Source organism: Lactococcus formosensis, from assembly GCF_018403745.1.
Taxonomy (GTDB): Bacteria; Bacillota; Bacilli; order Lactobacillales; family Streptococcaceae; genus Lactococcus; species Lactococcus formosensis.
The window spans coordinates 1-115,343 of record NZ_BOVP01000001.1; the positions used below are offsets into that span (position 1 = coordinate 1).

112 protein-coding genes, 2 tRNA genes, 1 other RNA gene, 1 pseudogene and 1 riboswitch (1 of these 117 running past the window's edge) are annotated in these 115,343 nt (G+C 37.5%); of the genes and pseudogenes, 16 read left to right on the forward strand and 100 right to left on the reverse strand.

Annotated features, from left to right (window positions below; genetic code table 11):
• Positions 1–281: 281 nt before the first annotated feature.
• Complete coding sequence (locus KJS37_RS00005) at positions 282–812, reverse strand: rRNA large subunit pseudouridine synthase E (protein WP_096368489.1); 531 nt, start codon at positions 810–812, stop codon at positions 282–284.
• A gap of 91 nt (positions 813–903) precedes the next feature.
• Positions 904–4,089 (reverse strand): carbamoyl-phosphate synthase large subunit, encoded by a 3,186-nt coding sequence (carB, locus tag KJS37_RS00010; protein WP_213495337.1) that lies wholly within the window; start codon positions 4,087–4,089, stop codon positions 904–906.
• A gap of 585 nt (positions 4,090–4,674) precedes the next feature.
• Here carB and KJS37_RS00015 point away from each other — a divergent pair.
• Positions 4,675–5,109 carry a Spx/MgsR family RNA polymerase-binding regulatory protein gene (locus tag KJS37_RS00015; RefSeq protein WP_017369054.1) on the forward strand — a complete coding sequence of 145 codons (435 nt, stop codon included), beginning with the start codon at positions 4,675–4,677 and terminating at the stop codon, positions 5,107–5,109.
• Positions 5,110–5,156: 47 nt separating this feature from the next.
• On the opposite strand, the gene KJS37_RS00020 is transcribed toward KJS37_RS00015, so the two are convergent.
• The 12 genes from KJS37_RS00020 to liaF form a co-directional block, all read right to left on the reverse strand.
• On the reverse strand, positions 5,157–6,425 hold the full coding sequence (locus KJS37_RS00020; protein WP_213495339.1) for an ABC transporter permease: 1,269 nt from the start codon (positions 6,423–6,425) through the stop codon (positions 5,157–5,159).
• On the reverse strand, positions 6,418–7,317 hold the full coding sequence (locus tag KJS37_RS00025; RefSeq protein ID WP_213495341.1) for an ABC transporter ATP-binding protein: 900 nt from the start codon (positions 7,315–7,317) through the stop codon (positions 6,418–6,420). Before KJS37_RS00025 ends, KJS37_RS00020 begins: the two co-directional genes overlap by 8 nt.
• A gap of 140 nt (positions 7,318–7,457) precedes the next feature.
• Entirely contained in the window at positions 7,458–8,648 is a 1,191-nt protein-coding gene (locus KJS37_RS00030; protein WP_213495343.1) for a CHAP domain-containing protein, read from the reverse strand.
• 214 nt (positions 8,649–8,862) lie between these two features.
• Positions 8,863–9,294: a flavodoxin family protein gene (locus KJS37_RS00035; protein WP_017369050.1), complete on the reverse strand. Its 432-nt coding sequence runs from the start codon at positions 9,292–9,294 to the stop codon at positions 8,863–8,865.
• A gap of 143 nt (positions 9,295–9,437) precedes the next feature.
• A complete protein-coding gene (locus KJS37_RS00040) occupies positions 9,438–10,751 on the reverse strand; it encodes an FtsW/RodA/SpoVE family cell cycle protein (RefSeq protein WP_165713263.1) in 1,314 nt (437 codons plus the stop codon).
• A gap of 104 nt (positions 10,752–10,855) precedes the next feature.
• Positions 10,856–11,461, reverse strand: a complete 606-nt coding sequence (locus KJS37_RS00045) for a TVP38/TMEM64 family protein (protein ID WP_019291660.1) — start codon at positions 11,459–11,461, stop codon at positions 10,856–10,858.
• 17 nt (positions 11,462–11,478) lie between these two features.
• Positions 11,479–11,874, reverse strand: coding sequence for a CvfD/Ygs/GSP13 family RNA-binding post-transcriptional regulator (locus KJS37_RS00050; protein ID WP_017369047.1), 396 nt, complete (start codon positions 11,872–11,874; stop codon positions 11,479–11,481).
• A 1-nt stretch (position 11,875) separates the two neighbouring features.
• Positions 11,876–12,466: a peptidylprolyl isomerase gene (locus KJS37_RS00055; RefSeq protein ID WP_213495345.1), complete on the reverse strand. Its 591-nt coding sequence runs from the start codon at positions 12,464–12,466 to the stop codon at positions 11,876–11,878.
• A 61-nt stretch (positions 12,467–12,527) separates the two neighbouring features.
• Positions 12,528–13,331, reverse strand: coding sequence for a Cof-type HAD-IIB family hydrolase (locus KJS37_RS00060; protein WP_213432364.1), 804 nt, complete (start codon positions 13,329–13,331; stop codon positions 12,528–12,530).
• A gap of 79 nt (positions 13,332–13,410) precedes the next feature.
• The gene (locus tag KJS37_RS00065; protein WP_213495347.1) at positions 13,411–14,046 is read right to left on the reverse strand and encodes a response regulator transcription factor; all 636 of its coding nucleotides are present in this window, start codon (positions 14,044–14,046) and stop codon (positions 13,411–13,413) included.
• A gap of 24 nt (positions 14,047–14,070) precedes the next feature.
• Entirely contained in the window at positions 14,071–15,051 is a 981-nt protein-coding gene (locus KJS37_RS00070) for a sensor histidine kinase (RefSeq protein ID WP_017369043.1), read from the reverse strand.
• Entirely contained in the window at positions 15,048–15,665 is a 618-nt protein-coding gene (liaF, locus tag KJS37_RS00075) for a cell wall-active antibiotics response protein LiaF (RefSeq protein ID WP_017369042.1), read from the reverse strand. The genes KJS37_RS00070 and liaF overlap by 4 nt, the downstream gene beginning before the upstream one ends.
• A 192-nt stretch (positions 15,666–15,857) precedes the next feature.
• Here liaF and KJS37_RS00080 point away from each other — a divergent pair, with 192 nt between their 5' ends.
• The 6 genes from KJS37_RS00080 to KJS37_RS00105 all read left to right on the forward strand — a co-directional run bounded on the left by KJS37_RS00080 (position 15,858) and on the right by KJS37_RS00105 (position 20,579).
• Positions 15,858–16,151 (forward strand): hypothetical protein, encoded by a 294-nt coding sequence (locus tag KJS37_RS00080; protein ID WP_017369041.1) that lies wholly within the window; start codon positions 15,858–15,860, stop codon positions 16,149–16,151.
• A 650-nt stretch (positions 16,152–16,801) separates the two neighbouring features.
• On the forward strand, positions 16,802–17,116 hold the full coding sequence (locus KJS37_RS00085) for a bacteriocin immunity family protein (RefSeq protein WP_165713259.1): 315 nt from the start codon (positions 16,802–16,804) through the stop codon (positions 17,114–17,116).
• 21 nt (positions 17,117–17,137) lie between these two features.
• Entirely contained in the window at positions 17,138–17,455 is a 318-nt protein-coding gene (locus KJS37_RS00090) for a hypothetical protein (protein WP_240246865.1), read from the forward strand.
• A gap of 275 nt (positions 17,456–17,730) precedes the next feature.
• Positions 17,731–17,883: a bacteriocin immunity family protein gene (locus tag KJS37_RS10370; protein ID WP_244851263.1), complete on the forward strand. Its 153-nt coding sequence runs from the start codon at positions 17,731–17,733 to the stop codon at positions 17,881–17,883.
• A 467-nt stretch (positions 17,884–18,350) separates the two neighbouring features.
• A complete protein-coding gene (locus tag KJS37_RS00100) occupies positions 18,351–19,556 on the forward strand; it encodes a multidrug effflux MFS transporter (RefSeq protein ID WP_213495349.1) in 1,206 nt (401 codons plus the stop codon).
• Between the two features lie 168 nt (positions 19,557–19,724).
• Positions 19,725–20,579: a PhzF family phenazine biosynthesis protein gene (locus KJS37_RS00105; RefSeq protein WP_213495351.1), complete on the forward strand. Its 855-nt coding sequence runs from the start codon at positions 19,725–19,727 to the stop codon at positions 20,577–20,579.
• A gap of 233 nt (positions 20,580–20,812) precedes the next feature.
• Here the strand turns inward: KJS37_RS00105 and KJS37_RS00110 are convergent, their stop codons facing one another.
• From KJS37_RS00110 to KJS37_RS00130, 5 genes are all read right to left on the reverse strand, one after another.
• Positions 20,813–21,199 carry a hypothetical protein gene (locus KJS37_RS00110; RefSeq protein ID WP_023889740.1) on the reverse strand — a complete coding sequence of 129 codons (387 nt, stop codon included), beginning with the start codon at positions 21,197–21,199 and terminating at the stop codon, positions 20,813–20,815.
• 996 nt (positions 21,200–22,195) lie between these two features.
• Positions 22,196–22,387: a tyrosine-type recombinase/integrase gene (locus KJS37_RS10475; protein WP_308203567.1), complete on the reverse strand. Its 192-nt coding sequence runs from the start codon at positions 22,385–22,387 to the stop codon at positions 22,196–22,198.
• Between the two features lie 347 nt (positions 22,388–22,734).
• Positions 22,735–24,909 (reverse strand): MucBP domain-containing protein, encoded by a 2,175-nt coding sequence (locus tag KJS37_RS00120; protein WP_244851266.1) that lies wholly within the window; start codon positions 24,907–24,909, stop codon positions 22,735–22,737.
• A 356-nt stretch (positions 24,910–25,265) separates the two neighbouring features.
• Positions 25,266–26,240, reverse strand: a complete 975-nt coding sequence (locus KJS37_RS00125; RefSeq protein ID WP_042219406.1) for a tyrosine-type recombinase/integrase — start codon at positions 26,238–26,240, stop codon at positions 25,266–25,268.
• 135 nt (positions 26,241–26,375) lie between these two features.
• Positions 26,376–26,714 (reverse strand): metal-sulfur cluster assembly factor, encoded by a 339-nt coding sequence (locus KJS37_RS00130; RefSeq protein WP_017369035.1) that lies wholly within the window; start codon positions 26,712–26,714, stop codon positions 26,376–26,378.
• A gap of 188 nt (positions 26,715–26,902) precedes the next feature.
• Between KJS37_RS00130 and KJS37_RS00135 the strand changes: the two genes are divergently transcribed.
• Positions 26,903–27,433, forward strand: a complete 531-nt coding sequence (locus tag KJS37_RS00135) for a TetR/AcrR family transcriptional regulator (RefSeq protein ID WP_017369034.1) — start codon at positions 26,903–26,905, stop codon at positions 27,431–27,433.
• 48 nt (positions 27,434–27,481) lie between these two features.
• Here the strand turns inward: KJS37_RS00135 and KJS37_RS00140 are convergent, their stop codons facing one another.
• From KJS37_RS00140 to KJS37_RS00310, 36 genes are all read right to left on the reverse strand, one after another.
• On the reverse strand, positions 27,482–28,651 hold the full coding sequence (locus tag KJS37_RS00140) for a MalY/PatB family protein (protein ID WP_213495353.1): 1,170 nt from the start codon (positions 28,649–28,651) through the stop codon (positions 27,482–27,484).
• A gap of 49 nt (positions 28,652–28,700) precedes the next feature.
• A complete protein-coding gene (gene malX / locus KJS37_RS00145) occupies positions 28,701–30,752 on the reverse strand; it encodes a maltose/glucose-specific PTS transporter subunit IIBC (protein ID WP_213495734.1) in 2,052 nt (683 codons plus the stop codon).
• A 105-nt stretch (positions 30,753–30,857) separates the two neighbouring features.
• Positions 30,858–31,586 carry a MurR/RpiR family transcriptional regulator gene (locus KJS37_RS00150; RefSeq protein ID WP_165711310.1) on the reverse strand — a complete coding sequence of 243 codons (729 nt, stop codon included), beginning with the start codon at positions 31,584–31,586 and terminating at the stop codon, positions 30,858–30,860.
• A 152-nt stretch (positions 31,587–31,738) separates the two neighbouring features.
• The gene (locus KJS37_RS00155) at positions 31,739–32,692 is read right to left on the reverse strand and encodes an alpha/beta hydrolase (RefSeq protein ID WP_213495355.1); all 954 of its coding nucleotides are present in this window, start codon (positions 32,690–32,692) and stop codon (positions 31,739–31,741) included.
• Between the two features lie 35 nt (positions 32,693–32,727).
• The gene (locus KJS37_RS00160; RefSeq protein WP_185767509.1) at positions 32,728–33,240 is read right to left on the reverse strand and encodes a VOC family protein; all 513 of its coding nucleotides are present in this window, start codon (positions 33,238–33,240) and stop codon (positions 32,728–32,730) included.
• 192 nt (positions 33,241–33,432) lie between these two features.
• Positions 33,433–34,005 (reverse strand): hypothetical protein, encoded by a 573-nt coding sequence (locus KJS37_RS00165; RefSeq protein WP_165711312.1) that lies wholly within the window; start codon positions 34,003–34,005, stop codon positions 33,433–33,435.
• 475 nt (positions 34,006–34,480) lie between these two features.
• Positions 34,481–34,858, reverse strand: coding sequence for an ArsC/Spx/MgsR family protein (locus tag KJS37_RS00170; protein ID WP_213495357.1), 378 nt, complete (start codon positions 34,856–34,858; stop codon positions 34,481–34,483).
• 397 nt (positions 34,859–35,255) lie between these two features.
• Complete coding sequence (locus KJS37_RS00175) at positions 35,256–35,492, reverse strand: hypothetical protein (RefSeq protein WP_026063781.1); 237 nt, start codon at positions 35,490–35,492, stop codon at positions 35,256–35,258.
• A 146-nt stretch (positions 35,493–35,638) separates the two neighbouring features.
• Positions 35,639–35,770 carry a hypothetical protein gene (locus KJS37_RS10440; protein WP_275692269.1) on the reverse strand — a complete coding sequence of 44 codons (132 nt, stop codon included), beginning with the start codon at positions 35,768–35,770 and terminating at the stop codon, positions 35,639–35,641.
• A gap of 184 nt (positions 35,771–35,954) precedes the next feature.
• Positions 35,955–36,305, reverse strand: a complete 351-nt coding sequence (rplS, locus tag KJS37_RS00180) for a 50S ribosomal protein L19 (RefSeq protein ID WP_004258564.1) — start codon at positions 36,303–36,305, stop codon at positions 35,955–35,957.
• Between the two features lie 93 nt (positions 36,306–36,398).
• Positions 36,399–37,784, reverse strand: coding sequence for a sensor histidine kinase (locus KJS37_RS00185; protein WP_017369025.1), 1,386 nt, complete (start codon positions 37,782–37,784; stop codon positions 36,399–36,401).
• Between the two features lie 9 nt (positions 37,785–37,793).
• Positions 37,794–38,189: a response regulator transcription factor gene (locus tag KJS37_RS00190; protein WP_017369024.1), complete on the reverse strand. Its 396-nt coding sequence runs from the start codon at positions 38,187–38,189 to the stop codon at positions 37,794–37,796.
• Positions 38,189–38,842: a GTP pyrophosphokinase gene (locus KJS37_RS00195; RefSeq protein ID WP_017369023.1), complete on the reverse strand. Its 654-nt coding sequence runs from the start codon at positions 38,840–38,842 to the stop codon at positions 38,189–38,191. Before KJS37_RS00195 ends, KJS37_RS00190 begins: the two co-directional genes overlap by 1 nt.
• Positions 38,843–39,066: 224 nt before the next feature.
• Complete coding sequence (mraY, locus tag KJS37_RS00200; protein WP_017369022.1) at positions 39,067–40,059, reverse strand: phospho-N-acetylmuramoyl-pentapeptide-transferase; 993 nt, start codon at positions 40,057–40,059, stop codon at positions 39,067–39,069.
• 87 nt (positions 40,060–40,146) lie between these two features.
• Positions 40,147–42,441, reverse strand: coding sequence for a penicillin-binding transpeptidase domain-containing protein (locus KJS37_RS00205; protein WP_213495359.1), 2,295 nt, complete (start codon positions 42,439–42,441; stop codon positions 40,147–40,149).
• The gene (locus KJS37_RS00210; protein ID WP_017369020.1) at positions 42,438–42,818 is read right to left on the reverse strand and encodes a cell division protein FtsL; all 381 of its coding nucleotides are present in this window, start codon (positions 42,816–42,818) and stop codon (positions 42,438–42,440) included. Before KJS37_RS00210 ends, KJS37_RS00205 begins: the two co-directional genes overlap by 4 nt.
• Positions 42,819–42,850: 32 nt before the next feature.
• Positions 42,851–43,792: a 16S rRNA (cytosine(1402)-N(4))-methyltransferase RsmH gene (gene rsmH / locus KJS37_RS00215; protein ID WP_213495362.1), complete on the reverse strand. Its 942-nt coding sequence runs from the start codon at positions 43,790–43,792 to the stop codon at positions 42,851–42,853.
• A gap of 119 nt (positions 43,793–43,911) precedes the next feature.
• Entirely contained in the window at positions 43,912–45,081 is a 1,170-nt protein-coding gene (locus KJS37_RS00220; RefSeq protein ID WP_213495364.1) for a peptidoglycan bridge formation glycyltransferase FemA/FemB family protein, read from the reverse strand.
• A 60-nt stretch (positions 45,082–45,141) separates the two neighbouring features.
• Positions 45,142–45,213 (reverse strand) — tRNA-Gln (locus tag KJS37_RS00225).
• Positions 45,214–45,302: 89 nt separating this feature from the next.
• Positions 45,303–45,506, reverse strand: coding sequence for a DUF2969 domain-containing protein (locus KJS37_RS00230; protein WP_004258597.1), 204 nt, complete (start codon positions 45,504–45,506; stop codon positions 45,303–45,305).
• A 197-nt stretch (positions 45,507–45,703) separates the two neighbouring features.
• Entirely contained in the window at positions 45,704–46,018 is a 315-nt protein-coding gene (gene trxA, locus KJS37_RS00235; RefSeq protein WP_017369017.1) for a thioredoxin, read from the reverse strand.
• An 86-nt stretch (positions 46,019–46,104) separates the two neighbouring features.
• On the reverse strand, positions 46,105–48,441 hold the full coding sequence (locus KJS37_RS00240; protein ID WP_213495366.1) for an endonuclease MutS2: 2,337 nt from the start codon (positions 48,439–48,441) through the stop codon (positions 46,105–46,107).
• Between the two features lie 5 nt (positions 48,442–48,446).
• Entirely contained in the window at positions 48,447–49,001 is a 555-nt protein-coding gene (locus KJS37_RS00245) for a CvpA family protein (RefSeq protein ID WP_017369015.1), read from the reverse strand.
• 60 nt (positions 49,002–49,061) lie between these two features.
• Complete coding sequence (locus KJS37_RS00250; protein WP_213495368.1) at positions 49,062–50,042, reverse strand: NAD(P)/FAD-dependent oxidoreductase; 981 nt, start codon at positions 50,040–50,042, stop codon at positions 49,062–49,064.
• A gap of 99 nt (positions 50,043–50,141) precedes the next feature.
• On the reverse strand, positions 50,142–51,188 hold the full coding sequence (locus KJS37_RS00255; protein ID WP_213495370.1) for a peptidoglycan bridge formation glycyltransferase FemA/FemB family protein: 1,047 nt from the start codon (positions 51,186–51,188) through the stop codon (positions 50,142–50,144).
• Positions 51,188–52,405, reverse strand: a complete 1,218-nt coding sequence (locus tag KJS37_RS00260; RefSeq protein ID WP_213495372.1) for an aminoacyltransferase — start codon at positions 52,403–52,405, stop codon at positions 51,188–51,190. The genes KJS37_RS00255 and KJS37_RS00260 overlap by 1 nt, the downstream gene beginning before the upstream one ends.
• Positions 52,406–52,462: 57 nt before the next feature.
• Positions 52,463–53,422, reverse strand: a complete 960-nt coding sequence (locus KJS37_RS00265) for a DUF805 domain-containing protein (protein ID WP_213495374.1) — start codon at positions 53,420–53,422, stop codon at positions 52,463–52,465.
• A 7-nt stretch (positions 53,423–53,429) separates the two neighbouring features.
• The gene (gene recN / locus KJS37_RS00270; protein WP_017369010.1) at positions 53,430–55,094 is read right to left on the reverse strand and encodes a DNA repair protein RecN; all 1,665 of its coding nucleotides are present in this window, start codon (positions 55,092–55,094) and stop codon (positions 53,430–53,432) included.
• A gap of 11 nt (positions 55,095–55,105) precedes the next feature.
• On the reverse strand, positions 55,106–55,552 hold the full coding sequence (locus KJS37_RS00275; protein WP_017369009.1) for an arginine repressor: 447 nt from the start codon (positions 55,550–55,552) through the stop codon (positions 55,106–55,108).
• Entirely contained in the window at positions 55,549–56,358 is an 810-nt protein-coding gene (locus KJS37_RS00280) for a TlyA family RNA methyltransferase (protein ID WP_017369008.1), read from the reverse strand. The genes KJS37_RS00275 and KJS37_RS00280 overlap by 4 nt, the downstream gene beginning before the upstream one ends.
• Positions 56,355–57,206: a polyprenyl synthetase family protein gene (locus KJS37_RS00285; protein WP_213495376.1), complete on the reverse strand. Its 852-nt coding sequence runs from the start codon at positions 57,204–57,206 to the stop codon at positions 56,355–56,357. Before KJS37_RS00285 ends, KJS37_RS00280 begins: the two co-directional genes overlap by 4 nt.
• A 123-nt stretch (positions 57,207–57,329) precedes the next feature.
• The gene (locus tag KJS37_RS00290) at positions 57,330–57,506 is read right to left on the reverse strand and encodes a hypothetical protein (RefSeq protein WP_165711324.1); all 177 of its coding nucleotides are present in this window, start codon (positions 57,504–57,506) and stop codon (positions 57,330–57,332) included.
• A gap of 122 nt (positions 57,507–57,628) precedes the next feature.
• On the reverse strand, positions 57,629–58,672 hold the full coding sequence (locus KJS37_RS00295) for a glycerate kinase family protein (RefSeq protein ID WP_213495378.1): 1,044 nt from the start codon (positions 58,670–58,672) through the stop codon (positions 57,629–57,631).
• Between the two features lie 103 nt (positions 58,673–58,775).
• The gene (locus KJS37_RS00300; RefSeq protein ID WP_014024456.1) at positions 58,776–59,000 is read right to left on the reverse strand and encodes an exodeoxyribonuclease VII small subunit; all 225 of its coding nucleotides are present in this window, start codon (positions 58,998–59,000) and stop codon (positions 58,776–58,778) included.
• 9 nt (positions 59,001–59,009) lie between these two features.
• Positions 59,010–60,263 carry an exodeoxyribonuclease VII large subunit gene (gene xseA, locus KJS37_RS00305; RefSeq protein ID WP_017369004.1) on the reverse strand — a complete coding sequence of 418 codons (1,254 nt, stop codon included), beginning with the start codon at positions 60,261–60,263 and terminating at the stop codon, positions 59,010–59,012.
• 75 nt (positions 60,264–60,338) lie between these two features.
• Positions 60,339–61,184, reverse strand: coding sequence for a bifunctional methylenetetrahydrofolate dehydrogenase/methenyltetrahydrofolate cyclohydrolase (locus KJS37_RS00310; protein ID WP_017369003.1), 846 nt, complete (start codon positions 61,182–61,184; stop codon positions 60,339–60,341).
• A gap of 645 nt (positions 61,185–61,829) precedes the next feature.
• On the opposite strand from KJS37_RS00310, the gene KJS37_RS00315 reads away from it, so the two are divergent.
• Complete coding sequence (locus KJS37_RS00315; protein ID WP_019291995.1) at positions 61,830–62,150, forward strand: DMT family transporter; 321 nt, start codon at positions 61,830–61,832, stop codon at positions 62,148–62,150.
• A gap of 43 nt (positions 62,151–62,193) precedes the next feature.
• On the opposite strand, the gene pnuC is transcribed toward KJS37_RS00315, so the two are convergent.
• The 20 genes from pnuC to ccpA form a co-directional block, all read right to left on the reverse strand.
• Positions 62,194–62,901, reverse strand: coding sequence for a nicotinamide riboside transporter PnuC (gene pnuC, locus KJS37_RS00320; protein WP_096368525.1), 708 nt, complete (start codon positions 62,899–62,901; stop codon positions 62,194–62,196).
• Between the two features lie 111 nt (positions 62,902–63,012).
• A complete protein-coding gene (locus KJS37_RS00325) occupies positions 63,013–63,444 on the reverse strand; it encodes a Spx/MgsR family RNA polymerase-binding regulatory protein (protein ID WP_019291994.1) in 432 nt (143 codons plus the stop codon).
• A gap of 143 nt (positions 63,445–63,587) precedes the next feature.
• Positions 63,588–64,700, reverse strand: a complete 1,113-nt coding sequence (gene alr / locus KJS37_RS00330; protein ID WP_213495380.1) for an alanine racemase — start codon at positions 64,698–64,700, stop codon at positions 63,588–63,590.
• A gap of 22 nt (positions 64,701–64,722) precedes the next feature.
• Positions 64,723–65,085, reverse strand: coding sequence for a holo-ACP synthase (gene acpS, locus KJS37_RS00335; RefSeq protein ID WP_019291992.1), 363 nt, complete (start codon positions 65,083–65,085; stop codon positions 64,723–64,725).
• Between the two features lie 105 nt (positions 65,086–65,190).
• A complete protein-coding gene (locus tag KJS37_RS00340; RefSeq protein ID WP_213495382.1) occupies positions 65,191–67,116 on the reverse strand; it encodes a glucose PTS transporter subunit IIA in 1,926 nt (641 codons plus the stop codon).
• Positions 67,117–67,139: 23 nt separating this feature from the next.
• Positions 67,140–68,030: an N-acetylmuramic acid 6-phosphate etherase gene (gene murQ, locus KJS37_RS00345; RefSeq protein WP_213495384.1), complete on the reverse strand. Its 891-nt coding sequence runs from the start codon at positions 68,028–68,030 to the stop codon at positions 67,140–67,142.
• Complete coding sequence (locus KJS37_RS00350) at positions 68,027–69,088, reverse strand: DUF871 domain-containing protein (protein WP_213495386.1); 1,062 nt, start codon at positions 69,086–69,088, stop codon at positions 68,027–68,029. Before KJS37_RS00350 ends, murQ begins: the two co-directional genes overlap by 4 nt.
• Before the next feature lie 229 nt (positions 69,089–69,317).
• Positions 69,318–70,724 carry a dipeptidase PepV gene (pepV, locus tag KJS37_RS00355; RefSeq protein WP_017368994.1) on the reverse strand — a complete coding sequence of 469 codons (1,407 nt, stop codon included), beginning with the start codon at positions 70,722–70,724 and terminating at the stop codon, positions 69,318–69,320.
• Positions 70,725–70,834: 110 nt separating this feature from the next.
• Positions 70,835–71,908, reverse strand: coding sequence for an A/G-specific adenine glycosylase (gene mutY / locus KJS37_RS00360; RefSeq protein WP_165713231.1), 1,074 nt, complete (start codon positions 71,906–71,908; stop codon positions 70,835–70,837).
• Positions 71,909–72,132: 224 nt separating this feature from the next.
• Positions 72,133–73,086 carry a DUF6287 domain-containing protein gene (locus KJS37_RS00365; RefSeq protein ID WP_244851268.1) on the reverse strand — a complete coding sequence of 318 codons (954 nt, stop codon included), beginning with the start codon at positions 73,084–73,086 and terminating at the stop codon, positions 72,133–72,135.
• 194 nt (positions 73,087–73,280) lie between these two features.
• The gene (locus KJS37_RS00370; protein WP_165711335.1) at positions 73,281–73,688 is read right to left on the reverse strand and encodes a hypothetical protein; all 408 of its coding nucleotides are present in this window, start codon (positions 73,686–73,688) and stop codon (positions 73,281–73,283) included.
• Between the two features lie 136 nt (positions 73,689–73,824).
• Positions 73,825–75,603 carry an excinuclease ABC subunit UvrC gene (gene uvrC, locus KJS37_RS00375; RefSeq protein ID WP_213495388.1) on the reverse strand — a complete coding sequence of 593 codons (1,779 nt, stop codon included), beginning with the start codon at positions 75,601–75,603 and terminating at the stop codon, positions 73,825–73,827.
• Positions 75,604–75,761: 158 nt separating this feature from the next.
• Positions 75,762–76,544 (reverse strand): DUF817 domain-containing protein, encoded by a 783-nt coding sequence (locus KJS37_RS00380; protein ID WP_244851270.1) that lies wholly within the window; start codon positions 76,542–76,544, stop codon positions 75,762–75,764.
• Positions 76,545–76,614: 70 nt separating this feature from the next.
• Positions 76,615–78,648, reverse strand: coding sequence for a heavy metal translocating P-type ATPase (locus tag KJS37_RS00385; protein WP_213495390.1), 2,034 nt, complete (start codon positions 78,646–78,648; stop codon positions 76,615–76,617).
• Between the two features lie 12 nt (positions 78,649–78,660).
• Positions 78,661–78,984: an ArsR/SmtB family transcription factor gene (locus KJS37_RS00390; RefSeq protein ID WP_017368977.1), complete on the reverse strand. Its 324-nt coding sequence runs from the start codon at positions 78,982–78,984 to the stop codon at positions 78,661–78,663.
• Between the two features lie 141 nt (positions 78,985–79,125).
• Positions 79,126–80,421, reverse strand: coding sequence for an adenylosuccinate lyase (purB, locus tag KJS37_RS00395; protein WP_096368538.1), 1,296 nt, complete (start codon positions 80,419–80,421; stop codon positions 79,126–79,128).
• A 111-nt stretch (positions 80,422–80,532) separates the two neighbouring features.
• Positions 80,533–81,222 carry a type I 3-dehydroquinate dehydratase gene (aroD, locus tag KJS37_RS00400; RefSeq protein ID WP_213495392.1) on the reverse strand — a complete coding sequence of 230 codons (690 nt, stop codon included), beginning with the start codon at positions 81,220–81,222 and terminating at the stop codon, positions 80,533–80,535.
• Between the two features lie 118 nt (positions 81,223–81,340).
• Positions 81,341–81,414 (reverse strand) — tRNA-Met (locus tag KJS37_RS00405).
• Positions 81,415–81,585: 171 nt separating this feature from the next.
• The gene (locus KJS37_RS00410) at positions 81,586–81,786 is read right to left on the reverse strand and encodes a cold-shock protein (RefSeq protein WP_003135419.1); all 201 of its coding nucleotides are present in this window, start codon (positions 81,784–81,786) and stop codon (positions 81,586–81,588) included.
• Between the two features lie 204 nt (positions 81,787–81,990).
• A complete protein-coding gene (gene ccpA, locus KJS37_RS00415; RefSeq protein ID WP_017368974.1) occupies positions 81,991–82,986 on the reverse strand; it encodes a catabolite control protein A in 996 nt (331 codons plus the stop codon).
• 202 nt (positions 82,987–83,188) lie between these two features.
• On the opposite strand from ccpA, the gene KJS37_RS00420 reads away from it, so the two are divergent.
• Entirely contained in the window at positions 83,189–84,274 is a 1,086-nt protein-coding gene (locus tag KJS37_RS00420) for a M24 family metallopeptidase (protein ID WP_017368973.1), read from the forward strand.
• Positions 84,275–84,316: 42 nt separating this feature from the next.
• Here KJS37_RS00420 and KJS37_RS00425 read toward each other — a convergent pair whose 3' ends face one another.
• The 5 genes and pseudogenes from KJS37_RS00425 to gnd form a co-directional block, all read right to left on the reverse strand.
• Positions 84,317–84,709 (reverse strand): arsenate reductase ArsC, encoded by a 393-nt coding sequence (locus tag KJS37_RS00425; protein WP_213495394.1) that lies wholly within the window; start codon positions 84,707–84,709, stop codon positions 84,317–84,319.
• A 72-nt stretch (positions 84,710–84,781) separates the two neighbouring features.
• Positions 84,782–86,270, reverse strand: a pseudogene (locus KJS37_RS00430) (FGGY family carbohydrate kinase).
• A 44-nt stretch (positions 86,271–86,314) separates the two neighbouring features.
• Positions 86,315–87,751, reverse strand: coding sequence for a 6-phospho-beta-glucosidase (ascB, locus tag KJS37_RS00435; RefSeq protein WP_213495396.1), 1,437 nt, complete (start codon positions 87,749–87,751; stop codon positions 86,315–86,317).
• Positions 87,741–89,627, reverse strand: a complete 1,887-nt coding sequence (gene ascF / locus KJS37_RS00440; protein WP_213495398.1) for a PTS cellobiose/arbutin/salicin transporter subunit IIBC — start codon at positions 89,625–89,627, stop codon at positions 87,741–87,743. Before ascF ends, ascB begins: the two co-directional genes overlap by 11 nt.
• 6 nt (positions 89,628–89,633) lie before the next feature.
• Positions 89,634–90,548, reverse strand: coding sequence for a phosphogluconate dehydrogenase (NAD(+)-dependent, decarboxylating) (gene gnd, locus KJS37_RS00445; RefSeq protein WP_213495400.1), 915 nt, complete (start codon positions 90,546–90,548; stop codon positions 89,634–89,636).
• A gap of 139 nt (positions 90,549–90,687) precedes the next feature.
• On the opposite strand from gnd, the gene KJS37_RS00450 reads away from it, so the two are divergent.
• A complete protein-coding gene (locus KJS37_RS00450; protein WP_213495402.1) occupies positions 90,688–91,431 on the forward strand; it encodes a MurR/RpiR family transcriptional regulator in 744 nt (247 codons plus the stop codon).
• Positions 91,432–91,485: 54 nt separating this feature from the next.
• Here the strand turns inward: KJS37_RS00450 and KJS37_RS00455 are convergent, their stop codons facing one another.
• From KJS37_RS00455 to KJS37_RS00490, 8 genes are all read right to left on the reverse strand, one after another.
• The gene (locus KJS37_RS00455; protein WP_213495404.1) at positions 91,486–93,333 is read right to left on the reverse strand and encodes a cell division site-positioning protein MapZ family protein; all 1,848 of its coding nucleotides are present in this window, start codon (positions 93,331–93,333) and stop codon (positions 91,486–91,488) included.
• A 21-nt stretch (positions 93,334–93,354) separates the two neighbouring features.
• Positions 93,355–94,512, reverse strand: coding sequence for a THUMP domain-containing class I SAM-dependent RNA methyltransferase (locus KJS37_RS00460; protein ID WP_213495406.1), 1,158 nt, complete (start codon positions 94,510–94,512; stop codon positions 93,355–93,357).
• 57 nt (positions 94,513–94,569) lie between these two features.
• Positions 94,570–94,932: RNase P RNA component class B (rnpB, locus tag KJS37_RS00465), an RNA gene on the reverse strand.
• 34 nt (positions 94,933–94,966) lie between these two features.
• A complete protein-coding gene (locus KJS37_RS00470; protein WP_019293775.1) occupies positions 94,967–95,356 on the reverse strand; it encodes a cell division regulator GpsB in 390 nt (129 codons plus the stop codon).
• 112 nt (positions 95,357–95,468) lie between these two features.
• Positions 95,469–96,470: a DNA polymerase III subunit delta gene (holA, locus tag KJS37_RS00475; RefSeq protein WP_213495408.1), complete on the reverse strand. Its 1,002-nt coding sequence runs from the start codon at positions 96,468–96,470 to the stop codon at positions 95,469–95,471.
• Positions 96,467–98,830, reverse strand: coding sequence for a DNA translocase FtsK (locus KJS37_RS00480; RefSeq protein WP_213495410.1), 2,364 nt, complete (start codon positions 98,828–98,830; stop codon positions 96,467–96,469). The genes holA and KJS37_RS00480 overlap by 4 nt, the downstream gene beginning before the upstream one ends.
• 127 nt (positions 98,831–98,957) lie before the next feature.
• Positions 98,958–99,383, reverse strand: coding sequence for a universal stress protein (locus KJS37_RS00485; RefSeq protein WP_004258727.1), 426 nt, complete (start codon positions 99,381–99,383; stop codon positions 98,958–98,960).
• Positions 99,384–99,500: 117 nt separating this feature from the next.
• Entirely contained in the window at positions 99,501–100,283 is a 783-nt protein-coding gene (locus tag KJS37_RS00490; RefSeq protein WP_213495412.1) for an ankyrin repeat domain-containing protein, read from the reverse strand.
• 141 nt (positions 100,284–100,424) lie between these two features.
• Here KJS37_RS00490 and KJS37_RS00495 point away from each other — a divergent pair, with 141 nt between their 5' ends.
• Entirely contained in the window at positions 100,425–101,210 is a 786-nt protein-coding gene (locus KJS37_RS00495; protein ID WP_165714383.1) for a Cof-type HAD-IIB family hydrolase, read from the forward strand.
• A gap of 54 nt (positions 101,211–101,264) precedes the next feature.
• On the opposite strand, the gene KJS37_RS00500 is transcribed toward KJS37_RS00495, so the two are convergent.
• The 3 genes from KJS37_RS00500 to KJS37_RS00510 form a co-directional block, all read right to left on the reverse strand.
• Positions 101,265–101,774, reverse strand: a complete 510-nt coding sequence (locus KJS37_RS00500) for a QueT transporter family protein (protein WP_096368547.1) — start codon at positions 101,772–101,774, stop codon at positions 101,265–101,267.
• A riboswitch (PreQ1 riboswitch) is annotated at positions 101,773–101,876 on the reverse strand. (Overlaps the previous gene by 2 nt.)
• 65 nt (positions 101,877–101,941) lie before the next feature.
• Positions 101,942–102,661 carry a 3-oxoacyl-ACP reductase gene (locus KJS37_RS00505; RefSeq protein ID WP_017368960.1) on the reverse strand — a complete coding sequence of 240 codons (720 nt, stop codon included), beginning with the start codon at positions 102,659–102,661 and terminating at the stop codon, positions 101,942–101,944.
• A complete protein-coding gene (locus tag KJS37_RS00510; protein WP_096368548.1) occupies positions 102,654–102,893 on the reverse strand; it encodes a DUF2829 domain-containing protein in 240 nt (79 codons plus the stop codon). The genes KJS37_RS00505 and KJS37_RS00510 overlap by 8 nt, the downstream gene beginning before the upstream one ends.
• Before the next feature lie 130 nt (positions 102,894–103,023).
• Between KJS37_RS00510 and KJS37_RS00515 the strand changes: the two genes are divergently transcribed.
• On the forward strand, positions 103,024–103,869 hold the full coding sequence (locus tag KJS37_RS00515) for an SDR family NAD(P)-dependent oxidoreductase (protein WP_213495414.1): 846 nt from the start codon (positions 103,024–103,026) through the stop codon (positions 103,867–103,869).
• 34 nt (positions 103,870–103,903) lie between these two features.
• On the opposite strand, the gene metG is transcribed toward KJS37_RS00515, so the two are convergent.
• Positions 103,904–105,892, reverse strand: coding sequence for a methionine--tRNA ligase (gene metG, locus KJS37_RS00520; RefSeq protein ID WP_213495416.1), 1,989 nt, complete (start codon positions 105,890–105,892; stop codon positions 103,904–103,906).
• Positions 105,893–106,121: 229 nt separating this feature from the next.
• Between metG and KJS37_RS00525 the strand changes: the two genes are divergently transcribed.
• Positions 106,122–106,982: an exodeoxyribonuclease III gene (locus tag KJS37_RS00525; protein ID WP_165711354.1), complete on the forward strand. Its 861-nt coding sequence runs from the start codon at positions 106,122–106,124 to the stop codon at positions 106,980–106,982.
• 33 nt (positions 106,983–107,015) lie between these two features.
• Here KJS37_RS00525 and KJS37_RS00530 read toward each other — a convergent pair whose 3' ends face one another.
• Positions 107,016–107,366, reverse strand: coding sequence for an arsenate reductase family protein (locus tag KJS37_RS00530; RefSeq protein WP_213495419.1), 351 nt, complete (start codon positions 107,364–107,366; stop codon positions 107,016–107,018).
• Between the two features lie 143 nt (positions 107,367–107,509).
• On the opposite strand from KJS37_RS00530, the gene KJS37_RS00535 reads away from it, so the two are divergent.
• Entirely contained in the window at positions 107,510–107,752 is a 243-nt protein-coding gene (locus tag KJS37_RS00535) for a GlsB/YeaQ/YmgE family stress response membrane protein (RefSeq protein ID WP_017368954.1), read from the forward strand.
• A 61-nt stretch (positions 107,753–107,813) separates the two neighbouring features.
• Here the strand turns inward: KJS37_RS00535 and accA are convergent, their stop codons facing one another.
• Both accA and accD read right to left on the reverse strand, forming a co-directional pair.
• Positions 107,814–108,569: an acetyl-CoA carboxylase carboxyl transferase subunit alpha gene (accA, locus tag KJS37_RS00540; RefSeq protein ID WP_213495421.1), complete on the reverse strand. Its 756-nt coding sequence runs from the start codon at positions 108,567–108,569 to the stop codon at positions 107,814–107,816.
• A complete protein-coding gene (gene accD, locus KJS37_RS00545) occupies positions 108,562–109,428 on the reverse strand; it encodes an acetyl-CoA carboxylase, carboxyltransferase subunit beta (protein WP_017368952.1) in 867 nt (288 codons plus the stop codon). The genes accA and accD overlap by 8 nt, the downstream gene beginning before the upstream one ends.
• 309 nt (positions 109,429–109,737) lie before the next feature.
• Between accD and KJS37_RS00550 the strand changes: the two genes are divergently transcribed.
• On the forward strand, positions 109,738–110,673 hold the full coding sequence (locus tag KJS37_RS00550; RefSeq protein WP_213495423.1) for a glycosyltransferase family 2 protein: 936 nt from the start codon (positions 109,738–109,740) through the stop codon (positions 110,671–110,673).
• Positions 110,674–111,468: 795 nt separating this feature from the next.
• Here the strand turns inward: KJS37_RS00550 and accC are convergent.
• The 5 genes from accC to fabG form a co-directional block, all read right to left on the reverse strand.
• Entirely contained in the window at positions 111,469–112,833 is a 1,365-nt protein-coding gene (accC, locus tag KJS37_RS00555) for an acetyl-CoA carboxylase biotin carboxylase subunit (protein WP_213495425.1), read from the reverse strand.
• 211 nt (positions 112,834–113,044) lie between these two features.
• Entirely contained in the window at positions 113,045–113,479 is a 435-nt protein-coding gene (fabZ, locus tag KJS37_RS00560; protein WP_004258779.1) for a 3-hydroxyacyl-ACP dehydratase FabZ, read from the reverse strand.
• A gap of 13 nt (positions 113,480–113,492) precedes the next feature.
• The gene (gene accB / locus KJS37_RS00565) at positions 113,493–113,966 is read right to left on the reverse strand and encodes an acetyl-CoA carboxylase biotin carboxyl carrier protein (RefSeq protein WP_017368949.1); all 474 of its coding nucleotides are present in this window, start codon (positions 113,964–113,966) and stop codon (positions 113,493–113,495) included.
• 92 nt (positions 113,967–114,058) lie between these two features.
• Positions 114,059–115,276: a beta-ketoacyl-ACP synthase II gene (gene fabF / locus KJS37_RS00570; protein WP_004258785.1), complete on the reverse strand. Its 1,218-nt coding sequence runs from the start codon at positions 115,274–115,276 to the stop codon at positions 114,059–114,061.
• Positions 115,277–115,339: 63 nt separating this feature from the next.
• Positions 115,340–115,343 carry the 3' end of a 3-oxoacyl-[acyl-carrier-protein] reductase gene (gene fabG, locus KJS37_RS00575; RefSeq protein WP_165711357.1) on the reverse strand. 728 nt of this gene lie beyond the right edge of the window, so the window shows 4 of its 732 coding nt (coding positions 729–732); its start codon lies off the right edge, out of view; it ends in the stop codon at positions 115,340–115,342.

Sequence of the window (115,343 nt, forward strand, 5' to 3'; positions counted from 1 at the left end):
GTGCTGTGCTGTGCTGTGCTGTGCTGTGCTGTGCTGTGCTGTGCTGTGCTGTGCTGTGCTGTGCTGTGCTGTGCTGTCGGATTATAAAGCATGGCATTTTCCTTGTCAAGTGTTTTTGTATTCTGAGAATACTTCTCATTATATTTTAACATTTGTTTCTTGTAAGTTAAAATGATTTCAAATACATGACAGAACCTATTCAACTGAACTTAAAAACGCTCAAATTAACATTTTAAAATGCTAATTTGAGCGTTTTTATTTTTAAAGTTTCTCTGGCAAGCTTAGATTATTTTGTATTTTCCTGAGGGAAGATTTCCTAACTCATAATTACCAATCTTCGTACGGATTAAGCGTAGAGTCGGGAAGCCTACATTGGCAGTCATTCGACGTACTTGGCGATTTTTTCCTTCTTTGATGGAAATTTCAACCCAACTTGTGGGTATTGCTTTTCGCTCACGAATCGGTGGCGTTCTCTCCCACAGCCATTCGGGTTCTGAAACTCGTCTAACTTTTGCCGGAAGGGTTTTACCATCCTTGAGTAGCACACCAGCACGCAGTTTTTGAGCTGCTTCTTCTGTAAACTCTCCTTCTACCTGTACAAGATAGGTCTTATAAGACTTGGACTTTGGGTCAGTGAGCTTATGATTTAACTTCCCATCATCGGTCAGTAAAAGCAAGCCTTCACTGTCCTTATCTAACCTTCCTGCAGCATATACATTAGGAATATCAATATAATCTTTCAGTGTCTTACGATTTTCAGTATCAGTAAATTTTGTGAGTACGTCAAAGGGTTTATTAAATAGTAATATCATCTTCTCTATTGTACCAAAAGTAGCCCAGCTTCGCATCTGCCATCAAGCCAACTTCACAACAAAAAAGGCAGTTCTAGTCTGCCTTTTTTGTTTAAATTACATTCATTGTAAATGAGCGGCTCTCCATCACACGGAGGATAGCTTCTGCTGTGTCTAAAGCTGTAAAGAGTGGAATACCACGACTAATTGCTTCCTGACGTATGAGGAAGCCGTCTGTCTCAGTTGTTGAAACACGTTTACTGCCCATGGTATTGACAATAGCTTGAACACGTCCCTTACGAATGTCATCGATAACGGTCTCTTCAGTCGACTCCGTTACTTTACCAACTTCTCGAACATAGAGTCCTGCAGTTTTTAGATACTGTGCCGTTCCCGAAGTCGCTACTAGCGAATAACCAATCTCAGCAAAACGTCTCGCCATCTCTAAGGTTTCTGCTTTATCTTCATCAGCCACTGTAAAGAGGATTGATCCATGATCAGCCATGTGTAGTTTTGCAGCTTCAAAAGACTTATAAAGTGCCTTTTCTAAGGTTGTATCTGATCCCATCACTTCACCTGTCGATTTCATCTCTGGACCGAGAAGGCTGTCCACTTTTGCTAATTTGCTAAAGCTAAAGACAGGTGCTTTGATGTGGACAAGTTCTGACTCTGGGGCGAGACCTGATGTGTAACCGAGCTCTGCTAGTGTTTTTCCTAAAATCATCTGTGTGGCAAGCTGTGCCATCGAAATTCCTGTAACTTTTGATAGGAAAGGAACCGTACGCGAAGCACGTGGATTCACCTCAATAACATATACTTGCTCTTCATGGATGACAAACTGAATATTCATCATCCCGATACAGTTCAAACCCTCTGCCAAGCGTTTAGTGTAATCTACGATTGTCTCAATAATCTTAGGACTAAAGGTTTGTGGTGGATAAACCGCCATCGAGTCTCCTGAGTGAACCCCTGCGCGTTCGATGTGTTCCATGATTCCTGGCAACAAAACATCTTTTCCATCACAAATAGCGTCAACTTCACACTCTTGTCCAGTCAAATAGCTGTCTACTAATACTGGATGCTCTGGCGAAGCCTTAACCGCACGGTTCATATAATTACGTAAATCGGCTTCATTATCAATAATTTCCATGGCACGACCACCTAAAACGAAGGATGGACGGAGTAAGACAGGATAGCCTATCTTCGCGGCATTGGCAACAGCTTCTTCTTCATTCGTGGCTGTCGCACCCGGCGGTTGTGGAATATTTAGGTCTGACAAAGCCTTCTCAAAAGAATCACGGTCTTCTGCACGCTCCAAGTCAGCAACTTGTGTCCCTAAGATACGTACGCCTGCTTTTTCTAAAGGTTCTGCAAGGTTGATCGCTGTCTGCCCACCAAACTGCACGATAACACCCTTAGGCTCTTCCAAGTCGATAATGTTCATAACATCTTCGAAAGTTAATGGTTCAAAGTAAAGTTTATCTGAAATTGAGAAATCAGTAGAAACCGTCTCAGGATTGCTGTTAACAATAATTGCTTCATAACCTAAAGCCTGAATCGCTTTAACAGAGTGAACAGTCGCGTAGTCAAACTCCACCCCTTGACCAATACGGATCGGACCTGAACCTAAAACAAGAATCTTTTCTTTTTCAGATTTTACAGATTCGTTCTCCCATGCATAAGACGAGTAGAAATACGGTGTGCTACTTTCAAACTCGGCAGCACAAGTGTCTACCATTTTGTAGACAGGCAAAATCTCTCCATCTTTGCGACGACGGCGTACTTCTGACTCTGTCACATTCCAAAGTCGAGCAATCTCTTTATCCGAAAAACCATTTTTCTTGGCTGTCTTCAAAATTTCTGGATCAAAAACATTCAATTCTAACTCTTTTTCAATCTCAACGATATGGAGTAATTTGTCTAGGAAGAAAATATCAATCTTACTTAAAGCCGCAATTTCTTCAATGGGAATCCCCCGGCGAATCGCTTCGGAGATATAGAAGAGACGGTCATCCTGTGCTTTGATAATTTTTTCGTACAAGAACTCTTCTGTAACTTTCTCTGCTTCTTCCAGACGATTGTGGCTCACACCTATTTCTAAAGATCGTACAGCTTTCAGGAGACTTTCTTCGATGTTACGACCGATAGCCATAACTTCCCCTGTCGCTTTCATTTGCGTACCAAGGTTACGGTCACCATGTTCAAATTTATCAAAAGGAAAGCGTGCAATTTTAGAAACAACGTAGTCAAGAGCTGGCTCAAACATAGCATAGGTTGTGTTTGTGACAGGATTGATGATTTCATCCAGCGTCATGCCAACTGCAATTTTAGCGGACATCTTAGCGATAGGATAGCCTGTCGCCTTAGAAGCCAAGGCAGAAGAGCGTGAGACACGTGGGTTTACTTCAATCACATAATATTTATAAGAATGTGGATCCAAAGCAAGCTGAACATTACAGCCCCCTTCGATTTTCAAAGCACGAATGATTTTTAATGAAGCATCACGAAGCATTTGGTATTCAACATCTGACAAGGTTTGACTTGGCGCAAAGACAATCGAGTCTCCTGTATGTACACCTACGGGGTCAAAGTTTTCCATGTTGCAGACCACGATGGCATTATCCGCTGAGTCACGCATCACTTCATACTCTATTTCTTTATAGCCAGCTATTGATTTTTCAATCAAACATTGTGTCACTGGAGAAAGTTTTAAGCCATTGGCAACGACCTCGCGAAGTTCAGCTTCGTTATCACAAATACCGCCTCCTGTTCCTCCCATCGTAAAGGCTGGACGGATAATGATAGGGTAGCCGATTTCTTTTGCTTGCGCAACTGCTTCTTCAACAGTTGTTGCAATTTCGGATTCGCACAAAGGTTCGCCGATACTTTCGCAAAGCTCTTTAAATAATTCACGGTCCTCTGCTCGGTCAATTGCTGATAGTTTTGTGCCCAAAAGTTCAACCGAAAGTTCTTCCAAAATACCACTTTCTGCTAATTCCATCGCCATATTTAGGCCAGTTTGACCGCCTAAAGTCGGCAAGAGCGCATCTGGTCTTTCTTTACGAAGAATTTTACTGACAAACTCAAGCGTAATCGGCTCAATATAAACCTTATCCGCAATTTCACGATCAGTCATAATCGTTGCTGGATTAGAGTTCACAAGGACAACTTGATAACCCTCCTCTTTAAGTGCCAAGCAAGCTTGAGTTCCTGCATAGTCAAATTCAGCAGCCTGACCAATAACAATCGGTCCTGAACCGATGATCATAATCTTTTTAATATCCGTACGTTTTGGCATAGTATCCCCATTTCTAAAATTCCAAAGCAGCTGTGAGATAAACTTTGCACCACTCTTTGACAGGCATTTTCTCGCTTTCTGAGAAATTTAAGAAAAAAGCACCTGCCAGAAAAAGCAAGTGCAAAGAAGATAGAGTATTCCCTTTTTATTTAAAGGGCTTAATATTCATGTTCACAACCTTGCTAGCCTCTCTGGACCAGTTTAAAAGTTTTATCCTTAGTAGGATATCATTTTCTAAAGAAGCAGTCAAATGAAAACTTTGAAAGAGCATCTCCTTCATAATTTTATTTTTTAAAATACATTTATCTAAACAAACGATAATAAGAATTACATTAAATAGAAAACGCTTATATATTAATAAACAAAAAAAGAAAACCTTTGTTGATTTTGGATGAATCATTTTATTATTTGATACCAGATAATCTATAAACCCACTTTGCAAAGGGATTCTATTCCTTTTTTTAATTTAAAGGTAAATTCATAATTAAATTTTTTTAATAATATCCTTGACACTTTTCGTAAAAATGTTATAATTAATCCATAAGTAAATTAGAAATAAATAAGAAGTTTGACAAAGGGGACAATATGATCAAAATTTATACAGTTGCTGGTTGCAGTTCAAGCCAAAAAGCAAAAAAATGGCTCGTTGACAACGGTGTAGATTTTCAAGAAATAAATCTTCTCACGGATGATCTTAAAAAAGAGGATTTGCTTGAAATACTTGCTTTGACTGAAAATGGTACGGAAGAAATTATTTCAAAAAGAAGTCGTGCTTATCAGAGTTTATCATTAGATCTTGAACGATTTTCTTTAAATACCTTGATTACAATCATGAAAGAGAACCGTTCTATTCTACGTCGTCCTCTTATTCTGGATGATAAGCGCCTTCAGATTGGTTATAATGATGATGATATTCGAAAATTTCTACCACGTCCTGTCCGCGAAGTAAGACTAAACGATATTAGTCGCAAAGTCCGTGATATTGTATTAGAACGTGATTTCCATATTCATGCAAGTTGATAAAAAAAAGCCAAGAGCTCTGGATTCAGAAGCCTTGGCTTTTTCTATCATGCTTTATTTTTTAACTTGTCTTCATTTCTAATATTGTTAAGTGATTGTTTCAAAACTTTAAGCAAACCATCACTACTATAGATCAGAACATTTGATTTATAAAGTCGTGCAGAGAACAAGAGAATAAACAGCATCGTCACAAACATAATCCCCATGGATATCCAGACTTGTAAATTACTTGCTACGCCTGTTGCAATCTGCATGGGCAAGACAAAACTAGAGATAAAGGGAATATAACTTGTCACAGTCATCACGATATTATCAGGCTGAGAAGCGAAAATTACAGAAAGCATATAACCAAGTAGCCCAATCATTGTCATAGGTGTTTGGGCTTTGGGTACATCTTCCACTCGAGAAATGAGTGAGCCAGAAAGGGCTGCTAAGAATGTAAACAAAAGAATACCCAAGATGACAATTGGAATAACCAGCCAAAATTGTCCTGTAAAGACTTCTTGAAGATTCAAACCGTTAAGGAAACTACGTATCATATCATTATCTCTGAAAAGTAGATAACCCACGCCAATCTGTACAACATAAGCCAGTACGTTAACTGAGCAGACTAAGATGATACCAACCAACTTACCATAAAAATGTGTTTCGGCTTTAACGCTGGAAAGAATAACTTCCATGATACGCGTTCCTTTTTCGCTGGCTATTTCTTGTGCTACAATGCTGCCATAAGTCGCAACGAAAATCCAAATCATAACAATCAAGACTGTAGCTATAACCTGCCTTAAACCAGAATAATCTGTACCTTGAATTCGATTGCCATCCGCGTCAAATTCAACATGCATAGGTTCTAACTTAGCAGGAGAAAGAAGATTTGTTTTTTCGTCTGGTGACAAGCCTAATTGAGTAGCAAAGACACTTTGTTGGATTGCTGTAAGTGTCTGTGAGACAGTCATTTGAGTTGCCGTATCAAGAGAACGTGTGGTTTCTAAGGTTGAGCTTATTTTCCCTTGATTCATCTCTAAAGCTAAAATAGCACCTACATCTTCATCTTTAAGTTTACGGTCTGCCGCTGCTCTATCCAGTACTTCATATTTAATGTTACCTTTAACTTCAGTTAGTGCGCTTCCGATTTCCTTATTCTTTGTCACTACTGCGATACGATCAACATCACCTGTCCCATCATTGGCAACTCTTGCAATAACATAGATAACTAATCCAATAAGAAGTGGAAGAAATACCATGACTAAAAAGGCAACCGATTTAACATTTTTACGAAAGACTTCTTTTACTATTGTCCAAAACTTACTATTCATGAGCATCACCTGCCTTCATTTTGAATATTTCTTCCAAGCTTGGTGGTTGTTGTGAAAACATCTGGATATAGCCTGATTTTGTAACATAGTCAAAGACAACTTTGCCAGCTTCTTCATTTTCTAAGGTTAACTCATAAGTACCATTACGTTCCACATGTACTTCTTTTACACCTTCCAGCTGTGCGAGTTCTTCTTGTGCTACAGGTGCCTCAATAAATACTTTAGTCCGTCCAAAACTTTGCCGTACAGCATCGACAGTCCCATCTAGTATTTTCTTACCTTCTTTTACCATAATCATCTTATCCACCATCTTTTCGACATTCATCATATTATGGTCTGAGAAGACAACGCAGACCTTTTGGTCTCGAAGTTCAGCTACAGCTGTTTTGAGTAGCTCTGCGTTTACAGGATCTAAACCAGAGAATGGCTCATCTAAAATAACAAGTTTTGGTTCATGGATAAGCGTAGCAATAAGCTGAACTTTTTGCTGATTACCTTTTGATAAAGTTTTAACCTTATCTGTTCGCTTACCTTTAACCTCAAATTTTTCCATCCAATAATCGATTTTCTCATCGATTTCTTTTCGCGTTCTCCCCCTTAGTTGGCCAAAGAAACGCAACTGTGTTTCTATGCTGTCTTTCGGATACAGTCCCCTTTCTTCTGGCAAATAACCTATGATATTATATTCATCACTTGAGAGTGGCTTGCCATTCCAGAGTACGTTCCCAGAATCTTGCATCAAAAAATCCAATATTAATCTAAATGTTGTTGTTTTTCCCGATCCATTTTGACCGATAAAACCTAATATCTCACCATCTTCGATAGTAAAACTCAGATCATCAACAGCAACAAGTTCTCCGAATGTTTTTCGGAGATTTTTCACTTCGAGCATCCCTTCCTCCTTAAAGTTAAATGTTAACCTTTTTACTTAGTATACCTTATTAAGATGAGATATTGAAATAAAAACCTTATTCTTTCTTGGTTACAAATAAAACAAAAAAAGAAGCAAGTATCTCTTACTTCTTTATTATTTTAGGATGGATTAATAAAGTAAACTCCTGATGTTGAGACAGTACGCTGTGAACCCCAGCCACCATTAAAGTTTCCTTCGGAAATTACAACTTGACCATTGCCCAAAACTTGTTCTACAACCCCTACGTGACCATAATAAGAATCTGCACCTTGGACTCCTGCAGGAAAGACAATGATATTACCCACAGCTGGACCAGCGTTAGCATAAACTACCCAATCAGCGGCATTCCCCATATAAGTAGGCATATTTCCTCCGAGACGTTCCCAAACATAAGCAGTACATTGACCTGCGGGATATGGGTTTTGAGTCACTATCGGTGGTGGCGGCGGTGTTGGCCCTGGTGTAGGAGGGGGCGTTGGTCCTGGGTTCGGTGGTATAACCTCCGAATCATCTCCCAAGTCTGGTGTTGAAGGTTGCAGCGGCGTTGGTTCATCTTCCTTTGCCTTTTCTTGCTGAGCTACCATTGATTGCTCAGCGGCTAACCGTTGTGCTTCTTCCGCTGCTTGTGCTGCACGTTCAGCTTCGGCTTTTTGGTAAAGCAACTCTTGCTTTTTACCTTCTTCAGTTGTAATTGTGGCTTCATAACTAAGCTGAGCAACTTTAAGTTGAGCTTCTTGAGTTGCTAACTCGTCCGCCTGACTTTCTAAGTCTTGTTGCAAGCGTGTCACCTTAGCATATTTCTCTTGATTATCTTTGAGTTTATCTTGAATAGCCTTTTGATCTGCCTCTTGTTGCTCAAGCATCGACTTATTCGCATCAGCAACCGTTGCCATCGCAGTCACTTTTTGGATGGCATCTGTTATTGACTTAGAATTCAAAAGAGTAGAAATATAATTGGTCGCTCCACCTTCTGTTTGTGCACTCCGTGCCTGAGCTTCCAAAGCTTCACTACGTTCTTGGATATTCTTATTTAATTCTTGAATCTGTGTAGATTGTGCTTTCTGTTGTTTTGATAACTGTTCAACTTCCTCCTTCATTGAAACTTGTCTCTCTTTCAATGTATGAACTTGGGTACTTACAGCATCTACTTGTGATTGAGCTTGAGCAGCCTCACCCTTTACAGTAGCAATCTTAGAATCTTGTTCAGCAATTTTTTGTTCTGTTGAATCTGCTTTCACGCTAGACAGAGGAGCACCTGCAGTCAAAACAACTGTTGAGAGCATCAATGTCGCAATTAATTTCTTTTTCATAAATTTTAAGTTTACTTCCTTATGTTTTCTTATTCGAACATTACCATTGTATCACAAAACCTTTTGTTTTTATTACAAAAATACTCTTTTAGATTACACGTGAGTTACACAATGTTTCTCAAACGTAATATATTTTTAATGAACTGTATAATTTAAAGAAACGAAAAAAGCTCCAAAAATAAGGAGCTTTTCAATAAAAGGGCGTAAATTAATATTATAGTTTGGCAAGCACTTTATCAACAAAAGCATCCACTTCATTGATTTGCTCTTTTGTTAAATCACCACCAGCAGGAGCGAAAAACGTCATTCCTTGCATATTTAAATGCAAATCAAAAGATTCTTCATGAACTTTAATACCTTTGTCTTTCGCTGCTGCAGTAATTTTTTTAATTGCCGATTCTAAGTGACCAGAAGTAGAAAAAGCAACAATCTGTTTGATTTTCCCACTGTCCAAAGCAGCCAAGTATTCCTTCATATCTTTTGTTACAGAAGCAAACCAAACACCTGCTCCAAGGAATAAGACATCCACTTCTTCTTCTAACGGTTCCGAGATTCGTTCTGCTTTCACATCAATTTTTTTCGCAATTTCATCAGCAACTGCACGGGTATTTCCACCACGTGAAGCATATCTTACTGCATATTTCATTTTAATAATTCCTCCTTTGTTCCTTCACTTATAGACTATCATATTTTGTGAAGTATGTGAAATTTCTAGCTTATAAATTTTTGAAATACCCTTGGTATTAATAGGTTTTTTAAAGTAAAAAAGCTTTTCCATTGAAAAGCTTTTTATTTGTTTATTCTCCGTCTTCCCTTTGGCTTCACCCTTTTATAGGATGAACGAGACAGACGTGCTCGTTTATGTTCTAATTTTTTTCTACCTGCTTCACGAACTAATACAAACTCAGGCAATTGATTATATTTCATGGAAAGTACGAGCCCTAAACCAATAATATTACTGATCAATGCCGAACCACCTTGCGAAATGAACGGTAAAGGAATACCAGTCAATGGTACTAAGCCAATCGCTGCTCCAATATTTTCAAAGACGTGGAATAAAATCATCATGATAATTCCCGTTGATATAAAGATATAGAACTGATTATTAGACTGGAAAGTCACGCGAATCATACGGTAAATCAAGATAAAGTAAAGTAAAATTACGAAAGTTGCACCGACAAAACCAAAATCTTCTCCGATAACGGTAAAAATCATATCTGATTCACGGACAGGTACATTAACATTTGCCACCCCAAATCCATGTCCGAAGAGACCGCCTACTCCAATGGCAATCAATGCACGAGATTGTTGAAGTGAAAAGGTCTGTGTATACTCAAAGGGATGTAGCCAAGCTAAGAAACGATTGATCTGATATTGGCTGAAAACAGTCCCCAAAAGTTCTTGTCCCTTAGGATTCATAACCATGGCCACAACTCCTACTGCCACAAGGATAGCAACAAGAAGGACGGGCAAGATAATTTTCCAAGATACACCTGAAACGAGAATGATTCCCGCTGCAATCACAAGGAAAACCATGAAGGTACCAAAGTCCTTTTGCAAAGCGGCAAGAATGGCAATGGGCACAGTAGCCAAGGCAATTTTTCCAATCAGGATAAAATCATCTTTAAGATAACGTTTTTTCAGTTTGTTTTGAAAAGAAACCACAACCCTTGCTAAAAATAATATATAGGCTATTTTCATCAGCTCGGAGGGTTGAAAAAGATTGGTGTTATGAAAGGCCACCCAGTTCTTCGAACCCGTGAGCTCATACATGGAAGGACTGTAGAAGAATATGGGCAGTACCATCAGAACCAGCCCAATGCCATACAGAACCGGTGTGAGGTTCCAAAGCAGCCTCGAGTCCATATGCATAACAATTAAAGCTAAGATAACTCCAACAATAATCCAGGTTCCTTGTTGACCTACCATCTTAACAGCTTGCGCTGGATAGTCATGACTTACAGCAACCCAAATGGCGTAAAGACCGATAACTGTTAAAAGAAAAGCCGGCAGGATGAGCGCATAGTCAATACGACTATCAAAAGTTAGCTTATTTTTAGGCTGCTTTTTCTTTTTATTGATTGTATTTGTTTTATTATTCAAAATGAAGCTCCATCACTAGAAAGTCTATAGGCTCTATTATACATTATTTATATAAAAATGGTTGCTTTCGCAAAACCATTTTTGTTCGTTATTTAAAGTTCTAGTTAGAACAAATTTCCAAGTAAATTTCCACCGAAGATTAAAGCATATGAATAGAATAAAATCGGCAGCGGCTTACATAAAATCATCACCCAGTTAAAGAATTTCCAACTCATACGAGTCTGACTTGCAATGAGAACCAAAGCGTCATCAGGCGCGATTGGTGATAGAATTAAAAGCAGAAAAGCAATGTTAAATCTCTTTTGTCCTTTTTCGAGCCAAGCCATATACTTGTTGTAGGTTTTCTCTTTGACAAAGACCTGGACTAAGGACTGTCCATACTTTCGTCCAAGATGGAAAAGTATTACTGAGCCAACAACAATCCCGACATAATTGTAAACGAACCCCCAGAAAGGTCCAAATATTAAGACCCCTGCTGCAATTGTTAAGCCTCCCGGAATAATAGGAATAATTACTTGGATGATTTGCATACAGAAGAAAATTATCGGACCAAGCAAAGCATGAGCTGTTACCAGACGTTTTAAAATTTCTTGATCTTGAAAAGCACCGAGATGCCAGAGGTAAACACTACCAACAATAGTAGCAATAAAACCCAAAATTGTAATCACGTTAAAAACTCGTTTGGTATATTTTAAGACATTGTTGTTCATCTTCACCTCGTTTGGATTTAGTTTGCTCTTTCTTTCAGATATTTTTCGCCATCTTCAATCCAAAGTTCTCGTTTCTCGGCTAAGCTTTTAAAGCCAATTTTATTACGTGAATCTGTGAATCGTTTTTTACGATAAAAGTAATGATTTTGTGGATTTTCTTCGAGGCTACGAATTGATAGACTGACTTTACCATTGTACTCATCAATGTCTATAATCTGGGCTTTTACATGTTGCCCTACTTTGATAACTTCTCGAATATTTTTGACGAAACCTGACTGAACTTCGGAAATATGGATTAAGCCCTTATGCTCAGTATTTTGACGATCCACAAACTTTACAAAAGCACCGTAATCCTGAAGCCCGATTATCTCAGCAGTGACTTTATCACCAATTTTTACAGATTTATCAATCATTTTATTTCTCGATAATTTCAATATTTTCGATGACTACATCGTCAACTGGACGATCTTGCATTCCAACACGTACAGCAGCAATTTTATCTAAAACTTCAAATGATTTTTCATCCACAAGTTGACCAAATACTGTGTGACGTCCATCAAGATGCGGTGTACCGCCTTGAGTATAAACCTCAGCAACTTCTTCAGGCCAACCACCATCAATCAAGGCTGATTTTGGATAAGGAAGGTTTTGATTTTGAACGATGAAGAACTGGCTTCCGTTTGTGTTTGGTCCAGCATTTGCCATTGACAAGGCACCTCGAATGTTGAACACATCTTGTGAAAATTCATCTTCAAATTTTTCACCATAGATTGATTCGCCACCCATACCTGTACCTGTTGGATCGCCACCTTGAATCATAAAGTCTTTGATAATACGGTGGAAAATAATGCCATTGTAATAGCCTTTCTTGCTGAGTTCAACAAAGTTTTTTACTGTTTTTGGAGCGAGCTCGTCAAAGAGTTTCACAGTCATATCACCATGGTTTGTACGAATGATTGCTGTTGTTCCATTATGTGCTTCAAGATTAAGTTGTGGGTAAGTCATTTGTTTCTCTTTTCTAAATTTTATCAAAAATCTCGTAGATGAGACTTTCATTTTTGTAAGTTTAATCGATGAGTTGAAGTGCGCGCAAAGCCTTTAATACACCATCATTCTGTACTGTATCCGTGACATAGTCTGCTTTTTCCAGAATGAGAGGATGTGATATTTTCATAGCAACCGAAAGTCCGGCCAAATCAAAAAGCTCCTTATCATTAAGCTCATCACCAAAATTCATCATATTTTCTGCCGAAAGCCCAAGATATTTTAGTACTTTCATACAACCATTAGCTTTACTACCAGAAACTGGAATAATGTCAGAAGAATTTGGATGCCAACGAACCATTCTTACTTTTTTAGATAAACGTTCAGGCAGGTGAAGCCTTTGATCATATTCAGATATCGTAAGCAGTTGAAAAACATCTTGCTCTTTGTAGTAATCAGGTTTAACCTCAAGTATGCCATAATCAGCAGGAATAACTTGTTCAGTCAATCCTTCCCATTTAGAAGCTTTTAAGTTCTCGTTTCCTACAAAAAGATATTCAGCTCCTTCACTCTTTAGCCATGTCACTATTTCATCAACTGTCTCTTTGTCCAAAGGATTTTTGTAAATAATCTCCTGCGCCTGGTTTTGCACCAAAGCACCATTAATCGTTACAAAAAAATCAGGATTTAAATTGCGGATTTCAGGGAGAACATTATAGTAATTTCGTCCTGTCGCAATACCTGTTTTTATTCCTTTTTGGCGTAAAGTTTCAAAGATATAGGGTAAGCTTTCGGGGATATAGCCTGTTTTTAAGTCACGTAAAGTATCATCAATATCGAAAAAAATAATTTTGATTTTTGAAGCTCTTTCGATTAAATCTTTCATGACTCTATTATAACAGATATAGACTATTTTCGCTATTGTACATACAATTAGGGCTTATGCTGCTTGCTTTAAAAGTTGTTTACTGATCAACTAGTTTATGCTGGATAGCATAAATTGTGGCTTGCGTACGATCATTTACTTCTAATTTATTGAAGATGTTAGAGACGTGAGTTTTGACTGTTTTAAGGCTGATAAAAAGTTGATCCGCGATCTCTTGATTAGAAAAACCTTGGGCTAATATTTTCAAAACTTCCATTTCTCTTTTTGAGAGATTATCATACAATTCAGGTTTACGGTATTTTTGCTGGTTAATTTTTTCTTTAACCGCACCCGATAAAACATCTTGCCCACTGGCGACTTTACGAATAGCACTGGCAATTTCGGCAGCCTGAGAGGTTTTAAGAATATAGCCTTTGGCCCCAGCGGCTAAAGCAGGAAAGACTTTTTCGTCATCTAAAAAGCTCGTCAAAATCAGAATTTTCTGTTCTGGCATTTCCGATAAGATTTTTTGGGTCGCACCTATACCATCTAAACGGTCCATAACCAGGTCCATTAGAATAACATCCGGTTTTAAGTTTTTTGCTTTAAGATAGCCTGATTCTCCATCAGCTGCCTCTCCTACTACTTCAATATCAGGCTGTATATTCATAAAGCTAGAGAGTCCTAAGCGGACCATTTGATGATCATCGACAATTAATAATTTTATTTTATCCATTTTTTCCTTTTAACTTTTAACTTTTTACTGACTCACTTGAGGAATGCGTATCTCAACACTTGTTCCTTGATTTGGTGCACTGATAATTTTAACATCACCACCGAGCAAAAGCGCGCGCTCTTTTATATTGACTAGACCATAGCTGGCTGATTTACTGTCACGTGTGTCAAAGCCGACACCATCATCTGCTATTCTAAGAATAATGTTCTCATACTGTTCTTTAAGAACTACTTCAATATTATCAGCTTGGGAGTGACGTAAAGCATTACTCAGAATTTCCTGTGCCATACGGAAGAGATTGTCTTCGATGTTAGATGATGCTTGAATATCACTGAGCTTTACATTGATATTGGCTGATATCTTCGCCTGCAATTCATCTGTTAGAGAGTTTAAGCCTGCAGAAAGTGACTTGCCATCTAATTCAATAGGTCTTAAATGAAGCAATAAAGCCCGCATCTCATTCTGTGCTTCATGTAAAATTTTTAAAACCAAACGTGTTTGTGTCAAAATTTGATCTTGTGTGAGATTAGAGTTTTCAGCTTCGCTGCCCGTTACAGAAGAAAGAATCATCGTGGCAGCAAAAAGTTCTTGACTGACTGAGTCATGGAGTTCTCGCGAAATACGTTTTCTTTCCGTTTCCACAATTTCTGCTTTATTGGCTGATTTTTGGCTTGAAAGTTCTTGCAGCTCGACAGACATCTCTTTTAAACGAAAATGAAGCGCCTTCAACTCCGGATGCTCAGGTTCTTGATTTTGGCTGACGCGCTGAATATCATCATAAAAGTCTCTCTTAATTTTACTGTTTTCCAGAAAGTTGAAAAATGTAAAAACCAAGGCTAACAAACCGGCTACAGAGAGAAAAATCCATATTCCATAAAAATTATTCGCAATTTCACCCATAATACTGGCTGTTGAAACGCCACTAGTGATCGAAAATAATAAAACATCTACCAAAACAATAATGATAAAGAGAACAGTGAAGGTTTTAATGATTGATTTCTTCATCCTTTCACCACCTCAACATTTCCTGTTTCAACTTGTAGTTTAATCCGCATCCGCTTTTCAGCGTCTTCCTTCATATCCGAAAAGTATCGGAAGTTTACAGGATTAATTTCAGTTTCTTCATCAAAAATCTTGACGATACCATTGTATACGGTAATTTCTAAAGCTACCGCAACATCGTCTGGTACGATAATTTTAGTATTTCCTGCTGATTTCTTGATACTCAAGCTGTTTCCTTCAGGTCTAAAATTCACATCATAGAGATCAATGACATCATTTCCATTGGATTTCGTGATATCTTCTGTATTATCAGCATAGGATTGGCTATAAGAAGAATTTGGCATCGTGTAAGCTTGTCTTTTCCAGAAGCTAATCCCAACCAGAAGAGGAAAAAGAAGCGCCAACCAAAACCATCCAGCTGTCAAGAGCATTACTGCAAAGAAAATCCAGAGTACTGCTGTGACAGGACGGAGAAAGGTTACTTTACGTGACAAGATACTAAATGATACGGCTAAAGCAAGCAATATAAGGAAGTACGGTGATTTTAGAATATGAAAAAGCAAAGCAACTACGATACAAAGCTCTATAACAATAAATGTTTTTATCCGTCTATTCATACCTCTATTCTACCAAAAAAAGGCCACTCTCTGCTCGGTCTTTGGTCTTATTTTACAATTTTTCATTCACGATTCTCTAAAGTGATACGCTAAGAAAGACCATGCTCCTTGGCACCCATTCCTTAATTTTTTTCATTTCTTTGACTCTATCAAATGAAAGCGCTACAATAATAAATACAGAAAGGAGATTTTATGGTCCCACAATTAATCAAAGCCGAATTAATGCCAAATCTTCGTCTAAAATTAACTTTTAGCAATAATGAAATTCGGTTCCTTGGAACAAGACGTTCCAAAGATTTCATTAATGAAAACAATATCTTAAAAAACATGCTTGTCGCATGGGGAGCTAGTCTATCATCACTTGCAGGCCCTGAGCAGAAACTAGAAATAAACAAGGATGGAAGTTTAACAGTAGAAAGGCATACGTTATCGGCGGAGGAACTTTATCGGTTAAGTGTAGCGAATCTTTCGGAACTCACCCTTTGATAAATAAGCTTACTTTAGAACCGTTTTCTCAATAAACTTCTGCTCGTTACAGGCAGGAGTTTTTTACTGAACTTAGAATTGATACTCACCATATCTGTATGATTTAAAAATATAATATATGGTTCCATATTACGAAATTTATTGAATTTTCATTTGAAAACCTGCTTCTGAAAAATATCGTCTATCATCTAATAAAATTTTTGATATTAAATTATTTATTTGCTGAAATAATTGAGAAACGCCTTCTGTCTATATTTCCTCGAGTTATACATATATCTCTCTTACAATTTTACAATATTTTTAGTAATAATAATTCAACTCCAACTTAATCTTTCCTTAATTGTTATTAAAAACACAAAGTATTATAATATAATCATCTAAATAAAAATGTTTGAATATTTTATAAAACGGAGAAAAAATAGGAAAAAACAAAAATTATACAGTACTTCCAAACAAATTCCTCAAAAATTGATAAGGGAGAATCTCCTTTAATAAACATACCTAACAGTTATTTAACGAGAATAATGGAAAGTATGTTTACCAATTTACAAAGAGCTCCGCTAGTATAGGATTTGGATTATCCCCAATATCTGAGGACAGTGGTGATGGTTTTGGTCCTAACACTCTTCTCGATAGAAACGAGGTATTTCATGTTTACTTCTAAAAAATTTAAACAAAATGAGCAAGATTTTTTAAACTTATTATATGATTTTATTTTGAGTGAAAATATCACTGCTAGGGAAAGAAAAATTGGATTACTAGCTAAAAAAGATGTGGAAAAGGGAAAGTACTTACTTGTAGTTATAAATAGAGTATCTTCAAGTATGCAAAAAGAAGCAATGAAAAATGGTTTATCTAGTGAGGCTTCTTCGTTCTATAAAAAACTTGGTCCTATTATTACAAGTATTGCCCCAATCGGTTTAAATAGAGGTTCTATGTTGTTTAACAATAGTTATTTAGACTGATAATGTTACAAGCTAGCCAATATGATGGGAGAGAAACAAGTGTTTAATAAACAAAAAACAAATGACTTTAAAGATTTAGAACGGGAAGTTTTAAGTGAACTAAAAGATATTATTGAAAACTCTGCGACCACTAACTTTGAAAAAGAGAAGGTTTCCATCGCAGTTGATTTAATTGAAAAAGGAGTCTCTCTATCAAATGTGCTTAGACGTCTCCAAATTACATTTGTTGGAAAAACTCAAAGTCCGGCTTTAAAAATATTTAATAAAAAAATATCTCATTATCTCAGAGAAAGTCAAATCTTCGGCACTGCTTTTATGGGCTCTGCAACTTCTCTATAGATTAAATCTAAACATATAAAATAAAAATGTTTTTAAATTTAAAAAAGAGAAAAATATGATGGACAAAAATTACAAAGTGCTTTCAGATGAAGAACTGCACATTTTGAATAGTAGACATTGGATTTTATTTCTCGGTAAAAATTCTGATCCATATGGGAAACTTTTTAAGCAACCATAAATCCCCCTAATAAGAACATTCCTCATGGCACTGGCGGAACGCCTATCTTACATAATTGATAAAGTAATAAATGAAGAAATTCTAGAATTGATAAACTATGAATAAAACAGAAATAATGACTGAACTTGACCGTTTGATTAAACAACCACAAATAAGTGACGATGAATTAAAAATTTTGAAAGAATTGAAGGTTAAGTATCAAAGCAATGATAACCTCTCACAAGTCGCTATGGAATTAAGTCTTCTTTAACGCCCTTAGCAATACAAGGCAAGCTGTCAAAGGAAAGCATTTCTTTATTTAGACATCTTACTCAAAATAATTTTTGGAATAAAGGCACTGGAGTTAACCCATTTTCTATGTGAGTCTTTTGGTCTAATTTTCACATCATTTATATTAACAATAATCCTAATCTCAGAGCATTGCTCATCATTTCTTCAAGTTCTTTTTTCATCTCTTCTTGTATCAGATCTTCAACTGGCTTATATTCTTCCTCTACTTTTTTATTACTTATTGAAAAGTCTATAGTTAATTAAAGGCAAGGAATAGCTACAACTGATTTGATATTTTTTTAATTGATGTTATAATTAATTCTTAGATTTCGAAAAGGAGGTGTTATTATAAATTTCTATTTATGGATTAAAATTATGATCCCACCATTTCCCTTCAAAGGATGTTTTTTTCACAGTTAAAAATTAAATAATTTAAGAAAGATTATAATGAAAAAAACATCCAAAAAAATAAATAATAGTATAAATTTACTTTTACTCGTATGTCTAGTAGGTTTCCCTCAGCTTAGTGAAACAATCTATACGCCATCTCTAACTGAAATTGCTAAAGCTTTCAATACAAGTCTCAATGTGGCTCAAATGACTTTGAGCATCTATTTTCTAGCGTTCGCTCTAGGAGTAGTATTTTGGGGAATCGGTTCCGATTATTTTGGCCGACGAAAGGCAATGAATTCTGGGATATTAGTATACATCATTGGTAGTATTCTTTGTCTGATATCAAATAATATAGTCCTACTATTTATAGGCAGATTTATACAAGCGTTTGGTGCAAGCACTGGATCAGTTACTACTCAAACCATTTTAAGAGACAGCTATACAGGAAAAGAACGGCATCATATGTTTGCTAAAATATCGGCTGTCTTGGCCTTCTCCCCTGCACTCGGCCCCCTTATAGGTGGTATTATCACCCAATTCTATGGCTTTCGGATTGTCTTTTGTGTGCTAGTAATCATGGGAATGTTACTGTTTTATTTTAGTTTGAAGAATTTACCAGAAACCCTCAACTACAATCAGGTAAATCCCAGCCTACTTAGTGTATTCAGTTTAGCTAAACAGATGCTCTTAGATTCCAACACTATCATTTTTTGCCTGTTCATTGGATTATTAAATGGTATGATCTTCGGATATTATTCTGAAGCTCCTGGTATCTTTATTGATCACTTTCATTTTACGCAAAGTCAATATGGATTTATGGGATGTATTGTCGCTTTATCCACAATGATTGGAGCTTGGCAATCTAGCAGGTTATTAGAAAAGTCAAATGCTATACTAATAATTAGAAAGGGGATATTTTTATCCCTTGTGTCAACATTATTTTGGGGAATAACTTCATTGATGCAATTAAATAGTATAAGTGAACTTATATTATATATACTAGGCATCTTTTTCTTATTGGTAGGAATTGGGATGGCATTGCCTAATTGCCTAAGTTTAGCACTCGATAACTTTCCAAAAACAGCTGGAATATCAGGAGCACTCTTAAGTTTAGGGTATTATCTCATAGTAAGTATTTGTACATTTGTAGTCGGGATAATTCATACAGGTTCCTTGATTGTATTTCCCCTATTCTGTACTATTATCCTTGCTATGATGTTGGTGTTAGTAAATTTTTTAAAAATTAAAAGCAATCAATAATCATCATTTTATATTCATTCAATGAGTAAAATGCCGCAAATCTTCCTCGGTTGGGGAGGATTTTTATAATACCTCACAGATATCCTTTAAATAAGCGAGTGACTATTTTTTACTCTTTGATAATGACTAGGTATAATGAAAGAATATAATTGAGAAAAGGAAAATCTTATGACAATCACAGTTTATGTTGCTAGTGCTTTTAGTAAAAATCAAAAAGGAGGTAATAAGGCAGGAGTTGTACTCTTAGAGCACCCCCTAAACTCTTTATCAAAAATGTCTATTGCCAAAGAATTAGGTTTTGCAGAGACTTCCTTCATATCAAAATCTACAAGAGCTGATTATAAATTTGAATATTTTACACCTAAAGAGGAAGTTGATTTATGTGGCCATGCTACAATTGCTTCATTTATCATACTGGATTATCTCAATAAACTCTTCAAAGATAATTACACAATTGAAACCAATAGTGGGATTTTAACAATTACTTTAAAAGACGACATGGTTTTTATGGAACAAACAGAACCCAAATTTTATGATGTTTTATCTATTGAACAGTTCAGTGGTTGTTTTGATACAACTTTTATTGAAACAGATTATCCTATTCAAATTGTGTCAACAGGCTTAAAAGACATATTAGTTCCAATTAAAACTGAAGAAATGCTACATGACCTCCAACCTGACTTTTCTGAAATCCAAAACCTTAGCGATGAATATGGTGTTGTTGGTATGCATCTTTATACCTTCAATAAAAACCGTATAATTTGCCGAAATTTTGCGCCTAGTTTTGATATTGATGAAGAAGCAGCAACAGGCACTTCAAATTGTGCCTTAGCATGTTACCTATATCAAAAAATCCATCTCGAACAAGAATTATATACCTTTGAACAAGGGTATTCTTTAAACTCCCCTTCTGAAATTTTTGTTAAATTAGAGACTAACAATAAGAAAGAAATTGTAAAAGTCTATGTGGCTGGCAGAGGCCATTATTGTGAAACTAAATTAATTACAAAAATTGAGGCATAAAACTGGGGATACTAGTGTCATAATTTTTTCCAACATAGGTTTACCAGATAAGATCCCATTATTTTAATACTGGTACTCCCCCCAAAATTTATCTGATCACCCTCTACTTTAATACGAGTTCTGACGCAAATTATAGGGAGATTCTCTATAAAAAAGAATCATCAGGGATACTAATGATTCTTTTTTTGTAATTAGAATATACAAAATTCTTTGTCTAGTTAGTTTATTACAACTTATCCACGATCTTTATAAGTATCTATTAATAAGGAAAATGACACTAATAATCCAAATAAAGTAGCTACTGCATAACCCCACAAAACTGGGTAGCCATTTATAAATAAATGTCCGTTTTCTAGTGACAAAAGTGATAGGTTAAAAAATATGAAACCAGAGACAAAGATACTTGATAATATCTTAGACTTTTCTATTGATAAAGTTCTTATTAATACCAAGATAATCAACAGCAGTACATAAATCCACCACTTTTCTTTAACTAATTCAAAATAATTCATCTTTGTATAATCAAAAACCTTAATATCTATCCCTTGAAAGGATGGAAGGAACATGGAAGCAATAAATCCTACTAAAGATATACCTAATATTATTTTATTTTTTTTCATTTTATCCACCCCAAACTGTATTATAAAGAGTTACACTATACGATGTTCTTCCATTAGTTATAGTCAATGAATAATTGGCTCCACCTGCTACACCGTTCCCTGCAGTACTTCGATAAGGAAAGTTACAGTTGACTCTCCAATTATGAGCTCCTCCAAGATTCCAAACTTTTGAAATATTTTGTTGAATTAAGTTTGATTTTCCTACTCTTAAACTAGAACTTTTCACCTTAAATCCCGAAGTAAAGATACAATAATTGCCTGTAACATAGTTAATTTTCTTATTTATTCCACTTGAAGACCAATTCACCGTTGTAGATACACTAACATGATTTCCTTTATCATGTGTATATGTACCAGTATTACTTGTTTGTGCAAATGCATTAATTCCAAAAAAACCTTTACTTAAAATATTACTACCAACTGTAAGTAGATTTTCTGGGACTTCTGCTACAACCTCTGCATCTTCAAGATATGCTGTATATTTAGTTTCTCCAACTATAGATCCATCACTATTAGATTCGATGTTGGTCGATATATTTACCAGGACTTGAATATCTTCTCCAGTTGAATCTTGTATCTATCCTCCGTTATTGATTGTGTATTCTATATGATTTTCTTTATTTGAAATCACTTGGGATGCATCTTCAGGAATATCAGCAGGTGTCCCCACATATGAAGTTGAATTATTTGCTATAGTACCTGCTCTATCCACAAAATAAGGCGTACTAATTAACAAAAATCAACTTGCTGAGAATATAATACTTTTTGCTTTAATATTTTTCAGTTTTTTCCAATCTTAGGAATGATCCTCTTTGTAAAGAGATTAGTTTTATGTACCTTAATCATACCATAATTTTCTAATTGTTCACAAAAATTAACCATTTTTGTTTTTCTCCAAAATATTTAATTATTTTAGCCAAAAAATTGTATTCTACAGTCTAATACTCACACTCAATATATAAAAAAATAATATAAAATTAATTCATTACTTATTCTTCACTTCAAATTTGTCAGTGGGCTAAAATTCAAAGCCTTAGTAATTAATTGTTCATTAGTTAGAGACTGTATATATGTTTGAGTAATTGATAAATCACTGTGCCCTAATAACTTACTAATAGTAAATACATCTTGTCCTAGTTGAACATTTTTGACTGTATAATAGTGTCTAAAGGTATGCGGTGAGAGCACCTCACAGAGCCTCTCACATTGGCTTTTAAGCCTGTTTGAGTAATTATTAACTCAATGTTAACCACTATCTTTATACACTGTCCTGTCTTGCTTAAAAACAGGTTATCATCTAATTTTCTATTTCCCCAAAACTAATAAAACCTTTGATGAGAACAAACTAATATAAATATATCTACCCTCCCACCACAAAGATTAATTTTTTAAACTTATACTCTTGCAAGATTTTTTGTATACCTTCAACTATTTATTAAACCATTTAGTTTCAAAACACCTTATTCTTGACTTTTAATATAGTTATTCATTTTTTGATAAAAAAAGAAGTTATAACGCATAACTTCTTTTTGGTATTATTTATTTACTTTCTTAAATCGGAAAATCGAAACGACTGCTCCCAAGGCTACAAGAACTAATCCTAAGATGATGCTCATCATCGTCATTCTTTCATTTTCCCCTGTTGCAGGTAATCCATGTTGTGTTGAAGATGTTATTCCTTGATTATCATTTTTATCCTTGGAATCTGGTTTATTCTCTGGTTTTGGCTCAGGCTTCACTGTATCATTTTTATCTTTAGTATAAACATAAGTTACAGTTTGAGATTGATCTGTAAATTGACCAGTCGCTTTGCCTTGAATCTCTTTGAAAGTATAACCCTTGATAACTTTCTTTTCAGTACTATAGCCTTCCCCAACAGTTCCTGATTTCACAATATCTTCTGAAATCTTATTCCCATCTGTATCCACATATTTAGCAAGGACTGTTCCAGTTGCATTGGGTATTTCATTCTTGGTATACACATAGGTTACCGTTTGAGCTTGATCCGTAAATTGACCAGACGTATTGCCTTGAACTTCTTGGAATGTGTACCCATCAATAGATTTTTGTTCAGTAGTGTAGGTCTCACCGACATTACCAGTTTTTACAGCATCATCTGAAATCTTATTTCCGTTTGTATCGAGATATTTTGCAGTAACATCCCCACCTTTTACAGGTTGAGCATCTTTTACAGTAATTGTGGCTACAGCAGAATATTCTCCCTGATTTTCAGCAGAAAAGAAAGCAGGAAGTATTCTTGAATAAGTTACTTTATAAATCCCTACTTTAGAAGTATCGACACTTCCGTCAACAGTGATGTCTGAAAAAGGAACAGTATTTCCATAATAATCTGTGGCACTGTCAAAATTATCTTCTGATTTCCATGCATCACCAACTGTGAGTTCTGAGTCATGTACAATAACTGTGGATTGGTCTTTAGTTTGTTCATAAACATAAATCACCGTTTGCGGTTGATCTGTAAATTGACCTGATACGTTGCCCTTGACTTCTTTAAAAGTATAGCCCGAGATATCTTTTTGTTCTGTTGTGTAGGCTTCACCAATATTTCCTGATTTTACAACATCATCTGAAATAGAAATTCCATTTACATCTTCATATTTTACTGTGACATCTCCTGCTACAGCAGGAGCCTCTACATTTACTTTGATTTGTGTTCTAGCAAAAGGGTTGGTTAAGGTTGAAAATTTACTTTTTACCCATATTTTTCCACTTCCAGAATGAGTTGCAACACCGTTTTGTATTACTGAACTACTTCCGTCATCATAATAAACAAATTCATGTCCAGGAAATAATGGTTGATAGCCAGCATTAGTCACATAAAGAGAAAGATTCGTAGTATCTGGAGTATTAGCGTTAAAATCATAACCAACTGGAACATTTATCGTTGGGGTTCCTCCTTGATACATAAGCTGTCCTTGAGGATTATTATGATAATCTGTTTTATTAAAATATTCCAACATGTTATTACGTGAGTTAAAGTCTAACATACCTGCAGTACCTGTATTATTAGGAACATCAGAAACAATTTGATTATTATCTAATAGTAAAGTTAAACCATTACTTTTTCCAATCCAAAAAGAATCATCAAATAGCTTTTCTGGTAAAACAATGAAATGATTATTTCGAAGTCCCAAGTTTTTAAGGGTCTTATTGAGTGAATAAAGACCATCTGGAATACTTGATACGGTTCCCTTTTCAACATATAAGTTCTCTAAAGTAATGTAATCAGAAATTTTTTCTGGAATACTTGATGCACCAGTTACATTCAATGTCTTAATCAATTCTAAATCAGATTTTTGTATTTCACTTTCTGATTTATTGACAGCAGTAACCGTTGCATCAATAAACGCTTGGTTATCATCGAGTTCAGTAGCTAACCAGCTTTTTTCATTTAAAATTTTGGTTTTCTCATTTTGATTATCATGTACTGGATTCGTTAGAACCAGATTATCTTCACTAACAACATTAGATGACTGTTTTTTTTGATTTTCATCAATATCTTGCATAGGACGGGTGGGGCTATTATCAATTTCGTTGCCTACTTGTGTTGAATCCTCAGATGATTGTCCAATTTCAATACCATTAGTAGTGTCTGAAAGGTGTGTCGTTTCAGCTATACCTTCTATTGCAGGGGAAAGGAATCCTAATAATACCGTGCCTAAAGCAAGAACTGAAGTTAATTTTTTCATAATTCATTCCAATCTTCATATTTCGTTTGCAAGAAAAAGTAGGGTTTACTTGAAAGAATGATACTATTTAACCCTGCTAATATGCCATTCTTATAAAAAATAAGAAATGAAAAAATGATACGGGTGCTCTTGAATATTTTTGAAAATGTAGATATAATAGTAAGTACATCGTTTTCAGAAAAAAATAACTGTTAAATAAACCCTACTTTTATTGAAATACAATCCTTACTTTTACTTAATATGATAATTAAAAACAGCTAACTTTTTTAGCTGTTTTATAGTTTTCAGTTAATATTTAATATAGTTGGTCATATCCTACTTTTTATTATGATACTCACGTAATATAACTGTTATATTTAATCTAAATTCTGCAAAGGACTATATTTAATCATCTTATTAATCTCATTTTCAATATTTAAGCTCCTAAGATAAATCTCCGTTGTTTTAATGCTAGAATGACCTAATAGTTTTTGAATCATGTATATATCAACATTTTCTCTAACTAACTTCTGAGTAAAGTAGTGACGGAAAGTATGAGGTGAGATACGGATACTGTCACGAATGTTCACAGCTTTTCCTATTTTATAAATTTCTTTTTCTGCTAATCTATAATCATATTTTTTACCAAACTTAGTGACAAATACATTTTCGGTGGGAATTATTCCATTACTGGACAAATAATTATCTTTTGCTCTAGTGTATTTAAGATATTGTTTATATACAAGTGGTGAACAATGCACAATTCTATCTTTTTTACCTTTACCATTCTTAATAATAATTTGAGAATCGTTAATGTGTTCTAATTTTAAATTCAAAGCTTCATTTATCCTCAAACCAGTATCCGTGAGTACAAGTATTAGCAAGTAATTCCTCTCATTCACAAATTTTGTACAAAATCCAGTTCTTCCTTTTCCCGTTTTCTTGATTTTATTGAAAGTTCTTTTTCTTGTATATCGGAGCATCATTTTAACTTCTTCATCTGTAAATGTATTAACAACAATTCGTCTCTCTTTAATCCATTTAACACGGTGTATAGGCGCTTCCTCATACCTCATGTATTCTTCATTAACACAGTATGCAAACAATGCCCTGATAGCTCTCAAATGTGCATTAACGGACGTCTCAGAGTAGCCACATTCTAATCTGTCAACTAGATATTGTTTTATATGAATTGGTTTGATTTCGCTAATATTTAAAATATCATTTTGGTACAAAAAAACAGAGAAAACCTTTAGTGTTTTTTCTCTGAATATAATTGTATTTTTCGACAATCCTCTTGCTTTATTATCAAAAAGCATTTCTTGAATTGCTGATTGAATTGAAATTTCCATGTTGTTTTCCTCTGTTTTTATTAGATTTAACAACAATAAATGTTTTTTCAAAAATGGCTTAGATACCGTACTAAATGTACTTTTAAAGGATTAATATTTCTATCAAACCCCTCTAAAAGCCAGTTATACCGCTATTTAACGAATCCCTAAAGCGATACGCGCATAGCGGCTCATTTTATCTACTGTCCATGCTGGATACCAGACGAGATTGACTTTGATTTCAGTTACTTCTTCAACTTCTTTGAGTGCATCATGAATTTGATCAGTTAACACGTCTGCTAGCGGACAACCCATTGTTGTCAGTGTCATTTTGACTTCAGTAAACCCATTGTCTTCAAAGGAAATTTCATAGACCAAGCCCAAGTTAATGATATCAATACCTAGCTCAGGGTCAATAACAGTCTCCAAGGCTGCTAAAATCTTTGTTTTAATTTCTTCTATTTGTGTATCAGAATATTTGCTTTCTTCACTCATAAATTTCTCCACATTCTCATTGTAAAATCTATTTGACAATGTTATTCTACCATATTTTTAAAAATTTGACGAGAAGAGTAAAAGATAATTTATAAATCATTTTATAGACACAACGTCTAAAAATTGTTATAATTATAGTGATATAAAGTTTTAAGACAGCACTTGCTGTGTAGGGAAAAGGATACACTGTGGAGAATAGAAAAGAACGTACAAAAGCGCGACTTCGCGATGCAATGACTCAACTTTTACATGAAAAGCCATTTGATCAAATTACAACCACTGAGCTTGTCAAAGTTGCAAAGATTAGTCGGAGCGGATTTTATACGCATTACCAAGACAAATATGAGATGATTGATCAGTATCAAAAAACATTGATCAACACAATTCAATATGTCTTTGAAAAAAATGATGGAGACTTGCAAAAAACAATGCTTGAGACCTACGAATTTTTAGATAATAACGAAATCTACGCAGCCCTGCTTTCTGAGAACGGCAGCAAGGAAATCCATCAATTTATGCAAGCCAAGTTAAAAAGCATGATTGAAAACTCAATTATTCCAAGAGATTCAAGAAGAAATAACCTCGGTCGCTTAGGTAAAATTTATGCTGCTACTTACTATGCTAATGCCATGTTTGGCCTTACACAAGCATGGATTCGGCGCAAACGTAAAGAAACTCCTGAAGAGATTACAAATATACTCAGTAAGCTTATCAACTGATTAGTAATTCAAATAAAAATATCCAAACATAGAGTTTGGATATTTTTTTTAAAGGGATTGAATACTTTTAAGAAGTCTTTCAAGTCCATCTTTTACCTTGGCTCGTGAACAGCCAATATTTAGGCGGAGAAAGTTGCTTCCTTCCCGACCATATACCTGTCCATCCATAATAGCGACCTTTCCTACGTTGATTAAAGCCTGCTGTAACTTATCCATGGAGACACCTTGTTCTGAAACATCAAGCCATAAAAGATAAGTTGCTTCCGATTCGATAAGCTTTATCTTTGGCAAATGCTCTTGCAAAAAACGGCGTGTGAAGTCTACAGTATCATCCAAATAACTATTCAGCTCTTTTAGCCATATATCCGATGTCCGGTAAGCTGCAATCGTTGCTTCCATTCCTAAAATGCTGCAAGAGGAAAGCCCATCTTTTTCTTTTAAATGTTCACAAAATTCTTCACGAAGATTCTCATTAGGAATTAATAAATAGGAAAAAATCAATCCTGGGAAATTAAAGGTTTTGCTGGCAGATGTTAAAAGAGCAATATTTTCTGTACCATATTTCAAAATTGGATGCTGCTGCTGCTCTTTGCGTAAAATATCCATATGAATTTCATCTGAAACCAAGAAAACATCGTACTTTTGACAAAGCAATACCACTCGCTGGAGTTCCTCATTTGACCACACGCGTCCCGTAGGATTATGGGGCGAGCAAAAAAGGAGAATTTTGTTATTGGGGTGAGCGAGTTTTTCTTCTAAATCTATAAAATCAATCGTATACTTTCCATTATGGAAAATTAATGGATTTTCCACGTACAAACGATCATTTGCCGTAATTGTTTTAAAAAAAGCATCATAAGCTGGCGTCTGGACAACAATACCTTCTTGAGGTTGAGACTTAATTTCAATCAACTGAGAAAGAGAGTAAATCACACTTGGACTGTACAAGATCCATTCCTCATCAATCGTAAAATCAAACTGTTTTTGATACCAAGCAGAGACAGCTGATTTCAAATGTTCGTGATTCCAACGTGTATATCCATAGATTGGATGTTGAATTCTCTTTTGTAAGGCCTGATTAACTGTCTCTGGGATAGCAAAATCAGTATCCGAAATGGTAAAAGGCAATAAATCTTTTTGACCAAAACGATCCTCTACAAAATCCCACTGTGTACAAAACGTTCCTTTACGATCGATAATTTTATCAAATTCTGTCATATCAATAAATGGTAAAACAAGACCTTTGTCTTGTTTTACTGTTCTCCTTCTAAATCAAATTGTCCAATGCATTTCGGACAGTCGTTACTTTCGTTCCAATAATAACTTGAACACTCGTATCATCTAAATGTACGACTCCTAAAGCACCCAAATCCTTGAGTCTGTCATCTTCGACAAGTTCACCATTATTTAAAATCAAACGAAGACGTGTGATACAGTTGTCGAGTGTGACGATATTTTCTTTGCCACCTAATGCAGCTAAGATTGCTTCGGCATTATATCCAGACGTATTGCCACCATGTGCTATCTCTTGATCTGAATATTCTGGCTCAAGTACAGTTTCACGTCCTGGTGTTTTCAAGTTTTTCCATAGAATAACCTTTTTAAATGTGAAATAGTAAGCTGCGAACCAAAAGGCACCAACTAGAGGGATCAAGAACCATTGTGTATATGAACCTTGCATTACCCCAAAGATAAGGAAGTCAAGAACTCCGCCATCTGTATTACCGATTTTGACACCTAATAGGCTGACGACCATTGCTCCTAGACCAGTCATAATGACGTGGAAAATCCAAAGGAATGGACTGATAAACAAGAAGAGAAACTCAATAGGTTCTGTTATCCCTGTGACAAAAGTGGCAATCACACCAGAAATCAGAAGTCCTTTGACTTTTGCTCGATTTTCAGGTTTTGCTGTACGATACATGGCAAGCGCTGCGGCTGGAAGCCCAAACATAAACGTTGGCATTTTTCCTTGCGAGAGGAAAGCTGTCGCAGAGCCCGAAATTGGTAAGCGATTTGCCAATTCCGCATAGAAAATGTTTAAAGCACCGTAAACTTCGTGCCCATCAATTAGTGCTGTTCCACCAGCTTGAGTAAAGCGAATGGTTGCAACAAGAATGTGATGCAAACCAAAAGGTAGAAGCAGACGTTCCCCAGAGAAAAAGAGAAATGGACCGAAAATACCTGAACGTTGAATCAAGTTCCCCACTTGTTGGATAAGAAGAGCAAAAAGTGGCCAAATGACTGGGATAGCTAATCCTACCAAAGCCATTACTAAGGCAGTAATAATTGGTACAAACCTTGATCCCCCAAAGAAAGCAAAACTGTCTGATAACTGTATGTTGTAAAATTTCTTGTGGAGATTGTAAACAATAATACCAGTAATGATACCTCCAAGAACACCCATTTCGATAGTTTGTACGCCAAGAGCCATGCCTTGGCCAGCTTTTTGCATGAGCTCAGGATCAGCAAGCTGTCCACGTTCAGTCAAAAAGAAGTTAATAGACAGATTCATGACCATATAACCAACAAATCCTGAAAAAGCCGCAACTCCTTTTTCTTTCTTGGCTAAACCTAAGGGGATAGCCATAGCAAACATCACAGGTAAGTTACTGAAGGCAAAACCACCAATAGCAGAAAAGAAACGGAAGACAACTTGGAGTACTTCGTTTCCTAAGAAAGGAAAAGCATCAATGGTCGATTGACTCGAAAACGAACTTCCTAGCCCTAAAAGAAGTCCCATAAAAGCCATTAAGGCTACAGGAAGCATAAAAGTTTTACCTAATTCTTGGAAGAAACCGCCTAGGGCAAATTTTTTCTTTTTCTTAGGTTGTAGCACTTTAGTTTTTGTTTCAGCACCTTTTACCACAGCTTCTCCTATTGGTACTCCTCCTTTTACTTTTCCTGAGGCACTGATTCTCATATCTTTTAATTTTTCAGCTGTATTTGTAATAACAACGATTGCCGTTTTTTCAAGTCCAGCATCTTCAACTGCTTTCCAATTCACGCACCCAATCACTTGGCCCGCTTTAACAGCCTCCTCTTCTTTGATAGTGAACTCAAATACCGACTTATCCAGACTGACTGTATCAATCCCAATATGAAGTAATACTTGCAAATCATCTGCAGTACTAAATCCTGCAGCATGACCTTGAACCATTCTTACTATACCAGAAACTGGTGCATAAATTGTTTCACCAGTTGGTTCCACAGCATACCCATCTCCCATTGTTTTTTCAGAAAAAATTGGATCCTTAACATCCTGTAATGGGATAATTTCTCCCTCAAAAGGAGAATAGAGGTTTTTTTGGTTATTCATCATTTAACCTACCTTTATATTTTTGTTGTAAGTTAATATTACCACAAAGTAAAACGCTTTCACGAAAACTACTAAAAAAACACCTTCTCATTTGAAAGTATTTTTTTAAATGTGTAAAATTCCACGATAACTGTAGTAAAGTGATTGCAGAACCAAAAGTAAAGGCGTCTTATCTGTCGTGTCATAGCCATTTACTTCCTCTTTTTCTGTTAAACAATAGAGCGGAATATCGACTATTTGTGCTAAACTATTTTCAGTCAAATTGGTAAGACTAACCAGTTTGTGTTTTCTGGACTTGGCCAGTTCTGCTAATTCCAAAACGGAAGGTGTCTCTCCAGATAAAGAAACAAAAAAGAATACTTCATGAGACGAGTTTAAAATCTTCTTTTTCATTTCCTGCTGATATTCAAAAAATTGAAATTTATCATCGAGAGCAAAGAGGCTTTTTACATACATCTTCGTCAGAAGTCCTGTTTGATCTAGCGCATAAAAATTTACACTTTTCGCTCTTTGCATTAGCTGTACAACCTTCATTTCTCTATCTTTATCGATCAAATCAAAGTTTTTTAAGAGAATATGCTTATGCGCACTCATACTTTCAGGAGTTGTGAGTTCTTGTTTGAGGTTAATCTTAAATTCAGAGAAATTTTCATACCCCAATTTTTTACAAAACCGTGTAATCGTGTTGGGGACCGTGTAAAATTTTTGTGATAAGAGAACTATCTTAGTTTGACTTACTGCTTCTTTATTTTTTAAGATGTACTCTACTAGGTCTTCTTCTAACTCTGTCAACTTATTTTCTTTATTTTTTACGCGTTCCTGAAAATTCAGCATTTTACCCTCTTCTGTCTCTTTTTAAGGCTTTATCTTATCTTTTATTCTACCATAGTTTCTTTTTAAAATAAAAGCGCTTTAATAAATTAAGTTTATCAGAATAATTTTTCACAAAAAAAAGCCTATTTGATAGACTCTTTTCTTTCATTATCTTATTTGCTATTTTTTTCATTGATCCATTCAGTGGAAAGGGTCATCGCAGCACGTGTCGCATGAGTATCATTCATTGAATTCACCATAACAAAGTCATGGATAATGGCTTGGAAACGCACTTGAGTGACTTCCACTTCAGCTTCACGTAGCTTTCGTGCGTAGGCTTCTCCTTCATCTCGCAGAACATCCGCTTCGCCAGTAATTATCAGAGCAGCAGGCAAGTCTTCCAAATCTTCTTTTGTTGAACGAAGCGGCGAAGCTGTGATTTGTTTACGGTCTTCTTTACTGGTCGTATATTGATCCCAAAACCAAATCATTCCTTCTTTAGTTAAAAAGTAATTTTCTGAAAATTCATTATAAGAACTCGTATCAAACCTAGCATCTGTTACAGGATAATACAAAACTTGTTGTCCAATCTTTTGACCACCGCTTTGTTTAGTCATGATCGTCATCACAGTGGCCATATTTCCACCAACAGAATCCCCAGCTACAGTAAGATGATTTACATCAAATTTCTTATCGTTAGAAAAATCTTTTAGTTGCTGTAGGACAGCATAGTTTTGTTCAATTGCTGTTGGGTATTTGGCTTCGGGTGACAGAGAGTATTCAGGAAAAACCACAACGGAGTTGGTCCGTACAGCGAGCTCACGAATTAGTTTATCATGTGTATGTGCATTACCAAAAACCCATCCGGCACCGTGGATATAAAATATAACTGGTAATTTTTTATCTTGTTTGAGAGGACGGATGAATCGTACATTAATTTTTCCCCATTCTCCTGTATCAACAACAACATCCTCAATATCAACGTCTTCCTTTGCGACTGGAGAATCCTGAACTTCATTTAATAAACTTCTTCCCTCTTCTACCGGAAGTTCATAAATACGAGGATGGGGTGCATTTGCTTCACTAAATTCTAGTGCAGCTGATTCTAAGGAAATTCTTTTTACCATTTTATACCTCCAAAAGTACTTTTTATTATCATTTATTAAAAAATTGCTTTTTTATTGTAAGGTTGAACGTACAGTAACCATGAGACTCCGTATTGATCTGTGAAATGTCCGGACATCCCACCCCAGAATTGTTTTTCAAAAGGTGAATGAACGATTACTTTATTTGAAGCTACAAGTTTATTCCAAAATTCTTTCGCGCGCTCTATCTCCCGACCATCTTCAGCAGGAAGATCGAGTAGAATAGGCAAATCAGTACAAGACGTATTCTTTTTTCGAAAATTATCAGCTGCCATAATCGTCTTACCTAAAATATTAAACTGCGAATGTACTGTCTTCTCTGAAAGTGTTGCTTCATCTATACCAAATGATTCCGCTAAATCACTGTGAAGTGGTACTCGCATAATGTTACAAGCACCGAAAACTTCTTCATAGTATTGGAGCGCTTCTTTCGTATTATCGAATGCTAAATAAGGGTTCAATCCCTCAAGTGATTTTCTTAATTTGTTATACAAAAGTCGGTTCTTTATCACTGTTAAAATCCCCATCATCATTAACTCCTTTCTGAATTTATTATCAAAGGATATAATTCTAGGACTACGTTAATTTTCTGAATATTATTTTAATAACATTTTATAATTTTAAGCTGGGCAAAACAAGAAATTGGTATCGGAAAATATTTTCATGCTTATTTGAGAAGTTTATGTTAGGGAAATAAAAAAGGAGGATGATCCCCCCTTTTTTTATTTAACAGTAGTCTCACCAGTTACTTTAACTTGTTCTTCGCTAGGGAGTTTGTTATATGCATCCATCAATTCTTGATTTTTAAAGATAAGATTTCCATCAATCATTGCCTCTCCATCAACACCTTTTCCGGTTTGACCGTGGAAGCCTTCAGCATTCACTTCAACATCTCCTTTAACTGTACCATTTGAAATATAGAATTGTGGAGAATTAACTTCAAGTTTTTGTACAGTGAGGGTATAGCGATCGGTAACCTTGCGGTCTGCATCTTGTGTATAAAGTGCTAATTTACGTGCTTCTTCCCCTTCTTTATTTTTAAAGTCCCCTTCAACATTCAAGGTTTTATCCGATGCGTCTAAGTCCTTACTAATTGCAGCAATCCAAGCACCATCCTTAGAAAGTCCCTTAGAAAGGGTATCAAAGTTATCTGTACCTGCAGTTGCCCCAGCAAACACTTCAGCAGACTGTTCTGTTTTTGTTTCTTCTGATTTTTTTTCACCAGATCCACAAGCTGTCAAAACACCTAATGATAGAGTTGATACTGCTAACAATGAGAGAAGTTTCTTATTCATAATATACCTCGCTTTTCTTTTTCTACATTGTAACATAGACAGGTATACCTTTCAAGAAAACGCTTCCTTTTTTCGATGAAAATATCACTGTATCCAATTAAGAATTTTTCTAGGATTTTTTTCAAAAGAAGAAAAATAAAAACTTCCCCTCTGGAACATCAGCCATAATCGTCCTTGCTTACTCTATCACTCTATTTACTAAAAAGAAATAGTTGACTAACATATTTTAGAATACTAAAAAAGCCCCCGATACAAAGTGAAGACTACTTTATATATTAAAAAGAGATGGGAGCTTGCTGACCTTGATCCCCTGTGATGAGGCCTAAATTCATTATAACACTTGCTATCTTTATTTATTAGCAAAGCATGTATTTGTTTAAAATGTTAAAAATAACTGTTGTAAAAACACTCTAACTTTATCAACATAATGATTCTATCTTTGATTCTTTAGGATGTATGCCTATCAAACCGATTTTTAAACCATGCTCAATCTACGATAGGACTGAGGAATAAACTTTCTTATCTCTTCTGGATTAAAACCTGTCATTAATTTATGATCATCAATGATGATAGGGGTTTTCAGAACTTCGGTATGCCCTAAAATAAAATTAATACTGTCATTGAATTTCATATTTTTAATTTCTTTCATCAACTTTTCAGATTCAAAGCCAATTTTTCCATTTGATTTTAAAATATCTGCAAATCCCTTGTTAGACAAAGCTAGCGCTAAGAGCAAATCGTCTCTTGATATATAGCGAATTCTTTTTGGCGAGCAATTGATTTGCTTGCTCTCGAACCATTCAAGTGCTTTTTTACTTGAAGAATTGCTATTCTCATAATAAAATCTTATCATTTTTAATATGTCATTTCTTAATACTAAATATTATATTATTTCCTGCAACACTATCTTTAATAATAAAAAGCTTCAACCCTGATCTGGAGATAGAAAAGTTAAGGCATCACTATAACAACCCTCAAACAAAATTATTATTTTCTGATACTGTTTTTTAGGACAGATATTAGTATAGCATGATAATGAATAATCAATATCAAAAAAATAAGCAGTTTTAAAATTCTAAACAAATTTTTAAATGATTTATATAGCACATTCCTAAATTTCTCCATAAAAATAAGGGCTCCAGAGCCCTTAAAATACGTTTAGATGTCTTCATTACCAATATATGTTCTATTTTAAAACAAATGGTCTAGACATGTATTCAAAATAAAATATATTCAGACAATAAAACTGTTTAAACTGAACGGGGTAAGACGAGTGCCAAAATTAAACCTAGAAACCAGAAACCAAATAGAGTGGCCAAAAAAACACCGAATATTTGCCCACCAGATAATCCACGTGAACTGGCAATTTTGACAGGCAAAAAGAAGATGAGAATTGCAATGAGCAAAATAATTAAAGACAACCAAAAATTTTCTGGTGCACTGTTCCAAATTTCTTGTAGACGTGAGCTAATATTTTCCAAACTAATTTTTTCTCCAAAGTTTCTTAATTCTTTTATAGGTCACATTTATTCCGAATCCAAAGAAATAAAGTATATGACCCCTTGTAGGAGTATCATAACATCCATTTTCATTATTTTCAAGCTTCTTTTACCACTGTTTAGAAAGTTAAAGATTAATGTAAAACTGTATAAACTGCTGTTAAGGCTTGCACAGCAAGTATTACTACTATTGGCGACATAATAACTAGGACGACAAGTCCTGGGCCTGATAACCATTCTTTATCTTTATTTTTTCGCATACGCATCTCCTTTGTTATTCCTGCAGATAGTTTAATTCTTAATATCCTTAAATAGCTTCGTCTGCTTGCTTCTCATAAATATTAAGGCTTAATACCAATAGAGGCAATGCATATTATAGCATAAAATTCATTTTTTTTACTATTTTTAAAAAAGAAAAACCGCTCAACAGAGCGGTTAGACAAGTCAAAATTATTTACGACGTTCTGGGATACGAGCCGCTTTACCTTGCAATGCACGCAAGTAGTAAAGTTTAGCACGACGCACACGACCGTGACGGATAACTTCGATTTTTTCAACACGTGGAGTGTGAAGTGGGAAGATACGTTCTACACCAACACCGTTTGAGATTTTACGAACAGTGTAAGTTTCTGAGATACCAGAACCTTTACGTGCAATAACGACACCTTCGAACATTTGGATACGTTCGCGAGTTCCTTCGACAACTTTAGCGTGAACACGTACAGTGTCTCCAGCGCGGAATTCAGGGATATCTGAACGAAGTTGACCTGCATTGATAGAATCGATCAATGAAATAGACATTTTTTTCTCCTTTTGCTCATCAATAAAGCCATTGGCCCAGCGGATAAACAGTTTTATTTATGCCAAATTGGCACTTATAACATTCTACCAAATTTATGCTGTCTTTTCAAGAGCTTTCTTTGGAGTTTTAGCAAAAGTCATTGTAAAAATAGTTTGCTGTTCATCACTTGTAACAGACACTTGCCCCTGGTGTTGTTCAACTATCGTTTGGACAATCGCTAAACCAATTCCATGAACACCTCCAGCTCCTTTATAGAAACGCTCGAAGATATGTGGCAAAGTCTCTGGATCAATTCCACTCCCATCATTAGCAACCGAAATCACCACTGCACCATCTTTTTTTGTACAGGTAAGTACGATTTCTGTTTCCACGTACCGCATTGCATTGGAAACTAGATTACTTATTGCTCGTCGTAAAGCTTTATAATCACAAGTAAGCATCACCGCTTTTTTATCAAAAACTGTTGTAATTTTAATACCTTTTTGTTCAGCAAATATCTCTTGCTCCTTGGCAATATCTTTCATAATTAAACGAACATCTTGATAAACAAGTTCTTGATGCACACTTAGACTATCTAACCTTGAGAGAGTCAGTAAATCTTCCACTAGCTCACTCATCCGGTCTGTTTCATAAAGGATTGTCTCACTTGCCTTTTTAGGATCCATCACCTCGTAAGAAATCCCTTCTGCATAGCTTTTTATTGCCATTAAAGGTGTCCGAAGTTCATGCGATGCATTTTGAAAGAAAAGTTTTTGGTTTTTATCGTTATTATCCAGCTGTCTTGCAGCGACATTCATATTATGTGCTAGGGTAGCCAACTCACGGTCCTGAAATGTTCCTTGATATTCAGTAAAATCCCCTTGACCAATACGTGTCGCAAATTTCGCTAAAATGGATAATGGCTTAATCAAACGCTGAGTTACAAAAGTTACAGCTAAACTAAGAATAACAATGACAGCTAAAGCAACAGAAACTAGGAACAAATTAACTGAATTTGTAAAATTAATAATCCCAGTAATATCCACATATAGAACCTGATATAATCCAGAACTTTGGCGTATGGTTTCAATATAAAAAGTACTTCCTGAAGTATCCAGACGATAATTTTTTACCTTACTTAGTGAAACTTTTTGATTTTTTAAGGCTTGAGCGATATTATTCGCTGTATCTCTTTCAAAATTACCAACTTTTTCCAAATCCTGTACTTCATAATTATCATTGATATTAAAAGCAACAGGGTGTGTATTAAAGCTGCCACGGGGTGCATCTTCTAAGTCCGCAGAGGAACTTCCTGAGGGTGGAGTAACTTGTGCTTGATAAATCCTAACTTGGGATAACTGCCTAGAGGCTGAATTGCTAATATAGCTATTTATCAAGATATTAAAAATGAGGATAATCCACAGAAAAGCAAAAAAGACAAAACCAATATTTGTCAGAAGCAAGCGCGTCTTGATGCTGAGAGGTTTTCTCCTAATCATCATTGCTCCTTACTCTGCTTCTTCATTTTTTTGTTTTTCAAACTCGATTCGACGGAAAATAGCTTTAACACGCATCACCAATTCCATTGGGCTGAACGGTTTAGTAAAGTAGTCATCACTGCCCAAATCCAATCCTGTCGCATAGTCTAAATCACTGTCTCGAGCTGTCAACATAATAATGGGTACGATACTTTGTGCACGTAGGGCTTTCAAGATTGTAAATCCGTTAGAGCCAGGCATCATCACATCTAAAATTACAAAATCACTTGGCTCTTCATTAAAACGCTCTAAGAGCTCATCACCAGTAGGAAAATCCTCTACTTTAAAATCTTCTTTTTCCAAAAAAGCTTTGATGGCTAAACGAATATTATCATCATCATCCGCAATATATATTGTTTTACTCATTATATTTCCTCCTCATTAATCATATCTACAAGTTCATGAATCAAATACATCCGATTATCTAATGCGTGAATCTGCTCAGCACATACTTGCAATTCATTACTTAAGTGATCTGGCATTTCACCGCCGTATTTGTAGCGGACCTTATGTTCCAATGTCGCCCAAAAGTCCATTGCAGAAGTGCGCAATTGTATCTCGACACGACGAGCTTCATTATTAAAAAGCGGGCCGAGATTAACTTCTAGTATCATATGATAAGAACGATAACCACTCGGCTTCGGATGATTAAGATAATCTTTTTCACTGATCACATTGAAAGCTTCTTGATTTTTAATGATTTCTACGATTTCATAAATATTTTTAGCATAAGCACATATAATTCTTACACCGGCTATATCTGAAAGATTTTTTTCAGCTGCTTCTGCCGTTACAGGTAAGGCTTTTTTCTTCAACTTGCCTGCAATACTTTCTGGCGATTTAATTCTTTGCTTAATATGTTCTATCGGGTTAACAGGTTCATAAGCATTGTAATAAGCATTAAGATTAGAAAGCTCTGTCATGATGACTGCCAAAGCACATTCATATTTCACCAAATTTCGCTTGAGTTTCTCAAACTCTTCAACTTCAAAGCGGGTCGTTTTTATTTCTTTATTCATATTCATTTCCATTCTTGAAAGAGTTTTCACATATGTCTATTATACCAAAGGCTGCAAATTTTATCAGCTTTAGAAACTACTTCATTTTATCCGCCCACTCGTAGTTACAAATAAATCGAAAGGAGGCCAACTCCTTTTTTAAAATAATTAAAATTATACAATTACAATCTTAAAGTGTACTCAACTTAAATTGCGAACAAAAAAAGAGGAAATTCTCCCTCTTTTTATATATTAAAATAAATGACTAAAGCTAAGATAGACAAAAGTGCTGTGACACACCAAAAGACAATATCAATCTTCCACTCACTCCAACCTTTTCCTTTACCAGAGAATCCACCAAGCTCAAAATGATGGTGAATCGGCGTCATACGAAAAATACGTTTACCATGTGTTACTTTAAAGTACGAAACCTGCATCATAACAGAAACGGTTTCTAAGATATAAATAAAGCCAATCAAAAGGAGCGTCCATTCGACATGTAAAAGAATTGAAACGATGGCGATAAAACCTCCTAAGCCAAGGCTTCCCACATCCCCCATAAAGATTTTTGCTGGTTTGTGGTTGAAGAAAAAGAAAGCAATCAAACCACCAATGACAGATAGAATGATCAGTAGGACATCATATCGTCCTTGAGCAGCTGCAATTACAGCATATGCGCTGAGAGAGATAGCCACTGTGATACTGGCTAAGCCATCAATACCATCTGTAAGATTCACGGCATTTGACCAACCTACAAGCCAGAAGATAATGAAAACTGCAAAGAACCAGCCTAAATCAATTTTCCAACCCAAGATATTAAGTACATTTGTACTATCCACCTGCATCAGGATAAGATAAGAAACAATACCTGTGGCTATTTGGGCTAAGAGTTTATGACTGGCTTTAAGCCCGCCATGATTTTTTTGGCTAAAGATTTTCATGAAGTCATCTAAGAAACCAATCAGAGAGTACATCGCTAATACCCACCATGCTGTGATGAACATAGGAGTAAATTGTGCAAAAATCAGAGCAAATACCGCTGAAACTAGGAGGGCAGCAACTACAAATACGAGACCTCCCATGGTTGGTGTGCCTGACTTACTTGCATGTTGTTTTACTTCTTCAAGAGTGGGTTGTCCCCCAAGTTTTTTCTTATGAAAAAACATAATAAAGCGTGGTATTCCAATTGCGGTCAAAACCAACGCGACTAGAGCTGCTAAAAATGCAGTGATTAACATAGTGCCTCCGACTGTTACTTAGAAACTTTGTTTCCTTTATTTATAGAGCTTACTCAGCTCAAAATTGAAAGAGGCGAAAATTTTCGCCTAATTCATTGTGACTGTGATTGTTTGATTGTCTTTAAGCTTGGTTCCCATTCCCACACTTTGTGTGTTCACATGGTCGCCAGAACCTTGATATTCAATTTTCAGATTGTACCATTTTGCGAGTTGTTCAACTTGTTCTTTAGACCATTTAAACATATCTGGCATGATATGATCGCCATCAGTAAGAAGCATGACAGGGGTGTTTGCCCCCACTTCTTGCCCCTTTGCCACAGATTGTTTGGTTACCTTTGTACCTTGACCAATCACAATCGGTGCTAAAAGATTACGACGTAAACTATCTGAAACATTACCTGGAGCCTTACCTTCGTAATCTTCGAGAGTAACTTTTCCAGCTTTCAATCCTGACGTATCTTGCGGTGATGCTTCTTGGTTCTTGATTTGCTCTGCGCGTGTAATTAAAGGGTTAGCAACGTCTGAGATATAAGTCAGTGACCAAGTGCTTGCTGGAATTTTGATGTTCATATAGAAAATAAAATCTGGATTTTCTGGTGGGTACATGGCTACTGCAGAATAAATATTATCCTGCATCCCCTTCATGTAGCCCCCTGTATCTGCCGCAATCTGTGCTGTACCTGTTTTGACTGCCATTGTCTTTCCGTTAACCATGAAGAGCGGACCAGGTTCATGCCCTTGCGATTCCACTGTCAGATAAGATGTTCCCCATGTTGGATCAGTATTAACACCTACCATCAGTTCCTTCGTTTTATTTATTGCATCTTCGGAAACTGGACGGCCAACAACTTCCGCCTGACTTTCAAGATAAGTATTTTTATCTTTATCTACAATCTTACTCACAACGTGAGGTTCAAGCATTTCACCCTTATTCGCAAAGCTTGTCCAACCACGTAGCAGTTGAATTTGTGTCGTACTGATACCTTGTCCAAATGAAGACTGGATTTGAGATACTGGGTTATCGTCAGGAAGAGCACCAAACTGTTCTCCCCCCATCCCAATACGGGTTGGAACACCGAACTTAAATCGGCGTAAGTAGCTGTCCCAGAGATCACTCCCCATATTTTGAACAATCCGTGTCATTCCAGCATTACTGGACATCATGAATCCTTGAGCAAAAGTAACTGTTGATGGAAGTTTAAAAGTCCCATCTTCGCTTTCATTAGCATCCCAGTCATTAATGACGACATCATAGAGATTGACACGGCGGTAGTAAGAGGCATTCAAGTCTACTTTATTGCTATCCAAAGCTGAAGCCATCAGGAAAGTTTTCATAACAGATCCAGGCTCAAATTGTGACTGGTAAAGCATGCTGTTCTCTGTGAAATGTGGCTGTTCGCGTGCTGCTTTATCATTAAAGTTATCAGCAGTAATTGTTGGACGCTGTGTGGTAGCCAAGATGTCACCTGTGTGTGCATCCATCAGTGTGGCAGAAAGTTGCTGACCACCAGACTTTTCTACAGCTGTATTCATGAGTGATTCAAGATTCCCTTGTAAACGGGCATCTAAAGTTGTATAAAGATCTTGACCATTTTTTACTTGTTTACTTACAGTTGTTGTACCAGGTAACGGACGACCATAACGGTCTTTCTCATAAGTTTCCTCACCATTTGTACCGCTAAGTATATCATTAAATGATGCTTCTAGCCCATTGATTCCAACTAAACCTGAGGCAGAATCACCTGGTGTTTTCAAAGAGGCTATACCTACAAATTGTGAAGCATAATTTGGTTCTGGATAAGAACGTGTCAAGTTAGGTGTGAAGCCAATTCCTACTAAGCCAGCATTCTCTGCATCTTTTTTTATCTTTTCCATCTTAGCGAGAGGAATCTTTGTTCCTGCCGAGCCAAATTGGACTTGAGCTTTTCCAGAATTGAGTTGTTGCTCAATCAAATCCTTGTCAATTTTTAACTCTTTATTAAGAAATTCTGTAACTTTTGGAAAGTCAGCCTCATCAACATAAAGCTTATTGTTGTTATTATCAACTTGTGTCTTGTCGAGTACAGCATAAATCGTGTAATCACTTGCATCAACTGCAAGTGGCACACCATTCCGGTCGAAAATCGTGCCTCGTTTAGCATACACAGTTGTTGTGTTTAAATAGTTTGTCTTAGCCATTTCGGAGATGTTCACACCACCGATTTGATTCACTGTAATAATCCAGACAAAGCGAAATATAAAAATCGCAAACAGAGCAATAGCTACTACAAATAGACTTTTACCTACACGTTTACGATTTTGTTCAGGTCTTTGATGACTTTTTTTCGCTTTTTTCGAAATACGTCTGAAAGGGAGAGTAATTATTCGAAAAATATTTTTCATTTTGTCGCTTTCAATACATTATCAGAATTATAAGAGATACCATACTTATCCGTAACTTTTTGTAATTTGTCTTGGGATGTTAACTCCTGAATTTTCTGGTCATACTCAGAATTTTTTTGCTCTTTAACAGTAATTTCACTGTTATGGTGCAATGTACTACTTTCAATTTCCTGTGTTTTTGTTTGAATGAAGAGTTGGGTAACCGCAAGCATCAACGCTACAACGACCATCGAAAGATAGAATACTTTTTCAACTCCAGAAAACTTTTTGAACTTTTTAGCCAAAACTTCTGGTGCTAATGAGTCTTTTGAAATTGCATAGCTATCTTTTTTGGCTGCTGTTTCAATATCAAAATATTCTTTAGGTTGCGCTGCCATATTTTTCTCCCTTCTCTCCTTTTTCATCAGTTTTAATCTTTTTGTTTTTCGGCCACACGAAGTTTGGCACTGTGCGCTCTGTTGTTAAAAGCAAGTTCTTCTTCACTCGCAAGAACAGGCTTACGATTGACTAACTTCAGCTTTGCTTCCATATCTTTTGGAATCATAGGAAGTCCTTTCGGCACATCAACTGTGCTGTATTCTTTAAAAATCGTTTTGGTTAAACGATCTTCTAAAGAGTGGAAAGTAATCACACTGATACGTCCAGAAATATTTAGCAAATCAATTGCTTCTTCTATTGATTCTTCAGCTGCTCCAAGTTCGTCATTTACTTCGATTCGGATAGCTTGAAAAATACGCTTCGCGGGATGGCCTTTTTTCTTAAGCTCTTTTTGCGGAAGTGCTGACTTAATGATGTCTGCCAGCTCTGTTGTCTTTTCAATTGGTCCAAGCTTACGTGCTTGCTCAATTTTTCTAGCAATTTGCTTTGAAAATTTTTCTTCGCCATAGCGGTAAAAGATACGGACCAAATCCTCATAAGGATAGTCATTTACAACTTCATATGCAGAAAGTGCTTGAGATTGATCCATTCTCATGTCTAAACGTGCTTCTTTCTTATAGGAGAAACCACGTTGGCTGTCATCAAACTGTGGGCTCGACACACCTAAGTCATAAAGAATACCATCAATTTTTGTAACCCCTAAGTCTGCAAGACTTGAACGTAAGTAGCGGAAGTTACTCTTTATCAATGTCACCTTGTCTTCTGCCAAAGCTGCTTTAAGGCGAACCTTTGCATTCTCGTGGGCAGTATCATCTTGATCAAACGAGTAGAGATGACCTGTTGTCAACTTACTCAATAGATATTCACTGTGTCCTGCACCACCAAGGGTTGCATCCACATAGATGCCATCAGGTTTCACCTCAAGCATATCAACAGTTTCGTGTAGCATTACAGTATCATGCTTGAATTCCATGTTTACAAGTTTACAGGCGAAAAACGCCATCCTTCCCTAATAGCTAATATTCATTATAACATTTTTCTCAAAAATGTATAGTGGTTTACAATATATTGTAAACTTTTTTTCTCTTGTTCTCAATGTTTAGTTTTTCGACGCATATACATGGCATTAGCCATTTTATAGAGAAGTTTACTTACAGCGAGATCAAATTCACCTACATATTCTTCAATCCGTGGATTAAAGTGCTTTTTAAACTTCAATAATCCATCGTTCTCTGAAAGGGAATTTTCAAGCCCACCCATATTCAAGGTCTTTGCTCCATTTTCAAAAGCATGTTGAATCGTTTCAAGCCATACTAAATAAGAGGGATAGTATTTTTGGAATGCTGTATCTGTCCCAGCATAAAGGGTTTCAGCAGCGCCAAAAGCATTGATAGATAAAGTTCCTGCTACCGGAATAATCTCTCCTTTTTCTGCGATAAACTGCGTAATATCCGCAACGTTTTTCTCAGCAATAGCAAGTTCTTCAGTTAAAGTTTTTAAGCGTTTTTCATTTTTGGCTTTTGCTTGATTATCTTTAATCTTTTCAACATTAGCTTCCATATCTTTTTTTACTTTAGCCATATTAAATTTTACTAAGGTAATAAAAGCATCTGAGCCATAAGTGTCCAAAAGTTTTGTATAATAATCAGCATTACGAAGACTTACATTTTTACGTGCTTCTGTCTTCTTCATCAATTCAGCAAAAACAGGAACTAACTCCTTTCCACCAAAAGTTACTTCTGGGTAAGAATTACGTGCTTTACGAATAAATTGACGTGTTTTTTTATCTAGATTTTCTTCTGCAAAATCTTCTTTATAAATGACAGCATTGTAACGAGGCTGAATCGTATCATGCATTTCTGTAGTACGTCCAGTATACTCAACACCAGCACTTGTTAAATTTGTCAGAAGATCATATGCATCGTCAAATTTATAAGCAGGATCAAACTTGATAAAAAGTGCTTTTTGACTTTTACCAAATTTTTTCAATTCTAACAGAACAAACTTTAATAAAGCTTTATCTGTATAATCCATCAAAATTCCACGTGGAATATAAAGCATTGTGAATCCCAAGGGAAGTGGACGAATTAAGACCAAGCAACTTGCAACGAGCTTATCGTCTTGATAAAATCCGATGATTTCTGATTTCCAACTGCTTTTGATTGTCCCCCATTTTGAGGTTTGTAAAAGGTTTGGCATGCCAGAGGCAGCAACAAACTTGTCATGTAGATGAGGATCGAGTCCAATTTTTACTGTGTACATATCTCTATTCTATCAAAAATTATTAAAAAAAACAGGCTCAGTTTGAACCTGTTTGACCAACTGGGGTAGCTGGATTCGAACCAACGCATGAGGGAGTCAAAGTCCCTTGCCTTACCGCTTGGCTATACCCCACTGTCTATCTTTCGACAACAGTAAATATTTTATCAAAATCATGAAAAGATTTCAAGGATTAACTCTATCCTCCAAGATAAAATATAAAATTAAGCACCTAAGTTATAGGCTTTGATTGCTTCTTCCATAGCATCCGCAAAATTACGAGTAACAGCAAGTTCTTTACCAGAAGCAACCACAACAAAACTACCATTTTCTTCATTAATATCAGCGATGATTTTTTTGCCTGATTTGACTTGAACACCTGTTTTTGTGTCAATAACTTCAATTTCTGTATCTTTTTTCTTAGACATCATCAGTCTCCTTTATCCTTCATATCTAGAGATTTTCATCTCAACTTTTCAATGATACCATTTTGCCGAGTTTTTGTCACGCTGTTTTTCCTTGTATGTATATTCCTTTTCAAATGCAATGCATCTTATTGTCAAACTTCTCAAATAATTTGAAACAAAAAAAAGAAATACCCATACAGGCATTCTTTTTTTATTTCTTATGAAAGTTCCGCAACGATTGCCTTCAGTTGTGCTTTTGTTTGAACACCGACAACTTGTTTCACCATTTGACCATCTTTAAAGAAAATTAAAGTTGGAATACTCATAACACCAAACGCTTGTGGTGTTGCAGGATTTTCGTCAACGTCTAACTTACAAATTTTGAGTTCAGACTCATCAAGCTCTTCTCCCAATTGTTCAAGAATTGGCGCTTGCATACGACAAGGGCCACACCAAGTTGCCCAAAAATCTACAAGTACAAGTCCCTCTTTAATTTCTTCTTTAAATGTAGCATCAGTAATGTTATATTCCATTTTTCGTTCCTCGTTCTTTATTATGAGTACATTCTAGCGAATTTTTAGCTACTTTACAAATATTATGATTGTTTTTATATTTTGAGTCATTTCAAGGTTGCAATTGTTGCACCACTGCCACCAGCATTCATAGGAGCATACTCATAACTCTTAATATGACGATGTTTCTGTAGCTTCTTTTGGACCATTTCACGAATCACGCCCGTTCCTATACCATGAACAATTGTGATTTGCAGTAAATTGGCAAGCAGAGCCTGATCAATATAGTTGTCCAGCTCTAACTCTGCTTCTTCGTATCTCATACCACGTAAATCAAGCTGTGCTTTAACTTTATTGCTGACTTTCCGAGTTACTGATTTAGTTTTTGCAGGTTGGTTTCTAGCAATTTCTTCCTCTGTTAACTCAAATTCATCTTCTTGCAGTTTGGTCATTATTGATCCCATCTGCACTTGCCAACGTCCATCTTTTTCCAGACGAATAAGTTTTCCGCGTTGCCCATATGCTGTTACCAAAACTTCAGCCCCCTGTTTCAATCCGCGCTGTGCCTTGGCTTTCTTTAAAACTTTGTTTTTACTGTAATCAACAGATGGAACTAGATTTTCAAGCTCACTACGGGCTGCAATGATTTCGTGAGGTTTAAGCTGTGCTTTATCATTCAATGTTTTGAGAATTTCTTGAGCTTCTTGACTTGCCTTTTTCACGACTACTTGGGCTTCTTGTTTTGCTTTTTCTAGTTCAATCTCGCGCTCTCGATTAATTTGATTATAAACCTTGGTTAAGTCTTTATGAAGATTTATATTTTCTCGCTCTAACTTCTTAATATTTGCAGCTGCTTCTGTTACTTCACGCGTTTTTTCTTCTAAGCTTGCAATCATATGATTGACATCATGTTCTTCATCAGAAACCATATTACTAGCCTCTTGAATGATTTGGTCTGACAAACCTAAACGCCGTGAAATTTCTAAAGCATTTGAACGACCTGGTACACCCAGCTGCAGTCGGAAAACAGGCTGCATTTTGTCAATATCAAACTCCATGCTCGCATTAAGGACTTCAGGTGTTTCGACACCATATGCTTTAAGTTCTGGATAGTGTGTGCTCGCCATAGTTTTCACGTTTTTACCACGCAAATATTCTAAAATAGCAATAGCTAATGCGGCCCCTTCCTTAGGGTCCGTACCTGCGCCAAGCTCGTCAAAGAGTACCAATGAATTTTGATCCGCCTTGTCTAGAATAGAAACAATATTTGTCATATGGCTGGAGAAAGTCGAGAGACTTTGCTCGATGGATTGTTCATCCCCAATATCCGCAAAAATCTCATGAAAAACATGTGCACGACTGCCTGCACTTGTGAGAATAGGCAAGCCAGATTGAGCTATAATAGTGAGTAAGCCCACAGTTTTTAAGGTAATTGTTTTACCCCCAGTATTTGGCCCCGTAATTACAATCGTGTTTAAACTATTATCAAATTTGATATCATTGGCCACAACTACTTTTGGATCAATCAAGGGATGGCGTGCATCATAAAAACAAATATCTTTGTTTTGGGTCAACTCAGGAATACTGGCCTTATGCTTCAATAAGTAGTTATACTTGGCTCTAATCAAGTCGAGGTGGCCTTGTAACCACGCATTCTGCCGGATATCCAAACTATAGGGTTTAAGTTCTTCACTGACAGCCCGAAAAATTCGAATCATTTCATTTTTTTCTTCGATTTTCTTTTGATTTAAATGATTGTTAAGCGAAACAGCAGCATTGGGTTCAATATAGAGCGTTTGCCCTGAGGCAGACATATCGTGTACTACACCAGCTATTTTATTTTTACTGTCTGCACGCACAGGCAAGACTTGGCGATCATTACGCACCGTGATTAAATTTTCAGTGAGAGAAGCAGCATTTTTAGACAAGAGTTCCTGCATCACCTTTTTAATATCTGACTGATAGCGCTTAATGGCTGAACGAATGTGCATAAGTTCAGCAGATGCATTATCATAAAGTGAACCAGAGTTATCAAAAATTTCAAGTGTTTTATGTACAGGAGAAAGGTCTGAGAATTTTTGGATGAGTTCCTCAAGTGTTGGTATTTCAACATTTTCTGCTTCGTCAAAATAACGCAGAATATTAAGCCCCTGTTGGACAACTTTTTTTATTTCAACAAACTCTCGCCCACTCAATTGAGCATCTAACTCTAAGCGGCGTAAAATTTCACTGATATCTGCTGTTTTCGAAAGATGAATTTGTCCATTTTCTTGGGCTAATTTTTCAAACTCTGCTAATTCATCAAATAAGTTTTGAATTTTGTCGGTATCTGAGAGCGGCTCTAGTTCTTCCAACTCTTTTTTACCTTGGGCGGTTGTTAAAAAGGCCAAGAATTGCTCTTTGACCTTGTCAAATTCTAAAATTTGGATAATTTTTTTATTCATAAATTCTAAATATTACCTATTATATTCTCAATAAATATATTTTTCAGCATTCCTGAAGAAATCGGAGTATGGCTAACCATTAAGCGCACCACGGCTGAAGCGTTTAAATGGTTTTGAACAGTGGGCATTGGTACAAGCGCAAGTAGCGTAACGGCCATTTGTATACCAAAATAAGTTGCTCCGACCGCAAGGATACCTGCAATAATCTTTCCAGTATTTCCGAAGGGGTGCAAACGTGTGATGTGGATAAAAAGTCCAATTAAACGTATCACCACATAAGAAACCATGAAAATAATCATAAAAGCAAGACCAGCGTAGAAAGCATCATCAATTTGGAAAAGCAAGTTATTATCAAAAAAAAGTAAACGTGAGTCTGCTGTAGCGCTAGAGAAAGGTACCCACATTGTTAATTTTGAAGCAAGCTCTTTATAATTTAAAAAAGCAATAACTGCAGATATAATTATTCCCAAGCTATATAGAGCCTGTAAGACTAATCCTCTTGAGTAGCCAACCAGAAAGGCCCATATAAGTAATATTAAGATAAGTAAGTTAATAAGCATAATGTTTTCCTAAATTTCTGTAAATCGTTCGTTTACTACCCATTATACCTTATTTTCTCCTCATTTACCAAACAGGCTTGAAGAATGTCCTTTTTGTAAGCTATGGCTAAATTCAAGCTTCTGTGTCATATCGTTGATTGCTAGTACAGCTTCTCCAAAACCTACTGACATCAAGGGAGCTTTGCCTTCGTAATCACTAGCATCACCTGCTACATAGAGTCCTGCAATATTTGTCTCTTGTTGGCGGTTAGCTGTTATTCTTCCTCTACGGCTCAGTTCGAGTTCTTCATTTAAGTCAACATGATTTGTCATCATTCCGTAGTTTACTAATATTTTATCTACTGCTAAATGGTGTAGCTCCTCTGATTTTACCCGTTGCAGCTTAAGTCCTTCTGTTGATAACTCCTGAGGAAGATAAGGTGTATGTATTTCAACGGTTGATTGTTCCAGCTCTGCTACTGTTAAAGCATGGGCTCGGAAAGAAGGACGACGATGAATGAGATGAACTTTGCTGGCAACTTTTTCCAACATAAGGGCCCAATCCAAGGCACTGTCTCCACCCCCAAGAACCGCAACTTCTTTTTCACGATATTCTTCTAAATTTTGAATAAAGTAATTTAGTCTTCCTAATGCGTGAAGTTCTTCTTCTTGCTCAAGATTGAGCTTACGCGGACTAAGTAAGCCAGAGCCTGTTGTTAACAATACCGCTTTTGAATGATGTATCCTTTTACTTGTTTGCAGTACAAAATGTTTATCTTCGACTTCTTGACTAATATTTTCAACTTTTTCATCTAAATACAGTTCATGTGGTACACGTGCAAGTTGTGCTAAAAGATTAGCCGTTAGATCTGCTCCTGAAATCTCCGGTAAACCTGCTATATCATATATCATTTTATCTGGATAAAGCGTTTGAGGTTGACCACCAGCTTCTTCAAGAGCTTCGATTATCTTGACAGTCATTCCACGCATCCCAGCGTAAAACCCGGCGTACAACCCAACAGGGCCAGCACCGATAATTGTTAAATCATATAAAGTTTCCATGCCTTCATTATAGCAAAATTGTCAAAAGTTTTTTACATTTTAAATTTCATTCATGTTCTATAGAAAAAAACCAACGAAATTAATTCGTCAGTTTTTAAATTAAACACGCCCTAATATTTTTTTCATACCTTGAATAAGTTTGTATTTTACAGGCTGTGGATAATAAGAGAATTCCCCTACTTTTTGTGTGATATAGCCCCCAAAATTTTGCTTAAATTTTAACACGCCATCACTGCCATCAAAGTTTCCTGAGATACCATAAAAATTATAGGTTTTCATCTGACGCTCAATTGCATGAAGCATGGCTGTATGCTGCATAAGGAAAGGGCCACCTAACTTGCCATAAGCGCCGTCAGATCCACCATAAAGGTAAAGAAATTCTTGATTGACTTCAATAAAGACACCAGCTGCAATTGCCACTTCATCTTTATAAGTAATCAAAAATTCGATTTTATTGCCAAAAGCCTTATAAAGCTCTTGATAATAGGCCAAATCTTTGGTTGCAAAATGACGCTTTTCACCTGTGTTACCAATCAAACGTTCCACTTCAAAGAGTTCTTCATAAGTCGCTACCTTAACTGTAGCTTCATTTTTTGTCGCTTTTTTAACGTTACGTTTTGCGTTAGAGTTGTAACTCTTGAGAAGTTCTTCTTCACTGTGTATTTCAGAAAGATCTTTGATGTATTGCCATTCGGCAACGGCATCCTGCTCTTCATAACCCACATGTCGACCATTGTAAGTTAAGCCAAGCTTTTTCATTTCTGAAATGAAAGACTCATTAGCTTCTTGAAGTTCTTGACCTTTGCTGTCATAAACCATATAGTCAACAGCTGGACGTATCTTCACTTCTAGAGCTTGCTGATTTTTCGCATATTTTTTCAATTCTTGAATAAAGCAGTTAAAGACCATCTGATCGAAGTTACCAATGGGTCCAAAGTTAATTTCTAACTTTGCTCCACCTGAAACAGAAACAGAAGTCATAAGTGCTGCCATTTTAATCTGGTCATTGACTTTTACAGCTAGGAAAATCGGTTTATAACCACGTTTTTCTAACATTTCTGCCATTTGTGGAGTTTGTAAAAATGACTCGGTTTTTTCAGCTGCAAAAGCTGCAAATTGTTCTTGTGAGATTTCTAAGAATTCCATTATTTTCTACCTAATAGTGTTTTTACCATGCTCAAAACTTTATGTTTAAATGGTTTGGGATAATAATTGAAATAACCAACTTTACGTACAACATAACCTGCAAAATTCTGTTTGAAGTGCAGAACGCCATCTGTACCGTCAAAAGTTCCAGCCACTCCAAAGAAGTTATAGCTTTTCACACCTTTATCTAAGGTTTTTTTCATCACGTAATGCTGAATAGCAAAAGGTGCATATAATTTCTTAAAGGCTTCGTACGAACCACTAAACAGATAGATGGTTTCACTTGCACCGTAGATAAAGAGCGATCCCGCTAAGATAATATCTTCTCGGCCATGTTGAGCAATAAATTCACGCGCTTCTGCTAAACGAACTTTTTGAGTTTCTAGCTGGCTTTCTAACTCTTTGCGTTTACCTTCTTTTTTCGTTTTTTCAATCTGTCCAGAAAGTTTATCCATTTGAGCTAAAATTGCCGCTTCATAGTCTGCGAAGTTAATCTCAGCCACTAAAAACTCTACTTTATCACCAAAAGTTTTATAAAGACTTTGATAATAAGGCAAATCATGATCATCGTACCCACGGCGTTCCGACGTTTCCGAAGTAATCTTTTTGAACTTATCCAGTTCCTCATAAGCTAAAGGACGCACTCGAATTCCAAACTGCTGTGTTTTTTTGACAGAATATTGCCCATCTTTCGTATAAGATTTTAAAAGTTTTTTATCATCTGCTATATCAGAAAGATCTTTCACATAGTGCCATGTAGACTCGCCACGTTTGTTGTAACCAACTTCTAAGCCCGTATGTTTGTAGTTTAACTCCTGCATTGATTGAATAAACTGCTTGTTTTCATCTGTCAGTGCATTGCCTGTACTGTCAAACTCCTGGTAGTTTGTATTGGGAATGACTAAAAGTTCCAAGCCACCATGGTCTTTAACAAACTGACGTAATTCTTTGTAGAAAAACTTTTCTACATCTTCTTGGTACTCTTGGTAAATTGGGCCATACTGGATTTCGTAATGTTTTCCTCCAGTCATATTTTTTGCGCCTAAAAGAGCGGCCATTTCGATTTTATCTGATTGGACAGCCAATAAAGTTACTTCCCAGCCATTTGCCATCATTAGCTCTGCCATTTCAGGAGTTTGTAAAAAACTACCTTGGCTTACATTTTCATTGAATTGAGCGAATTCTTCAGCTGAAATTTCTCTTAATTTATAATTCAAAACATATCCTTATTTCTTTAGTGATTTTATTTATTATAGCAAAAAAGACTGAATATTTCAGCCTTTCCTTCTAAATAGAAGTGTTTTTTCCTCTTGTAAAAGTTGGTCTTTGTCTTGAACCAAAACAAAGAGGAGGATAATAGCGAAGACAAAATCAGCAAGGAAGAGAAGATAGTTGAACAATGTAAAATCATGAATCCCAAAGCTCGCAGCATCTACAGCATGGCTTATATTGCTCAATAAGAACAAGGACAAAGATACAAAAAAGATTAATCCAATCCCATAATTGCTTAAACCAGCATCACGTAAGCGACGAGTAAATAATGCAAGTGTGGGCAGTAGGAAGCCAACTCCAACAAGAAAGAGAAAGGCCAGCATCATCCATGTCGCAATAAATGCACCACCGAAGAGGACATTTTCAAAGAAATGAATCCCGACAAACATCACTCCTAACACTGCAAATACTAGAGCAAATATGAGCTGAACAAACCAAAAACTCAGACGGCTTGTTCTTCCTCTGAAAGAAATATAGCCGAGAAAATAGTTTTTGATCGCTTGCAAAAAGTTCTCCTGACCGTTTTCTTCTATCCGTGCTTGACCATAAGTTGGCTCTAAAAACTCTGGTAAGTCAGCTGCTGCTTGAGCAGCAGGAAGAGCATTCAAAATAAGAATAGCGAAGAAACCACCAAAAGGCGCTAAAAGTACAAAAATCAATTCCCAAGGAAGTCCAACATCCCGTAAACGGCGTACTGCCATGGCCAAGAAAGGACAAAATGCTATTAACCCGTAACATACCCATAAAGCAATGAAAAAATATGAAAATACAGACCACAAATCTGGTAAAACGTCACTTGATAAAAAATGGAACAAAGTGGCAAAGGCAAGTAGGATAACTGACACTAAAATATGACCTAACATTGCGAGCCAATAGTCTTTTCGACTGGTTCTTTCTCTAAAAGAAATATAGCCTAACCAAAATTTTTGATAGGATTGTTTGAACTCTTTCAAATTAAACATAATTTCCTCATTTCGTTAATAATCGTTTTGCTTGTGCCAGTGCTTCTACCGTTATGTCATCTCCAGCTAACATTTTGGCAACTTCTTCGACACGTTCTTCCAATTTCAATTTTCTTACTGTTGAAGTTGTAACATCATCTGTGGACGCCTTTTCAATATAAAATTGTGTATCAGCAATAGCTACAACCTGTGGTAGATGTGAGATAGCTAAAACTTGGCCTGCCTGGGCGATTTTATATATTTTTTGAGCAATAGCTTGGGCCACGCGTCCAGATACACCTGTGTCCACCTCATCGAACACTATTGATGTTTTATTTTCACGTCTTGAGAAGCTGGATTTAATAGCAAGCATCAAGCGGGAAAGTTCGCCTCCTGAAGCAGTTTTAGCCAAGGGTTTGAAGCCCTCACCTGGATTAGTTTGAATATAAAACTCTACTTGTTCATTACCCTTGCTTGAGAATTTTCCACTCTCAAACTGTACAGAAAAATCAGCTTTCTCCATATAAAGATCGGCAAGTTCCTTTTTAATATCTGTTTCTAATTCTTTCGCTATTGCATGACGTGCTGTGTTAAGATGTTCACTTGCAATTAATAATTCTGCTTGTGCCTCTTTTAGTGCTTCTTCAAGACTTTCGCTGTTTTCAGTTCCTCCCATCAAATCTGAGAGTTCAAGTTGGATTTTTTCCAAAGTTTTCAATACATCAGAAAGTTCTGGACCATACTTTTTACGTAAAGTATTCAAGGTGAGAATTCTCTCTTCGATTTGCAAAAGCTCTGTGGGATTGAACTCAATGCTCTCAATTGCTGTTGATAACTTAGTTGAAACCTCCTCTAGTAAGTAATAGGCATCCATCGTTTTATCAGACAAATCTTGATAATCTTGGTCGAACTCTGCAACATTTTCGAGTTCTGCCATGGCTGTACGTATCCCGCTCAAACTTGAAAAGTCGCCTTCTTCATCATCTAAAGCCAAATAAGCTGTATTTAAAGCATCTGCTATATTTTTAGCGTTATTCAGCTTATCACGGCGGTGCTGCAATTGCTCATCTTCTTTTAGGTCAATCTCGGCTGCTTCAATTTCTTCAACTTGAAACTGCAAGATTTCAATACGTTGGGCAAACTCTTGTTCATTTTTTTGACGAGTTTCAAGTGCTTGACGCATCTTTTTATAATGCTCAAACTTAACTTGGTATTCTGCTTTAATTTGTTCAAAATTTTCATCACCAAACTCATCAAGAAGACGAAGATGGTGTTTAGCATTCATTAACTCTTGATTATCATGTTGCCCATGAATATCCACCAAAAGCTCGCCGATTTCCCTTAAGGTTGTCAGATTCACCATCTGACCATTCACCCGACAAACAGAGCGACCATTAGCAAAAATATCACGGCGTAAAATGAGCTCTGTACTTCTTTCAAGACCCAAGCTTTCTAACTTTTGATCCAACTCCGCATTTTCTCCTGCAAAAAATAGACCTTCAATTTCGGCCTTATCTTTACCTGTACGGACAAAATCACTAGAGCTACGCCCTCCGAGCAAAAGACCCATAGCATCAATAATGATTGATTTACCAGCACCGGTTTCCCCAGTTAAAATAGTCATCCCACTTTCAAAAGAAAGGTGAATCTCTTCAATAATCGCAAAGTTCTTGATAGAAATTTCTTGTAGCATACTTTATCCTTTTATAAACTTAATTCGTCATAAACGGTATTTGCTTGCCGTCTTGTTTCACAAATGATTAAAATGCTGTCATCATCCGTCATAATAGAAAAAATCTTCTTGTCATAGCGATTGATGAGGCTTTTTTTAATCACACTGGTAGTCCCTGGTTTAGCAATGATTGAAATCATATTATCGTGAATTTTTAATTCTAATATGGCCTCATTGGCTAACTCATTATGCAGAAGATCTTTCTGTTCTTCATCATGTTGCTGAGGTAATGCATAGCGATAACCTCCACGACTTCCAGGAATTTTAATCAGAGCAAGTGACTTAATATCACGGGAAACTGTGGCTTGTGTCACATCAATATCATTAGCCAAAAGCTCTTGGACAAGCTCATCTTGTGTTTGTACTTCTTTAGTTGTGATGAGGCTTGAAATAAAATCAAGGCGTTCTTCTCTTCTCATACTAATGTTTCCTTTTCTGTTTGGAGTACAGCTTCAATATCAACAAGAGGCGCCACTGTAGCTGTTTCTTCTTTTTTTAAGTGTACTAGAAATTCAACATTTCCTGCACCACCTTTAATTGGTGAAAAGGTGAGATTTTTGACTGAAAATCCAGTACTCAAAGCTTTTTGAATCACTTTGTCAATCGTTTGCTTATGAACCTTTGGATCTTTAATGATACCATTTTTCCCCACTTGCTCACGACCAGCTTCAAACTGAGGCTTGATCAAGGCGGCCACATCTCCCTCTTTAGCTAAAATATCAAACAAGGGAGGTAAAATCAAGTCAAGCGAGATAAAGCTCACATCAATCGAAGTAAACTCAGGTTGCCCTTGCGTAAAGTCATCTAAGACAGCCTTTCGGAAATTAAACTGCTCCATAACCACCACTCGCTCGTCTTTGCGAAGTTTCCATGCCAGTTGGTTTGTTCCGACATCGAGAGCATAGACACGTTTGGCGCCATTTTGTAGCATAACATCTGTAAATCCCCCTGTTGAAGCCCCAATATCCAAGCAGGTTTTATCTTCTACAGAAAGTCCGAACTCTAAGAGTGCTTTTTCTAACTTAAGTCCCCCACGACTCACATATTTTAGTTTTTCACCTTTGAGTCGAAGTTCAGTTGTTTCTTCTATCTTTTGTCCTGGTTTGTCAAAACGTTCTCCTGACTTAGCATCTACCACCAAACCAGCCATAACTCCTCGTTTCGCTTGTTCTCTTGTATCAAACAAGCCTTGATTTGCTGCTAAAACATCTACTCTTTCTTTCATTTTATTTCTAAACTTTCTATAATTTCGACAATTTCAGCACTTGAAGCTATCTGTGCCAAATCACTTTTCACGGCCGCCAATAATTCTTCTAAAGCTTCTTGAGCTCCTCTTAATCCGAGCAAGGCCACATAGGTTGACTTTTCTTCTGCTTGGTCTTTTCCAGGTGTTTTTCCTATTTCTTCAAATGTTCCGGTAACATCAATAATATCGTCACGTATTTGGAAAGCCAAGCCAAGATTTTGACCAATTTCTCTTAGTTTTGCGATTACTGCTTCAGATTGCTCAGCGATAATTCCAGCAGCAACGAAAGGAAAGGTTAACATTCTTCCCGTTTTCAAATGATGAATTTCCTTTACTTGCTCTAGGGATAAGGTTTTTCCTTCACCATCCATATCTAAAATTTGCCCAGCAACCATGCCTAAAGCACCACTTGCAAAAGAAAGTTCTTTAACCAAGGAAACAACTATTGTCGCTGGTAAAGACGCATTGGCTAAAAGATAGTAGGGATCTAAAAAGAGCGCATCTCCAGCCAATATCGCTGTTGCTTCATCAAACTTTTTATGATTGGTGAGTTGCCCGCGGCGGTAATCATCATTATCCATCGCAGGTAAGTCATCATGAATCAAGCTCCCCGCATGAATCATCTCAACAGTTGATGCTACTTGATAATGTGCCGTTTCCAGTGTTACTCCTAGTGATTCTAACATCTTAAGGAACAAAAGCGGACGAATTCTTTTACCACCTGCTGCAAGTGAATAAATCACGGCATCTGCAAGATGTTGAGGAATATCAGCTTTTTTATAAAATTTTATCAGCTCTTGATTGAGCCTATTCATATCGGTAATCATTAGTTATATTATCCCATTTCACAGAAATAAAGTCCAATAGAAAATAAAGACTCTCTCATAAAGAAATTCTAAATATAAAAAAAACGTTCTTTCAAATAAAGAACGTTTCTGTGCACTTCAGGATTACAAACCAAGCTGTCCTTTTAAGCCATCCACAAGCCCTTGAGCCTGTTCTTTCATATTTTCTGGAGCATATTTATCCACTTGCTCATCAATGACTTCTTCTGCTTTTTGTTTCATATCATCTGGCACATTTGAAGCCAGATCTTTTGCTTTATCTACAAGGTTATTTAGATCCATAATTTCTCCTTTTTTATAGTGTTATTATAACACAAGTGAAGTCAGGGTATTCAATGATTAGCTCCCCCTAATTTTACAAAAGACAGCTCGAAATTACGGTTCTTCAAACCTTATTCACAACCTCACTGTCCATAACACCACAGTTTAAGAACATTTTGAGCTAAAAGTTCAATATTTTTTAGAGCCACTTCTTTTTTCATTGCTTCTTCTAAAGGAAGCACTTTTCTCTGAATACTATAGCTTGCGAGCAGAACCCGATTCATCTCACCTAAATTCTCTGATAGACTACCACAGAAAGCGATTGTGGGGACATCATATTTCTCACCCAGCTTTGCCATTCCAAACGGAACTTTGCCTTTGGCTGTTTGAAAATCCATCTGTCCTTCGCCTGTAATAATCAAATCAGCCGTTTTGATCGTTTCCTCAATCTTTAAAAGCTCAGCTATTTTACCAAAGCCTGACTCAAGTTCCCCTCCTAGCAAGATAAGAGCACCACCTAAGCCCCCAGCTGCGCCTGTCCCTGGAATCTTTTGTAAATCAATCTTTCTCTCTTTTTTTATCTTTTCAACAAAAGCTTGTGCTGTCCTGTCCTGTTGTTCCAGAATTTCAGCGGTGCCACCTTTTTGCTTTCCAAAAACTTTGGCATATCCTTCGGCGCCAGCATAAACATTAGTAACATCTGCTAAACCTGTAATTTTTATCGACGAAAAATCTTCAGCTTCTACAGCTTCCAAAAGTCCCAGCCCACCATCAGAGGTTCCGCTCCCTCCCATGCTTAAAATAATCTCAGTCGCTCCTCTTTTTTTAGCATCAAGAAATAAAGCGCCAAGTCCGAAAGTAGTGGCTTCTTGGATTGTCTTTTCGTTTGGTTTAATCTTATTGATGCCAACAACTTCAGCTGCCTCAATCACAGCCAGACGCTCGTCGATGAGCAAATAGGAAGCACGCATGGGACGTTGCATTAAATCAACTGTTTTAACATTAATAAGATTCCCACCTAAACCAGATTGAAGAGCAGACACACTTCCTTCGCCCCCATCAGCAATTTCAAACGTCTCAACTTTGATTTTAGGAAATGCAGCTAAAATCCCAGTTTTTACTGCCTGATTCAACTCAGCACTCGTGGCTGATCCCTTGAAAGAATCTATTGCTACTACAACTTTCATATTTTTCCTCACTTTTACTTACTAGTGTTATTATAGCACCAAACCATTGCGTAAAAAATAAATTCAGAAAGCCGTAACAAAAAAGATTGCTTAGGCAATCTTTTTATTCTCCTAAAAACTCACTCTCAGATCCGTCTTTTCCGACGATTTTTACCAGTGTTTTTTCGGCTTCATTTAATGTTGTTTTGAGTTTTTCAGAAAGGAGCATTCCTTTTTGAAATTCAGAGATGGCATCTTCTAGAGCCACATCTCCGCTTTCTAGTTTTTTTACAATTGTTTCGAGTTCTGCTAAATTTTCTTCAAATTTTGCTTCTTTTTTTGTTGCCATATGTATCCTTTACTTTATTTCTGCATGAACGGTGCCGTCACTCAAATCGATATTCACTGCATCACCAGCTTGAACATCCTTGACACTCTTTATAATTTTACCATCATTCGCAGTGACCACTGAAAAACCACGCGCCTTGATCTTACTAATATCCATCAACAGAAGGGCCTGCACCAAGTTATCGACTTGATTTTTCTTTTGCTCATAGCTTTTTGCAAAAGTGGGCACTAGTTTTCCTGATATTAGTTCATAGCGGTGTTTCTCACGACTCAGCTTGGTTTCAGTTAGATTTTGTAAACGACTCGTGAGGTGATCGATTTTCTGAATATGTCCATCGTAGAGACGTTCCGGCTGACGAAAAACAACCGAATTGGATAACTTTTCCACCCGCTCTCTTTGGACCTTGATGAGATGTGTTACACGATTTCTCATACGAAGTTCTTGGTCATTTGACCACGCCAGCAAATCTAGTTTGGTATTAGGAGTTGCAAGTTCGGCAGCAGCTGTTGGTGTAGCTGCTCTGCGGTCTGCAACAAAATCCGCCAAGGTCGTGTCAGTCTCGTGACCAACCGAAGAAATAACGGGAATACGTGACTCAAAGATAGCCCTAACGACAATCTCTTCGTTAAAACACCAAAGGTCTTCGATAGATCCTCCACCACGTCCAACGATAAGGATATCGATATCGGATCGATCATTCACTGCTTCAATATTTGCGGCGATTTCTTCTGCAGCACCAACACCTTGAACTTTTGTCGGATAGAGTAAGATCTGACTCATCGGAAAGCGGCGATTTACGGTAGTAATAATGTCTCGAATAACAGCTCCAGAAGGACTGGTAATTACTGCAATTTTTTTGGAAAAAAGCGGCAACTCTTGCTTCCATTGTGGATTAAATAATCCCTCCGCTGTGAGCTTTTTCTTCAACTGTTCAAACTTAACTGCCAAAGCGCCGATACCATCGGGTACAATATTTTCAATGTTAATAGAATAAGAACCTGAAGGGGCATAGAGACTGATACGTCCTGTTACAAGTACTTTCATTCCATCTTCAAGTTTGAAGTCAAGCTTTTTAAATTGACCTGCCCACATCGTTGCTTGTATGACAGACTTTTCGTCTTTAATTGCAAAATATTGATGATTAGGTCGTTGGCGAAAGTTAGAAATTTCTCCTGTCAAATAAACGCGTTCCAAATATGGATCGCGGTCAAACTTTGCTTTTAAGTATTTTGTTAGAGTTGATACGGTTAAATACTCTGTCATGCCTTTAATCTTTCTAAATCCACTGTTTATCTCCATGTACTGACTTGTAAATAAATCTGGACGAAATTTTCTTTTTTATTTTACAGAAGCTTCTGCAGCACGTACAGTCTGTTCCATCAACATGGTGATTGTCATTGGCCCCACTCCTCCAGGAACTGGCGTGATTAGTCCAGCAATTTCTTTCACCTGTTCAAAGTCAACATCTCCATGAAGTTTGCCATTCTCATCACGGTTCATACCGACATCAATAACTGTTGCCCCTTCTTTTACATCTTCTGCTTTGATAAAGCGGTCTTGTCCAATGGCTACGACTAAAATATCTGCAGAACGTGTGAGCTCAGAAAGATTTTCTGTACGTGAATGTGCAATGGTAACAGTGGCATTAGCCATCATCATCAGTTGAGCCATCGGTTTTCCAACGATGTTAGAACGCCCCACAACAACAGCTTTTTTTCCTGCAAGTTCAACATTATAGGCACGGAACATTTCCATGATTCCTGCTGGTGTTGAAGGAACCATTAATGGAGCTCCGCTCCACAATTTACCCATATTTATTGGATGGAAGCCGTCTACATCTTTTTCAGGAGAAATCGCAAGCAAGACTTTTTCTTCTGATATATGTGAAGGCAGCGGCAACTGCACAAGAATTCCGTGCCAAGAGTGATCCTCATTAAAGCTTTCAATAAGCTCTAACAGCTCCGCTTCAGACGTTGTTTCAGGAAGACGAATCACTTCTGACTTAAAACCTAGCTTTGCAGCTACACGTTCTTTATTTCGAACATAAACTTGACTGGCGGGATTTTCTCCAATCAAAATGACAGCGAGTCCTGGCTGAATGCCTTGTTCTTTCAGTTTGATAACTCGATTTTTGAGTTCTTCTTGCATCTTTTCAGCAAGGGCTTTTCCATCAATAATTTTCATACTATTTATTATATCAGACTCCACAAATATGTGCCAACAGGTGTTTCTTGATTCGAAAAAATTTTTCTGTAATGTTCGTTTTCAGCTGATAGACCAAAGTAGGCTCTGTATTTTACCTCAATATGCTCAACAACTTCTCTAATATCCCACTGGATACATCGTCAATAAGTGTAACAAGCAAGACAATGACCGTATAGCTGAGTTAAATCAGAAAAGCTTCATTTTATTTTTCCATTACTTCAGTTTTTCGAAATAATAATCAAATTGTCAGCCAAACTCATGATTTAGTGATAGAATAAAGGTATAAATCAACCCGGAGTCCGAAGTAACTTACCTTGGACTCCTTTTTTATTTAAATTTATCTGTTTTTCTTCTATCTCTTTTTGCATTTCAATTAAGCTCTCATCTCAATCTTCTCTTAATATCTCGTAACTCTAGAACTTGACCTCAGAGGCTAAATGTGAAATAATGATAATATAATAAAGAAGGACTAAAGTATCACTCGCCGGAGCGATATTTATCAGAGTCATGCCAACTAACCTTAGGCCTTGTGGTTAGTTGACATGACTCTTTTTGTTTATCACTTGCTAGCCCTTTTCTGGTCCTTTAAAGCTAGCTCAATAATCTTTTTGAAAGAGGTGTAATATGTCGTGGATCTTTTTATTTCTCGCTGGAATCTTTGAAGTTGTTTGGGCTTCAACAATGAAATTAAGTCAAGGTTTTTCTATCATCAAGTATGATATTTTAACGATTATCGGAATGCTTGTCAGTTTTGGATTTTTGACTTTAGCTATGAAGAAGCTTCCCTTAGGAATTGCTTATCCCATATGGACAGGAATTGGTGCGGTTGGGGCTATCTTAGTTGGTGCCCTTATCTTCAAAGATAAGGTTCCTTCACTGACTTGGGTCTTTGTTCTTATGCTTGTTGTTGGACTAATCGGGATAAAAGTTACAAGTGGTCATTGATTTGTCTCGCTTTTCTAGAGGAAAACAAAAAACCTAGCTTAAACTAGGCTTTTTTGTTTGCTCTTTTCCATACTGAAAAATATTTCCCATATAAGGCTGTAGCCAAGTAGAAGATGATGGTGAGAAGCATTGGTAATGCACTGGCAGAGTAGCCTTGTGCAAATGCTGTAGCCCATAATACAATGGTCACGATATTAGAAAGTAACCATAAAGAATAACTGTCGCCATATCCTTTGAAAACCAGTAATGAAGCTGTTGCACCAATGATAAGTGTGATAGAATCCCATAAAGGGTTCGTATCTCCCAGATGTGCGTAAATTTGCATCATTGGCCACCAAGCAATTAGCATTAAAGCTATTGCAATAAACCAACCTTTGACCGTCATAAACTTCACGCCGTTTTCAATACGATGTCCCCAGGTTTTCCAAGTCAGGATTAAAGGAATATCAATAAAGGCGATAAAGACGATTTGATCTAGAACAGAAGCATAGTGTCCTGCAGTCCAATTTATATAAATAAAGCCAAAAGCACTAATCAATCCAAGTAAACCATTAATCGGCCGTCCAATCATCATATAGACCGTACAAGCCGAGCCTACAAGAGTCGCAAAAAGTGTAATCACAGACAATAAAGTTATTGGCGCCGTAAGAAAAAAAGCAAGCTGTACGCCTATGATAAAAGCCAGCATTACGCTGCCAGCTGTATTGATAGATTTGAGTTCATGTTTCAACCAAATAATATAGTTTTTCATTGTTCCCTCTTTTTAATTTGATTATTAAATTATAACACGGACGGGAATGAAAAAAGAATTTTTTTTACGAAATATACAAAAAAATGAAACAATTTCTGTTCCATTTTTCTCTTATGCTTGTTCTTCTAGTGCTCGTTCTATGTCTAACTGACGAATATTATGGGACGCCTCAAGCATTTCGACACGACGTACTGAACGTGGTAAAAACTTCCTAATGTCATCTTCATTGTAGCCCACTTGTAATCTTTTATCATCAAGGATCAAAGGTCGACGCAATAATGTACGATTTTCCTCGATTATCTTAACCAGCTCATGAAGGGAAAGGCGCTCAAAATCCAAAGATAAACGTTTGTAAGCACGACTTCTTGTGGAAATAATTTCCTCTGTTCCATTTTCAGTTAAAGAGAAAATCTTAAGAAAGTCTTCGGGATCTATTTTGTCAGTTATCAAGTTGATTTCTTCGAATTCTAGTTCGTGATTCGTTAGCCATTCTTTGGCTTTTTTGCAAGAACTGCAAGCCATGACAGTATATACTTTAATCATATCCCTTCCCTCACTTTTCTTAATTTTATCTCATATGTATTTAATATAATTATATCATTTTTAAAGTCATTGTCAAATTACTCAACTTAGGACTTATTTTTAAATGAAAATGTAATGAAAAAAAAGCCGCACAAAAGCAGCTTTTATTCTTCATAGACACGGTAAATTCTATCTGATAAAAGACAGATAACTTCATAGCCAATCGTATGACGCCAGTTTGCGATATCTTGAACAGTAATCTCTTTATCGCCATTTTTACCAATCAGTGTGACCTGTGTACCCATCTCATAGTTTTTCGGCAAACGTATCGTCATCTGGTCCATCGAAATCCGACCAATAATTTCACAGTATTGCCCATCCACAATGACCTTAAAGCCTTGCATATCTCGTGTCCAACCATCGGCATAGCCAATAGACACAGTCCCTACATAAGTATCTTCTTCTGCACGGAAAGTTCCCCCATAACCCACAGTGTCTCCCTTGTGGATCTTTTTAACATGCGTCAACTCAGAATGTAAGCTTAAAGCAGGTTCCAACTCATAAGGGAGAGCAAGTTCATCACCACTTGGGTTTAAACCATACATCGCGAGACCAATACGTTCAATATCTTGCACTTCTTGATTTTGCCACAAGCCAGCCGCTGAATTTGTCGAATGCACATATTTTGGACGACGACTCAATTGACTGACTAAAGCATCAAATTTTGCCTTTTGTTCTTTAAACTGTGTTGTATCTTCTTCATCAGCAGTAGCATAATGTGTAAAGATTCCTCGCACGCTAATATTATATTGATCCGCTAGGTCAATAATTTGATTAGCTTCCTCTGCTGTTGTCACACCGATTCGGCCCATACCTGTATCGACAGCGATATGGATACGCAAACGTGAAAAGTGTTTATTTTTATTTGAATCAATGACTTGTTGGAGCCACTTTAAACTTGGTGCTGTTAAAGTGATGTGCTGACTGGCTGCAATTTCTGCATGGTCAGGTACAATACCAGACAGTACAAGTATTGGTTTAATAATCAACTGTTGACGCAACTCGATGGCTTCATCAAAGTTGGACACACAAAAACCATCCACAAGACCATCAATATGCTGTGCAACAGCAACTGCTCCGTGACCGTAAGCATTAGCTTTTACAACAGCCCAAAGTTCTGGCTTGTCACCGATATGTTCGCGCATTTTCTTGACATTATTTTCAATTGCGGATAATTTAATAATCGCTGGTGTGTGGCGATGTGGTGCTGCTTTCATAATATTTACCTTCTTTTTATACTCAATCTTTACTCTCAAGCACAACCATAGCAACTGCTTCTAGATTACTATGTGAAATACTCAAATGTGCTTGGCCAGCAAAGGGATGTTCTAGAAAATATGGTTTTCCTTTTTCATTTTTAGAAATTTCTATATGATGAAAGGAAAGCTGGCTGTCAAAACCTGTTCCTAAGGCTTTTGAAAAGGCTTCTTTTGCCGCCCAACGTCCCGCTAAAAATTCAGCTTGACGTTTTTTTGAAGTAAAACTTGAAAAATGAGCAAACTCATTTATTGTCAAAACGCGCTGTGCAAATTTATCATTGCGTTCCAATGCCTGGACAATGCGCGATATCTCGACATTATCTGTTCCTATACCGTAGATCATTTTTCTATTATACCAAATTTTCAGATACTTTATTTAAAATCATTCTTCGGATCCTAAGATTAAAAAGCTTAAAAATAGGCTGGGCTTACACCCAACCTATTTTTTTTATTCTGCAATGATAACTTGCTCGCCAGGAGCTACTTCTTCAGGAGCTTCAACATAGATATGTTTAAATTCATCAGAATTCGTAATAACAACTAAAGTTACTGGTGACAAGTGAGCGTTCTCAATCATCTTCAAGTCTGCTTCTAAGAGCAAATCGCCCTTAGTAACCTTGCTGCCATCTGTTACTTTAGCAGTGAAGGGTTTACCCTCTAAAGACACAGTATCTAAGCCCACATGAATCAGTACTTCTACGCCAGAGTCACTAAGCAAACCAATAGCATGTTTGGTAGGGAAAACTGTCGTCACTGTACCATCAAATGGTGCAAAAACTTTTCCATCACGAGGTTGGATACCAAAACCTTGCCCAAGCATACCTTTAGAAAAAACTTCATCTTCTACTTTCGCTAAAGGAATAATTTTCCCTGACATTGGTGAAGCAACTGTTTTTTCAAGATTTACAACAGCAGGTTGCGCTACTGTTGCTGCGTCTACATAGTTATCTGCTTTATCTTTTTCAGATTGAGGAATACCAAAGAAGTATGTTGCGATAAAGCCACCAACGTAACCACCAATTAAGCCAAAGACGTAAATCAACCAACGGTTATCCGCAATCAATGGTATTAAAGCAATCCCACTTGGGCCAATAGCAATAGCACCAACATGTCCTAGAGATCCGATAATGGCACCACCAATACCTCCACCAATACAAGCTGTAATAAATGGACGTCCCATCGGAAGAGTCACACCATAAATAAGAGGTTCACCAATGCCTAAGAAACCTACAGGTAAAGCACCTTTGACAATTTCGGCGAACTCTTTATTTTTGCGTAAACGTACCCAGAGTGCCAATGCTGCCCCGACTTGACCAGCACCAGCCATAGCAAGAATTGGTAGCAAAGTTGTTGACCCAGTCTTATCAATCATTTCAATATGAATCGGTGTCAAAATTTGATGCAAGCCAAACATAACCATTGGGAGGAAGAGAGCCCCTAAGAGGAAGCCAGCAAATCCACCGCCAACATTAAGTACAGCGTTAATCCCGCCTACTAAAGATGTCGAAATTGTTCCCGCAACAGGCATGATGAAGAAAATCGTTAAAAGTCCGATAGCAAGGAGAGAAAGTGTGGGCGTCACGATAATGTCAATCGAATCTGGAATAACTTTACGTAAATTCTTTTCGACAAGAGACAAAAGCCATACAGCAAAGATAACGCCAATGATTCCCCCTTGTTGTGCAGTTAATGGCTGCCCCGTAAAGATATTGTTAATTGGTGCTTCTGGAGTAATCCCAGTCAACATAGTCACAGCACCAATAACACCACCAAGTGAAGGCGTAGCCCCAAATTCAGTTGCTGCATTAATCCCTACATAGATCACCAAGTAGGCGAAGATACCTTTTTGAATCACACCTAGGACAGCAACAATCTGTGCAAAAGTCGCACCATCAATCGTACCTGCAGTTATCAGATTTGCAAGGATGGAGGCAATACCACCAATAAGTCCAGCACCTACAAAGGCAGGAATCAATGGTGTAAAAATACGAGAAATCGAGTTCAGTATTTCTTTTATTTTTGAGGGCTTATTATATTTTTCTTTGGCTTCCTTTTTTGTTTGAGCTGCACGTTCTTCAAGGCTAAGACCTGCTGTATTAGGAAACTGTTCGCCTAGTTTAACTCCTACTGTATCAACCATTTTTTGGGCTACCTTGTTTACTGTACCCGGACCAACGATAACTTGGAGTGTTTCACCCTCAACAACCCCCATAACACCATCAATAGCTTTGAGGTTTTCAAGGTCTACTTTTGTTTCGTCAATCATTGAAAGTCGAACGCGCGTCATACAATGAACTAAACTTTGAACGTTTTCTGGTCCGCCAATTTCTTCGTAAATTTGCCGTGCAATACGTGTTACTTTATCTTCTGCCATCTTCATCTCCTAATTTTTATTTATTAGCTCAATGTGTGTTTAATAAATCCTTTTGCCTGTGCGAGTTTTTCTTGTGCCTCATCTTTTTCACTGTTGGTTAAAATCATAACAATCGCTAACTTGACATCTTCTTCTGCTTGGATAAATGTCTTTTCCGCTGTCTGATAGTCACACTCTGTAGCTTGCATAATGATACGTTTACTGCGCTCCACTAATTTCTCATTTGTCGGACGCACATCAACCATTAAGTTGTTGTATACTTTTCCAATACCAATCATCGATATTGTCGAAATCATATTCAATATTAATTTTTGTGCCGTACCTGATTTGAGGCGAGTTGATCCTGTCAAAAATTCGGCGCCACAGTCCACTTCAATTGGGAATTCAGCATGCTGGCTAATCTCGGCATTCATATTACATGCGAGAGAACCTGTGTGTGCACCAATGCTCTTCGCATAATCAAGGGCACCAATCACGTAAGGGGTACGTCCACTTGCAGCAATCCCAATCACCATGTCATTTTTTGTTAAACGAAGATCAATCAAGTCTTGTTTGCCAAGCTCAAGGTCATCTTCTGCGCCTTCCACAGCAAGAGTCATCGCTTTTTCACCTCCAGCGATGAGTCCGACAACCATGCTTGCTTCAACACCAAAAGTTGGTACACACTCTGCTGCATCAAGTACACCTAAACGTCCACTTGTCCCTGCACCCAGGTAAATGAGTCGACCGCCTTGATTAAAACTTTCAATCGTTTTTTCAATAACTGGTTCAATCATCGGAAGTGCTTTTTCTACAGCTTCTGCAACTTTTTTATCTTCCTTATTCATCTTTTCTAGAGCAGTTGAGATGGACATTTCGTCCAATCCAAAAGTTTCTTCATTACGTCGTTCTGTTGTCAATTTTTCTAAATTCATTTTCTTTCCTTTTCTTTTAATTCAAACTTTTGCTTCGAATAAATTACATCGAGTAAATCTCTATCTTTTTCGATAACATATGCTACAACGTTAATATTAGGATGAGCTGGGAGTGCTTTTTTACATACTTGTGTTTCGCCCATGTAGCGTCCATACAGCTCATTATCAAGCGTTACCGCCCCTTTGTTGCGCTCTTCTGCATGTTCTTTTTGGATTTGTTCAACCTTCTTAAAGCGGGCATTTGCACTTCTAATCAAGTTAGGAGACTGATCATTCCTATTGTCATGCTCTCCCAGGACCGAATCATAATAAGCTGAATTATTATTTTCTACATGTAGAACTATTTTATCCCACTGCATATAATTTTCAAACTGCTCAATCGTCATTGCTGCTAAATCACCATCTCCAATATAAACTTCATCCGTCTCATACTTAAATAAATCAAGAGCAGCTGCCAGAGGATGCATATCTCGATGCTTTTCAAGAGTGGGAAGTCCGAGTCTTAAGGGTAAGCGCTTCTGAGCATCACCAGCAACAAAAGCTACTCTTTTAAAACCATATTTCTCTAACCATTGATTTTGCTCGAGGAAATAAGGCGTAGCCAAGCCAGTTTCAGGACGAGGATAGTAGTTGTGCCAAGCTTCTAAATTAGAGAAGTTAGCTCCTAATCTTCTTAGTTCCTCTACCTCATCTTCTACCAACGTGCTAGCATTTAAACTAATCTTCATTTTATGGCTGGCTTTGGAAATTTGTTCATTGTCAATATGATAATCCATCCGTAAACCCGTAACACCATGTTGAGTAAGTTCTTCTAAATGCTCAAATGAGTAACCTGCACGCTCCAAGGCTTCACCTGAAATATCTACCATCAATTCCAGTTGGTTTGCTTTAGCACAAGCCCCTAATTTTTCTAAGCGCATTTTATACGCTTGAGCATCATCTTCAGGAATATGCATCGAAGTAAATATTCCCTTGAATCCTGCTTGTTTCATTCTTTTTATATAATGAATATCTTCTGTTGAAAGATCTTCATTCATAAAAATGGAAAAGCCAAACATAAACACCTCTCTATCTCTGAAACTTTATTTCTTTTGTTAACGCATTCATTTTAACATATCTAAAATTTTATTTCAAGTGCTTACTCAATTTTTTTGGCAAATAAAAAGATAAATCCTGTAACATCACGTTTTAGTTGCCTTTATCTTTTTCTCGTTCAAAAGAAATGAAATGAAATTTCATTTTAAAAAACAAAAAAACCCCAATAATGGGGATTTTTTTCGTCTTATTTTATTTGGCCAATTCGTAAATTGCTTCAGCATAGATAACTGCTGATTTGAAGAGTGCATCCAATGGTTTGTATTCATTTGCTTGGTGCATTGTATCTTCTTCACCTTCAAACATTGCGCCATAAGCAACACCACGTTTAAGGAGACGACCAAATGTACCACCGCCGATTACTGTTTCGTAACCTTTAAGACCAGTGTGTTTTTCGTAAACGCTGATCAATGTAGAAACGAGTTCATCTTCCATTGGTACGTAGTGAGGTTCCATCACGTGATCGTTCATAGTCACTTCTTTTACGCCTTCAAGAGCTTCAAGAACTGCTTTGATTTTATGTTGGTCAGTACCTTGTGGGAAACGGAAGTTCAATGCAATTGTACCTTCACCGTTTTCGTCAAAGTTCCAAACACCAGCGTTCATTGAAGTTGCACCCATAAGGTCATCATTGTAGGCTGTGCCTAATTTTTCACCTTCGTGGTCGTCAATCAATGTTTCCGCAGCAAGTTTGATGTAGGCAGCTGCACCAGCTTCAAAGTCAAATTGGTTAAGGAATTTAGCAAGGTAAGTTGCACCGTTAATACCTTTAAATGGCATTGCTCCGTGTGCAGATTTACCATAAACTGTTACTGTTGCTTTACCGTCAGATTCTTCAAGGTCAAAGCGTAAGTTTTTGTCTGCATTTTCAGCAACAAATGCTTCCAATTTTGCTTGGAGGTCTGTCGCACCTGAAATTACTGCAGTTGCAGATTCAGGAACCATGTTTTCAGCTAAACCAGCTTTGAAAGAGTGGAGTACTACAGCACCAGCATTTTTTCCGTCAAAGTGAAGGTATTCTGTAACGTTACCTTTTTCACCATTGATGATTGGGAACTCAGCATCTGGTGAGAATCCGAAATCTGGCAATGGCAATTCACAGTGTTCAAAGTAGTAATCCATATCTTTCCAACCTGTTTCTTCGTTTGTACCAACGATGAAGCGGATTTTTTTAGATAATGGAACACCAAGATCTTTCAAAATTTTCAAACCATAGTAACAAGCCATAGTTGGGCCTTTATCGTCTGAAGCACCACGCGCATAAAGGTTACCGTTACGGATTTCAGGTTCAAATGGGTTTGAATCCCAACCAGAACCAGCAGGAACAACGTCCAAGTGACCGAAGATACCTAAAACTTCGTCGCCTTCTCCATATTCGAAGTGACCAACGTAGTTATCATAGTTTTTAGTTTGGTAGCCATCACGCTCAGCCAATTCCAAGAATTTGTCAAGGGCTTTACGAGGTCCAGGGCCAAATGGGTTTTCTTTGTCCGCATTGTCCATGTCCATTGCTGAATCGATACGAAGAAGTTCAAACAAATCTTCGAGCATTGCGTCTTTGCGCTTTTCTACTTCTGCAGTAAAATCAATAGTTGTCATGATTGCCTCCATTATTTTGACTTCTTGATAATATATTCACAAAAAGTCGGTTTTCTAAACTCCTATAATTATACCAAAAAAGTAAAACGTTTGCATTTATAAAGTGAAAACTAGTCATTGAAAAACTTAAACATTTTGACTTGTGGCGTAGGTAGAGCGACTTTTGAAAGATCCGTCAATTTTACCCAAAGTTGATTTTCATTCAGTTTTTCTTCTTGAACAATAAAGTTTTCCTCAGGGATACATTCAATAATTTGAACAAACCACTTCAAGTGAGAAAAAACATGTGTGATTTCTCCAACTTTTGTCATGCGTGAGATGCTGTCTGGCACATTTGTTGGTGGCACTAAGGCTTCATTATTGAATTCTTCTTTAGATATCTCCTGCATAGGGAAAGTCCACATATTAGCAAGTAAACCTGTGCTAGGACGTCTTTGCAGATAGTATTCGCCTTGCGAATTTTTTAATGCATAAGCATTGTAGTAAATGTGTTGCTGCTTAATCTTTTTACTTTTGACAGGATACTTCAGTTGCGTACCTTTAGGTCTGGATTGGCAATACGCAGCTAAGGGGCAAATCTCACACTTGGCAATTTTAGGCGTACAAACCATGGAACCTATGTCCATGAGTGCTTGGTTAAAATCTCCTGGATTTTCTTCCGAGATTAGCTCTCTCAGCTTTTCATCAAATATTTTCCGCGAAGCAGCCTTCGAAATATCTGATTCAATCTCAAATAATCGACTCGTCACGCGCATCAAATTACCATCAATTGCCGGTTCAGGTAAGCCAAAAGAAATCGAAGCAATAGCCGCTGCTGTGTAAGGACCAATCCCCTGCAAACTTTGAATGTCTTTTAGTTGGTTAGGAAATCGCCCATCAAATTCTGTCATTACTTGCTGTGCGGCAATTTTTAAATTACGAGCGCGCGAGTAATAACCTAAACCTTCCCAAAGTTTCAGAAGCTCATCGTCATCTGCTGCTGCCAAATCCTCAATCTGAGGGTACTTTTCCATAAAGCGTAGATAGTAGGGCATCACTGTTTCAACCTGTGTTTGTTGAGACATAATTTCAGAAATCCAAACAGAATAAGCCTCAGTATTTTTACGCCATGGCAAAGGCTTTTTATGGATGTTGTACCAACCTAATAAATCCTGCTGGAACTTTTCTATTTCGGTTTTATTCATAAGCTCTATTATTAAATTTATATAAAACAAAGTCAAATAGTAAGCTCTTAAAAGGCAGTTTAATCATATTTTTGTAAAAAATCAATCAAAACACAACACAATTCAATGACAATCAAAACTAAAAAATTTTCGACCGAATAACCTCGATTTATTAAATTCTTTTCCAAACAAAAAAGCCCCCACCGAAGTGGGGGACCTGACCATAAGATTGTATAATCCGAGCTCTAATCCCTGTACAGGTACATGTCTGCAGGGAAGTTCGCACTATTTTGAGTTATTATCAACCTTGATTTTGAAGTATCCGACTGATCACCAAATTTATTTTGTTCGCCAATTTTAAACATTCCTATCACTGCTCCTCCAATAGGAGATTTACTATCAGCACGTATGGATAAAAATGATTCATAGTTTTGATCAATTTTAGGAACATCTATTACACAAGGATTCCCATTTAAAATGGCACTTTTATCAGAATTAATGACTAACACATCACCTCTACCATTCTTCCACGTGCCAACTAACGTAGAAAAATCACCAGCTAAAATAGCCTCTTTGTTTAAATCTTGCGCAGGAGCTTGGTCCGGGAAAGTATCTACTTGATATTTTTCTTTAATTAGCTCATTTAATTGTTCTACAGATATGATCTTCGAGGCTAATTCATTCGTCGCTTGCTGCGCTTGATCATTATTATAAAATTCATTAAAAAGTTCTTCTTTAGTAAACTGCTTCTGCTGGACCATAGCATTCCCAGCTTCAATAGTTATCACATTATCTTGAGTAGAAATTCGATAGGGATCATTGCTAGCTACTGTAGGAATAAGTATTGATCCTTTATCTATAGTTCCATTCATTGCCCATTCATGAGATAAATTTTGCTGCTCTATCTCCTCTTTTGTCAAAGAAGAGAAGTTGAATTCTTTACTCGCTTTTTGAATTAAAATAGATATTTTCTGATTTAATGTCAGAACATCCCAACTTTGAGAAAATGAACTAGACTCCCGAGTTACTGCACTCGAAGCTGTCATATCTTTTTCTTTTGTGGATGCTTTACTTTTTTCCTCAGTTTTTGGTTCGGTCTTTTTCTCACCACCTTGCTTGTTAGACGAACAAGATGCAAGTGAAAAAGAGGCTAAAGCCAGTATAGATAATAGTGTTATTTTCTTTATAAACCCCTCCATCTCTATTTTATTACAAAATCAAATAAATTAAAACTATCGCTTGTTCTTATCATAAGTGTGTCCCTTTCATATTCGCTTTCAACAATAAAAAAAACACCCCAGAAAATGCTGGAGATGCTTAAAGGTATAACTTATTATACACCATCAATACAAAAATGTCAACGCTTTCAAACTAATTATTCAAATACTTTTATTTAGTCCAAATACCACTTGAGAGATTTGGGAAGTTTGTATTTTAGAGATACTAAAGTAAAAATTACTACATAGATAATTATAAATATTAAATAATTCTTCAATTTTATCTCTAAATTCAAGCTTCCAAGTAAAACTGTTATTACACATGTCCCTAGATATAATAATCCCTTAAACCATTTTCTTTTCTTATCATTTGCTAAACACCTCTCTATCAAATAATTAATTGGTGCAACAATCAATGCAACATGATAAAACATAAATGGAATGACCAATTCATTGTTATCCGTTGGTAGAGTAACCATTACAGAAGACAGGCAGACTACAAAATAATCTAAAATAAAAATAAAAATTATCAGAGCGCTATACGAATAAATAAACATTGGCCAAGTCAGAATTTTCTTCTTCATTTCCCTCTCCTAAACAGACTAATTATAACAAAAAATCCCTCTAAAAATTATGGCTAGGGAACTTTTTTATTTTTCTTAGTTATCAAAAATCTGCTCGAGAAATAAAAAAACTCATCGAGAGTTTTTTATGAAATAATTAGTAATTTTCTTTTTTCAAGACTTCCTTTACCCTTTCAGCGACCTCATAAGGTACGCCTGCTTCAGCGACTTGAGCAACATCAGCCTCAGATATTGCTTTAAGTGACTTGAAGGTCGTCATTAATTTTTGCTTACGTTTTGGTCCAAGCCCTGTAATACCATCCAGTTTTGAAGAAAAGGTATTTTTCCCACGCACTTGCCGATGAAAAGTAATCGCAAATCGGTGGACTTCATCTTGAATGCGTTGAAGGAGAAAGAATTCTTGTGATTGGCGACTCAATGGCACAACTTCCAAAGGATCGCCAAAAAGTAACTCACTGGTTTGGTGTTTATCATTTTTAGCCATACCTGCAACCGGAATGTCTAACCCTATCTCTTGCAGAATAGCCTTGGCTGCATTGACTTGACCTGCACCACCATCCATTGCAATCAAGTCAGGTAAAGCAGTCCCTTCACGCATGGCTCGGCTATAACGGCGCGTAATCACTTCACGCATTGATGCATAATCATCTGCACCTTCGACAGTTTTGATCTTATATTTCCGATAATCTTTCTTTGAGGGCTTGCCATTAATAAAGACAACCATTGCCGATACTGGAGAGGTCCCCATTATGTTAGAGTTATCGAACGATTCAATTCTCACTGGTGTAGGAATGTTGAGAATTTTACCGAGATTTTCGATGGCACCTTGAGTTTTAATCAGGTCTTTTTCGAGGAGGTCAAATTTTAATTGTAACTGTGTACGTGCATTCTTAGTCGCCATTGCTACAAGTTGCTTCTTCTCTCCACGACTTGGTTTGAGAACTTTAGTTTGAGTTACCGCCTCGACAGCCTCTGCATCAATTTCTGAAGGAACTAAAATTTCTTTAGGCACCATGTGTTCAGCTTCTTGATAAAACTGTCCAACATAAGTTAAAAAATCCTCTTCTGCTTCATTGTAATAAGGGAACATATTGACATCACGTTGAATCATTTTACCTTGTCGTACAAAGAAAACCTGCACACACATCCAACCTTTATCTACATAGTAACCAAAAACATCGCGGTCTTTTAAATCGTGGTTCATGACCCGTTGTTTTGTTCTCAAAGTCCCGATAGAATTAATCACATCACGGTATTCTGCCGCTTGCTCGAATTCCATTTTTTCTGAAGCGGCAAACATCCTTGTCTTCAGTTCATTGATGATTTCTTTATCATCACCCGTTAAAAAATGTTTCACTTCTTGAGCCATATCTTTATAAACTTGAGGATCTACATGATTAACGACTGGACAAAGACACTGATGGATATGATAGTAGAAACAAACTTTCTTTTCATGTAAGCCACATTTTCTAAAAGGAAAGATGCGATCTAAGAGACGTTTGACTTCATTGGCTGCTTTGACATCGGGATAAGGTCCAAAATACATTGCCCCATCTTTTTTAACACGCCGTGTAATCATCAAACGCGGATATTTTTCATTTGTAATCATGAGAAAAGGATAATATTTATCATCCTTAAGCATAATATTATATTTGGGCTTATAACGTTGAATTAAGTTAATTTCAAGGACCAGAGACTCAATGTTTGATTCAACAACAATCCATTCTAAATCTTCAATCTCACTGACTAAAAGCTCAGTTTTTGTATTGTGGGAGCCATGAAAATAGGAACGTACGCGGTTTTTCAGATTTTTCGCCTTCCCTACATAGATAACTGTCCCATTTTTATCTTTATGTAAATAGCAGCCTGGGCTATCCGGTAAGAGCTCCAGCTTTGCTTTAATCGTGTTATTCATGGTTTTATTATAGCATATTCTGGAGGGGCTAATCATAAATCGGAACTGTCTGTCGTGCAAGGAATTGTTTCTTTTTGTGATTGCGGCATTGTGCAATGTTTTATAAATCTTCCTACTTAAACAAAAAAGACAAGTTTTACCTTGTCTTTTTTATTAACTTATTTTCTCGATGACTGCTTTAATTTGAGATTAACGACTAAAACAATACTGACAATGACCAGTAAAAACCATGAAGACATTTTCCCAAATCCTACGAGATGCCAGGTTTCTGCTTGATTAGGATACCGGTAAGCATTGAAAAATGAAGCAATATTTTCAGCTATGTAGATAAAGAAGCCAATCAGAGCAAAAGAGAAGAGTGCCTTCATTTTATATCTTTTTCTTCCATTAATACAAAAAGTGAACTGAGTGCGCCAAAAGATTAAGACAATAGCCAGAATAATAAAATACCGTAAATCATGGAAGAAATAATTGGTAAAAAAGTTCAGATACAAAACTGTGGATAAGCCAAAACTAAGCCCTAATGGCGGCCAATATTCCACATTTAGCTGCAACTTTTTCCACGATTGAACAACATAACTCCCGACACTGGCATACATAAACCCCGAGTAAAAAGGGACATTCCAAATTTTTAAGTAAGCCGGCTCAAGGTAGGTCCAACTATGACTGATATTGACTTTAAAAATCTCTAAAATTAACCCTAAGATATGAAACAAGCAAATAATTTTTAACTCTTCAAGTGTTTCAAATTTTAATTTAACCATCAAAACTTGAAACACAAGTAAAGTCACAAAAATTAAATCATAACGTGGGATATTGAGAAAAGTCAATCCACGTGTTATCGCTAAGGTAGCAAAAACGGCAAGTGGAAAGAGACAACAAGCGGCTTGGATTTTTGCAAAGTTGAAAAGCAAAATCACACCGTTTTTTAAACCATTCATGTCCTTATTTTAGCATATTTTCATCTGATAAAAGTAAGCGCAAAAAAACTCCCATCTTGGGAGTTTCATCTTATTTTAAGAGTCTTAAAACATTCAAGATAGCTATGAGTGTTACTCCAACATCTGCGATAACTGCTTCCCACATCGTGGCAATACCAAAGACCGCAAGGACGAGGAAAACGGCTTTTACACCAAGAGCTAAAACGATATTTTGGACCACAAGTCGTTTAGTTTTCTTGGCGATTTTAACAGACTGCGCGATACTTGATGGTTTATCTGTCATTAAGACCACATCAGCTGTTTCAATCGCAGCATCAGAGCCTAATCCCCCCATCGCAAAACCGATATCAGCACGCGCAATAACTGGTGCGTCGTTAATTCCATCACCAACAAAAGCGGTAAGACCATCACCTTTATCAAGTACTTTCTCTAATAAAGCAACTTTATCCTCAGGCAAAAGATTAGCATGATAATCCGTGATGTTCAGTTTTCCAGCAACCTGAGCGGCAACTTTTTCACTATCTCCTGTCAGCATCGTTTGGGAAATGTGAAGCTGGTTCAAAGCTGCAATGGCTTCTTCAGCATCTTCTTTAAGGACATCCGCTACAAGGATAACGCCTTGATATATACCGTTTTTAGCAACATAAATCAAAGAACCTAAGGCGTCGCTTTCGGTAAAGTTAACGTTGTACATTTTCATCAGTTTTGCATTTCCGACAAGAATCTCATCACCCTCATAGATTGTACGTGTACCATGACCTGAAATTTCTTCCGACTCTGTTACATTTACTGTATCTAAGTTTTGATTTTCTTTAAGCGCAAGTCCCAAGGGATGGGTGGAGTTAAGTTCACCGATAGCTCCCAGATAGACTAAATCTTCTCGTGCAACATCTTCTGCAGGAAAAACTTGAGTAACTTTAAAGTTCCCTTGTGTCAACGTTCCTGTTTTATCAAAGAGCACGTGTTTTATCTTGGTCATAGCTTCAAGGTGATTCCCTCCTTTAACTAAAATACCGTTTTTGGATGCAGCGCCAATCCCAGCAAAGAACCCAAGGGGAATGGAAACTACCATCGCACAAGGGCACGAAATAATTAAAAATGTAAAGGCGCGTGTTAACCAGTCTGACCAATCTTGCTGGAAGAAAAGTGGGGGTACTAGAGCGATTATCGCTGCTGCAAATACCACAACTGGAGTATAGTAGCGTGCAAATTTTGAAATGAATTGTTCAGTCGGTGCTTTATTTTCTTGAGCATTCTCAACGAGATTTAAAATTTTAGATACTGATGATTCCCCAAACGTTTTTTCAACCTTGATCTCCAGCAGACTATTGATATTCAAAAAACCTGAAAGAACTTCTTCTCCTTTGCTCACCTCACGTGGCAGTGATTCACCAGTCAAAGCTGCTGTATTAACGCTTGATTTTCCCGATAATACAAGACCATCAAGTGGCACTTTTTCCCCCGGCTTCACTTGTATAACCTCACCGATATTGACTTCTTCAGGAGACACATCAATAAGTTTTCCTTGGCGCTTAACAGTCGCAACCTCTGGTCGAAGGTCCATCAGAGCTGCAATTGACTTTTTACTGTTCCCAATCGCACGATCTTGGAAATATTCTCCGACTTGATAAAAAAGCATAACAGCGACTGCTTCAGCGTATTCTCCTAAAGCAAATGCCCCGACAGTCGCAATGCTCATGAGGAAGAACTCATTGAAAATATCCCCCTTAAGCAATTGTTTTATCGCTTTGAGCAAAACACTATGCCCGATTAACAAATACGTTAAGATGAAGAGCGGTGTTTTAAACTGTGGCGCAAAATCTAAAAAGCTTAAAGCTGCCAATAGTAGAGCCGTGACGATAATAATCAACAGCTCATATTTACCTTCTTCTTCACTCTCATCTAAACTCGTATTTAGATGTATTGTTGTGCTGCAACAGGCAGGGTCTGAATCGTCAGAACTCCCTGTGACTTCTGAGCTACTTGAGCCCTCACTCTCCTCAGCAGTCGTAAGAGCTGCTTTGGCTTTGTGATTGAGGCAATTACATGTGTCTTTTACACAGTGTGCATCATGTGTTGCCTTGTTTTGAGTAGATTTAAACATATGAAACTCCTTTTATTTTATATATGTATCACAATGGATATCTTCTGTTGGGGACCAGTGCATTGACTCAACTGTAGCATCAATGACTTCTAGTAAATGGTTAAGTTCAGGGGTTGTCAAAGAATAATAAATATATTTTCCTTCTTTACGACTTGTGATTAATCCACAATCACGCAAACATGATAAATGTTGCGAGAGATTCGATTGTCCTGACTTAGTTTCCTGAAGTAACTCTGTTACAGTCATCTCCTTTTCGCGTAATGCTTCAAGGACGATGAGCCTTGTCGTATTGGATAAGGCATGAATTACTTTTTGACGTTTTTCAGTTAAATTCATTATTCATCTCTTTATATTAGTTTATACTAATATGTTATCAAACTCCATCATATTAGTCAATACTGAATTGTTTAAATCTATTCAAATCTAAATTTTTTGTACAAAAAAATCCTGAACTAAAAAGTTAGGATTTCATTATTTTTACAACCCAAGACGTTCAAAGATGACATCTACACGTGACAAATGATAATTATAATCAAAAGCTGCATCAATATCTGCATCTGTCAGTTTTTCACGGATTTTTTCATTGCTTTCTACCAGTGGGCGGAACATGATTTGTTCGTCCCAAGCTTTTGCTGTCAATGGTTGAACCAAATCGTAAGCTTCTTCACGTGTCATACCTTTTTCAATAAGCATAAGCATAACATGTTGACTATAGATTAATCCAAAAGTTGCATCCATATTACGCTTCATATTTTCTGGAAATACAGTCAGATTTTTAACAATATTACCAAAACGGTTTAACATATAGTTGATTAATTCAGTTGTATCTGGGGTAATGATACGCTCTGCCGAGCTGTGTGAAATGTCACGTTCATGCCACAAAACAACATCTTCCATGGCTGTCACGACATGTCCACGAATAACACGCGCCAAGCCAGTCATATTTTCAGAACCGATGGGGTTACGTTTGTGTGGCATTGCTGAGCTACCTTTTTGACCTTTAGCGAAGAACTCTTCTACTTCACGTTGTTCTGATTTTTGAAGGCCACGAATCTCTGTCGCCATACGCTCAATCGAAGTCGCAATCAGTGCCAGTGTACTAAAGTATTCTGCATGCAAATCACGGGGTAATACTTGTGTCGAAATCTCTTGTGGACGAATTCCAAGTTTGCCACATACGTATTCTTCAACAAAAGGTGGGATATTGGCAAATGTACCTACAGCACCAGAAATTTTACCCGCTTCAACTCCTTTAGCTGCATGTTCGAAACGCTCGATATTACGCTTCATTTCAGAATACCAAGTTGCTAATTTAAGGCCAAAAGTTGTTGGTTCTGCATGGACACCGTGCGTACGTCCCATACATACAGTGTATTTGTGCTCACGCGCTTTATCAGCAATAATTTCCAAAAAGTTAGCCAAATCACGGCGGATAATATCATTCGCCTGCTTGTAGAGATAGCCATAAGCTGTATCTACAACATCGGTTGAGGTAAGTCCATAGTGGACCCACTTACTTTCCTCACCAAGTGTTTCAGAAACAGCACGCGTAAAGGCAACCACATCGTGGCGCGTTTCTTTTTCAATCTCCAAGATACGATCAACATCAAAACTTGCTTTTTCACGAATTTTTTTTACATCTTCTGCTGGAATTTCTCCGAGCTCAGCCCACGCTTCATCCGCAAGAATCTCAACTTCAAGCCACGCCTTATATTTGTTTTCATCCGACCAGATTGCCGCCATTTCCGGGCGACTGTAACGATTGATAACCATAGTTCCTCCAAATTTCTAACTTACTATAAATTATACCATTTTGGAGAAATTTTTTCGGGAATTTCTCTAATATTATCAATTTATTGACGAAATATGTGGAAAAGACGAATATTAATTTTCTAAGGCATCAAGGACATCTAGCATCTGAGACAAAGTCAATTGTCCTGGAGCACTTCCTTCATCCTCATCGAGTGCTGCAAAAGTCCATACAGATCCGGTCAATCCTCCGGCAACGCGGGAAATTTTACCCAATTCTCCCATTGCGATTCCGATAAATTTAGGTCCATATTCCATCGTAAAATCACGTGTAATCTGTAGCAAATCCAAAACATCACACTCGCGTTGTGCCATAATCGCCACTTTTACAAAGCCCGTTTCTTCTTTTTGCATTTTCATCATTCGAGCAGTTAAATCTGTAGGTGACTCGAAAAAGTTATGATAGGACAAGACAATTTTTTCTTTAAATTCAAGTAGCTGTGGTAGGGCTTTTCGATAGGAAAAATATTCGATATCCATATAATCTGGGTCAAATTTGGCTACTTTTTTTAAAAGAGTGACATAATCTTTTTTAGAAATTGAGATATTGCCGCCTTCATTGGCTGTACGTACAGTGAAAAGCAGAGAAAAATCTTTAAATTTCTCAAAGATAAAAGGCGCAGCCTGAAGAATACTTTCTATATCTCCCAAAAAATCCGCCCGCCATTCAATAATGTCAGCATTTCTGTACTTTTCTACGTTTATTTCCTGTACTTCCGCTACTGTTGTCGGAAGAACGGGCACTACAATTTTCGTTTTCCTCATATTTTAAGTTTAGCACATATTTGTAGGCGTACCAAACATAATCTTGAATATAGCTGAAGTTATTTTTTTCAATTGAACAAAATAAAAAATTCCTGAAAAGCAGGAATCTTTATCTCAATTGCGGGAGCAGGATTTGAACCTACGACCTTCGGGTTATGAGCCCGACGAGCTACCTAGCTGCTCCATCCCGCGCTAATAAAAATGGAAGAAATTTGAACTATCCACAAATCATGTTATAACTGAGCGGACGAGATCTTCCATTGTGGATGTATCCAAATGGTATACCTATTGTAACACACTTTTTGCTAATGTCCTAATTTTGCACTTTTTAATGAAAAAAGCACTCCCAAGAGTGCTTTAAATTTATGCTTTAGTAATGTTTGATGCTTGAGGGCCACGTTGACCTTGTTCAATATCAAATGTAACTTTTTCGCCTTCTTCAAGTTTACGGAAGCCATCGCTTTGAATTTGAGTGAAGTGTGCAAACACGTCAGTACCATCTTCAGCAGTGATGAAACCAAAACCTTTAGAGTCGTTAAACCATTTTACAGTTCCTTTTGTCATAGTATATATTTTCCTTTCGTCATATTTGTAAATCATTATGTGAAAGAAAACATTAAAAATATATAACTTAGACTAAATTTACCTCTTAATAGTATCATGCTTTATCCTGAAAGTCAAATCGCTTCTCCTCTTCATGGTTAAAACCAAGCTATAACTTACTCTTAGAGACCATAAAAAAAGATACATCACTGTATCTTTTGCTTTTTATTTTGTTGAACCACGATTAATAATTTGGTGAGCGAGGATCAATTGGTTTTCCTCAACCTCTTCCTTGTGCATAAGTTTTGTCAACAAACGCATTGAAACTGCTCCCAAGTCGTAAAGTGGTTGATTGACAGAAGTCAAACCTGGATAAGTGTACGCTGTAATTGGGCTGTTTGAACCTGCGATAATTTCGAAATCTTCAGGTACTTTGATACCTTTTGAGAGCAAAGCATTGAGTAAGCCAACTGCTACAGTATCATAAGACACGATGGCAGCATTAATTTTCTTGGCAAGCATTTGTTCTGCTAAAGCTTGTCCATTTTCAAAAGTGTAATTACCTTCAAAGACAAGTGACTCATCAAAATCAATGCCTGCTTCATTCAAAGCTTCTTGATAGCCAACCATACGTTCTGTATTTTCAACTTCTTCCAAGGAACCTGATACGAAAGCAATACGTTTATTGTTTTTTGCCAGTTCAGCAGTTGTTTGGTGTGCTGCAAGATGATAATCGATATTTACAGATGACATTTGTTTGTCAACATCGATCATTCCAGCAAGAACAATCGGTGTACGTGTTGATTTAAGCTGGTTACGGACTTTTTCTGTCATGAAACTGCCCATATAAACAATACCATCAACTTGCTTAGAAAAGAGACTTTCAATAACTTTAAGTTCTTTTTCTTCATCACCATCACTATTTGCGAGAATGACATTGTACTTGTACATTGATGCAATATCATCAATGCCTCGTGCGATTTCAGCAAAATACGGCGACGTGATTGTTGGGAGAACAACCCCAACTGTCGTTGTACGTTTGCTTGCCAGTCCACGTGCAACCGCATTTGGACGGTAGTCCAATTCTTCAATTGCATCAAGGACTTTTTGACGTGTTTTCTCTTTGACGTTGGCGTTACCATTGACTACACGGCTTACGGTAGCCATTGACACGCCCGCAACTCGAGCAACGTCATAAATTGTTGTTGTTGATTCTTCCATTCTTTTTAAACCTCAATTATAATAATCTTTGTCTGTTTTTTATATCTTTTAATATTTATGAAAAGTTTTTCCAAATTTAATTATATCACTTTTTGAAAACCGTTTCAATAATTTTTGGTAGTATATTGTAGATATTGTCGCACATGATTTTTTTCAGAATTTAGCGTACAATAGAGATAATAATTATAGAAAGGTGGATACTATGAGCAAACTCGAACGTATCTCTAATTTTCTGAACGAAAATGAAGTCGACATGACTTTCATCACCAATCCTACGACCTTGAATTATTTGACAGGTCTTGCCATTGACCCGCATGAACGTATTGCTGGTTTGATGGTTTTCCCGGATAAAGCGCCATCTCTCTTCACTCCAGCTTTGGAGGTAGAAAAAGCCAAAGAAAACACTACTGGCTTTGATATTTTTGGCTATGAAGATTCACAAAACCCGTGGGCTGTTGTAAAAGAACATTTGGGATCAAAAAATATCCAAAAAATTGCAGTCGAATTTTCTGACATTCCTTTGTCAAAAACTGAAGGACTTAAATCTCAATTTTCTGGTGTTGAATTTGTCAACTTGACACCATTGGTAGAACGTATGCGTTTGATCAAATCTGCCGATGAAATCGAAAAAATGAAAATTTCTGGGGATTACGCAGATAAATGTTTCGAAATTGGTTTTGAATATGCAAATTCAGATCGTACAGAAACAGATGTTGTTGCAAAAATCGAATACGAAATGAAGCGTATGGGTGTACCCCAAATGAGTTTTGAAACTATCGTACTCTCAGGCGCTCGTGCAGCTAATCCTCACGGTATGCCAGAAGATGTCAAAATTCAAGATAATAAACTCTTGCTCTTTGACCTCGGTGTGATGAAAAATGGCTACGCTTCTGATGCTACACGTACTATCTCAATCGGTAAACCTTCTGATTTTGATGCCGATATCCACAAAATCGTACTTGAAGCACAAATGGCTGCTATGGACTTCGTAAAACCTGGTGTATCTGCACTTGAAATTGATAAAGTAGCTCGCGATGTGATTACTAAAGCTGGTTATGGCGAATACTTTGTCCACCGCCTTGGACACGGTATCGGTATGGATGTCCATGAATTCCCATCTATTGGTGGTTCTGAGGACATCATCATCGAAGAAGGTATGTGCTTCTCTGATGAACCAGGAATTTATATCCCAGGTAAAGTTGGCGTACGTATCGAGGACTGTCTCTATGTTACTGAAACAGGATGTGAGCCTTTAACTAAAACAAATAAAGAATTGATGATTTTCTAAAATCATCGAAAATGAAAAAGCACTGAATCAGTGCTTTTTTTATTAACCAAAGTCCCTTTTTCTTAAAGCAAGTACTTTCGTTTCAATTTGCTGGATGATATCCTTAAAGACTGTGTCACTTTGACCTGTTGGATCTTCTAAGCCCCAGTCTTCCCTATATTGACAAGGAAGATAAGGACATTCAACGTTACATCCCATCGTAATCACAATATCCACAGGTGGAATATCTTGTAAGAGCTTTGATGTTTGTGTTTTTTCCATGTCTATGTCATAGATTTCTTTCATCAAGCGGACAGCATCTTGATTAATCTGTGGCTTTGTCTCAGTACCCGCAGAGTAGAAATCAAACTTATCCCCAGCCAATTTTTTCCCCAAAGCTTCTGCAATTTGTGAACGGCAAGAATTATGCACACAGATAAATGCGATTTTGAGCATAGTAACTCTCCTAAACTATTTTTACATATTATACATTATTTTTCAATGGTCTTCACTCAAACTGTACGGAGCTTATGAAAATTCTTGCTGGTATTTAGCTATTTCGGCATAGCTTTTCGCAAACTCTTGTGTTAAATTTTTGAAGAGAGGGTATAAAGCACGGTAGTATTTAAAATTTTCTGGCTGAGGCTTATAAACTATTTCCATCGTTCCACTAGCAACATCTTCAATACTATCAATCATCCCCAAAGCTTTTTGAGCCATGATCTGTGCTGCAAAGCACCCCGCCTCATGGTCTTTTTGAACCGTTATTGGTAACTCAAAAATGTCCGCAAGAATTTGCAACCAAAGCTCCGACTGAGAAAAACCTCCCGTAACTTTTATTATTTTAGGACATACTGATTTTTCTGTGAGTGTCTCTTCTAACATACGCAAGTTAAAGGAAATGCCCTCAAGAACTGCACGCGCCATGTGGCTTGTTGTATGACGATAGCTAAGTCCAAAAAAAGAAGCTCTAGCTGCTGCATTCCACAGTGGTGCTCGTTCTCCACCTATATAAGGATGAAAGATTAATCCATCCGAACCTGGAGACACACCTCTTGCTAAATCGGTAATCGCTGCAAAGTCATAAGACTTCTCAAGTACGTTATCTTTTAACCACCGAAAAACATCGCCTCCAGAATTTACCGCTCCACCATTTACCCAATGGTCTTCATCAAGTGCATAACTAAAAGTTCTCGCTGCTTCATCTAGCTGAGGTACATCACTTACCATGCGAAGGGCGCCTGAAGTACCTACTGTAATTGCCAATTCACCTTTTTTAATTGCCCCAACACCTAAGTTTGACATAGGACCATCGCCAGCGCCATATACAAAAACGGTATCTGGTGAAAGCCCCATCTTTCGTATCCATTTTTCTGGTAAAGCTTTCTCTATTGCATAAGGTGATACGATTTTAGGAAGTTGTGTTTTTGAAATACCCAACAGGTCTAAAATACCATCGTCCCAAGTCATTTTCTGATTGTTAAAAAAACCTGTACCTGTAGCAACTGATAGATCCATCGTATTACTTTGGAAAAGGCGTTGAAAGATTGCGCCTTTGAGATCCATAAAATGCGCTGCATTTTTGAAAATCTCTTTTCTTTCATTCTTGAGCCATAATAGTTTGGCAAGAGGCGACATCGGATGTAGCGGTGTTCCTGTTTTATGATAAATATCGTTTGAAGTATCTTCACTTTTTAAATTGTTACTATATTTTTCAGCTCTGGTATCTGCCCAAGTTATGACACGCGTTAAAGGCTTCCATTCTTGATCAAAGGCAATCAAAGCATGCATTTGGGTGCTGAAAGAACATGCTAAAATAGAATCTCCTGTTTTTATTTGTCGTGTTATTTTTTCAACAACACTTACCATCGCTGCAAATATCTCCTCTAAATCTTCTTCTGCCATTCCTTGGGCATCACGATAAAGTGGGTAAGACTGCAATCTGAATCCCTGATTGATCAAAGAGAACTGCTTTTGTCGCAGTGGTACCTAAATCTATACCTATTAAGTAATCCATGTGTTTCCTTTCAAAAAAAGGCAAGTCAATATTGCCTTTTTATTTTATAAATCATTCCCATTTGATGTAATAACAGACTTATACCAGTCGAACGACTTTTTCTTCAGCCGTGCAAGCGAGCCTGTTCCATCATTTTTTCTATCCACATAAATCATACCATATCTTTTACTCATCTCGCCTGTGGAAGCTGCAACCAAGTCAATGACCCCCCAAACAATATAACCCATCAATGGAATTCCATCAGAGATACCGTCTGCCATTGATTTGATATGCTCTTTCAAATACGCAATACGGTATTCATCGTTGATTTTTCCATCAACAATCTTATCTGACGCTCCCAATCCATTTTCAACTATAAAAATAGGTTTTTGATAGCGATCATAAATTTGATTCATGGTAATCCTTAACCCAAGGGGATCAATGACCCAGCCCCACTGACTTGTTTTTAGATATGGATTTTTCACCGACTTGACCACATTTCCTGTATTAAGTTCTAGATCAGCAAAACTTGCTGCAGAGCAACGCGAAGCGTAGTAACTAAAAGAAACAAAGTCCACAGTGTGCTTCAAAATGTCTTCGTCACCAGATTCCATCTTTAACTCGATATTTTTTTCACGGAAAATCCTCTGCGTGTAAGACGGATAATATCCTCGAGCCTGAATATCCGTAAAAAATGTATTCATCTGCTCGTCTTGCAAGGCTTGCCAGACATCTTCAGGTTTACAGGAATAAGGATAAAAAGCCCCACCAGCAATCATACAGCCAATCTGTAAATCCTTATCCAATTTATGTGCAGCTTTTACAGCTAAACTGCTTGCAAGGAGCATGTGATGTGCAGCCTGATAGATAACTTGTGCCTGATTTTCTCCAGCTTCGAAGGTCAATCCTGCTCCTGAAAATGGACTATGTAAAATGATATTTATTTCGTTAAAAGTAATCCAGTATTTTACATCGTCTCCAAACTCATCAAAACATGTCTGAGCATATCTTTCAAAAAAGCCAATCATTTTACGGTCGCGCCAAGAGCCATATTTCTCAACTAATCCCATCGGGACGTCAAAATGTCCTAAGGTCACCAAGAGTTCCATGTCATATTTTTTACATTCTGCAAACAGTTGATGATAGTAAGCTATTCCCTCTTTGTTAGGCTCACTTTCATCACCAATGGGGAAAAGACGAGACCAAGAGATTGATGTGCGAAATATTTTTAAACCCATTTCTGCGAGCAGTGCAATATCTTCTTTATAGTGGTGATAAAAATCAATGCCTTGATGACTGGGATAAAATTCTGATTCCTCTAAGATTGGATGAGAAATTTCACCTAATTTAACGGGCAAGCGTTTTTCACCTAAAGGCAGCATATCAATATTACTGGCTCCTCTTCCCCCTTCTAACCATGCCCCTTCAGCTTGATTGGCAGCAATGGCTCCTCCCCACAGAAAACCTTTAGGAAATTCTCCTGCTTCTTTTTTATTTTTCAACGTCTAAAATTACCTCTCCCTCACTGACTTCATCCTTTTCTAAAAGCGTAAAATTCGCATATTCTGCAGAATTTGTCACAACAACTATCGTATCTGTGGCAAGTCCTGCTGCTTCAATCAGAGCTAGATCAGCTTCTACCATTGGAGTTCCTTGAGAAATTTTATCGCCCATTTTGATGTTTGAAGTAAAACCTTTGCCTTCTAAAGTTACTGTATCGATACCAATATGGACCAAAACTTCTAATCCTTTCTCACTGGTAATTCCAATAGCATGTTTTGTCGGAAAAACAGCTGTAACCGTCCCTGTGATTGGTGAAACAATCTTTCCATCATTTGGTACAACCGCGAAACCTTTGCCCAATACTTCTTTTGAAAAGACCTCATCTGCAACTTCTGAAAGTTTTTTAACTTTTCCAGTTACTGGAGATTTAATACTTACAGTCTGAGCAACTTGATCCAGATGGATTTCTTTTAAGTTTTCTTCTTCCACAGGCAAATCATCAAACCCGATAACCAAGGTTAAGACAAATGACAATACAATGGAGAGAATCATCACGATAGCTACCCAAGCGATGGTCATTGGATTATCACGGTCAATAAATTGAACACTCGTAAACAAACCTGGAGCGGCCATTGAGTGGCTGGCAAGTCCTGCCATTCCAGCTACAGCTCCGGCAACAAAACCTGTAATCACTGAGGCAATCATCGGTCGTTTTAAACGTACAGCTACACCATAAAGTGCGGGCTCAGTAATCCCTGCAATAATAGCTGAAGATGCTGCAGCTAAAGCTGTTTGCCGTAATTCTCTATTTTTTGTTTTCAAAGCAACTGCTAGAGAAACACCGCCTAATGAGAGGTTGGCACCAATTTCTGATGGCATAACCATTCCCTCAACACCTGTATCCGCAATAGTCTGTACAATTGTCGGTGTGAAGACGCGGTGCATTCCTGTCATGACAAGCAACGGCCACAGTGCGCCAACAATGGCTACTGCTAACCACCCTAGTTTATCATGAATAAAGAACACACCATTAGAAATAGCTGTCCCTAACCAAACTCCTGCTGGACCTACTAAAAGTATAGCGATTGGTGCTGCTACAAGTAGGATAAGCATTGGCTTCAAAAAGTTTTTCGTTACCACAGGCGTGATTTTATCAACATAATTTTCAATATATTTAAGGAGCCATGTCATCACGATAGCGGGAATAATAGTATAAGTGTACTTTACAGATGTCATAGGGATCATCGCAAAAGTTACAGTAGTACCCTCAGCAGCCTTTGCCATCCATTCCATAAAGACCGGATGTACCATTAGACCAGCGATAGCCATCGCTAAGTAAGTGTTTGAGCCAAATTTTTTAGAAGCAGAAACAGCGACTAATAGTGGTAAAAAGAAAAATGAAGCATCCCCAATGGTATTCAAGATGTTATAGGTTGAACCATCAATACTTAGAATCCCCGTCATTTCCAAAAGCATCGCGAGCAACTTAATCATTGAACCGCCAATAATAGCTGGTATCAAAGGAGACATAGTTCCAATAATGGCATCAAGGATGTTTGTTCCTATTTTTTTCAAGGTTAATTTTTCTTTCGGTTTACCTGACTCGTTCGCCACAGCACCGCCAGCAACACCTTTTTTTAAGATAGCTGCGTAAGCTGCGGCTACATTGTTGCCAACAATAATTTGGTATTGCCCGCCTTGCTTGACAAGCCCCATTACCCCATTGATGTTTTTTACTTTATCATCATCTGCTTTGCTTTCGTCTTTTAAGATAAAACGTAGTCGTGTCATACAATGTGTTAAATTTTCAACATTTTCGACTCCACCTATTGCTTGCAGAATAGTCTCCGCCATTATATTAAAATCTTGCGCCATTTTCTCTTACTCCTTAGTTTTATTTTCCACAGCATGTCCACCAAAACCATTTCTGAGGGCTGCGACTACTTTTCCACTCATGCTATCTTCCTGTAAGGAACGATTACGCATCATTAAAGACATGGCAATTACAGGTGCAGGAACTTCTAAGTCTAGACTCTCTTCGACTGTCCACTTTCCTTCTCCCGAGGCTTGGACTCGCCCTATAATTTGATCTAATTTTGCATCCTTTGCAAATTGTTCTTCCGCAAGCTCCATAAGCCACGAACGGATAACTGACCCATGATTCCATAATTTGGCTACTGCTTCATAGTCGTATTCAAAGGCAGAAGCTTCTAAAATCTCAAAGCCTTCTGCAATAGCTTGCATCATGCCATACTCAATGCCATTATGAATCATTTTAAGATAATGGCCACTTCCAAGCGGACCTGTATAAAGATAGCCATCTTTTTGGGCCAATTTTTGAAAGAGGGGTTCCAATTTTTCCCAAGATTTTTTGCTATCACCACCAATCATAAAGTTCCCCCCCGAACGTGCACCAGCCATTCCCCCTGAAGTACCAACATCAAAGAAATCAATTTTCTTAGCTTTTAGCTTTTCATTTTGTTGGAGATTATCTTTATAATATGAATTTCCTCCATCAATAAGGATGTCTCCAGCGGATAACTTTTGAGTCAACTCCTCAACGATACTATTTGTTATACTTCCTGCAGGTAACATAAGCCAAACAATCCGTGGCTGTGGTATGACTTCAATGAATTCTTCTAAAGTAGAGCAGCTTATCACTTGCTCAGAATATAGTTCTGCTTTTCTGATTTGTGTTTCGTCGTTGTCTAAGACAGTCACTTTCATACCCTTATCAACTGCATTTTTTACAAGGTTAAGTCCCATTTTACCAATCCCGATAAGTCCAAAATTCATATTCTCTCCTATTTGATATGGCTATTATAAGAAAAACATTATATTTATCTTCCTTACTTCTTAAATATTATAACACGGAAAAAGTAACCGCTTTCTCCAAAAAACGGAGAATTCTCCACAATCATGTTATAATAATTTTATGGGAATATTTATTGACAATTATCAGAGTACACAGCTCTCCAACACAGAACAATCCATATTGTTAAAGCTGGATAGCCAGCCAGAGCTTTTAGATAATAATCTAACACAACTTGCAGTAGAGCTCCATTCTTCAGGAACTTCAATCATACGACTTTGCCAAAAATTAGGATTTTCAGGATTTTCGGAGTTTAAATTTGAAACACAGAAACTGCTCAGTTTGACAAGTAATAAGTACGAGATTTCCTTTTTAGAGGAGCTTACAAACTTTTGCAATTTTTTATCCACAGATATTACCACAGACAAAGTGCGGTTATTTGCGCAAGAAATATCTAAATCGAAAACCATTTATATCGCCGGGGTTGAAGCTTCTAAATCTCTTGCTGCTTACTTCAGCCATAAGTTAAATCAATTTGACTATGCTGCCGTTCATGTTTCGGATGATACCCTCCTAGATTTATTGCCTAATATTCTTAATCGCCATAGTCTGGTTATTTACGTCTCCATATCAGGACAGACGAAACGGCTGACGAATTCTGCGCAAAAAGCCAATCATACTGGTGCCACAGTTCTTTCTCTAACAAATGCTAAAAGTAGTCCCCTAGGTCGTTTAAGCAAAATAAATATCTCTACTAATACTTCGACTGCTAGCTACCACAACTATGATGTTACCCCTCGAACTTTTCAGGTCGCAGTTATTGATTTAATTCTATCCAGAATTGTGCAAAATCTTGAAAAGCAATAGATATAATTTTAGACATAAAAAAACTTCTTTGTTATCCACAAAGAAGTTTTTATTTTATCCAAAGTCGGTAGGTAAACCTTTACCATTTCCGAAGAAATATCCCGTTTTATTATTTATTGTTAATAGGTAACTGCCGTCTGGACGATACAAGTTGAAATAACCTGCAACTTGACCAGCCATGAAACCGGAAGTCATTGTATGAATAGCGACTGGTAAAAGAATAAAATCATTACCTGAGATATAACCACGTTGACGTGCAATATTTAAGACTTTATCTCTGATACCTGGATTCCAAGTGAATGCTGGATCTTGAGGATTGAGATTTGCTTGGGGTTGAACACGCGCATTCGAATTATCCGGTGTGGCACCTGTTGGATTTTGGGCACCATCAGCTGTTACTGCTGCTGTAGATGAAGCTGCACCACCTTGAGCAGTATTTTTATCTGCTTGTTGTGCTGGCGTTCCTGCTGTTCCACTTGGTATTTCAGCAGAAGCAGATGTTCCTCCAGCTTGATCCGTGGTTTGATTCGCAGGTTGAGTAGCAGCATTATCATTACTTTGTGCAGCCTTCGCAGCTTGTTCTTCCTTAGCTTTAGCCTCTGATTGCTGTGTTTTCGCTAAGTTGATCGCTTGAGCCAATACTTTATTTAGCTTCTCATTTTCAGTCTTTGGCACTGCAGGTATGCTTACTGCCGCTTTTACTTGAGCTTCCTTATTAAGTTCGCCATCTACAATGGCTGATTGATTAAAAAGGGCGTTAACTTTTTCAACTGCTTTTATTTGTCCTTCGAGCGCATTTACCTTTGTTTCTGCAGTATCAAAATCGCTTCCTTTTAATGTTTTTAGCTTATTTTTCAAAGCTGACAATTGATCAAAGTTAGAATTCTTCAGTACTTGATGATCAGAGTCAGTAAAAAATTCATCGTAAGCCTTATTAAAAGCATTTAAGTTAGCTTTATTTTCCACAGCTGCTTGATTGGCCGCTTTTTCATTATTATTATGATTATAGAGAGCATAGCCTGCACCTCCTGCAGCCAAAAGGATCAGTGCACAAAGTCCAATAATCAAGGGTTTCTTATTTTTCTTTTTCTCTGGTTGCTCTTCTTGCGCAGATGCTTCAGGCTCAACTACTGGTGTAACAGGTAAGGGTGTTGGCACTGTTTCACCGGCCACTGGTGTTTTTTCTAGAGGAACAACGATTTCTTCTTGTGGAAGCTTGCCTTCATCAGTAGACGCGGCTTCTTGTTCCACACCATTGATATCTTCTTCAGTTTCTAGTGAATTTTCCAGATCCTCGTCAACAGTCGACACTGACTCTTCTGTAGGGCTTGTTTCCGCAACTTCTTCCTTTGAGGCAGGAACTTGATTGGAAAGCTCTGGGAAATCTTCTACTTGGCTCTCTGTTTCTTCCGCTTGATCAGCCGCACTTTCCTTCTCGGAAAGATTTACTGGAACAGGTATCACAGGAGGCACATCATCAGCAATTTCTACTTCATCAAACTCTGACTTATTCTTTTCTTTGAAGTTTGACTCCTTAGATGGAGCAACTGTTTCTGCTTCCTTACTATCAGTGCTATCAGTTTCCGAAGCTTGTGTCTCTGAAGCCTCAGCTGACTTTTCTTCAACTGAAGTCACTTCTTCTTCAGAATCACCATCCTCTTCTTGATCCATTTTCTTACGCTCAGTTTGGATATATTTTTCTAAAGCCTGATTTTTAACAGCTTCAATCTCTCCACGATGTTGACGAATGTATTTGTCAAGTACGCTTTCGCTTTCACTATTTTCTTTATCTACTCTTTGTGCTTTTTTTACAATTTCGCCTACAGTGAAATCTGAGACGTCGCCTAGTTTTAAGACTTTTTCGCCAGAATTTTTGATATTTTTATCTTTTTCTTCTGTCATTTAGATCTCCATAGCATTTGCTTATTTTTTTATTCTTTTTCCAAAATATTGATACAAGTCCGTACGCAGTGTTCCATTATAGAGTTTACGTTTTTTTGTTGCTTTCGCTCCGTAATGTGTTTCAAAAGCAATATCACTTGTCAGAATATATTTGCTCCAAGTTTCGAGTGGTGCAAAAGTAGCACCCATCTCTTTATAGAGCCCTGCAACTGAATCTTCATCTCCCAAACGTTCACCGTATGGAGGGTTTGATACAATAACCCCATCAAGGGCATCTGTATGAAAATCTTGCAGGCGCATCTGTTTATATTTTATCACATGGTCAAGTCCAGCTGCAAGTGCATTTCCTTTTGCAATTTCAATCATTCGACCATCGATATCGAAACCTTGAATATCAAGCTCTAAATCTTTGCGTACTGCTTGTTTTGCTGCTTGCCGTACTTCTTCAAAAACTTCTGGCTTCATCCATGACCACGCTTCACAGGCAAACTTGCGATTAAGACCGGGTGCCATATTAAGTGCCAACATCGCAGCTTCAATCGTAAATGTTCCTGAACCACATGTAGGGTCAACAAACATACGTTTTGGATTTGCTAGCCAGTTTGTCAACATAATGATCGCTGCTGCCATGTTTTCCTTTAATGGAGCATCGCCTTTTTCAACACGATAACCTCGTTTAAAGAGTGAATCACCGGTGGTATCAATCATTACCGTTGCATTATCTTTGTGAATCGCAATTTCAATGGAGAAACTTGCACCATTTTCTGGGATGGGTACACCTTCTGGACGATGATAGGCCTTTTGCAATTTCTTCACGATAGCTTTTTTCGTAATTCCTTGGACGCTAGGCTCATTATGTAAAGTTGATTTCACAGACTTTGCTTTACTTACAGGAAAAGCTGAGCCAAAGGGAATATAGTCTTCCCAATCCAGTGCATATACATTTTCAAAAAGCTCGTCAAAAGTACGCGCCTTAAACTCACCCACAACAATCTTTACACGATCTGCTGTACGTAGCCAGGTATTTGCTTGAGCAATCGTTTTTGTATTCCCTGTAAAAAAGACACGAGAGCGATCGTCAATCGTAACATTCTCGACTTCCATATTGCGTAATTCACGAGCCACTAAACTCTCAAGACCTGCTGCAGCAGTCGCCATCAGCTTAAAATTATTTTTCATTTATTCCTTTGTTTCTTTCTAAAAAAAGCTGGGACTAGCCCAGCGTGTCATACAGTTTTCTATAAGCCATGTTTTGTTCAGGTCTTACGACCGTCGATAACCATCTGTCTGGAGAAGAAAAACTTCCCCCTCGACCACGCCTTCATTTCGGCTAGTCAAGTGCCCCGACCATAAGTTTGGGTTGCTCGCTTGAGGGGTTTACCACGTTCCAATCTTACCGTTTCCAGTAAGCCTCGTCTCTTTGGCACTTTTACAGAATACTCATGCATATCAAAGACTTAGCACTTTCTTCAGCCGTTAGGCATGACACTCCTACCTTGGTTTATTGTTTCACCAAGCACAAACACTACGGGCATCGCAGCCCGTGCGAGCATGGACTTTCCTCATGATACCAAAGGTATCACGCAGTTATCCAAAAACTGTTTTTATTTTTCATTAAAATATGAAGGCAGCTTTAAGCTTCTTCACTTGAAGTACTTCCTGGACCAAAAACAGCTTGCTCCAAACGGTTGATACGTTTAAGAAGTTCAAAGTTACTTGGTTGCCCAATTTCTGTTTTTGGTTTATTGATTCGGCTTGAAACCACGCGGCTCATGTTATCCAAACGTTGTGTTTCTTCCAAGTTTGCCTGGTTAGGACGACTTGCTTGAGATTCAAGTTCCACGATTTTTTTCTTCAAAAACTCGTTTTCTTCTTGCAAGCGTAATACTTCTGCTTGAAAAGCTTCGTAATCTTGAATGACGTCATCGAGGAGCTCGTCAACTTCTTCTTTATCATAACCACGCATTTTTGTTCCAAAGTCAGCTTCATAGATATCTTTAGGTGTAAATTTAAATGTTGCCATATCGTCCTCTTTTATCATTTCATATCAAAGTTTTATCATCTTTTATCATAGCAGAATTTTTTTAATTTTTCAAGTCAACTATTGACTGGAAAATATCGGGAGAAATGGCTTGTTATACGTCTTTCAAAGCTAACTTAATCAAGGCTAAATCAAACAAATAATTTGCATCTACTCCTGAGCTTTTTATTTTATAATCAAGCTCGATGAGGGACAATGTAGCTTGCCCCAGAAAGCTTTCCTGCATGTTACGTACTTGCTGGTTTGCTAGTTTAACACGATAAGGGTGGATTTTAAGATGAGAAGTCTGTTTCTGCTCGCTCCAGCCTTTGTTTTGCATCAATTTCACCTGATAATAAAGTCGGAAGGAATTCGTCAAAATAACCAATATTTTGATTAATTCCTCACCTTGTAATGTCAAATCATGGACCAAATCACGTGCTTGCTCCACCTCATTCTTTAAAATTAAGTCGGTCAGTAAAAAGATATTATCTTGGAGAGACTTGGGAACAACTTTTTCCACATCCTCAAGAGTAGTCTCTCTTTCTCCCACATATGTTTTTAACAAGGACAGATTTTGTTTGATTACTGGAAAAGAAAAATTTGATTTTTCAAATACTCTTTGAAGAATATTGCCAGAAAGATCTGTATCTGCAAAAACTCGACTTAACTCTTGAGGTTTCAATTCCTGTGCTTCCAGCAAAGTCGCTTGGCTCTTCAGTTTTTTAGTGAGTTTAAGTCGACTGTCTAACTTTCCGTGCAAAATAAGAATCAACTGCGTCGTTTCAACTGGCTCATTCAAAAAATTTTCAAAACGCACTGTCTGTTTTTCATCAAAAACAGCTTTTTTTACTGTTGTAAGATTTGTGAGATTTTCTAAAATGACCAGCTTTTGCTCAACAAAGAAAGGCAAACTCTCTAGCTCTTCTAAGGCAAGTTTAGCATTGGCATTATTCAGGTCAAAATAGGCCTGTCCTAAGTCTGCATTGTCAAAATGAACATACTCTAGAATTCGACTTTTTAGTTCCTGTACAATGTCTTCTTCTTCACCATAAAGTACCAATATTTGAGGAAGACCTGCTTTTTTTATTTTTTCTAATTCATCAAAAGCGCTCATGCTTCATCAAACTCCTGTCCTTCTAAAAACTCTCCATCTTGGGTAACGAGAACTTTTCGTGGTGTTGTCCCCTTGGCTGGGCCTACGATACCTGCCGCCTCAAGTTCATTCATCAGATCGGAAGCGCGGTTGAAACCGACTTTAAGCGCACGTTGCAACTGGGCCGTCGAGGCTTTTTGAGCAGAAATAACCATATTACGCGCTTCTTCAAACAAGGGATCAGCTGAATTTGCTGGCGCTGCAGTTCCGCGGCTGCTATCTTCTTCAGCTTCACCAGGATCAAAGCTTTCATCATAGTCAGCTTGAGATTGATTTTTAATAAAATTCACGACCGACTCAACATCAGCATCTGATAAGAAGGCACCTTGCAAACGTACAGGATGATTTTCATCAATGGGTTTAAAGAGCATATCCCCACGTCCTAAAAGTTTCTCTGCACCGTTTGTATCAATAATTGTTCGAGAATCTGTCCCACTGGATACGGCGAAAGCGACACGTGAAGGCACGTTAGCCTTAATCAAGCCAGAGATGACATCAACGGATGGACGTTGTGTTGCTAAAATCATATGGATACCAGCTGCACGTGCTTTTTGACCAAGACGGATAATCGCGTCTTCAACTTCCTTGCTGGCTACCATCATCAAGTCAGAGAGCTCGTCGACAATAACGACAATCAATGGCAAGGTTTGATATTTTTCATTCGATTGTGCATTGTATTTTTCTATTTTTTCGTTATAGCCTGCAATATTACGCACACCTGCTTGACTAAAGAGCTCGTAGCGGTTTTCCATTTCATCTACCACCTTTTGTAAAGCACGTGATGCTTTACGTGGGTTGGTTACTACAGGAATAAGGAGATGAGGAATATCATTATAAACAGAAAGTTCAACCATTTTAGGGTCGACCATCAGGAATTTGACCTCACTCGGCAGAGCTTTCATCAGGATAGAGGTGATGATACCATTCACAGCAACCGACTTCCCTGAACCTGTAGAACCAGCTACAAGTAAGTGAGGCATACGTGTCATATCAAAAGTACGAATCGTACCATCTAAAGCTTTCCCTAAAGGCAACTCAAGCAAACTGTTTGTTTTTGGTTGGGCATTTTCCCAAAGTTCTCGGAAACCGACAGTCGCAACCTCACTGTTAGGAATTTCGATACCGATAAGGGATTTCCCAGGTATTGGTGCTTCAATACGAACATCCTTTGCTGCCAGAGCTAAAGCAAGATCATCTGATAAGTTGACAACACGAGATACTTTGACACCCGTAGCTAATTTAATTTCGTACTTGGTCACGGATGGACCTACAACAGCAGATTCAACTGTTGCCGCGATTTTGAAAGATTCCAATGTTCGCTCTAAAATTTGAATATTTTTTCGAACATTTTCTCGTTCACCCGCTTGGTTTTTTGTTGGAATTTCTTCCAATAAATCAATCGTCGGAAGTTGATAAAATTCATTGTCAACAGAACGCTCAAAGCTAATCGGCTCTTGGTCATCCTCTACTTCCTCTTGCGGTTGTATAGTCCCCATTTCTTTTGTAGGTGATACTGGCGTATCAGGAATAGCTATAGGGATTTCGGAAAAGTCGGAAGCTGTATTTTCTTCAAACAGGGGTTCGCTTGGGAGTGGAACTTCTTCTGCTTCCATCGCACGTAAGTTTCTTTCAGCTTCTTCTTGAGCTTTGGCTTTTTCTTCTAAGAGTGCTGCTGCTCGTTTTGCTTCAGCACGATCTGCCATACGCGTACGTGTTTCACTTATATTTCTTTTAAGAAAAATACGTAGGCGTGCAATCAAAGCGGGGGCCATAAAATACAGTGCGATAAGCCACAGAATTCCCACGATAATATAAACACCAATTACGGAAAAGAGGGCTTTGGCTGGTCCAAAAAATAAATCTCCTAAAAAACCACCACCCAGAAAATGCGTCACTTGTCCTTTTCTCAAATCAGACATGGCTAAAACTAAAGCATTTTTATTGGGAGAAAGGACATCATATCTCGCATGAAAAACAAGAAGAAGTCCAAAGAAAAAGAGAGCTAAGCCTGGTAAAAAGCGTTTATTTTCACGGAAGAAATCTTTTTTGAAAACCGTCATAAACATGACGAATAAAACGATTAATAAGAAAGTGATTGCTAATGATCCTACAGCCAGTCGAGTGACATTATATAAAAAGACACCAAATAAGCCCAAACGTGCTAAAGCAAATAAAATGACAATAAAGCTCCCAAAAAAAGCCGCCATTTTTTTATTAGCCGTCCAAAATTTAGTATTTGATTTTTTTGCTGGTGTTTTCTTTGCTGTTGAACGTTTCGCTTTTGGTTTTGATTTACTTTTTGTTGTTCTTTTTGCGGGCATGTTATTTCTCTGTTCTAAAACTTAATATTACTCTTTATTGTAACATTTTACAGGCTTATCTTTCAATACAGGCTTTTAAGACATTAAAAAGCCGAAAGCTTCTGCTTTCGACTTTTCTCTTACTTCATCATTTTACAACCATAACATTACATGGTGCATGGTTAACAACATAACTTGCAGTTGATCCCACAAGTACACGGTCAATAGCGCCTTTACCTGTTGAACCCATAACAATTAAGTCAATATCGTTTTCCTCAGCGAAATCAACAATCTCTTTTTTAGGAGAACCACTCACTTGGAAAGCTTTGTACTCAACTTTGTCACCAATAAGCTTTCCTGCTTCATCAAGGATTTCTGCTGATTGTTTTTCTGCTTCTTCCAGGACAGCTGGCATGATATAAGCGGTGCCATAAAGTTGTGCAACATCTTTAGCATGAACTACAAATAAAGATGCTTGATTTCTTTTAGAAATCTCAATTGCTTCTTGAATAGCCTGATTTGCTTGGTCAGATCCATCTACTGCGACTAAAATGTTTTTATAATTTTCTCTCATTGTAAACGCCTCCTTTTCTTTATTATAAGATAAATTCATATCAAAGTCCAATAAATAGTTTAAAATTTTCCTTTTTTATAACTTTTTTCTCATTGAATTGGTTTATATCCATATTATTTAACTTAATAAATCAACCATACCTGAATAACCGAGCTGTTTAGCATAGTCTAAGGCCGTTAAGTTATTGTTGTCACGTAATTCAGTATTCGCTTTATATCGCAAGAGGGTCTTCACGATTTCTTGATAGTGTGCTGATCCATCTCTCAATGCCACCGCCTCAATCAACGCTGTATATCCATAATTATTTTGATGATCAATATCCACTTGAGCGTCTTCCAGTAACATTTTTACATTTTCCAAATGTCCTTTTTCAGCTGCTGGAATCAAAGCATTCCCTCCAAAGCGGTTGTAGATTTTTTGATTAGGTTTACTGTGCGCCAAAATATACCGTAGGATTTCAGTTTTGCCTTGGGCTGCTGCATAAAGGTAAGGCGAATCTTGAATATGGTCTTGTAAGTTAACATCCGCGCCGTTATCTATCAAGAGTTGAGCTAAAGCAACATTATTTTCGTGTGTTGCGATAAGCAGAGGTGATTCTCCTTTTGCATTTCTTTCATTAATGTCTGATTGTCCTGCTTTAATACTTTTCTCAACTTCAGCTATACTCTTCTTTGCTGTTACAGCTTCGAGAATTTTCATCGTTTTAACCTCCTCTTTTTTCGAAATTACTTTCTCGTTTGTCGATGATTTCTTTTGTGGAGTCGACATCGTACTGCTTTGTTTAGTTTCACCTTCACTTGAACTTTTATTTTCTTGTGTAGAACATCCTGTTAATAAAAGCAAAGTTATTCCAGAGAGAATCAGATATTTTATCAAAACAACCACATCCTTTCGTTTCATTCTATGCTTATAAGCTCATCTTAACATTTCTCGTATACTATTTAAAAAATTCTGACTTATAACTTTAAAAGGTTTTTTTAAATATTCAAGTCTAGAAGAAAATTATTTAGAAAAAACATACTATTGTGATACAATGAACTTATGGAAAATATAAACGCTTACAAGGCTTTAGCCTTTTTTGATCTTGACGGTACCTTACTTAATGGACAGAGCCAGCTAGATACTGATGTCATCGATGCTATCCACGAAATCCGTCGAAATGGTGTACTTCCCTTCATTGCCACAGGGCGCGGGCATTTTGAGCTCGACAATATCATGGAAGCAACGGGTATCACCGGTGCTGTTGCTATGAATGGGCAATATATCGTTTTAGATGGCCAAACGATATATAAGGACCCTATTTCAGTTGAAAACATCGAAAAATTACACAGTTTAGCTATTGAACAAGACGAAGCCCTTGCCTTTTATGGAAAGGACGGCTATTGGGTAGACCGCCACACAAATTTTGTACATGAAGCATATTCCTATACACACATGCCACTTCCCAAGATTAATCCTGAAGGCTACAAGACCGAAGAAGTCAACATGCTTCTACTCCTAACGGATAAGCTGTCACAAGTGGATTATTACAAAGCTCACATGCCCGAACTTAATTTCTTTATGAATGCTCCTACTTCTATCGATATTACAAACATCTCGACCAATAAAGGTACTGGGATTACGCATGTGAAGGACGTCCTCAACTTTAAAGGAGAAACTTATGCATTCGGCGATGGACGAAATGACCTTCATCTTTTAGCCGCTGCAGACCACGGTACAGCCATGGGAAATGCGGTACCTGAACTCAAAGAAATCGCTGATTTTATCAGCAGTAAAAATACAGAAAACGGCATTGTGAATGCCTTTAAACATTGGAACTTTATTTAGACACCAAAAAAGCAGAGCGTCCTCTAGACACACTGCTTTTTTTATTTTCTTATTTTATCGGGTCAAATCAATCCGCTTGCTTAACTTATCCATAATAATTGCACCAATAAGCAAACTTGCAAATTCTCCCACAGCTAATGTAAACCAGGTCCAGAAGAAAGGCATTCCGAAAAGAAAATGCATTTCCAAAGCGATAGTTACCATACTGATTGAGAAAAATATTGCAAAGTAGAAAAAGGCTTTATTGAGCTGACCATTGAAAAAATACTGTTTCATATAGCGTTCAAAAAGTAGCACTCCTAGAGTCAAGAAGATAAGCGTTGACAGACCACCCACGATAACGTCCACCCAAGTAAAGCTGAGGAAGTTTGAAATCATGCATCCAATAGTTACAGCAGCAATATATTTTTTATTAAAGAAAGCTGTAAAATTGAGCATTTCTGAAATCCTAAATTGCATAGGACCATATGAAATAGCATTGAGTGGTGGAGTCATCGTAAGGACAACATAAAGCGCAGCAACTATGGCAATCGTTACCATGTCGTAAACAGTAGATTTTTTCAATTTTTTCTCCTTTAGTGGCTGAATACCACGTGTAATATGCTCAGGCAAAGGTTAAAAGTCCTGAGGGTTGCTGATAATTTGCAACTTTTATATTATATCAATTTTCTGGAAGAATGAAAAGACTTCTATGAGGATATAAAAAAAGCTCAATCCTAAAGAATAAGCTTTTATTTTATCGTCCATCCACCATCGATAGGCACAACTGCACCCGCTAAATAAGAACTTTCTGGACTGGCTAAGAAAAGAGTCAAATCTGCAACTTCTTGTGGCTTCGCCCAACGTTTTGCTGGGGTTTCTTCTGCTACCCACTTTGCCATTTCCCCATTATTTTCGGTAAAATCTTTGGCGTTCATGGGTGTATCAATGGCTCCGGGAGCTATTCCTGCCACTTGGATGCCATGTTGTGCTTCATCTAAAGCCAACTGCTTAGTCAAACCGACAATAGCATGCTTGCTTGCAGTATAGGCAATGCCTCCGCCACCAGCAACTAAACCAGCAACTGAAGCCATATTGATAATCACACCGGATTTTTTTTGTTTCATTTGTGGCAAAAAAGTCGAAGTCATGAGAAACATACTGTCAAGATTAGTTGCTAGGATTTTTTTCCAAAGTGAAAAGTCCGTGTCTTCCATTGTTCGATAGTCATCGAGCTGACCTGCTGTATTGAGCAAGATATCAATTTCACCTACCTGTGCGGCTAATTGTGCTACCTTTTCAGCAGAGGAAACATCGCAGACGATAGTCCTAAAATCTGCCGTGAATTCTTGTAAGTCCACGCCAATAACTTCTGCACCTGCTTGCATAAAAGCCTGAGCTTGTGCTTGACCAATACCGCTGGCAGCACCCGTCACTAAAACCTTTTTCCCTTTAAACTTCTGATTAGTCATTCACTAAAATCCAGTCTGTCGCTAAGACATCACAAGGTGTTGGCGCCCACATACTAAAGCCTTCCCCTTCTCCTCTTACATTGATAAGAAAATAAGGTGTAACTTGCAACTTTTCTCCATTATCAAGTGTAATACTGTCATACAAGGCAACATAGTTTTCTGCGCCTCCCCAGCCAGTGCGAACAATTTTTTTACCAGCTTTTAGCTGTGGAAGAATTTCTTCAAATGTCATCTTTAATTCCTTTCTGAAACTGCATATTTCTTCTTATATTTGTAGTGCTTTAATTTTAACATTTTGTTCTTAATTTTGTCATTTTTTGTCTCGGCTTGACAAGAGTCCTTGCTTCAACTAGAATGAAGCTATGAAAAATACAGAAAATCACCAAAAAATCGTCATCATCACCGGTGCATCAAATGGCATGGGTTATGAAGCTGCTAAAACCTTTGCCCAACGTGGCTGGCAGGTTTACGCTGGCGCACGTCGTGTTGAAAAAATCCCCACTGATGCGGGGATTATTGCACGGAAACTTGATGTTACGGATAGCAAAAGCAATCAAGACTTTGTCAAACATGTCATCGATAAGGCAGGACGAATCGATGTGCTGATCAATAATGCTGGCTATGGCGAGTATGGCCCAGCTGAAGAAATTCCCATGGAAAATGTCCGCAAGCAATTTGAGACAAATTTCTTTGGTGCTGTAGAATTGACACAGTTGGTCCTTCCCATCATGCGCCAACAACGCTTTGGACGAATCGTGAACATTTCAAGTATCGGTGGTGATGTCTACATGCCTCTAGGTGCTTTTTATCATGCAACAAAAGCAGCGCTGCAACAATGGTCGGATGTACTAGATACAGAAGTTAAAGCTTTTGGCATTCGGTCTATCGTTGTACAACCAGGCGGTACTGCTTCCAACTGGAGTACCATCGCTATGGAAAATGCTGAAAAAAATCTTCAGCCAGATAGCCCCTACCAACCTTTAGTTCAAACTGTACGTGCAGCGCTCAGTGGCAACTTTGGAAGTTCCGCTACTTCGGCGGATTTGGCTCAGGTTTTTTATAAAGCAGCAACGGATAATAAAGCAAAGTCCCGTTATTACAACTCTTTGCTGGACCGTGTGATGGTGCATACGGCACGTGCGCATCCTAAACTTTATATCAAATTTTTTAATCTAGGTTTGAAGCAAATGGGCAAACGTAAAAAATAAAAAGAGAGAGCAAGGAATGCTCTCTCTTTTTTTATTAGCCAATTAATGATCCGGCAGGTACATCCGCAGGTGCTTCAAGCACGCGCAACTTGCCATCAAATTCAGCAGAGAGAATCATCCCTTGACTGACATATTTCTTCATCATTTTACGTGGTTTTAAGTTGGCCACGATTTGCAGTTTTTTACCGACGAATTCTTGTTCGTTAGGATAAAATTCAGCAATTCCTGACAAGATTTGGCGTGGTTCTTCATCACCTGCATCTAACTTGAAGCGAAGCAAACGATCTGAACCTTCCACACGGCTAACTTCCAAAACTTCAGCAACCTTCAACTCAATCTTTTCAAAGTCATCAAACTTAATTTCTGGGAGAGTTAGGTTGAGTTTTACATCCTCAGGTACCCATTCTTTTTCAGGAAGCTTTCCACCAGCCATCTGTAACTTGATGTAGTCTACTTCTTCTTCCTTATCCAAACGTGGGAAGACAGGTTCACCTTTTTCTACCACTTTATTCGTAAATTCATAACCGAAAGCTAAATCTTCTAAGGAGAACTCTTCCTCAGTTAAGCCGAGTTGAGCAAAAATTTTCTTACTTGTCGCACGCATGAAAGGTTGCAAGAGTGCCGCAACAACACGAAGATTTTCTGCTAAATGATAAAGCACATTATTCAGCTTGTCTTTGTCATCTTCTGATTTGGCAAGGACCCACGGCGCTGTTTCATCGATGTATTTATTTGTACGTGAGATAAGAACCCAAACTTCATTTAAAGCAACGTTGAATTCAAACTTATCCATGGCTGTATGGAATTTTTCCAAAGTTTCAGCAAGAACTGTTTCCAAGGCAGCATCGAATTCTGTTGTTTCATCATTCTTAACCAGAACGCCACCATTGTATTTGTTGACCATAGCGACTGTACGATTGAGCAAGTTTCCGAGGTCATTTGCCAAATCATAGTTGATACGGTCAATAAAGTCTTCTGGTGAGAAGACACCGTCAGAACCAAAAGGCAATGCGCGCATGAGGTAATAGCGTACAGGGTCTAAACCATAGCGATTCACCAACATGTCCGGATAAACCACATTTCCTTTAGATTTCGACATTTTACCGTCTTTCATCACCAACCAACCGTGACCAAAGACTTGCTTAGGTGGTTGCATCCCCAAAGCGTGGAGCATGATTGGCCAGTAGATAGTGTGGAAACGCACGATTTCTTTGCCGACCATATTCACACCCGGCCAGAATTTATCCAGTTTGCTGGTATCCTCTGAACCATAGCCTAAAGCAGTTACATAGTTAAGCAAGGCATCAAGCCAAACATAAACCACGTGTTTCGGATTAGACTTCACAGGAATACCCCAAGTGAAGGTTGTACGGCTCACCGCCAAGTCTTCCAGGCCTGGTTTGATAAAATTATTTACCATTTCATTTTTACGAATCTCAGGTTGGATGAAATCTGGATGTGACTCGTAATAACTTAAGAGCCAGTCCGCATACTTACTCATACGGAAGAAATACGACTCTTCTTCGACCCATTCTACTTCGTGACCAGATGGTGCTTTACCACCAATAACTTTGCCGTCCGCATCATGGTAAACTTCTTCCAACTGTGTCTCCGTAAAGAACTCTTCATCCGAAACAGAATACCAACCCGCATATTTATCCAAATAGATATCATCTTGTGCCAAAAGTTGTTCAAAAGCTTTTTGAACGGCTTCTTCATGATATTTATCTGTTGTACGGATAAATTTGTCATAAGAAATGTCCAACATTTTCCACAGTTCTTTAACATCTTCTGCCATTGGGTCCAAATATTCTTTGGGCGTCATTCCCAACTCTTCAGCCTTACGTTGAATTTTCATACCGTGTTCATCAAGGCCTGTTAAATAAAAGGTGTCAAAGCCCATCAAACGTTTGTAACGTGCCAGAACATCACAAGCAATCGTTGTGTAGCTTGAACCGAGATGTAATTTCCCTGAGGGATAATAAATCGGCGTTGTGATGTAGAAGTTTTTGTTTTCAGTCATTTTTTTCTCCTAATTCATGGCCTAATGAAAGCCACTTGATTAGTATTTTTTCAATTGTAGATTGAAAAAAGCCTTGTTTCTATTATAGCATATCCTTTTCAAGTAAATCTTATTCTAAATAAGATTTACTGATTTTTCGCTAAAATAAATTTACTCTCAGTTTCCCGTGTTATTTGCCAATCGATAAGGTATGTTATAATTAACCTAATAAAGACAAAAGGATTTTATTATGACTTACAAATTTATCTCATGGAATATTGATTCGCTAAATGCAGCATTGACTGGAACCAGTGTTCGTGCGGCTCTATCAATGGCTGTAGTTGAACAACTTGCCTCTTCTGAAGCAGATGTTATCGCTATTCAAGAAACAAAGCTCAATGGCGACCTCAAAAAAACAAACAAGGTGTTCGAGGTTTTAGCTAGCCATTTCTCAGAATATGAAATTGTTCACCGTATCAGTACCCCCCCTGCGCGTAAAGGTTACTCAGGAACGATGTTCCTTTATAAGAAAAGTTTACCTGAGCCAATCATCACCATGCCCGAGATTGGAGCGCCAGAACCCATGGATAGCGAAGGTCGTATCATCACCTTAGAGTTCCCTGAGTTTTTCATCACAACAGTCTACACACCAAACGCTGGTGATGGTCTTAACCGTTTGGACTTACGTGGTCAATGGGATGATCAATATCGCGCCTACTTACAAATGCTTGACCTCCAAAAACCCGTCTTAGCATGTGGTGATTTTAATGCTGCTTACACAGAAATCGACCTTGCCAATCCTAAAGGTAACCGTAACTCTGCTGGCTTTACCGATCAAGAACGCGAGAAGTTTGGTCTCTTGCTAGATGCTGGATTCACAGACAGCTTCCGCAAAATACATGGCAATGTCGAAAGTTACTATGCGCCAGAACGTAGTATCTATACTTGGTTTGCTCAACGTTCTCGGACAGCGAAAATCAATAATTCTGGTTGGAGAATCGATTATTGGCTTGTTTCTGACCGCTTAGCTGATAAAATTACACGGGCAGAACCTCTTGATTCTGGTGCTCGCCAAGACCATGTACCCATCGTTTTAGAAATCAACATTTAAAAAAGCACGACTTATGTCGTGCTTTTATCTCCCTTATTGCGCGAGCTCTTGATACGCTTCTTCTTTAAAGCCTATCAAGACAATATTATCATCTTTAACAATCAGTGGGCGCTTAACCAGCATCCCATTAGAAGCTAAGAGTTCGGCTGCTTCGTGCGCACTCAAGTCTGCTAACTTATCTTTTAAGCCCATCTCACGATAAACCAAACCACTGGTGTTAAAAAATTTTTTAACAGATACATCTGCAAACCATTTTTCAAACTGCTCAGCTGTTGGTGGGTTCTGCTTGATATCGATAGCATTATAATCAATACCTAAATTTTCCAAAGTTGCTTTTGCCTTACGGCAAGTAGAACATTTGGGGTATTCGTAAAAGTCGTACATTTGTCATCCTCCCTTGTGCTCTATTTTAACAAAAACTAGGGCAAAGCTGCTTAGTTTTATTACTTTTAAAGGGGGATGTAATTTTAAAGAAAATAAAGATTATGTTAAAATAAGATAAGAATATAAATTAAGGAGATAATTTTATGATTTGGTCACTTATTGTTGGTGCACTTATTGGTATGGCTGCTGGAGCAATCACGTCAAAAGGCTCAAGTATGGGCTGTATTGCAAACATTGTTGCAGGACTTTTAGGGTCATTTGTCGGACAAAAACTCCTAGGAAATTGGGGACCGCAATTGGCTGGTATGTCTTTGATTCCTTCAATCGTTGGGGCAATCATTGTCGTACTTGTAGCTTCCGCATTATTCGGTAAAAAGGATAATTAAAACGTTCATAGAGCGTTTTTTTTTACAAAAAAACAAGCAATTGTCCCATGCTTGTATAATATTAATATTTTCTAAAACGTTGGTAGCGGCTTTCTTGAAGTTCTTCTTCTGAAAGCTGGGCTAAACTGTTGAGTTCTTTTTCAATAATCGTTTTCAAGTTTTCCATAAGGTTTTCTTCTTGAACAACACCCTCAACGATACCCATTGCCAGCTGATCTTCAGCTTTTATTTTCATCAAATCAGCTGCTTCATCACGACGTGAGCCATCTTTCCACAAGATTGTCGCAAAGCCTTCTGGTGAAAGTACTGAGTACATTGCATTTTCCAACATATATACCTTATTTGCGACTGCTAAAGCTAAAGCTCCGCCAGATCCACCCTCCCCAGTGATGAAAGTTAAAACTGGGACTTTCAAGTCGGACATCTCAAAAAGGTTTCGCGCAATTGCTTCACCCTGCCCTCGTTCTTCAGCTTCAATCCCGGGATAAGCTCCCGCTGTATTCACAAAGGTAATGATTGGCCGCTTAAACTTTTCTGCTTGTTTCATTAGGCGTAAAGCTTTTCGATAACCATTAGGACTTGGTTGACCAAAGTTTGTGGCTAAATTTTCTTCAAGATTTTTCCCTTTTTGGATTCCAATGACGGTCACAGCCTTATCTTGAAAATTCGCGATTCCTCCAACAATAGCTTCGTCATCTGTAAACTGTCGATCCCCGTGAAGTTCAAAAAAGTCCGTAAAAATTTCTGAAATAATTTCCCGTACTGAGACGCGGTCGTTAGCACGTGCTTTGTTAATAATTTCTGCTATATCAGACATTTTTTACACCTCCGTGAAATTTCAAAAGTAAGGCTAATTTCTCACGCATCTCTTGACGCTTAACTATAGCATCGACAAAGCCATGTTTCAGCAGAAATTCTGCTTTTTGGAAGTCATCAGGTAGCGTTTGACGCACTGTCTGTTCAATCACACGTCGGCCTGCAAAACCAATCAAAGATTGTGGCTCAGCCAAAATAATATCGCCAAGCATGGCAAAAGAAGCTGTGACTCCGCCTGTTGTTGGATCTGTTAACACTGTAATGTAGAGCAAACCGGCATTAGAATGTTTCTTGACAGCTGCTGAGATTTTCGCCATCTGCATCAAAGACATAATTCCTTCTTGCATACGTGCGCCACCCGAAGCCGTAAAAATAACCACCGGAAGTTGTTCAGCAGTCGCCATTTCAAAAAGTCGAGTGATTTTCTCACCAACAACAGTCCCCATAGAAGCCATAATAAAGGTTGAATCCATGATTGCTAAAGCAACTTTTTGCCCTTTAATCATCGCTGTACCAGTCATCACAGCTTCATCAAGCCCTGTCTTTTCCTTGGTCACCGCAAGCTTTTCAACATAGTTTGGGAAGTCCAAAGGATTTTTGCTTTCAATTCCAGTGAACATTTCTGTAAATGAATCTGAATCAACTAAAAGCTTCAAACGTTCTGGCGCAGTGATACGAAAGTTGTAACTACAATGCGGACAGATTTTACTTGCCCCAAGGTCTTGACTATAAATACTGTGTTTACAAGCCGGACATTTAGCAAAAAGTTCGTCAGGTACTTCTGGTTTCGTCATTTCCCCCTGAACAGTTGAGCGATTAGGGTTAATTTTAATATATTTTTTCTTTTGAAAGAGAGCCAATTATTTCTCCTTTTTATCAAAATTTTTTACATCTTGATAGTGAACGTCTCTCAGTAGATTTCTGTCTACTTACGTCCTTTTTATTTTAATTGTCTAATTATATAATTATACACGCAAAAATTTAATTCGTCAAGAACTAGATAAGTGTCCAAAAACGACTAAATCATATAAAATCATATTCTTGCTAGACGAGAAAGTGCGCCATATCCTCCTGCGAGTAAAGCAAACTATGTTATAATATTAAGAGTTTAGTTCTATTAAAATATAAAATTCATATATATTTCTCATCAAGAAAGAAAGGAACTTTTCATGAAAAATAAAACCTTATCAATTATTGTTCCGGCTTATAATGAGGAAGAAACTATTGAACTTTTTTTTGATGAAGTTAATACTCAAACCTTGGACTTACCGCTTGATAAAACCTTTTATTTCATTAATGATGGTTCTTCTGATCGAACTCTCGAGGTCATTAAAGCGCTGAGTCAAAACTATCCCAACGTTAAATACATTAGCTTTTCAAGAAATTTTGGTAAAGAGGCAGCACTTCTGGCTGGTCTCCGAGCTGCTTCAGGTGATTTTGTGACCGTCATGGATGCCGATCTTCAAGATCCTCCAAGCATGCTCAACGAGATGTATCGTAAAATTCAGGAAGGTTACGATATCGTGGGTACTCGAAGAATTTCACGGAAAGATGAACCCTTTATTCGTTCGCTTTTTGCTCGAGCATTTTATAAGATTATGAACAGAATTTCTAGTACTCAAATGGTGGATGGCGCACGTGACTATCGCTTGATGACACGTCAAGTGGTTGATAGTATTCTCGAGCTACCTGAGCACAATCGTTTTTCTAAAGGTCTCTTCTCGTGGGTAGGTTATGATGTTTTTTATTTAGAATATAATAATGTCGAGCGGGTAGCTGGCAAAACCTCTTGGAGCTTTTGGGGCTTATTGCACTACTCAATCGATGGCATCGTTAATTTTTCAGATGCGCCACTTAGCCTGGCTACTTTTATCGGTTTTATTAGCTTCCTTATTTCGCTTTGTATGAGCCTTTTTTATGCTTTGAAAACCATCATCTGGGGTGAAATTGTACAAGGTTTTCCTACTCTAATTATTCTTATTCTTATGTTGGGTGGTTTACAGCTCTTATCTCTTGGTATCATCGGCAAGTACCTTGCCAAGGTCTTCCTCGAAACCAAACAACGTCCAAATTACTTTGTAAAAGAAGATAATATTGATAAATAAAAAAACAGAAAGTTGAAATTTTCTGTTTTTTGTATTTTCACGATGAAAAATGGATTTAGAGTTGCTGCTGAATGATGAGGGCGGGATGGATACCGCCAAAGATACTCCTGCTATTCTGAGAATGATGTCCGTATTGAGGTGACCCACGAGCCCTCTACGGTTTACTAACTAAGCGGTAGCTGTTTGTAGGACGTTCTAATATATGAGAAAAAGAACGAAGAATTATCGCCTGCTGTACTGTAGGATTATAAGACACTAATTTCACCTCGTCGTCTAATAATGATGCGCTTTTACTTTCAAATTTCTACTAGATTTTGTTCATACTATAAGCCATTTATGGCATATTTTAGTTGTTTTTCGTGTGATATAATAATGAAAGTAGAAGTTTATGGAAGGTAGCCCAACTGGGAGGTGAAGCTTATGAAAAATTGTAGGCGATAACCTCACAATGCAGAAAGGCGACAATTTTTCTTGTCAACTTATGAAACCTTGACACTCATGATTGCATTTGCATTATTAGTGCTCAAAGTTTACGATAAAGACAATAAAAAATAACGTCCAACTTTAGTGAGAAGACGTTATTTAACCAATATTTCGCTACCGTTCTTAATACGGCTACTTGGGACTTGTTAGCGCAAGTCCTTTTTATTTACTCTTATTATAACATCGCACCATAGTAATAGCAAGAGCTTTAAAACTGCAAGATACGTTTTCCCTACATCGGATGATGTAGTCAACATAACCTTACATGGATAGAAAAACTTGATGATTTACTCATCAAGTTACTTCTTACTTTTATTTTTCCAAATACTCCGGTAAAAATGTATTGGCTAAAAAACTGGTATCATAATCCCCGGCAATAACATTATCATCTGAAATTAATTCCAGTTGGAAGTCAATATTGGTTGTTAAGCCTTCCACATCGAATTCCAACAAAGCACGCTGCATTTTCATCAAGGCTTCAAAACGATTTTCGCCATGAACGATGACCTTTGCAATCATTGAATCATAATAAGGTGGGATTGTGTAGCCAGTATACATAGCCGAATCCACACGTAAGCCTACACCGCCACTTGGTAGAAACAGGTTAGTGATTTTACCTGGGCTTGGTGCAAAGTTAAATTTTGGATTTTCTGCATTGATACGGCACTCAATAGCATGTCCTTTGAACTCAATATCTTCTTGTTTCACAGACAGTTCTTGACCATCCGCAATTCGAATTTGTTCCTTAACGATGTCCACACCTGAAACAAACTCGGTTACAGGATGTTCGACTTGTACACGTGTATTCATTTCCATGAAGAAGAAATCGCCTGAAGCTTCGTCCAAGAGAAACTCAATTGTTCCTGCGTTTTCATAGTTCACATGTGCTGCTGCTTTGACAGCAGCTTGGCAGATACGTTCTCGTAAAGTATGTCCAATCGCGACAGATGGGCTTTCTTCAAGAACTTTCTGGTTATTACGTTGGAGAGAACAATCACGTTCTCCTAAGTGAATAACATTACCATGTTGGTCTGCTAAGATTTGGACCTCAATATGACGTGCGGGGAAAATCATACGTTCGATAAACATTGCACCGTTGCCAAAAGCTGCTTTGGCTTCAGCAGTAGCTGCTTCGAAAGCGGGGACGAGTTCTTCAGCATTGCTGACTTTACGGATACCTTTTCCACCACCACCGGCTGATGCTTTCAGCATGACAGGGTAGCCGATTCTATTCGCTAAAGTCAGAGCTTCTTCACTCGTATACACTTCACCTTCAGAACCCGGAGTTACAGGGACACCTGCTTTGACCATTTCTGCACGTGCGTTAATTTTATCTCCCATCATATCCATGACCTGGGCTGAGGGACCGATAAATTTGATATTCATTTCTTCACAAAGACGTGCAAACTTTGAGTTTTCACTCAAAAAACCAAACCCTGGATGAATGGCTTGAGCTCCGGTAGCAACAGCTGCTTCTAGGATATTATTCATATTCAGATAAGACTCTGTTGCGCGAGCTGGCCCGATACAAATGGCTTCATCTGCCAACGCTACATGTAAAGCATCACGGTCAGCTTCTGAATATACGGCGACAGTAGCAACACCGAGTTCACGTGCCGCACGAATAATACGTACAGCAATCTCACCACGATTGGCGATTAAAATTTTATTAAACATAGATTGATAACTCCTACCAATTTCTCTTTTATCCTCTAGTATGAGCAGAGGGCTCTGGAATAAAAAGAGTGTCACCAAGATTTAAAGTTGGTGCATTATTTGGGATTTTGGTGGCTAAGGCCACAATCAGTAAACTTGAAACTTTGAAACTTCAAAGTACACTTATTTTTAAAAGTTGCCACAGACTAACTGTGGCATTAATTGTAATTTCTTATTTTCCTAATGCAAAAGTTAAAGTACCTTTCGCAGCTAATTTACCGTCAACTTTAGCTTCAGCTTCAACAACAGCAATCGGTCCACGACGTTTGATAAATTTAGCATGCAAGATCAGCTGATCACCAGGCACAACTTGCTTTTTATACTTTACATTATCCATTCCTGCATAAAAAACAAGTTTTCCTTTGTTTTCAGGTTTTGAAAGTTCCAAAACACCTGCAGCCTGAGCCAATGCTTCCATAATCAGAACACCTGGCATCACTGGATACTGTGGAAAATGTCCTTGGAAAAACTCCTCGTTAATTGTCACATTCTTAATGGCTGTAATTTCATCATCTGCGATATCAATAACACGATCCACTAAAAGGAAAGGATAACGGTGAGGCAATGCCTCCATAATTTTTGTGACGTCAATATTTACTTCTGCCATTTTTACCGCTCCTTTATTTAATGCGTACTAATTCTTGACCGAATTCAACTACATCTTCAGCATTCACCATGATTTCAGTGATAATACCATCTTGAGGCGCTGGAATTTCGTTCATAACTTTCATTGCTTCGATGATGAGTAAGGTTTGACCTTTTTTAACTGAATCTCCCACACTAACGAACTCAGGTTTACCTGGTGCTGGTTGCAAGTAAGCTACACCAACCAAAGGGCTTGTTACTGCTTCACCTTCTGCTGTAGCAACTTCTTCCATAACCTCTGTTTCTACCGCAAGTTCTGTAGAGTTTTCGCTTACAGGCAGTGGTGCACTTACTTTTGTTTCTGGAAGTGCTGTTCCTGTTGGCGCTGCAAGAATTTTATTTTCGTTTTTTGAGAAAGACAGTTCTCCTTCTGCTGTGCGCCAAGAAAATTCACGCAAGCTCGAACCGTCAAACTGTGTCATCAAATCTTTTACTTCATTAATATTCATTTTTATATCCCGCTCGCTTTCTTTTCCACAACCTAAGTTAAAGTGCACTTAGACTCTGAGAAAGAAAGCAGAGTGCTTATCTTTCTTTTAAACTAATCCGTGAATTTTTTAAAGGCCAATACGGCATTGTGTCCACCAAAACCAAAGTCTTGTGACAACGCATAATTAATCTCAGCATCTTGACCTTGACCAAGAACGACATTGATTGTCATTCCTTCATCCAATTCTTTTGTTCCAGCATTCACTGGTGCAAACTGATTTAAAATGGCTTGTACAGTTGCTACCGCTTCGATAGCTCCTGTCGCTCCGAGAGCATGTCCGTGTAAAGCTTTTGTTGATGAAACCAATGCTTTATCCCCAATAACATTATGGATTGCTTTTGCTTCTGTTTCTTCATTAGCATGTGTTGAGGTACCATGTGCATTGATGTAATCAACATCTGCTCCAGTAATTCCTGCTTCTTCTAAAGCAAGTTTCATCGCATTTTCGGCTCCAACACCTGATGGAGTTGTCATATGATAAGCATCATTTGTGTTACCATAACCAACAATTTCAGCTAAGATATTTGCACCACGTGCTTGAGCATGTTCCAAGCTTTCCAAAATCAAGACACCTGCACCTTCACCCATAACAAAGCCTGAACGGTCTTTATCAAATGGACGACAAGCAATTGAAGGATCAGCCTCTTTTGTCAATGCAGTCAAGTTCGCAAACCCAGCAATACCGAGCTCACAAATCGCAGCTTCAGCACCACCAGCGATAATAGCATCCGCATAACCATGTTTAATCTCACGGAAAGCTGAACCAATAGAGTTTGCCCCTGCTGCACATGCTGTAACTTCAGCACGTGATACACCACGAGCACCAGTACGCAAGGCAACATTACCTGTCGCCATGTTGGCAATTGCCAATGGCACATAAAGTGGTGTTACTTTACGGGGACCTTTAAGTAGTGCTTGTGAGTTCTTTTGTGTTTGCTCCAAGCCACCAATACCTGAGGCCATGATACAACCTAAGCGATCGTAATTTGTGTTCTCTGGAGTTATGCCAGACATTTCCATAGCTTCAAGAGCAGCATAGACAGCATAAAGTGAAAAAGTATCCATACGACGTGCATCTTTTTTCTCAAAATGCTTTTCAAATGGGAAATCTTTAACTTCAGCAGCTACGCTGATTCCTGTTGCTTCAGCATCAAAGCGCGTAATTGGACCGATACCTGTTTTACCAGATTTAAGGCCATTCCAAAATTCTTCTGGTGTGTTACCGATAGCACTGGTTACACCGTAACCTGTAATGACTACACGATTCATATTTTTTCTCCTTTGGAGTTTGTTACAAACTTCTTTTTAGACTTATCTGGTGTATAATATGGGCTAC

Bases quoted from the DNA above. Each gene is read 5' to 3' on its own strand.
- KJS37_RS00005 (WP_096368489.1), bottom strand. From the start codon at position 812: ATGATATTACTATTTAATAAACCCTTTGACGTACTCACAAAATTTACT.
- carB (WP_213495337.1), bottom strand. From the start codon at position 4,089: ATGCCAAAACGTACGGATATTAAAAAGATTATGATCATCGGTTCAGGA.
- KJS37_RS00015 (WP_017369054.1), top strand. From the start codon at position 4,675: ATGATCAAAATTTATACAGTTGCTGGTTGCAGTTCAAGCCAAAAAGCA.
- KJS37_RS00020 (WP_213495339.1), bottom strand. From the start codon at position 6,425: ATGAATAGTAAGTTTTGGACAATAGTAAAAGAAGTCTTTCGTAAAAAT.
- KJS37_RS00025 (WP_213495341.1), bottom strand. From the start codon at position 7,317: ATGCTCGAAGTGAAAAATCTCCGAAAAACATTCGGAGAACTTGTTGCT.
- KJS37_RS00030 (WP_213495343.1), bottom strand. From the start codon at position 8,648: ATGAAAAAGAAATTAATTGCGACATTGATGCTCTCAACAGTTGTTTTG.
- KJS37_RS00035 (WP_017369050.1), bottom strand. From the start codon at position 9,294: ATGAAATATGCAGTAAGATATGCTTCACGTGGTGGAAATACCCGTGCA.
- KJS37_RS00045 (WP_019291660.1), bottom strand. From the start codon at position 11,461: ATGAACAACAATGTCTTAAAATATACCAAACGAGTTTTTAACGTGATT.
- KJS37_RS00050 (WP_017369047.1), bottom strand. From the start codon at position 11,874: ATGATTGATAAATCTGTAAAAATTGGTGATAAAGTCACTGCTGAGATA.
- KJS37_RS00055 (WP_213495345.1), bottom strand. From the start codon at position 12,466: ATGACTTACCCACAACTTAATCTTGAAGCACATAATGGAACAACAGCA.
- KJS37_RS00060 (WP_213432364.1), bottom strand. From the start codon at position 13,331: ATGAAAGATTTAATCGAAAGAGCTTCAAAAATCAAAATTATTTTTTTC.
- KJS37_RS00065 (WP_213495347.1), bottom strand. From the start codon at position 14,046: ATGGATAAAATAAAATTATTAATTGTCGATGATCATCAAATGGTCCGC.
- KJS37_RS00070 (WP_017369043.1), bottom strand. From the start codon at position 15,051: ATGAAGAAATCAATCATTAAAACCTTCACTGTTCTCTTTATCATTATT.
- liaF (WP_017369042.1), bottom strand. From the start codon at position 15,665: ATGAATAGACGGATAAAAACATTTATTGTTATAGAGCTTTGTATCGTA.
- KJS37_RS00080 (WP_017369041.1), top strand. From the start codon at position 15,858: ATGGTCCCACAATTAATCAAAGCCGAATTAATGCCAAATCTTCGTCTA.
- KJS37_RS00085 (WP_165713259.1), top strand. From the start codon at position 16,802: ATGTTTACTTCTAAAAAATTTAAACAAAATGAGCAAGATTTTTTAAAC.
- KJS37_RS00090 (WP_240246865.1), top strand. From the start codon at position 17,138: ATGATGGGAGAGAAACAAGTGTTTAATAAACAAAAAACAAATGACTTT.
- KJS37_RS10370 (WP_244851263.1), top strand. From the start codon at position 17,731: ATGAATAAAACAGAAATAATGACTGAACTTGACCGTTTGATTAAACAA.
- KJS37_RS00100 (WP_213495349.1), top strand. From the start codon at position 18,351: ATGAAAAAAACATCCAAAAAAATAAATAATAGTATAAATTTACTTTTA.
- KJS37_RS00105 (WP_213495351.1), top strand. From the start codon at position 19,725: ATGACAATCACAGTTTATGTTGCTAGTGCTTTTAGTAAAAATCAAAAA.
- KJS37_RS00110 (WP_023889740.1), bottom strand. From the start codon at position 21,199: ATGAAAAAAAATAAAATAATATTAGGTATATCTTTAGTAGGATTTATT.
- KJS37_RS00120 (WP_244851266.1), bottom strand. From the start codon at position 24,909: ATGAAAAAATTAACTTCAGTTCTTGCTTTAGGCACGGTATTATTAGGA.
- KJS37_RS00125 (WP_042219406.1), bottom strand. From the start codon at position 26,240: ATGGAAATTTCAATTCAATCAGCAATTCAAGAAATGCTTTTTGATAAT.
- KJS37_RS00130 (WP_017369035.1), bottom strand. From the start codon at position 26,714: ATGAGTGAAGAAAGCAAATATTCTGATACACAAATAGAAGAAATTAAA.
- KJS37_RS00140 (WP_213495353.1), bottom strand. From the start codon at position 28,651: ATGACAGAATTTGATAAAATTATCGATCGTAAAGGAACGTTTTGTACA.
- malX (WP_213495734.1), bottom strand. From the start codon at position 30,752: ATGAATAACCAAAAAAACCTCTATTCTCCTTTTGAGGGAGAAATTATC.
- KJS37_RS00150 (WP_165711310.1), bottom strand. From the start codon at position 31,586: ATGCTGAATTTTCAGGAACGCGTAAAAAATAAAGAAAATAAGTTGACA.
- KJS37_RS00155 (WP_213495355.1), bottom strand. From the start codon at position 32,692: ATGGTAAAAAGAATTTCCTTAGAATCAGCTGCACTAGAATTTAGTGAA.
- KJS37_RS00160 (WP_185767509.1), bottom strand. From the start codon at position 33,240: ATGATGGGGATTTTAACAGTGATAAAGAACCGACTTTTGTATAACAAA.
- KJS37_RS00165 (WP_165711312.1), bottom strand. From the start codon at position 34,005: ATGAATAAGAAACTTCTCTCATTGTTAGCAGTATCAACTCTATCATTA.
- KJS37_RS00170 (WP_213495357.1), bottom strand. From the start codon at position 34,858: ATGATAAGATTTTATTATGAGAATAGCAATTCTTCAAGTAAAAAAGCA.
- KJS37_RS10440 (WP_275692269.1), bottom strand. From the start codon at position 35,770: ATGCGTATGCGAAAAAATAAAGATAAAGAATGGTTATCAGGCCCAGGA.
- rplS (WP_004258564.1), bottom strand. From the start codon at position 36,305: ATGTCTATTTCATTGATCGATTCTATCAATGCAGGTCAACTTCGTTCA.
- KJS37_RS00185 (WP_017369025.1), bottom strand. From the start codon at position 37,784: ATGATTAGGAGAAAACCTCTCAGCATCAAGACGCGCTTGCTTCTGACA.
- KJS37_RS00190 (WP_017369024.1), bottom strand. From the start codon at position 38,189: ATGAGTAAAACAATATATATTGCGGATGATGATGATAATATTCGTTTA.
- KJS37_RS00195 (WP_017369023.1), bottom strand. From the start codon at position 38,842: ATGAATAAAGAAATAAAAACGACCCGCTTTGAAGTTGAAGAGTTTGAG.
- mraY (WP_017369022.1), bottom strand. From the start codon at position 40,059: ATGTTAATCACTGCATTTTTAGCAGCTCTAGTCGCGTTGGTTTTGACC.
- KJS37_RS00205 (WP_213495359.1), bottom strand. From the start codon at position 42,441: ATGAAAAATATTTTTCGAATAATTACTCTCCCTTTCAGACGTATTTCG.
- KJS37_RS00210 (WP_017369020.1), bottom strand. From the start codon at position 42,818: ATGGCAGCGCAACCTAAAGAATATTTTGATATTGAAACAGCAGCCAAA.
- rsmH (WP_213495362.1), bottom strand. From the start codon at position 43,792: ATGGAATTCAAGCATGATACTGTAATGCTACACGAAACTGTTGATATG.
- KJS37_RS00220 (WP_213495364.1), bottom strand. From the start codon at position 45,081: ATGTACACAGTAAAAATTGGACTCGATCCTCATCTACATGACAAGTTT.
- KJS37_RS00230 (WP_004258597.1), bottom strand. From the start codon at position 45,506: ATGTCTAAGAAAAAAGATACAGAAATTGAAGTTATTGACACAAAAACA.
- trxA (WP_017369017.1), bottom strand. From the start codon at position 46,018: ATGGAATATAACATTACTGATGCTACATTTAAAGAAGAAATTAAAGAG.
- KJS37_RS00240 (WP_213495366.1), bottom strand. From the start codon at position 48,441: ATGAATAAAAAAATTATCCAAATTTTAGAATTTGACAAGGTCAAAGAG.
- KJS37_RS00245 (WP_017369015.1), bottom strand. From the start codon at position 49,001: ATGCTTATTAACTTACTTATCTTAATATTACTTATATGGGCCTTTCTG.
- KJS37_RS00250 (WP_213495368.1), bottom strand. From the start codon at position 50,042: ATGGAAACTTTATATGATTTAACAATTATCGGTGCTGGCCCTGTTGGG.
- KJS37_RS00255 (WP_213495370.1), bottom strand. From the start codon at position 51,188: ATGGAATTCTTAGAAATCTCACAAGAACAATTTGCAGCTTTTGCAGCT.
- KJS37_RS00265 (WP_213495374.1), bottom strand. From the start codon at position 53,422: ATGTTTAATTTGAAAGAGTTCAAACAATCCTATCAAAAATTTTGGTTA.
- recN (WP_017369010.1), bottom strand. From the start codon at position 55,094: ATGCTACAAGAAATTTCTATCAAGAACTTTGCGATTATTGAAGAGATT.
- KJS37_RS00275 (WP_017369009.1), bottom strand. From the start codon at position 55,552: ATGAGAAGAGAAGAACGCCTTGATTTTATTTCAAGCCTCATCACAACT.
- KJS37_RS00280 (WP_017369008.1), bottom strand. From the start codon at position 56,358: ATGAAAGAAAGAGTAGATGTTTTAGCAGCAAATCAAGGCTTGTTTGAT.
- KJS37_RS00285 (WP_213495376.1), bottom strand. From the start codon at position 57,206: ATGATTACCGATATGAATAGGCTCAATCAAGAGCTGATAAAATTTTAT.
- KJS37_RS00290 (WP_165711324.1), bottom strand. From the start codon at position 57,506: ATGGATCTAAATAACCTTGTAGATAAAGCAAAAGATCTGGCTTCAAAT.
- KJS37_RS00295 (WP_213495378.1), bottom strand. From the start codon at position 58,672: ATGAAAGTTGTAGTAGCAATAGATTCTTTCAAGGGATCAGCCACGAGT.
- KJS37_RS00300 (WP_014024456.1), bottom strand. From the start codon at position 59,000: ATGGCAACAAAAAAAGAAGCAAAATTTGAAGAAAATTTAGCAGAACTC.
- xseA (WP_017369004.1), bottom strand. From the start codon at position 60,263: ATGACAGAGTATTTAACCGTATCAACTCTAACAAAATACTTAAAAGCA.
- KJS37_RS00310 (WP_017369003.1), bottom strand. From the start codon at position 61,184: ATGAAAATTATTGATGGAAAAGCCCTTGCTGAAAAGATGCAAGAAGAA.
- KJS37_RS00315 (WP_019291995.1), top strand. From the start codon at position 61,830: ATGTCGTGGATCTTTTTATTTCTCGCTGGAATCTTTGAAGTTGTTTGG.
- pnuC (WP_096368525.1), bottom strand. From the start codon at position 62,901: ATGAAAAACTATATTATTTGGTTGAAACATGAACTCAAATCTATCAAT.
- KJS37_RS00325 (WP_019291994.1), bottom strand. From the start codon at position 63,444: ATGATTAAAGTATATACTGTCATGGCTTGCAGTTCTTGCAAAAAAGCC.
- alr (WP_213495380.1), bottom strand. From the start codon at position 64,700: ATGAAAGCAGCACCACATCGCCACACACCAGCGATTATTAAATTATCC.
- acpS (WP_019291992.1), bottom strand. From the start codon at position 65,085: ATGATCTACGGTATAGGAACAGATAATGTCGAGATATCGCGCATTGTC.
- KJS37_RS00340 (WP_213495382.1), bottom strand. From the start codon at position 67,116: ATGGCAGAAGATAAAGTAACACGTATTGCACGGCAAATTTACGAAGAA.
- murQ (WP_213495384.1), bottom strand. From the start codon at position 68,030: ATGAATTTAGAAAAATTGACAACAGAACGACGTAATGAAGAAACTTTT.
- KJS37_RS00350 (WP_213495386.1), bottom strand. From the start codon at position 69,088: ATGTTTGGCTTTTCCATTTTTATGAATGAAGATCTTTCAACAGAAGAT.
- pepV (WP_017368994.1), bottom strand. From the start codon at position 70,724: ATGACAACTATTGATTTTACTGCAGAAGTAGAAAAGCGCAAAGACGCA.
- mutY (WP_165713231.1), bottom strand. From the start codon at position 71,908: ATGAATAAAACCGAAATAGAAAAGTTCCAGCAGGATTTATTAGGTTGG.
- KJS37_RS00365 (WP_244851268.1), bottom strand. From the start codon at position 73,086: ATGGAGGGGTTTATAAAGAAAATAACACTATTATCTATACTGGCTTTA.
- KJS37_RS00370 (WP_165711335.1), bottom strand. From the start codon at position 73,688: ATGAAGAAGAAAATTCTGACTTGGCCAATGTTTATTTATTCGTATAGC.
- uvrC (WP_213495388.1), bottom strand. From the start codon at position 75,603: ATGAATAACACGATTAAAGCAAAGCTGGAGCTCTTACCGGATAGCCCA.
- KJS37_RS00380 (WP_244851270.1), bottom strand. From the start codon at position 76,544: ATGAATGGTTTAAAAAACGGTGTGATTTTGCTTTTCAACTTTGCAAAA.
- KJS37_RS00385 (WP_213495390.1), bottom strand. From the start codon at position 78,648: ATGTTTAAATCTACTCAAAACAAGGCAACACATGATGCACACTGTGTA.
- KJS37_RS00390 (WP_017368977.1), bottom strand. From the start codon at position 78,984: ATGAATTTAACTGAAAAACGTCAAAAAGTAATTCATGCCTTATCCAAT.
- purB (WP_096368538.1), bottom strand. From the start codon at position 80,421: ATGGTTATCAATCGTTACAGTCGCCCGGAAATGGCGGCAATCTGGTCG.
- aroD (WP_213495392.1), bottom strand. From the start codon at position 81,222: ATGAGGAAAACGAAAATTGTAGTGCCCGTTCTTCCGACAACAGTAGCG.
- KJS37_RS00410 (WP_003135419.1), bottom strand. From the start codon at position 81,786: ATGACAAAAGGAACTGTAAAATGGTTTAACGACTCTAAAGGTTTTGGT.
- ccpA (WP_017368974.1), bottom strand. From the start codon at position 82,986: ATGGAAGAATCAACAACAACAATTTATGACGTTGCTCGAGTTGCGGGC.
- KJS37_RS00420 (WP_017368973.1), top strand. From the start codon at position 83,189: ATGAGCAAACTCGAACGTATCTCTAATTTTCTGAACGAAAATGAAGTC.
- KJS37_RS00425 (WP_213495394.1), bottom strand. From the start codon at position 84,709: ATGCTCAAAATCGCATTTATCTGTGTGCATAATTCTTGCCGTTCACAA.
- ascF (WP_213495398.1), bottom strand. From the start codon at position 89,627: ATGGCGCAAGATTTTAATATAATGGCGGAGACTATTCTGCAAGCAATA.
- gnd (WP_213495400.1), bottom strand. From the start codon at position 90,548: ATGAATTTTGGACTTATCGGGATTGGTAAAATGGGACTTAACCTTGTA.
- KJS37_RS00450 (WP_213495402.1), top strand. From the start codon at position 90,688: ATGGGAATATTTATTGACAATTATCAGAGTACACAGCTCTCCAACACA.
- KJS37_RS00455 (WP_213495404.1), bottom strand. From the start codon at position 93,333: ATGACAGAAGAAAAAGATAAAAATATCAAAAATTCTGGCGAAAAAGTC.
- KJS37_RS00460 (WP_213495406.1), bottom strand. From the start codon at position 94,512: ATGAAAAATAATTTTAAGCTGATGGCGACTGCTGCAGCAGGTCTTGAG.
- KJS37_RS00470 (WP_019293775.1), bottom strand. From the start codon at position 95,356: ATGGCAACATTTAAATTTACACCTAAAGATATCTATGAAGCTGACTTT.
- holA (WP_213495408.1), bottom strand. From the start codon at position 96,470: ATGAGCGCTTTTGATGAATTAGAAAAAATAAAAAAAGCAGGTCTTCCT.
- KJS37_RS00480 (WP_213495410.1), bottom strand. From the start codon at position 98,830: ATGCCCGCAAAAAGAACAACAAAAAGTAAATCAAAACCAAAAGCGAAA.
- KJS37_RS00485 (WP_004258727.1), bottom strand. From the start codon at position 99,383: ATGAGAGAAAATTATAAAAACATTTTAGTCGCAGTAGATGGATCTGAC.
- KJS37_RS00490 (WP_213495412.1), bottom strand. From the start codon at position 100,283: ATGAAACGAAAGGATGTGGTTGTTTTGATAAAATATCTGATTCTCTCT.
- KJS37_RS00495 (WP_165714383.1), top strand. From the start codon at position 100,425: ATGGAAAATATAAACGCTTACAAGGCTTTAGCCTTTTTTGATCTTGAC.
- KJS37_RS00505 (WP_017368960.1), bottom strand. From the start codon at position 102,661: ATGACTAATCAGAAGTTTAAAGGGAAAAAGGTTTTAGTGACGGGTGCT.
- KJS37_RS00510 (WP_096368548.1), bottom strand. From the start codon at position 102,893: ATGACATTTGAAGAAATTCTTCCACAGCTAAAAGCTGGTAAAAAAATT.
- KJS37_RS00515 (WP_213495414.1), top strand. From the start codon at position 103,024: ATGAAAAATACAGAAAATCACCAAAAAATCGTCATCATCACCGGTGCA.
- metG (WP_213495416.1), bottom strand. From the start codon at position 105,892: ATGACTGAAAACAAAAACTTCTACATCACAACGCCGATTTATTATCCC.
- KJS37_RS00525 (WP_165711354.1), top strand. From the start codon at position 106,122: ATGACTTACAAATTTATCTCATGGAATATTGATTCGCTAAATGCAGCA.
- KJS37_RS00530 (WP_213495419.1), bottom strand. From the start codon at position 107,366: ATGTACGACTTTTACGAATACCCCAAATGTTCTACTTGCCGTAAGGCA.
- KJS37_RS00535 (WP_017368954.1), top strand. From the start codon at position 107,510: ATGATTTGGTCACTTATTGTTGGTGCACTTATTGGTATGGCTGCTGGA.
- accA (WP_213495421.1), bottom strand. From the start codon at position 108,569: ATGTCTGATATAGCAGAAATTATTAACAAAGCACGTGCTAACGACCGC.
- KJS37_RS00550 (WP_213495423.1), top strand. From the start codon at position 109,738: ATGAAAAATAAAACCTTATCAATTATTGTTCCGGCTTATAATGAGGAA.
- accC (WP_213495425.1), bottom strand. From the start codon at position 112,833: ATGTTTAATAAAATTTTAATCGCCAATCGTGGTGAGATTGCTGTACGT.
- fabZ (WP_004258779.1), bottom strand. From the start codon at position 113,479: ATGGCAGAAGTAAATATTGACGTCACAAAAATTATGGAGGCATTGCCT.
- accB (WP_017368949.1), bottom strand. From the start codon at position 113,966: ATGAATATTAATGAAGTAAAAGATTTGATGACACAGTTTGACGGTTCG.
- fabF (WP_004258785.1), bottom strand. From the start codon at position 115,276: ATGAATCGTGTAGTCATTACAGGTTACGGTGTAACCAGTGCTATCGGT.